The organism is Nocardioides albus, from assembly GCF_014648255.1.
Taxonomy (GTDB): Bacteria; Actinomycetota; Actinomycetes; order Propionibacteriales; family Nocardioidaceae; genus Nocardioides; species Nocardioides albus.
This window is the reverse complement of record NZ_BMQT01000010.1, coordinates 1-113,403: the sequence shown is the minus strand read 5'-3', so window position 1 is coordinate 113,403 and position 113,403 is coordinate 1. Positions and strand designations below refer to the sequence as shown.

112 protein-coding genes, 3 tRNA genes and 1 pseudogene (1 of these 116 only partly in view) are annotated in these 113,403 nt (G+C 67.9%); 65 read left to right on the top strand and 51 right to left on the bottom strand.

The window, feature by feature from the left end:
• From bioD to bioB, 4 genes are all read right to left on the bottom strand, one after another.
• Window positions 1-548 carry the 5' portion of a dethiobiotin synthase gene (gene bioD / locus IEY84_RS20715; protein WP_183548347.1) on the bottom strand. Its footprint begins 100 nt before the window's first position, so the window shows 548 of its 648 coding nt (coding positions 1-548); it begins with the start codon at window positions 546-548; the stop codon falls past the left edge of the window.
• A 139-nt stretch (window positions 549-687) separates the two neighbouring features.
• Complete coding sequence (locus IEY84_RS20710) at window positions 688-1,803, bottom strand: 8-amino-7-oxononanoate synthase (RefSeq protein ID WP_183548345.1); 1,116 nt, start codon at window positions 1,801-1,803, stop codon at window positions 688-690.
• A 237-nt stretch (window positions 1,804-2,040) separates the two neighbouring features.
• The gene (locus IEY84_RS20705; protein ID WP_183548343.1) at window positions 2,041-3,348 is read right to left on the bottom strand and encodes an adenosylmethionine--8-amino-7-oxononanoate transaminase; all 1,308 of its coding nucleotides are present in this window, start codon (window positions 3,346-3,348) and stop codon (window positions 2,041-2,043) included.
• Complete coding sequence (gene bioB, locus IEY84_RS20700) at window positions 3,329-4,489, bottom strand: biotin synthase BioB (RefSeq protein ID WP_183548341.1); 1,161 nt, start codon at window positions 4,487-4,489, stop codon at window positions 3,329-3,331. Before bioB ends, IEY84_RS20705 begins: the two co-directional genes overlap by 20 nt.
• Window positions 4,490-4,690: 201 nt before the next feature.
• Between bioB and IEY84_RS20695 the strand changes: the two genes are divergently transcribed.
• From IEY84_RS20695 to IEY84_RS20670, 6 genes are all read left to right on the top strand, one after another.
• Window positions 4,691-5,929 carry an alpha/beta fold hydrolase gene (locus tag IEY84_RS20695; RefSeq protein WP_183548339.1) on the top strand — a complete coding sequence of 413 codons (1,239 nt, stop codon included), beginning with the start codon at window positions 4,691-4,693 and terminating at the stop codon, window positions 5,927-5,929.
• A gap of 66 nt (window positions 5,930-5,995) precedes the next feature.
• Window positions 5,996-6,466: a hypothetical protein gene (locus tag IEY84_RS20690; protein WP_183548337.1), complete on the top strand. Its 471-nt coding sequence runs from the start codon at window positions 5,996-5,998 to the stop codon at window positions 6,464-6,466.
• Window positions 6,467-6,491: 25 nt separating this feature from the next.
• Window positions 6,492-7,037, top strand: coding sequence for a GrpB family protein (locus IEY84_RS20685; protein WP_183548335.1), 546 nt, complete (start codon window positions 6,492-6,494; stop codon window positions 7,035-7,037).
• Window positions 7,037-7,711, top strand: coding sequence for a polyprenyl diphosphate synthase (uppS, locus tag IEY84_RS20680; protein WP_183548333.1), 675 nt, complete (start codon window positions 7,037-7,039; stop codon window positions 7,709-7,711). Before IEY84_RS20685 ends, uppS begins: the two co-directional genes overlap by 1 nt.
• A gap of 159 nt (window positions 7,712-7,870) precedes the next feature.
• Window positions 7,871-8,110, top strand: a complete 240-nt coding sequence (locus IEY84_RS20675; RefSeq protein ID WP_183548331.1) for a GrpB family protein — start codon at window positions 7,871-7,873, stop codon at window positions 8,108-8,110.
• Between the two features lie 27 nt (window positions 8,111-8,137).
• Window positions 8,138-8,797: an HAD family hydrolase gene (locus IEY84_RS20670; protein WP_183548329.1), complete on the top strand. Its 660-nt coding sequence runs from the start codon at window positions 8,138-8,140 to the stop codon at window positions 8,795-8,797.
• Between the two features lie 8 nt (window positions 8,798-8,805).
• On the opposite strand, the gene IEY84_RS20665 is transcribed toward IEY84_RS20670, so the two are convergent.
• Window positions 8,806-9,138: a hypothetical protein gene (locus tag IEY84_RS20665; protein WP_183548327.1), complete on the bottom strand. Its 333-nt coding sequence runs from the start codon at window positions 9,136-9,138 to the stop codon at window positions 8,806-8,808.
• A 51-nt stretch (window positions 9,139-9,189) separates the two neighbouring features.
• Entirely contained in the window at window positions 9,190-10,059 is an 870-nt protein-coding gene (locus IEY84_RS20660) for an SCO6745 family protein (protein ID WP_183548325.1), read from the bottom strand.
• Between the two features lie 174 nt (window positions 10,060-10,233).
• On the opposite strand from IEY84_RS20660, the gene IEY84_RS20655 reads away from it, so the two are divergent.
• The 5 genes from IEY84_RS20655 to IEY84_RS20635 all read left to right on the top strand — a co-directional run bounded on the left by IEY84_RS20655 (window position 10,234) and on the right by IEY84_RS20635 (window position 15,960).
• Window positions 10,234-11,634 carry a glycine--tRNA ligase gene (locus IEY84_RS20655; RefSeq protein ID WP_183548323.1) on the top strand — a complete coding sequence of 467 codons (1,401 nt, stop codon included), beginning with the start codon at window positions 10,234-10,236 and terminating at the stop codon, window positions 11,632-11,634.
• Window positions 11,635-11,772: 138 nt separating this feature from the next.
• A complete protein-coding gene (locus IEY84_RS20650; RefSeq protein ID WP_183548321.1) occupies window positions 11,773-12,402 on the top strand; it encodes a hypothetical protein in 630 nt (209 codons plus the stop codon).
• Window positions 12,403-12,453: 51 nt separating this feature from the next.
• Window positions 12,454-13,590 (top strand): tRNA dihydrouridine synthase DusB, encoded by a 1,137-nt coding sequence (dusB, locus tag IEY84_RS20645; RefSeq protein WP_183548319.1) that lies wholly within the window; start codon window positions 12,454-12,456, stop codon window positions 13,588-13,590.
• Window positions 13,591-13,826: 236 nt separating this feature from the next.
• Window positions 13,827-14,729, top strand: coding sequence for a VldE C-terminal domain-containing protein (locus IEY84_RS20640; protein ID WP_183548317.1), 903 nt, complete (start codon window positions 13,827-13,829; stop codon window positions 14,727-14,729).
• 190 nt (window positions 14,730-14,919) lie between these two features.
• Entirely contained in the window at window positions 14,920-15,960 is a 1,041-nt protein-coding gene (locus IEY84_RS20635; protein WP_183548315.1) for a VldE C-terminal domain-containing protein, read from the top strand.
• 18 nt (window positions 15,961-15,978) lie between these two features.
• On the opposite strand, the gene IEY84_RS20630 is transcribed toward IEY84_RS20635, so the two are convergent.
• A complete protein-coding gene (locus IEY84_RS20630; RefSeq protein ID WP_183548313.1) occupies window positions 15,979-16,821 on the bottom strand; it encodes an SDR family oxidoreductase in 843 nt (280 codons plus the stop codon).
• A 94-nt stretch (window positions 16,822-16,915) separates the two neighbouring features.
• On the opposite strand from IEY84_RS20630, the gene IEY84_RS20625 reads away from it, so the two are divergent.
• Genes IEY84_RS20625 through IEY84_RS20615 form a run of 3 tightly spaced genes read left to right on the top strand, consistent with a single transcriptional unit; the run spans window position 16,916 to window position 19,307 of the window.
• On the top strand, window positions 16,916-17,377 hold the full coding sequence (locus IEY84_RS20625) for an Rrf2 family transcriptional regulator (RefSeq protein WP_183548311.1): 462 nt from the start codon (window positions 16,916-16,918) through the stop codon (window positions 17,375-17,377).
• A 22-nt stretch (window positions 17,378-17,399) separates the two neighbouring features.
• Window positions 17,400-18,644: a deoxyguanosinetriphosphate triphosphohydrolase gene (locus IEY84_RS20620; RefSeq protein ID WP_183548310.1), complete on the top strand. Its 1,245-nt coding sequence runs from the start codon at window positions 17,400-17,402 to the stop codon at window positions 18,642-18,644.
• A 36-nt stretch (window positions 18,645-18,680) separates the two neighbouring features.
• Entirely contained in the window at window positions 18,681-19,307 is a 627-nt protein-coding gene (locus tag IEY84_RS20615) for a maleylpyruvate isomerase family mycothiol-dependent enzyme (RefSeq protein WP_183548307.1), read from the top strand.
• On the opposite strand, the gene IEY84_RS20610 is transcribed toward IEY84_RS20615, so the two are convergent.
• Window positions 19,304-20,692: a GntP family permease gene (locus IEY84_RS20610; RefSeq protein ID WP_183548305.1), complete on the bottom strand. Its 1,389-nt coding sequence runs from the start codon at window positions 20,690-20,692 to the stop codon at window positions 19,304-19,306. The two genes, IEY84_RS20615 and IEY84_RS20610, sit on opposite strands and share 4 nt — an antisense overlap.
• A 144-nt stretch (window positions 20,693-20,836) precedes the next feature.
• Between IEY84_RS20610 and IEY84_RS20605 the strand changes: the two genes are divergently transcribed.
• Window positions 20,837-21,769 (top strand): 2-hydroxyacid dehydrogenase, encoded by a 933-nt coding sequence (locus IEY84_RS20605; protein WP_183548303.1) that lies wholly within the window; start codon window positions 20,837-20,839, stop codon window positions 21,767-21,769.
• Window positions 21,770-21,786: 17 nt separating this feature from the next.
• On the opposite strand, the gene IEY84_RS20600 is transcribed toward IEY84_RS20605, so the two are convergent.
• Window positions 21,787-25,152, bottom strand: coding sequence for a phosphodiester glycosidase family protein (locus tag IEY84_RS20600; protein WP_183548301.1), 3,366 nt, complete (start codon window positions 25,150-25,152; stop codon window positions 21,787-21,789).
• A 66-nt stretch (window positions 25,153-25,218) separates the two neighbouring features.
• Here IEY84_RS20600 and IEY84_RS20595 point away from each other — a divergent pair, with 66 nt between their 5' ends.
• Entirely contained in the window at window positions 25,219-26,034 is an 816-nt protein-coding gene (locus IEY84_RS20595) for a carbon-nitrogen hydrolase family protein (RefSeq protein WP_308424459.1), read from the top strand.
• A 6-nt stretch (window positions 26,035-26,040) separates the two neighbouring features.
• On the opposite strand, the gene IEY84_RS20590 is transcribed toward IEY84_RS20595, so the two are convergent.
• On the bottom strand, window positions 26,041-26,715 hold the full coding sequence (locus IEY84_RS20590) for a class E sortase (RefSeq protein WP_229788885.1): 675 nt from the start codon (window positions 26,713-26,715) through the stop codon (window positions 26,041-26,043).
• Between the two features lie 47 nt (window positions 26,716-26,762).
• Between IEY84_RS20590 and dnaG the strand changes: the two genes are divergently transcribed.
• Together dnaG and IEY84_RS20580 are read left to right on the top strand one after the other, a co-directional pair.
• Window positions 26,763-28,649, top strand: a complete 1,887-nt coding sequence (dnaG, locus tag IEY84_RS20585) for a DNA primase (protein ID WP_183548289.1) — start codon at window positions 26,763-26,765, stop codon at window positions 28,647-28,649.
• A 66-nt stretch (window positions 28,650-28,715) separates the two neighbouring features.
• Window positions 28,716-28,791: transfer RNA gene (locus IEY84_RS20580), tRNA-Asn, on the top strand.
• 81 nt (window positions 28,792-28,872) lie between these two features.
• Here the strand turns inward: IEY84_RS20580 and IEY84_RS20575 are convergent.
• Complete coding sequence (locus IEY84_RS20575) at window positions 28,873-30,021, bottom strand: serine hydrolase domain-containing protein (protein WP_229788883.1); 1,149 nt, start codon at window positions 30,019-30,021, stop codon at window positions 28,873-28,875.
• A gap of 377 nt (window positions 30,022-30,398) precedes the next feature.
• Here IEY84_RS20575 and IEY84_RS20570 point away from each other — a divergent pair, with 377 nt between their 5' ends.
• The 5 genes from IEY84_RS20570 to IEY84_RS20550 all read left to right on the top strand — a co-directional run bounded on the left by IEY84_RS20570 (window position 30,399) and on the right by IEY84_RS20550 (window position 34,190).
• Window positions 30,399-30,725, top strand: a complete 327-nt coding sequence (locus IEY84_RS20570; protein WP_183548285.1) for an antibiotic biosynthesis monooxygenase family protein — start codon at window positions 30,399-30,401, stop codon at window positions 30,723-30,725.
• On the top strand, window positions 30,718-31,047 hold the full coding sequence (locus IEY84_RS20565; protein ID WP_183548283.1) for a hypothetical protein: 330 nt from the start codon (window positions 30,718-30,720) through the stop codon (window positions 31,045-31,047). The genes IEY84_RS20570 and IEY84_RS20565 overlap by 8 nt, the downstream gene beginning before the upstream one ends.
• A 214-nt stretch (window positions 31,048-31,261) precedes the next feature.
• On the top strand, window positions 31,262-32,617 hold the full coding sequence (locus IEY84_RS20560) for an NAD-dependent succinate-semialdehyde dehydrogenase (RefSeq protein ID WP_183548281.1): 1,356 nt from the start codon (window positions 31,262-31,264) through the stop codon (window positions 32,615-32,617).
• Between the two features lie 110 nt (window positions 32,618-32,727).
• A complete protein-coding gene (locus IEY84_RS20555; protein ID WP_183548279.1) occupies window positions 32,728-33,270 on the top strand; it encodes a carboxymuconolactone decarboxylase family protein in 543 nt (180 codons plus the stop codon).
• Window positions 33,271-33,305: 35 nt separating this feature from the next.
• Entirely contained in the window at window positions 33,306-34,190 is an 885-nt protein-coding gene (locus tag IEY84_RS20550; protein ID WP_183548277.1) for a nuclear transport factor 2 family protein, read from the top strand.
• 36 nt (window positions 34,191-34,226) lie between these two features.
• Here IEY84_RS20550 and IEY84_RS20545 read toward each other — a convergent pair whose 3' ends face one another.
• Window positions 34,227-35,114 carry a LysR family transcriptional regulator gene (locus IEY84_RS20545; protein ID WP_183548275.1) on the bottom strand — a complete coding sequence of 296 codons (888 nt, stop codon included), beginning with the start codon at window positions 35,112-35,114 and terminating at the stop codon, window positions 34,227-34,229.
• A 158-nt stretch (window positions 35,115-35,272) separates the two neighbouring features.
• Here IEY84_RS20545 and IEY84_RS20540 point away from each other — a divergent pair, with 158 nt between their 5' ends.
• From IEY84_RS20540 to IEY84_RS20490, 11 genes are all read left to right on the top strand, one after another.
• Entirely contained in the window at window positions 35,273-36,001 is a 729-nt protein-coding gene (locus tag IEY84_RS20540) for a YrhK family protein (protein WP_183548273.1), read from the top strand.
• 46 nt (window positions 36,002-36,047) lie between these two features.
• Window positions 36,048-37,625 carry a biotin carboxylase gene (locus tag IEY84_RS20535; protein ID WP_183548271.1) on the top strand — a complete coding sequence of 526 codons (1,578 nt, stop codon included), beginning with the start codon at window positions 36,048-36,050 and terminating at the stop codon, window positions 37,623-37,625.
• Window positions 37,626-37,635: 10 nt separating this feature from the next.
• Complete coding sequence (locus IEY84_RS20530; protein ID WP_183548269.1) at window positions 37,636-38,118, top strand: DUF1003 domain-containing protein; 483 nt, start codon at window positions 37,636-37,638, stop codon at window positions 38,116-38,118.
• An 18-nt stretch (window positions 38,119-38,136) separates the two neighbouring features.
• Window positions 38,137-39,495 (top strand): mycothione reductase, encoded by a 1,359-nt coding sequence (locus IEY84_RS20525; RefSeq protein WP_229788882.1) that lies wholly within the window; start codon window positions 38,137-38,139, stop codon window positions 39,493-39,495.
• Between the two features lie 61 nt (window positions 39,496-39,556).
• Window positions 39,557-40,156 (top strand): molybdopterin-dependent oxidoreductase, encoded by a 600-nt coding sequence (locus IEY84_RS20520; protein WP_183548267.1) that lies wholly within the window; start codon window positions 39,557-39,559, stop codon window positions 40,154-40,156.
• 94 nt (window positions 40,157-40,250) lie between these two features.
• Window positions 40,251-40,934: a ferredoxin reductase gene (locus IEY84_RS20515; RefSeq protein WP_229788880.1), complete on the top strand. Its 684-nt coding sequence runs from the start codon at window positions 40,251-40,253 to the stop codon at window positions 40,932-40,934.
• Window positions 40,935-40,944: 10 nt separating this feature from the next.
• Window positions 40,945-41,217: a DUF6510 family protein gene (locus IEY84_RS20510; RefSeq protein ID WP_183548264.1), complete on the top strand. Its 273-nt coding sequence runs from the start codon at window positions 40,945-40,947 to the stop codon at window positions 41,215-41,217.
• Window positions 41,218-41,330: 113 nt separating this feature from the next.
• Window positions 41,331-42,083 (top strand): ZIP family metal transporter, encoded by a 753-nt coding sequence (locus tag IEY84_RS20505; protein ID WP_183548262.1) that lies wholly within the window; start codon window positions 41,331-41,333, stop codon window positions 42,081-42,083.
• Between the two features lie 87 nt (window positions 42,084-42,170).
• Window positions 42,171-42,416, top strand: a complete 246-nt coding sequence (locus tag IEY84_RS20500) for a hypothetical protein (RefSeq protein WP_183548260.1) — start codon at window positions 42,171-42,173, stop codon at window positions 42,414-42,416.
• Between the two features lie 54 nt (window positions 42,417-42,470).
• A complete protein-coding gene (locus IEY84_RS20495; RefSeq protein ID WP_183548258.1) occupies window positions 42,471-42,869 on the top strand; it encodes a DUF5709 domain-containing protein in 399 nt (132 codons plus the stop codon).
• A gap of 62 nt (window positions 42,870-42,931) precedes the next feature.
• Complete coding sequence (locus tag IEY84_RS20490) at window positions 42,932-43,486, top strand: hemerythrin domain-containing protein (protein WP_183548255.1); 555 nt, start codon at window positions 42,932-42,934, stop codon at window positions 43,484-43,486.
• 26 nt (window positions 43,487-43,512) lie between these two features.
• Here IEY84_RS20490 and IEY84_RS20485 read toward each other — a convergent pair whose 3' ends face one another.
• Window positions 43,513-43,974, bottom strand: coding sequence for a DUF3817 domain-containing protein (locus IEY84_RS20485; protein ID WP_183548248.1), 462 nt, complete (start codon window positions 43,972-43,974; stop codon window positions 43,513-43,515).
• Window positions 43,975-44,038: 64 nt separating this feature from the next.
• On the opposite strand from IEY84_RS20485, the gene IEY84_RS20480 reads away from it, so the two are divergent.
• From IEY84_RS20480 to IEY84_RS20470, 3 genes are all read left to right on the top strand, one after another.
• The gene (locus IEY84_RS20480) at window positions 44,039-44,593 is read left to right on the top strand and encodes a Dps family protein (RefSeq protein ID WP_183548246.1); all 555 of its coding nucleotides are present in this window, start codon (window positions 44,039-44,041) and stop codon (window positions 44,591-44,593) included.
• 10 nt (window positions 44,594-44,603) lie between these two features.
• Complete coding sequence (locus tag IEY84_RS20475; protein WP_183548244.1) at window positions 44,604-44,999, top strand: hypothetical protein; 396 nt, start codon at window positions 44,604-44,606, stop codon at window positions 44,997-44,999.
• A gap of 96 nt (window positions 45,000-45,095) precedes the next feature.
• Complete coding sequence (locus IEY84_RS20470; RefSeq protein ID WP_183548242.1) at window positions 45,096-45,770, top strand: DUF6766 family protein; 675 nt, start codon at window positions 45,096-45,098, stop codon at window positions 45,768-45,770.
• A gap of 6 nt (window positions 45,771-45,776) precedes the next feature.
• Here IEY84_RS20470 and IEY84_RS20465 read toward each other — a convergent pair whose 3' ends face one another.
• The 5 genes from IEY84_RS20465 to IEY84_RS20445 are packed head-to-tail and all read right to left on the bottom strand — an operon-like array spanning window position 45,777 to window position 49,816.
• The gene (locus IEY84_RS20465) at window positions 45,777-46,796 is read right to left on the bottom strand and encodes a DNA topoisomerase IB (protein WP_183548240.1); all 1,020 of its coding nucleotides are present in this window, start codon (window positions 46,794-46,796) and stop codon (window positions 45,777-45,779) included.
• Between the two features lie 12 nt (window positions 46,797-46,808).
• On the bottom strand, window positions 46,809-47,030 hold the full coding sequence (locus IEY84_RS20460; RefSeq protein WP_183548238.1) for a CDGSH iron-sulfur domain-containing protein: 222 nt from the start codon (window positions 47,028-47,030) through the stop codon (window positions 46,809-46,811).
• On the bottom strand, window positions 47,027-47,962 hold the full coding sequence (locus IEY84_RS20455) for an iron-containing redox enzyme family protein (protein WP_183548236.1): 936 nt from the start codon (window positions 47,960-47,962) through the stop codon (window positions 47,027-47,029). Before IEY84_RS20455 ends, IEY84_RS20460 begins: the two co-directional genes overlap by 4 nt.
• A gap of 17 nt (window positions 47,963-47,979) precedes the next feature.
• Entirely contained in the window at window positions 47,980-48,624 is a 645-nt protein-coding gene (locus IEY84_RS20450; RefSeq protein ID WP_183548234.1) for a methyltransferase, read from the bottom strand.
• A gap of 52 nt (window positions 48,625-48,676) precedes the next feature.
• Entirely contained in the window at window positions 48,677-49,816 is a 1,140-nt protein-coding gene (locus IEY84_RS20445; RefSeq protein WP_183548232.1) for a carboxylate-amine ligase, read from the bottom strand.
• A 35-nt stretch (window positions 49,817-49,851) separates the two neighbouring features.
• Here IEY84_RS20445 and IEY84_RS20440 point away from each other — a divergent pair, with 35 nt between their 5' ends.
• Entirely contained in the window at window positions 49,852-50,676 is an 825-nt protein-coding gene (locus IEY84_RS20440; RefSeq protein ID WP_260173849.1) for a class II glutamine amidotransferase, read from the top strand.
• A 186-nt stretch (window positions 50,677-50,862) separates the two neighbouring features.
• Window positions 50,863-51,765 (top strand): S1C family serine protease, encoded by a 903-nt coding sequence (locus IEY84_RS20435; RefSeq protein ID WP_183548228.1) that lies wholly within the window; start codon window positions 50,863-50,865, stop codon window positions 51,763-51,765.
• Between the two features lie 93 nt (window positions 51,766-51,858).
• Here IEY84_RS20435 and IEY84_RS20430 read toward each other — a convergent pair whose 3' ends face one another.
• From IEY84_RS20430 to IEY84_RS20420, 3 genes are all read right to left on the bottom strand, one after another.
• Window positions 51,859-53,370: an amino acid permease gene (locus IEY84_RS20430; RefSeq protein ID WP_221209073.1), complete on the bottom strand. Its 1,512-nt coding sequence runs from the start codon at window positions 53,368-53,370 to the stop codon at window positions 51,859-51,861.
• Window positions 53,367-53,591 (bottom strand): hypothetical protein, encoded by a 225-nt coding sequence (locus IEY84_RS20425; RefSeq protein WP_229788878.1) that lies wholly within the window; start codon window positions 53,589-53,591, stop codon window positions 53,367-53,369. Before IEY84_RS20425 ends, IEY84_RS20430 begins: the two co-directional genes overlap by 4 nt.
• An 81-nt stretch (window positions 53,592-53,672) precedes the next feature.
• Window positions 53,673-54,389 carry an NAD(P)H-dependent oxidoreductase gene (locus IEY84_RS20420; protein ID WP_183548226.1) on the bottom strand — a complete coding sequence of 239 codons (717 nt, stop codon included), beginning with the start codon at window positions 54,387-54,389 and terminating at the stop codon, window positions 53,673-53,675.
• A gap of 178 nt (window positions 54,390-54,567) precedes the next feature.
• Between IEY84_RS20420 and IEY84_RS20415 the strand changes: the two genes are divergently transcribed.
• From IEY84_RS20415 to rhaS, 4 genes are read left to right on the top strand one after another with little or no spacing between them, the layout of a single operon-like run.
• Window positions 54,568-56,094 (top strand): sugar ABC transporter ATP-binding protein, encoded by a 1,527-nt coding sequence (locus IEY84_RS20415; protein WP_183548224.1) that lies wholly within the window; start codon window positions 54,568-54,570, stop codon window positions 56,092-56,094.
• Window positions 56,091-57,134, top strand: a complete 1,044-nt coding sequence (locus IEY84_RS20410) for an ABC transporter permease (protein ID WP_183548222.1) — start codon at window positions 56,091-56,093, stop codon at window positions 57,132-57,134. The genes IEY84_RS20415 and IEY84_RS20410 overlap by 4 nt, the downstream gene beginning before the upstream one ends.
• Window positions 57,131-58,228, top strand: coding sequence for an ABC transporter permease (locus IEY84_RS20405; protein WP_183548220.1), 1,098 nt, complete (start codon window positions 57,131-57,133; stop codon window positions 58,226-58,228). Before IEY84_RS20410 ends, IEY84_RS20405 begins: the two co-directional genes overlap by 4 nt.
• 1 nt (window position 58,229) lies before the next feature.
• Window positions 58,230-59,261 carry a rhamnose ABC transporter substrate-binding protein gene (gene rhaS, locus IEY84_RS20400; RefSeq protein WP_183548218.1) on the top strand — a complete coding sequence of 344 codons (1,032 nt, stop codon included), beginning with the start codon at window positions 58,230-58,232 and terminating at the stop codon, window positions 59,259-59,261.
• A 128-nt stretch (window positions 59,262-59,389) separates the two neighbouring features.
• On the opposite strand, the gene IEY84_RS20395 is transcribed toward rhaS, so the two are convergent.
• From IEY84_RS20395 to IEY84_RS20375, 5 genes are all read right to left on the bottom strand, one after another.
• A complete protein-coding gene (locus IEY84_RS20395) occupies window positions 59,390-60,241 on the bottom strand; it encodes a sugar phosphate isomerase/epimerase family protein (RefSeq protein ID WP_229788876.1) in 852 nt (283 codons plus the stop codon).
• Window positions 60,238-61,422, bottom strand: a complete 1,185-nt coding sequence (locus IEY84_RS20390) for a dihydrodipicolinate synthase family protein (RefSeq protein ID WP_183548216.1) — start codon at window positions 61,420-61,422, stop codon at window positions 60,238-60,240. The genes IEY84_RS20395 and IEY84_RS20390 overlap by 4 nt, the downstream gene beginning before the upstream one ends.
• The gene (locus IEY84_RS20385; RefSeq protein ID WP_183548214.1) at window positions 61,419-62,570 is read right to left on the bottom strand and encodes a Gfo/Idh/MocA family protein; all 1,152 of its coding nucleotides are present in this window, start codon (window positions 62,568-62,570) and stop codon (window positions 61,419-61,421) included. Before IEY84_RS20385 ends, IEY84_RS20390 begins: the two co-directional genes overlap by 4 nt.
• Before the next feature lie 255 nt (window positions 62,571-62,825).
• Window positions 62,826-63,860, bottom strand: coding sequence for a LacI family DNA-binding transcriptional regulator (locus IEY84_RS20380; protein ID WP_183548212.1), 1,035 nt, complete (start codon window positions 63,858-63,860; stop codon window positions 62,826-62,828).
• Between the two features lie 75 nt (window positions 63,861-63,935).
• The gene (locus IEY84_RS20375; RefSeq protein WP_183548210.1) at window positions 63,936-64,979 is read right to left on the bottom strand and encodes a LacI family DNA-binding transcriptional regulator; all 1,044 of its coding nucleotides are present in this window, start codon (window positions 64,977-64,979) and stop codon (window positions 63,936-63,938) included.
• A 137-nt stretch (window positions 64,980-65,116) separates the two neighbouring features.
• Between IEY84_RS20375 and IEY84_RS20370 the strand changes: the two genes are divergently transcribed.
• The 13 genes from IEY84_RS20370 (at window position 65,117) to IEY84_RS20310 (ending at window position 79,451) form a co-directional block, all read left to right on the top strand.
• Window positions 65,117-65,452 carry an L-rhamnose mutarotase gene (locus IEY84_RS20370; protein ID WP_183548208.1) on the top strand — a complete coding sequence of 112 codons (336 nt, stop codon included), beginning with the start codon at window positions 65,117-65,119 and terminating at the stop codon, window positions 65,450-65,452.
• Window positions 65,453-65,731: 279 nt separating this feature from the next.
• Entirely contained in the window at window positions 65,732-66,901 is a 1,170-nt protein-coding gene (gene rhaI, locus IEY84_RS20365) for an L-rhamnose isomerase (protein WP_183548206.1), read from the top strand.
• Window positions 66,902-66,906: 5 nt separating this feature from the next.
• A complete protein-coding gene (locus tag IEY84_RS20360) occupies window positions 66,907-68,937 on the top strand; it encodes a bifunctional aldolase/short-chain dehydrogenase (protein WP_183548204.1) in 2,031 nt (676 codons plus the stop codon).
• 130 nt (window positions 68,938-69,067) lie between these two features.
• Complete coding sequence (locus IEY84_RS20355; protein WP_229788875.1) at window positions 69,068-70,537, top strand: rhamnulokinase; 1,470 nt, start codon at window positions 69,068-69,070, stop codon at window positions 70,535-70,537.
• Window positions 70,538-70,560: 23 nt separating this feature from the next.
• Window positions 70,561-70,788: a helix-turn-helix domain-containing protein gene (locus tag IEY84_RS20350; protein WP_183548201.1), complete on the top strand. Its 228-nt coding sequence runs from the start codon at window positions 70,561-70,563 to the stop codon at window positions 70,786-70,788.
• Between the two features lie 33 nt (window positions 70,789-70,821).
• Complete coding sequence (locus IEY84_RS20345) at window positions 70,822-71,580, top strand: (Fe-S)-binding protein (protein WP_183548199.1); 759 nt, start codon at window positions 70,822-70,824, stop codon at window positions 71,578-71,580.
• Window positions 71,577-73,037, top strand: coding sequence for a lactate utilization protein B (locus IEY84_RS20340; RefSeq protein WP_183548197.1), 1,461 nt, complete (start codon window positions 71,577-71,579; stop codon window positions 73,035-73,037). Before IEY84_RS20345 ends, IEY84_RS20340 begins: the two co-directional genes overlap by 4 nt.
• Window positions 73,030-73,647, top strand: coding sequence for a LutC/YkgG family protein (locus IEY84_RS20335; RefSeq protein WP_183548195.1), 618 nt, complete (start codon window positions 73,030-73,032; stop codon window positions 73,645-73,647). Before IEY84_RS20340 ends, IEY84_RS20335 begins: the two co-directional genes overlap by 8 nt.
• 154 nt (window positions 73,648-73,801) lie before the next feature.
• Complete coding sequence (locus IEY84_RS20330) at window positions 73,802-74,644, top strand: hypothetical protein (RefSeq protein WP_183548193.1); 843 nt, start codon at window positions 73,802-73,804, stop codon at window positions 74,642-74,644.
• A gap of 96 nt (window positions 74,645-74,740) precedes the next feature.
• Entirely contained in the window at window positions 74,741-75,166 is a 426-nt protein-coding gene (locus tag IEY84_RS20325; protein WP_183548191.1) for a ribonuclease domain-containing protein, read from the top strand.
• Window positions 75,167-75,364: 198 nt separating this feature from the next.
• Entirely contained in the window at window positions 75,365-77,653 is a 2,289-nt protein-coding gene (locus IEY84_RS20320; RefSeq protein WP_221209069.1) for a transglycosylase domain-containing protein, read from the top strand.
• Between the two features lie 52 nt (window positions 77,654-77,705).
• Window positions 77,706-78,668: a GNAT family N-acetyltransferase gene (locus IEY84_RS20315; RefSeq protein ID WP_183548189.1), complete on the top strand. Its 963-nt coding sequence runs from the start codon at window positions 77,706-77,708 to the stop codon at window positions 78,666-78,668.
• Between the two features lie 12 nt (window positions 78,669-78,680).
• Complete coding sequence (locus IEY84_RS20310; protein WP_183548187.1) at window positions 78,681-79,451, top strand: MBL fold metallo-hydrolase; 771 nt, start codon at window positions 78,681-78,683, stop codon at window positions 79,449-79,451.
• Window positions 79,452-79,470: 19 nt separating this feature from the next.
• On the opposite strand, the gene IEY84_RS20305 is transcribed toward IEY84_RS20310, so the two are convergent.
• A tRNA-Met gene (locus IEY84_RS20305) sits at window positions 79,471-79,534 on the bottom strand.
• Window positions 79,535-79,731: 197 nt separating this feature from the next.
• On the opposite strand from IEY84_RS20305, the gene IEY84_RS20300 reads away from it, so the two are divergent.
• The gene (locus IEY84_RS20300) at window positions 79,732-80,676 is read left to right on the top strand and encodes an HNH endonuclease signature motif containing protein (protein WP_183548185.1); all 945 of its coding nucleotides are present in this window, start codon (window positions 79,732-79,734) and stop codon (window positions 80,674-80,676) included.
• Window positions 80,677-80,729: 53 nt separating this feature from the next.
• On the opposite strand, the gene IEY84_RS20295 is transcribed toward IEY84_RS20300, so the two are convergent.
• From IEY84_RS20295 to IEY84_RS20225, 15 genes and pseudogenes are all read right to left on the bottom strand, one after another.
• A tRNA-Ile gene (locus IEY84_RS20295) sits at window positions 80,730-80,803 on the bottom strand.
• A gap of 19 nt (window positions 80,804-80,822) precedes the next feature.
• Window positions 80,823-82,229 (bottom strand): tyrosine-type recombinase/integrase, encoded by a 1,407-nt coding sequence (locus IEY84_RS20290; protein ID WP_183548183.1) that lies wholly within the window; start codon window positions 82,227-82,229, stop codon window positions 80,823-80,825.
• Window positions 82,226-82,432: a helix-turn-helix transcriptional regulator gene (locus tag IEY84_RS20285; RefSeq protein ID WP_183548181.1), complete on the bottom strand. Its 207-nt coding sequence runs from the start codon at window positions 82,430-82,432 to the stop codon at window positions 82,226-82,228. Before IEY84_RS20285 ends, IEY84_RS20290 begins: the two co-directional genes overlap by 4 nt.
• A gap of 193 nt (window positions 82,433-82,625) precedes the next feature.
• Complete coding sequence (locus IEY84_RS20280; RefSeq protein ID WP_221209067.1) at window positions 82,626-84,359, bottom strand: hypothetical protein; 1,734 nt, start codon at window positions 84,357-84,359, stop codon at window positions 82,626-82,628.
• On the bottom strand, window positions 84,356-85,345 hold the full coding sequence (locus IEY84_RS20275; RefSeq protein WP_183548180.1) for a bifunctional DNA primase/polymerase: 990 nt from the start codon (window positions 85,343-85,345) through the stop codon (window positions 84,356-84,358). Before IEY84_RS20275 ends, IEY84_RS20280 begins: the two co-directional genes overlap by 4 nt.
• Window positions 85,346-85,618: 273 nt before the next feature.
• Window positions 85,619-85,834, bottom strand: a pseudogene (locus tag IEY84_RS26810) (WhiB family transcriptional regulator); the annotation flags it as partial.
• On the bottom strand, window positions 85,831-86,931 hold the full coding sequence (locus IEY84_RS20265) for a helix-turn-helix domain-containing protein (protein ID WP_183548176.1): 1,101 nt from the start codon (window positions 86,929-86,931) through the stop codon (window positions 85,831-85,833). The pseudogene IEY84_RS26810 and the gene IEY84_RS20265, both read right to left, overlap by 4 nt.
• Before the next feature lie 266 nt (window positions 86,932-87,197).
• Window positions 87,198-89,375 carry an FtsK/SpoIIIE domain-containing protein gene (locus IEY84_RS20260; protein ID WP_183548174.1) on the bottom strand — a complete coding sequence of 726 codons (2,178 nt, stop codon included), beginning with the start codon at window positions 89,373-89,375 and terminating at the stop codon, window positions 87,198-87,200.
• Between the two features lies 1 nt (window position 89,376).
• Window positions 89,377-89,613 carry a hypothetical protein gene (locus IEY84_RS20255; RefSeq protein WP_183548173.1) on the bottom strand — a complete coding sequence of 79 codons (237 nt, stop codon included), beginning with the start codon at window positions 89,611-89,613 and terminating at the stop codon, window positions 89,377-89,379.
• Window positions 89,614-89,641: 28 nt separating this feature from the next.
• Window positions 89,642-89,905 (bottom strand): hypothetical protein, encoded by a 264-nt coding sequence (locus IEY84_RS20250; RefSeq protein ID WP_183548171.1) that lies wholly within the window; start codon window positions 89,903-89,905, stop codon window positions 89,642-89,644.
• Between the two features lie 2 nt (window positions 89,906-89,907).
• On the bottom strand, window positions 89,908-90,162 hold the full coding sequence (locus tag IEY84_RS20245; RefSeq protein ID WP_183548169.1) for a hypothetical protein: 255 nt from the start codon (window positions 90,160-90,162) through the stop codon (window positions 89,908-89,910).
• The gene (locus IEY84_RS20240; RefSeq protein WP_183548167.1) at window positions 90,159-90,596 is read right to left on the bottom strand and encodes a hypothetical protein; all 438 of its coding nucleotides are present in this window, start codon (window positions 90,594-90,596) and stop codon (window positions 90,159-90,161) included. The genes IEY84_RS20245 and IEY84_RS20240 overlap by 4 nt, the downstream gene beginning before the upstream one ends.
• 1 nt (window position 90,597) lies before the next feature.
• On the bottom strand, window positions 90,598-90,963 hold the full coding sequence (locus IEY84_RS20235; RefSeq protein ID WP_183548165.1) for a hypothetical protein: 366 nt from the start codon (window positions 90,961-90,963) through the stop codon (window positions 90,598-90,600).
• The gene (locus IEY84_RS20230; protein ID WP_183548163.1) at window positions 90,960-91,172 is read right to left on the bottom strand and encodes a hypothetical protein; all 213 of its coding nucleotides are present in this window, start codon (window positions 91,170-91,172) and stop codon (window positions 90,960-90,962) included. Before IEY84_RS20230 ends, IEY84_RS20235 begins: the two co-directional genes overlap by 4 nt.
• A 16-nt stretch (window positions 91,173-91,188) precedes the next feature.
• The gene (locus tag IEY84_RS20225; protein WP_183548161.1) at window positions 91,189-91,407 is read right to left on the bottom strand and encodes a DUF6284 family protein; all 219 of its coding nucleotides are present in this window, start codon (window positions 91,405-91,407) and stop codon (window positions 91,189-91,191) included.
• Window positions 91,408-91,526: 119 nt separating this feature from the next.
• Between IEY84_RS20225 and IEY84_RS20220 the strand changes: the two genes are divergently transcribed.
• From IEY84_RS20220 to IEY84_RS20210, 3 genes are all read left to right on the top strand, one after another.
• On the top strand, window positions 91,527-91,874 hold the full coding sequence (locus IEY84_RS20220; RefSeq protein ID WP_183548159.1) for a GntR family transcriptional regulator: 348 nt from the start codon (window positions 91,527-91,529) through the stop codon (window positions 91,872-91,874).
• 102 nt (window positions 91,875-91,976) lie between these two features.
• A complete protein-coding gene (locus tag IEY84_RS20215; RefSeq protein ID WP_183548157.1) occupies window positions 91,977-93,518 on the top strand; it encodes a helix-turn-helix domain-containing protein in 1,542 nt (513 codons plus the stop codon).
• Window positions 93,515-93,865 (top strand): cupin domain-containing protein, encoded by a 351-nt coding sequence (locus tag IEY84_RS20210; protein WP_183548155.1) that lies wholly within the window; start codon window positions 93,515-93,517, stop codon window positions 93,863-93,865. The genes IEY84_RS20215 and IEY84_RS20210 overlap by 4 nt, the downstream gene beginning before the upstream one ends.
• 108 nt (window positions 93,866-93,973) lie before the next feature.
• On the opposite strand, the gene IEY84_RS20205 is transcribed toward IEY84_RS20210, so the two are convergent.
• Genes IEY84_RS20205 through IEY84_RS20195 form a run of 3 tightly spaced genes read right to left on the bottom strand, consistent with a single transcriptional unit; the run spans window position 93,974 to window position 95,623 of the window.
• A complete protein-coding gene (locus IEY84_RS20205; protein WP_183548153.1) occupies window positions 93,974-94,261 on the bottom strand; it encodes a hypothetical protein in 288 nt (95 codons plus the stop codon).
• Window positions 94,261-95,241, bottom strand: coding sequence for a caspase family protein (locus tag IEY84_RS20200; RefSeq protein ID WP_183548151.1), 981 nt, complete (start codon window positions 95,239-95,241; stop codon window positions 94,261-94,263). The genes IEY84_RS20205 and IEY84_RS20200 overlap by 1 nt, the downstream gene beginning before the upstream one ends.
• A 10-nt stretch (window positions 95,242-95,251) precedes the next feature.
• Window positions 95,252-95,623 (bottom strand): TIR domain-containing protein, encoded by a 372-nt coding sequence (locus IEY84_RS20195; protein ID WP_183548149.1) that lies wholly within the window; start codon window positions 95,621-95,623, stop codon window positions 95,252-95,254.
• Window positions 95,624-95,981: 358 nt separating this feature from the next.
• Between IEY84_RS20195 and IEY84_RS20190 the strand changes: the two genes are divergently transcribed.
• The gene (locus tag IEY84_RS20190) at window positions 95,982-100,721 is read left to right on the top strand and encodes a DEAD/DEAH box helicase (protein ID WP_221209064.1); all 4,740 of its coding nucleotides are present in this window, start codon (window positions 95,982-95,984) and stop codon (window positions 100,719-100,721) included.
• On the top strand, window positions 100,722-102,512 hold the full coding sequence (locus IEY84_RS20185) for a GmrSD restriction endonuclease domain-containing protein (RefSeq protein WP_183548140.1): 1,791 nt from the start codon (window positions 100,722-100,724) through the stop codon (window positions 102,510-102,512).
• Window positions 102,513-102,581: 69 nt separating this feature from the next.
• Here IEY84_RS20185 and IEY84_RS20180 read toward each other — a convergent pair whose 3' ends face one another.
• Together IEY84_RS20180 and IEY84_RS20175 are read right to left on the bottom strand one after the other, a co-directional pair.
• Window positions 102,582-102,779: a hypothetical protein gene (locus IEY84_RS20180; RefSeq protein WP_183548138.1), complete on the bottom strand. Its 198-nt coding sequence runs from the start codon at window positions 102,777-102,779 to the stop codon at window positions 102,582-102,584.
• Between the two features lie 32 nt (window positions 102,780-102,811).
• Window positions 102,812-103,513, bottom strand: coding sequence for a hypothetical protein (locus tag IEY84_RS20175; RefSeq protein WP_183548136.1), 702 nt, complete (start codon window positions 103,511-103,513; stop codon window positions 102,812-102,814).
• 307 nt (window positions 103,514-103,820) lie between these two features.
• Between IEY84_RS20175 and IEY84_RS20170 the strand changes: the two genes are divergently transcribed.
• Together IEY84_RS20170 and IEY84_RS20165 are read left to right on the top strand one after the other, a co-directional pair.
• Entirely contained in the window at window positions 103,821-104,582 is a 762-nt protein-coding gene (locus IEY84_RS20170; protein WP_183548134.1) for a trypsin-like serine peptidase, read from the top strand.
• A gap of 61 nt (window positions 104,583-104,643) precedes the next feature.
• The gene (locus IEY84_RS20165) at window positions 104,644-105,402 is read left to right on the top strand and encodes a hypothetical protein (RefSeq protein WP_183548132.1); all 759 of its coding nucleotides are present in this window, start codon (window positions 104,644-104,646) and stop codon (window positions 105,400-105,402) included.
• Window positions 105,403-105,437: 35 nt separating this feature from the next.
• On the opposite strand, the gene IEY84_RS20160 is transcribed toward IEY84_RS20165, so the two are convergent.
• The 4 genes from IEY84_RS20160 to IEY84_RS20145 all read right to left on the bottom strand — a co-directional run bounded on the left by IEY84_RS20160 (window position 105,438) and on the right by IEY84_RS20145 (window position 111,201).
• A complete protein-coding gene (locus tag IEY84_RS20160; RefSeq protein WP_183548130.1) occupies window positions 105,438-106,022 on the bottom strand; it encodes a hypothetical protein in 585 nt (194 codons plus the stop codon).
• Between the two features lie 307 nt (window positions 106,023-106,329).
• Window positions 106,330-108,333, bottom strand: a complete 2,004-nt coding sequence (locus tag IEY84_RS20155) for a fatty acid desaturase (RefSeq protein ID WP_183548128.1) — start codon at window positions 108,331-108,333, stop codon at window positions 106,330-106,332.
• Between the two features lie 100 nt (window positions 108,334-108,433).
• Window positions 108,434-109,702, bottom strand: coding sequence for an RsbRD N-terminal domain-containing protein (locus tag IEY84_RS20150; RefSeq protein WP_183548126.1), 1,269 nt, complete (start codon window positions 109,700-109,702; stop codon window positions 108,434-108,436).
• A 29-nt stretch (window positions 109,703-109,731) separates the two neighbouring features.
• Window positions 109,732-111,201 carry a serine/threonine-protein kinase gene (locus IEY84_RS20145; protein WP_183548124.1) on the bottom strand — a complete coding sequence of 490 codons (1,470 nt, stop codon included), beginning with the start codon at window positions 111,199-111,201 and terminating at the stop codon, window positions 109,732-109,734.
• Between the two features lie 129 nt (window positions 111,202-111,330).
• Here IEY84_RS20145 and tyrS point away from each other — a divergent pair, with 129 nt between their 5' ends.
• Window positions 111,331-112,602 (top strand): tyrosine--tRNA ligase, encoded by a 1,272-nt coding sequence (gene tyrS, locus IEY84_RS20140; RefSeq protein WP_183548122.1) that lies wholly within the window; start codon window positions 111,331-111,333, stop codon window positions 112,600-112,602.
• Window positions 112,603-113,403 lie beyond the last annotated feature (801 nt).

Below are 113,403 nucleotides of genomic sequence, written 5' to 3'. Positions count from 1 at the left end.
AGCCCCGGATCATCCGGCCAGGAGCCGATGATCAGCCCGTCGGGCTCGTAGCCGCGGGCACGCAGCGCGGCCACGGTCAGCTCGGTGTGGTTGAGGGTGCCCAGACCGGCAGCGGTGACCACGACGAACGAGGTGGGTACGTCCTCGGCGAGGAGGGTGTCGGCCAGGTCCAGGAGTGTTCCGCCCTTGGTGTCCAGTCGCACCAGGAGGCCGCCTGCGCCCTCGACGAGGACGAGATCGTTGTCGCTGGTCAGAGCCGAGATCGTCGGAGCGTACGCAGCCACCGGCGGGATCTCGACGCCAGCCCGCCGGGCGGCGGTGTCCGGCGCGAGCGGCTCCTCGAGACTGGTCAGCTCGTGGACCTCGATCCCGGTCAGCCGGTGGATCTCGGCGGCGTCGCAGTCGCCGTCGGCGGTCCCGGTCTGCACCGGCTTCACGACCGCGACCCTCTCGCCGTTCGTACGCGCCCGGGAGGCCAGGGTCGCCGTCGCGACCGTCTTGCCGACGCCCGTGTTGGTGCCGGTGACGATCACCACCCGCCCGGTCACGCCGCGCCCCGGGATGCTGACCGAGTTACCTCGGTGTCGGTGCGCTTCTTTCGTGGAGTTCCGCGAAGGAAGTGCGCGCTGACCGAGTCACCCTTCGACAAGCTCAGGACATCGCCTCGGTGAACATTCAGCAGCCCGCTCATCGGACCTCACCCACAATCGTCTCGATGACCTTGGCGGCCCGGTCCCACTCCTCGTCGGTGACACTCGCTCCGGCGGTGACCCGCAGCCGGGAGACCCCGTCGGGGACAGACGGCGGCCGGAAGCAGCCGACGCGTACGCCCTCGGTGAGCAGGGCAGCCTGGGCCGCGACCGCGCCCTCTGGTGAGGGCATCGGGACCGACAGGACCGCGCCGGCGGGAGCCGGGACGCCCAGGGTCCGGGCCAGTCCGATGACGCGGAACCTGATGATGTCTGCAAGGTGCGGATGCGACCGTGCGATCTGGGCGGCAGCCAAGGCGGCGGCAGTCGCAGCGGGAGCAAGTCCGGTGTCGAAGATGAACGGGCGGGCGGTGTTGACCAGGTGATCCAGGACGGATCGCGGCCCCAGCACCGCGCCACCCTGGCTGCCCAGACTCTTGGAGAGGGTGGCGGTGACAAGCACGTCGGGCCGCCCGGCAAGGCCGCGTCGGTGGACGAGCCCCGGCCCGTGCACGCCCACGCCGTGGGCTTCATCGACGACGAGCAGCGCGCCGTGCTCTGCGCAGACCTCGGCCAGCTCCGTCAGCGGTGCCTCGTCGCCCAGGACGGAGTAGACCGACTCGGCCAGCACGAGCGTGCGTACGCCGGGCTGTGCCGCGAGCGCTGCCCGGACCGCAGCCACGTCGTTGTGAGGCACGACCGTCAACTGGGCCCGGGAGAGTCGTACGGCGTCGATCAGTGAGGCGTGGATGTGCGCGTCCGAGACGACGTGGGCGGTCCGGTCGGCCAGGGCGCTGACGATCGAGAGGTTGGCGTGGTAGCCGGTCGAGAACGTCAGTGCCCCCGGTTGGCCGAGCCAGTCGGCGAGCTCTTCTTCCAGGTCGCCGTGGAGCGTCAGAGTGCCCGTGACCAGCCGCGACGCCCCCGCGCCGCCGCCCCAGAGCATGGCCGCCTCGGCCGCGGCGCGGCGTACGTCCGGGTGTCCCGACAGGCCCAGATAGTCGTTCCCGGCCAGGTCGATGACGCCGTCATCGGGCCCGCGGGGCTTCAGGGTCCGGGTCAGTCCGGCCCCTTCCCTCGTTGCGGCTGCATCAGCGATCCAGTCATCCCACATCAGTGATCACTCCCGTCGGTCCGTCGACCGTGCCCAGCCCCGTCGGTCGAGCCTGCGCCCGTCGGTCGAGCCGGATTCGTGAGGAACGAACGAATCCGTGTCGAGACCAACACGGCCCCATCGAGCGCGACATGAAACGTGTTGGTCTCGACACGCCTCCGCCTAGCGGCTCCAGCGGCTCGACCAGCGGCTCGACCAGCGGCTCGACCAGCGGCTCGACCAGCGGGATCCTGCCCATCAGGCCACCTCCGCGGCCGCGGCGACGGCCCGGCAGATGCGGGCGAGGTCGTCCTTGCTGGTGACGTAGGGAGGCATCGTGTAGATCAGGTCGCGGAACGGCCGGATCCAGACGCCCTCGCGCAGTGCGGCATCGGTGGCCCGGGCGACGTCGACCGGGTGGTCGAGCTGGACCACGCCGATGGCGCCGAGGACACGGACCTCGATGATGCCCGGAGCCGCGGAGAGGGGGGAGAGGCCGGTCGAGAGCGCGGTGGAGACACGGCGTACGTCCTGCTCCCAGCCGCGAGCGGCCAGCAGGTCGAGCGAGGCCAGCGCCACCGCGCAGGCGAGCGGGTTGCCCATGAAGGTCGGCCCGTGCATCAGAACCCCTGACTCGCTCCGGGAGATCGCGTGCGCGACCTCGGTGGTGGTCAGTACGGCGGCGAGGGTCAGGTAGCCGCCGGTGAGCGCCTTGCTCAGGCAGAGGATGTCGGGGGTGACGACCGAGGATACGAAGAGGTCACCGGTGCGGCCGAAGCCGGTGGCGATCTCGTCGAAGATCAGCACCAGTCCGTGCTCGTCGGCGATCTCGCGGAGGACGACCAGGCAGCGGTCGTCGTAGACCCACATCCCGCCCGCGCCCTGGAGCCGCGGCTCGAGGATGATCCCGGCCAGCTCGTCGGCGTGCTCGGCCGCCTGGCGGCGTACGCCCTCGGCCCACGCCTCCACATCACCACCCGGCGCCGGCGGGCGCTCGGCGAAGACCTGCGGCGCCAGCATCTCGGTGAACATCGAGTGCATCCCGCCGACCGGGTCGCACGTGCTCATGCACCCGAAGGTGTCGCCGTGGTAGCCGCCGCGCACGGTCAGCAGCCGCGTACGCTCCGGCCGGCCCTGGCCGCGCTGCGCCTGCAGCGCCATCTTGATCGCGACCTCGACGCTCACCGACCCGGAGTCCGCCAGGAAGACGTGCTGCAGCGGGTCGGGGGTCATCGAGACGAGCCGCTCGGCCAGATTCACCGCGGGGGCGTGGGTCAGGCCGCCGAACATCACGTGCGCCATCCGGCCGGCCTGCTCGGCGAGCGCGGCGTCCAGCTCGGGCACCCGATAGCCGTGGATCGCCGACCACCAAGACGACATCGCGTCGACGACGTCGAGGCGCTCGCCATGGTTGTCGAGGTGGAGACGTACCCCCTCAGCACCGGTGACGACCCGCACCGGCGCCGGGTCGGTCATCGAGGTGTAGGGGTGCCAGAGGTGCTCACGGTCGAAGTCGAGCAGCCTGGAGTTCTGAGCGAGCGCAGGATCAAGCGTTGGCAGCGACATCGGTCCCCGCTCCGCGACGCCGGATCACCGGGCTGTCCGGCTCGTCGTGGCCACCGCAGGCGTCGCTGCAGCTGCTGCCACAGGCACTGCCGCAGCCGCCCACCGCTCGACCGGCGACCTTGGCGCGATGCTCCTCGATCAGCTCGTCGAACGCGCCCTGGTCCATGCCGAGGATGACGAACCCGTTGTCCCGCAGCATCTCCAGGTCGGCCAGCGCATCCTGCCCCTCGGAGGTCAGGTAGTCGCCGAGGAAGATCGAGTTGGCGACGTGGAGCGCAGTGGCCTGCAGCGTACGCAGGTGCATCTCGCGTCCGCCCGCGATCCGGATCTCCTTGTCCGGGCAGACGAACCGCGCCATCGCCAGGATCTTCACGCACCGGGTCGGGGAGAGCTCCCAGGTGTTCTCGTAGGGGGTGCCGTCGAACGGCATCAGGAAGTTCACCGGGATCGAGTCGGCGTCGAGCTCGCGCAGCGCGAAGAGCGCCTCGACGAGCTGCTCGTCGGTCTCACCCAGCCCCGCGATCAGCCCCGAGCACGGCGAGAGGCCGGCGTCCTTGGCCTTGCCGATCGTGTCGACGCGGTCCTCGTAGGTGTGGGTCTGGACGATGTTGTCGTGGTTGGACTCGGCGGTGTTGATGTTGTGGTTGTACGCATCCACTCCCGCAGCCTTCAATCGCTCGGCCTGCCCGCCCTTGAGCAGCCCGAGACAGGCACAGACCTCGACGCCTTCGTGCGCATCCTTGAGTGCGGAGGTCATCTCGACGACCTTGTCGATGTCGCGCTCGGACGGCCCGCGGCCAGAGGAGACCATGCAGACTCTTGTCGCTCCGCCGCGGAGTCCGGCGCCGGCCTGCGCGAGGGTCTCGTCCTTGGAGAGCCATGAGTATTTGAGGACCGGTGCCTGCGAACCGAGCGCCTGGCTGCAGTAGTTGCAGTTCTCCGGACACAGCCCGGACTTGAGGTTGACGAGGTAGTTCACCTTCACGGTGTTGCCGAAGTGCTCGCGCCGCAGCCGCCCCGCCGCGGCGACGACGCTCATCAGCTCCGCGTCGGCCGTACGCAGCACCGCCAAGGCGTCATCGGTCGTCGCGGCCCCGCCGGACAGGATCCGGTCGGCTAGCAGGTCGAAGGCTGTCGTCATGCGGGGCGTCTCCTCGGGATGGTTACCTGAACGTTGTTCAGTTGAACGGTGTTCAGGTTAGGTTCTGTCGGGCTGGACCGCAACGCCCGTCTGTTGGTCTAGGTATGCAGCCGGGCCGCCACATCCCTGTCGGAGCTCCGCACGGGAAGTGACGGTTGGTCTGCATACCTAGACCAACAGACGCCCGCCTAGGATCGGTGCGTGCACATCGAGACGATCCCTGGCCTGACCCTGATCGAGCACGAGATCGAGGTGCCCCTGGACCATCTCGGCGGCGGGTCCGAGACGCTGACCGTCTTCGCCCGCGAGGTGCGGCGTCCAGGCGACCGCGACGACCGCGACGCGCTGCTCTTCCTGCAGGGCGGCCCAGGCGGTGAGGGCCCGCGCCCGATCGACCTGCCGATGGCGCCGGGCTGGCTGGACCGAGCCCTCCAGGACTATCGGGTGATCCTCCTCGACCAGCGGGGGACCGGGCGGTCGACGCCGCTCACCGCTTTGTCCGACAAGACGCCGCAGGAGCAGGCCGACTACCTGGCCCACTTCCGCGCCGACTCGATCGTCGAGGACGCCGAGCTCCTCCGCGACCACCTCGGCATTGCCCGGTGGTCGCTCCTGGGGCAGTCGTTCGGCGGCTTCTGCTCGCTGCGCTACCTCTCGACCCACCCCGAGTCGCTGCGCGAGGTCATGTTCACCGGCGGCGTGCCGCCGGTCGGTCTTCCGGTCGACGAGATCTACGCCGCGACCTTCGCCCGCACGATCGAGCTCACCGAGCGCCACTACGCGCGCTTTCCCGGCGACCGAGACCGGATGCGGGCCCTGGTCGAGCGCTGCGACGCCGGCGAGATCCGGCTCCCTCATGGCGGCCTGCTCTCGTCCCGCCAGGCGCGCTCCATCGGCAACCGGCTCGGCATGACGGGCGGCTCCGAGCAGGTCCACTACCTCCTCGAGCGCGACCCGGCCGGGCTCGGCTTCGGTAACGAGGTCGCGTCCCTGCTGCCCTTCAGCGGCCACTCGCCCCTCTACGTACTCGTCCACGAGGCCTGCTACGCCGACGCCCAGACCACACGCTGGGCCTCCGCGCGCGTCCAGCCCGCGGCGTACGAGGAAGATCCGACTCTCTTCACCGCCGAGCACCTCTTCCCGTGGCATCTGAGCGAGGACCCGATCCTGGCTCCCTTCGCGGAGGCGGCCGACCTGCTCGCCGAGCGCGAGTGGCCGAGCCTGTACGACCCGTCGGTGCTGGCGTCGGTCGACGTCCCGTGCGCCGCGGCGGTCTACTACGACGACCCCTACGTCCTGCGCGAGCACTCCCTCGCCACCGCCGACCTGGTTCCCACCCTGCGCCCGTGGGTCACCAACGCCCATCTCCACAACGGCGTCCAGGTGGCCCCCGAGGAGGTCTTCGACCGCCTCGTCGGCATGGTCCGCGGGCGCGTCTGACGACGGTTCGTCAACGAAGGGCCAACACCTGCGGCGGCGCGAAGTGGCGTCGGGCATCATGAGCGCATGAGCCTGCCCGTGATTGCCGTTCGCGCCGCATCCTTCGTCTTCACCATGGTGCTCGTCGGTCTCGCCTACCCGGTGCTCGCCGGTTTGGTCTACGTCGGTCTCCTGGTCGCATCCGCGGCCGGCGGCCAGGGGATGGGCGGACCTCTCGCGGGGCCGATGCTTGTCCTTCTCGGCGTTGCCGTCGGGGCGCTCTGTGTGGCCATCGCCGCGCCCGCGGCGCTTGCTGCGCGTGTCCTGGGTGGCTTCAAGGGAGTCATCGCCGGCTCCGCCACCCTCATGTTCCTCACCGCCGGAGCCACCGGGCTGGCCTGGCTCCTCTTCGACCTGGCCGGGAGCCCGGCGGTCGCCGCCGTGGTCCTGGCCGCCGCCGCGACCCCCGCCGCGCTCGTTCTCGCGTTCTCCGACGTCCTCGCCGGGAAGGTCACCGGCCTACGCCTCCAGCCCCGGCCTGCTACCGCCGAAGCCTGAGCCGACCTGAGAGACCCTGGTTCCTGTGAGCATCGAGGTAGTGGCGTACGACCCGTCATGGCAGGACCGGTTCGCGAAGGTTGCGGCCGCGCTGAGCGGCGCACTGGCCGACGGCCCGCCGGCGAGCATCGAGCACGTCGGCTCGACCTCGGTCCCGGGCCTCGCCGCGAAGCCGATCCTCGACATCGACGTGATCGTCGCGCCGGAGGACGTCCCGTCTGCGGTCGCTGCGCTCGTACGCATCGGCTACGTCCACCGCGGCGACCTGGGCGTCGAAGGCCGCGAGGCGTTCTTCGCCCCTGACGAGGATCCGAGGCGCCACGTCTACGTCTGTGCCGCCGGGACGCTCAACGTACGCAACCATCTCGCCGTCCGCGACGTCCTGCGCCGCCGCGACGACCTTCGCGACGAGTACGCAGCCGTGAAGCTGGCCCTCGCAGCCGTCCCCGACATCGACATCGACACCTACATCGCCCGCAAGTCCGACGTCCTCCAGAAGGTCCTCGCCGCCGCCGACCTGACCGACGCCGAACGCCGCCAGATCCTCTCCCTCAACGATCCGAGCCGCTGATGCTGCCCACCCATGTCGGCGTGGTGATGGACGGCAACCGCCGCTGGGCGAAGCAGGCAGGCTTCGCGAACCCGGGTGCCGGTCACGACGTCGGCGCCGACCATGTCGCGGATCTTCTGGGATGGTGCACCCACTGGCGGATCGACCACCTCACCTCGTACGTCCTCTCCGCCGACAACATCCGGAAGCGTCCGAGGTCGCAGGTCGACCACTTGTTCGGCATCCTCGCCGACAAGCTCCCGCAGACAGTCGTACGCAGCGACCGCTGGGCGCTTCACGTCTCCGGCGATCTCTCCCTGCTGCCCGACGCCGCCGCAGAGGCGTTGCGCGCGGCCGAGAGGGAGACCGCCGACCGCCCTGCCCACCTGACGATGGCGATCGGCTACGACCCGCACGGCGACATCGTCGAAGGCATCCGCCGCGCCATCTCCGCGGGCGTCACCGAGATCGACGAACAGGCCATCACCGCAGCCCTGCCCGGCGGACCGATCAAGGAGATCGACCTCGTCATCCGCACCAGCGGCGAGCAGCGCCTCTCCGGCTTCTTCCCCTGGCAGACCTCGAACGCCGAGATCGTCGTCAGCGAGAAGCTCTGGCCCGACTTCACCGTGGACGACTTCGCCGAGGCCCTGGAGCTCTACGCTGCGAGACGAATGCGCAACCCCGCCTCCTGACCATCCGAGCCGAGCTCACCCCAACAATCGTGCATGTGGGTGGAACTGACGCGCCGGACCCGCTGCTGGAGCGTCAGAACCACACATAGGCGCGGTTCTGGCACAGTCGGCATGTGGTGACGTGGAGCGAGCGGTATCCGGTGCAGAGGCTGGTCGACCATGATCCGCGCCATCCTCCACCTCTTCACCACGGACCAGTGGCCGACCGCGCACCTGCGGCTCTTCGCGAATTGGCTGCGGTCCCACGACGCCGACCGCGATGCGTACGCGTCCTTGAAGTCGGGGCTCGTCGGGTCCGGAGTGTGGGGAAGCGAGTACACCGTGGCCAAGCGGGCGTTCGTGAACGATGTCGTCAACCGCGCTCGCGCGGCCAGGGGACTCGGTGCGGTGGCGTTGTGAGCGCTGGCCGGCAATAGGCTGTCGATCGTGCTCCGCGCGATCATCTTCGACCTGGACGACACACTCGTGGACCAGGAGGGGGCGGCGCGGAGCGCGGTGATCGGTTGGGCGGCTGAGCACGGGATCACCGGGGGAGACGTCGCGGACCGGTGGGATGCGGTCTCTGGGCCGCACTACCAGCGCTACCAGCGCCGCGAGATCGGTTTCCAGGAGCAGCGTCGGGCACGGACCCGCGAGTTTTTCGCGATTGAGGTCGACGACGCGGAGGCGGACGCGCTGTTCGCCGGATATCTGAGGCGGTACGAGACGCAGTGGGCCGCGTTCGACGACGCGATCCCGACGCTGCGCAGGGTCCGGGACGCCGGTCTCCGTACCGTCGTCCTCACCAATGGCGAGGACGCCCACCAGCGCCTCAAGCTGGACATGACCGGTCTCGCTGCGGAGGTCGATCTGCTTGTCTCGACGTCGACGCTGCCGGTGAGCAAGCCCGATCCGCGTGCCTACCTGCTCACCTGCGAGCGCGTCGATGTGGCGCCGAACGAGGCTCTGATGGTCGGCAACAGCCTCGCCCACGACGTACTCGGTCCGATCGAGGCAGGCATGGACGCAGTCCTCCTGGACCGCCACGACTCCCACCGCGACGGGGGAGTTCGCCGGATCGCCTCCCTCAACGATCTGAGCTGGTGACTGCGCGATCAGAGGCGTAGGGCGTGAGCAGCCATCCGGTAGGCGACTGCGGCGGCCTCGGGGTCGTGCAGGGATGCGTCGGACATGGCCACCTCAGCGTGGGCGCGGATGCTGTCGGCGGGATCGTCGGTGAGCAAGTCGGCGCAGAGGCCGGCGACCACGTTGCCGGAGTCGTGGTCATCGAGCTCGTCGAGGACGTTTCCGAGGTCGAGCAGCATCGCGGCCTCCTCGAAGATCTCGCGCAGGGTCGCCTCGTCGACCTCGATGCCCGGTCGTGCCGCCGCGGCTGCGGCCAACTCGAGGATCGGTGTCAGCCGGGGATCGAGATCTGGCATCGCCATGTCGCCAGCATGAGCCGCAACCCGGTGGCACACAAGGGGGTTTCGCCCGGGTCAGGCAGTGGTGTCGTCGAGGTTCAGGCCCATCGGTGACTGGCTCGGGATCTCGCCGGAGGCGAGGACGGACTTGGTGAGTGGCCGCAGCTGCTCGATGAGGTCGTCGACCTCGGCCGGATCCAGGGCGGCGTACGCAGCGGCAGCAAGCGCATCGGTCCGAGACTCGATCCCCACCTTGGTCTCCCGGCCGAGGTCCGTGAGGGAGTCGCCGGAGTCGGTGACGAGGCCACGGGCGCGCAGCCCGGAGACGAGGGAGTCCCACTCGCTCTCGTGGATGTTGCGGGAGGTGGCGTAGACCGACGGCGAGATGCCGGTGGCGAGCGCGTGGAAGACGTGGGACTCGCGGCCGCCGATGCCGGCGGTGAGCAACGAGGCGACATGACCGTCACCGCGGTGCTCCCGGAGCAGGGTCGCAGCGTCCCAGAGCAGGGTCAGCGGGTCGTCGGCGACGGGGAACGAGCGGAGCGCGGCGTACAGAGGCCGACCTTCGAGCGAAGCGGCCTGGGCGGCGCGCGAGGCGAGGTCGGCGGCCCGGGCGAGGTCGTCGGAGTCGGCGAGCGGCCCGAGCTGGCGGCGCAGCGCCGCGACGGCGCCGGACCGGCGGGCAGCGTGCGCGACCTCGGGCGGCGCGAACCCCCATGCGTCGGGAATCGCCCGGGAGACGTGCGAGAAGGCGAAGTTGTAGAAGACCGCGTGCACCACCTCGGCCGGAACGACTCCCAGTGGCGCCGATCGAGCGGCGAAGTAACCCATCCAGTAGCCGCGGTAGCCGGCCTCCTTGAGCAGGGCGATCGGCTCGGGGGAGAAGTAGCCCACCGCATGGATCGGTTCGAGCAGCTTCCACAGGCGACGCGCATTCGGCTCCATGTCGAGCGACGCTATCGGCACCCGCCCGATCTGTGGAGCGATTTCGGCCGAGCGAAATTGGCACCGCGGGCGGCGTACATAACAAGATGACACCGCGGATAGGATTTCCGCAGATCCCCTAGCACCCGAGGCCCGGCAGCCGGCCGGGCTCGCATCGAGCAGAGAGCATTCATCGTGGCAAAGCCGCCAGCATCGACCCTTGACCTCGTCGTCTCCCTCGCCAAGCGGCGCGGATTCGTCTTCCCCAGCGGCGAGATCTACGGCGGCACCCGGAGTGCCTGGGACTACGGCCCTCTCGGTGTCGAGCTCAAGGAGAACATCAAGCGCCAGTGGTGGAAGGCGATGGTCCAGCAGCGCGACGACGTCGTCGGCCTCGACTCGAGCATCATCCTGCCGCGTCAGACCTGGGTCGCCTCCGGCCACGTCGAGACCTTCAACGACCCGCTGGTCGAGTGCCAGTCGTGCCACAAGCGCTACCGCTTCGACCACCTCCAGGAGGAGTACGCGGAGAAGAAGGGCATCGACGACCCGGACACGGTCGACCTCAACGAGAGCGTCGCCTGCCCCAACTGCGGCACCCGCGCAGCCTGGACCGAGCCGCGCGAGTTCTCCGGCATGCTCAAGACCCACCTCGGTGTCCTCGAGGACGAGTCGGGCCTGCACTATCTGCGTCCGGAGACCGCGCAGGGCATCTTCGTGAACTTCGCCAACGTGGTCACCTCCACCCGCCAGAAGCCTCCGTTCGGCATCGCCCAGACCGGCAAGAGCTTCCGCAACGAGATCACCCCGGGCAACTTCATCTTCCGCACCCGTGAGTTCGAGCAGATGGAGATGGAGTTCTTCGTCAAGCCGGGCGAGGACGAGGAGTGGCACCAGTACTGGATCGACGAGCGCATGCGGTGGTACACCGACCTCGGCATCAACCCCGACAACCTGCGCCTCTACGAGCACGCCCAGGAGAAGCTGAGCCACTACTCCAAGCGCACCGTCGACATCGAGTACCGCTTCGGCTTCACCGGTAGCGAGTGGGGCGAGCTCGAGGGCGTCGCGAACCGCACCGACTTCGACCTCGGCACCCACATGAAGCACTCCGGCCAGGACCTGCAGTACTTCGACCAGGCCAACAACGAGCGCTACCTGCCCTACGTCATCGAGCCCGCGGCCGGTCTGACCCGTGCGCTGATGACCTTCCTGGTCGACGCGTACGCCGAGGAGGAGGCCCCCAACGCCAAGGGCGGCGTCGACAAGCGGGTCGTGCTCCGGCTCGACCACCGGATCGCGCCGGTCAAGATCGCCGTGCTCCCGCTCAGCCGCAACGAGGCGCTCTCCCCGAAGGCGAAGGCCCTGTCCGCCGAGCTGCGTGCCAACTGGGCCGTCGACTTCGACGACTCCCAGTCGATCGGCAAGCGCTACCGCCGCCAGGACGAGATCGGCACGCCGTACTGCGTCACCGTCGACTTCGACACCCTCGAGGACAACGCGGTCACCATCCGCGAGCGCGACACGATGAAGCAGGAGCGCATCCCGCTCGAGGGCGTGAGCCGCTACTTCGCCGAGCGCCTGATCGGCGCCTGAGCCGACCGGGCTGGCGTCGTTACCGCCTCGTCGCCTCGCAAAGGGCGTCCTGTCGCACGATCCGGAGACGGAGTGCGGCAGGATGTCCTCATGCAACGAGCGGGGTCCCTACGTGCCGCATCTGTCATGGGTGCGGTCATGGCCATGTCACTGATGGGGTGCAGCGGCACCGCGCCGAGGACGAACGCGCCCCGGGCGTCCGAGAGCGCGTCGGCTTCCGCCTCGACCTCGGCTTCGGCCCAGCCCTCCGCGGGTGCCCTCACCGAGCCCGGCGCCGACCGTCGGCTCGGCGAGACAGCGACGGTCGAGTGGACGCCCAAGGAGGGCGTCGACGGCAAGCTCGCGATCACGGTCGACAAGCTCGAGTCGACCTCCTACAAGCAGACCTTCTCGGGCTGGAAGCTCGACGAGGCGACGCTGGCGCGAGCGCCCTACTTCGTACGCGCGAGCATCAAGAACGATGGCAAGACCGACCTCGGTGGCTACGACGCGCCGCTGTGGGGTCTCGACGACGAGGGCAACCTGGTCGAGGCCGCCGCATTCAAGGAGTCGTTCAAGCCCTGCGCTCCCAAGGCGTTCCCCAAGCCGTTCGCGCCCGGTGCCAGCGTCGACGTCTGCCTGGTCATGCTGGTCCCGGACCAGGGCAAGCTCGTCGGTGTGAGCTTCCGGCCGTACGAGGAGTTCGACCCGATCACCTGGCAGGGCGACCTGACGCCGTACGCCGCGCCCAAGGCCTCTGGATCGCCGTCCGCCTCGCCGACTTCTTGACGCCGACTGCTTGATTTCGTACGACGCGCCGCGAGCCGGACAATGGAAGGCATGTCCCTCCCCGGCCCTCTGAAGCTCGGCAGCCTGACCGTCGACACCCCTGTGGTGCTCGCGCCGATGGCCGGCGTCACCAACGCCGCCTTCCGGCGCCTGTGCGCCGAGCAGGGTGCGGGTCTCTATGTCTGCGAGATGATCACCTCCCGCGGCCTGGTCGAGGGCGACCAGCACACCAAGGACATGCTCGTCTTCGACGAGGCCGAGACCGTACGCAGCGTGCAGCTCTACGGCACCGACCCGGTCTACGTCGGCAAGGCGACCGAGATCCTCTGCGCCGAATATGGGGTGGCGCACGTCGACCTCAACTTCGGCTGCCCGGTGCCGAAGGTGACCCGCAAGGGCGGCGGCGGAGCCCTGCCCTACAAGCGCGGTCTGCTCGGCGAGATCCTCGAGCATGCCGTGCGTGCGGCGGCGCCCTATGACGTACCGGTGACGATGAAGACCCGCAAGGGCATCGACGACACCCACCTGACCTACATGGACGCCGGCCGGATCGCCCAGGAGAGCGGCGCCGCCGCGATCGCGCTGCACGGACGTACGGTCGCCCAGGCCTACTCCGGCACCGCCGACTGGGACGCCATCGCGGAGCTCGCAGCCTCGGTCGACATCCCGGTGCTCGGCAACGGGGACATCTGGGAGGCTGCCGACGCGATCCGGATGGTCGAGGAGACGGGTATCGACGGTGTCGTCATCGGCCGTGGCTGCCTCGGACGCCCCTGGCTCTTCCGTGACCTGGCCTCCGCATTCGCCGGCGAGACGGTCAACGTCTTGCCTAATCTCGGCGAAGTGAGCGACATCATGCGGCGCCACGCCGAGCTGCTCTGCGAGCACATGGGCGAGGAGCGTGGCTGCAAGGAGATCCGCAAGCACATCGCGTGGTATCTCAAGGGCTTCGGCGCCGGGGGCGAGCTGCGCCGCACCCTCGGGCTGGTGAACAGCCTCGCCGACCTCGACGAGATGCTTGCCAAGCTCGACCGGAGCGAGCCTTTTCCCACGTCGCAGCTGGGTGCGCCGCGTGGGCGCCAGGGTGCGCCGCGCGACAAGGTGGTCCTCCCCGAGGGGTGGCTCGACGACGCCGACGGCCGTGGTTGCGGCTTCGCGGAGAACGTCTCGGAGACCTCCGGCGGCTGAGGGCTCGGGCCTGTCTGGATCGGCTGGGTAAGCCGTCTGGAGGCCTCGGAGTCAGTCGTTCGACAGGTACAAAAGAACGCAAAAACTCGGTAAGGGAATTGGAATACCCCTTGGCGTGTGTGCTGTACTCATTGCCGCGCCCGGGTCAGTAGGCAGCACAGTCCGATGAGTTTCACCCGCTGGAACCGTGGAAGGTGCTCGGGCGCAGACCATGTAGTCGAGCAAAGGATTTGCGTGTGGCCGGCAGCCATAGAGGCGACACTCGGGCCGTCCGTAAGACCAAGTCGATAGTTGTCAGCGCTGGGGTCGCCGTTCTCGCGACCGGTGCCGCAATCGGTGCCGGAGCCGCATTCGCGGAGCCGAGCTCCCTGGTCGCCAAGAGCGCAGGCGCATCCCTGACCTCGTCCAAGGCCAACGTGCCGAGCACCCGTGACGACGCGCGCGTCGCCGGAGACCGCCGGGAGACCGTCGTCAGCCGTGACGGAGGCAACCGCGAGTCGGTCTCCTCGGTCGAGACGCTGACCAAGGGCCCCGAGCAGGTCGAGACCGGCACGGCCAAGGCGCTCAAGCGCTGGACGGTCGAGACGCTCAACCTCTGGTCCGCCTACGGCAAGCACGCCGCTCAGAGCGGCGAGATCGAGGCCGGCAAGGTCGTCTACGCCACCGGTCGCTCCGAGGCCGGCCGCGACGAGATCATCTACGACGGCGAGGTCGCCTGGGTGACCACCGGTCACCTCAGCGACGAGAAGCCCGAGACCACCGGCGTCGCCGCCGGCGTCAGCGCCGCCGCGTGCGGGGACTCCTCGGTCGAGAGCGGCCTGGTCTCCGACGCCGTCACGGTCTACCGCGCGGTCTGCAACGCGTTCCCCGAGGTCGCCTCGATGACCGTCGGCGGCTGGGACGCCCACGGCGAGCACACCTCGGGCAAGGCGCTCGACTTCATGACCTCCGACAAGGCGCTCGGCGACGCGATCGCCGCCTACCTGCAGAAGCACGCCGCGGAGCTCAACCTCTACGACATCATCTGGTATCAGCAGATCTGGACGCCCGTACGTGCCTCGGAGGGCTGGCGCTCCATGGAGGACCGCGGGTCCACCACCGCCAACCACTACGACCACGTGCACGTCTCCACGAACTGACGCGACCGACTCTGACGCCGGTGGGCCCGGGCTCTCGAGAGCCCGGGCCCACCTGTGACTTCAGGCCATGACGCAGAGCAACAACTTCGCAAAAGTCCGCTGACGTTCGTGGGATACCCCTGCCGGTGTGTGCTTGACTCGGGCGCCGTAGTGACATCCCCCCCCACATTGTCGAACGAAGGATTGCACCGTGGCCAGCAGCCACAGAGGCGATTATCGAGCTGTCCGTAGAACCAAGAACGTCGTCGCGACCGCCGGGATCGTGACCTTCGCGACCAGCGGCGCGGTGGCTGCCGGGACGGCCGCCGCGAACCCCGGCGTCGTCGTCTCCGAGGTGGAGGAGAGATCCGGTCTCCGGCTGCCGCCGGTTTCGCAGCGGCGGATCGAGGTCGAGGCGAACGCGAAGGCCACGGTGCCGTCCCTTCCGACCACCCGCGAGGACATCCGGCGGTCGCGCGACCACCGTGAGGTGACCGGCCGCGACAAGCCGGTCAGCCGCAGCGGTGAGCGGGGGAGCGGGACGGCCGGAGGTGCGCTGAGCGATGTCACGATCGAGTCGTTGATCGAGCGGCCGACCTCGGTCAGCGGTGGCGCACAGAAGGCCGTGCTGCGCTACGTCCAGGAGGACGTGACCGTCTACGCGGCGTACGGAAGGCGGGCCAAGGAGCTCGGGCACCTCGAGCTCGGACGTGCGGTCTACTACACCGGGCGCGACGAAGGTGGCCGACAGGAGATCGTCCTCGAGGGGAACCCGGCGTGGATCCCCGAGGGTCATCTCGGTAGGACCAAGCCCGAGCCGCCGCCCGAGCCCGAGCCCGAGCCGGCGCCGACCCCGACGCCGGCGCCGACCCAGGACGCACCTCAGGGGCTCGACTTCTCGTCGTGCGGTGACGCCTCGGTCGAGGACGGTCTCGTCCAGGACGCCGTCGACCTCTACCGTGCTGTCTGCAACGCCTTCCCCGCCGTCGCCTCCGGCACCACCTACGGCTATGACCCGCACGGTGAGCACATCGACGGCAGGGCCCTCGACTTCATGACCGACGACAAGGAGCTCGGTGACGCGATCGCCGCGTTCCTCCAGGAGCACGCCTCGGCGCTGAACGTCTACGACGTCATCTGGTATCAGCGCATCTGGACCCCGGTCCGCGCCGACGAGGGCTGGCGCGCGATGGAGGACCGCGGCGACCCGACCGCCAACCACTACGACCACGTCCACGTAGCCGTCAACTAAGACTCGGCGGGGTTGGGGTCAGACCAGGGCGTTCAGGGGAGTGGGCTTGCGGCCGCCGACGCGCTCGACGACGTCGGTGACGGTGGCCAGCTTGCCGAGCCGGGTCGCGGCACCGAACGAGGTGAGCAGCGGAGCGATGAAGTCCGGGAGCCCAGCGGCGACGAGGCCGGCGGTGTAGGCGTCGTCGTCGACCTGGACCACCGCGACCGGCGTACCGGACTGCTCGCCGGCGAGCTCGGCCAGGTCGGCCGCGGTGTAGGCCTGCGGGCCGGTCACGTCGTACGCCTGGCCCTCGTGTCCTTCGCCGGTCAGCACCCCGACTGCGACCGCGGCGCAGTCGGCGCGGGTGACGTAGGCAGCGCCGCCGTCGCCGATGTTGGTGACCAGCTGTCCGCTCGTCGCGGCCTGGGCGATGGCGTCGACCTGCATGTCGGCGTAGAGGTTGTTGCGCAGCATGGTCCAGGCCAGCCCGCTCTCGCGCAGCGCCTCCTCGGTGGCCGCGTGGTCCGGGACGACGCCTGCCGGGTTGTCCGGGGTCGGTCCGGGGACCGAGGTGTAGGCGATGTGGCGTACGCCAGCCTTCGCAGCAGTGTCGATGGCAGCGCGGTGGCCCTCGACGCGGGCCCCGACGACGTCGGTCGAGATCAGCAGCACGCGCTCGACGCCGGCGAAGGCCTCGGTCAGCTCCTCGGGCTCACCGAAGTCGGCAGCGCGAATGTCAGCACCGCGCGCGGCGTAGTCGGCCAGCTTGGCGGGGTCGCGGGTGAGGAGCACGACCTCAGCGGGGTCGACGGTCTCGAGAAGCTGGTCGGCGACGAGGCGGCCGAGCTGGCCGGAGGCTCCGGTGATGGCGATGGTCATGAGAGTGGTCCGATCGATAGACGGGATTCGTAGTCATGGTGATGACGGTTCTGCAAATGTAGCCACAACGATGGCAATAAGGCAAGATGGGGGTGTGGCCACTCCGACGAACACCCGTTTCGCCGTGGCCGTCCATGTCCTGACCTATCTCGCCTCCTGCGCGGCCGTGGGACGCACGACACCGGTCAGCTCCGACGAGCTGGCCGGGAGCACTGCCGTCAACCCGGTCCATGTGCGCAAGGTGCTCGGGCCGCTGCGCGCGGCCGGCCTGGTGCGGTCCCGTCCCGGTGCTCACGGGGGTTGGGAGCTGGACGCTGATCCGAGTGTGGTCAACCTCGCCCAGGTGTGGCAGGTCCTGCAGGGAGACGATCCGGTTCTCGGCATCCATGGCCCGAACCCCGCCTGCCCGGTCGGCGCCAGCATTCAAGGAGTCCTGACCGACCTCGACCGCCGGGTCGCGAAGGCCGTCCTGGCCGAGCTCGAGGGTGTCTCGCTCAACGACGTACTCGACGACTCCGGGTTCGACCCGGCGGACTACGCCGAACTCCTGTCCTGAGTCAGCGATACTCTCTCCGACTGTGGAGCCATACGCAGCCGCCGACCGCGAGCGGATCGTCGCCGAGCCGCCCAAAAGAGTGGCGGCGCCGGAGCGTACGCAGTTCGAGCGCGACCGCGCGCGCGTGGTCCATGCCGCCTCGACCCGGCGGCTCGCCGCGAAGACGCAGGTCGTGGGTCCTCAGGCCGACGACTTCGTACGCAACCGGCTGACCCACTCGCTCGAGGTCGCCCAGGTCGCCCGGGACCTGTCGCGGGCCCTGAACGGGCCGGACTCGCCGCAGCCCGACATCGCCGAGACCGCGGCACTCGCGCACGATCTGGGACACCCGCCGTTCGGGCACAACGGCGAGAACGTGCTGGCCGAGAGCGCGAAGGGGATCGGTGGGTTCGAGGGCAACGCCCAGACGCTGCGGCTACTGACCCGGCTGGAGGCGAAGACCTTCGATGCCGACGGCCGATCGGTCGGGCTCAACCTGACTCGGGCGACGCTGGACGCCTGCACGAAGTATCCGTGGGGCTTCGGTGAGCGGACAGGATCGAAGTTCGGCGTCTACGAGGACGATCTGCCGGTCTTCACCTGGATGCGCGCTGCCGAGGCCGGGCAACGGAAGTGCGTCGAGGCCCAGATCATGGACCTCTCCGACGACGTCGCCTACTCCGTCCATGACGTCGAGGACGGCATCGTCGCCGGCAAGATCGACCTCGCCTGGCTCGACCTCGACGGTGTCGCCGAGACCGTGGCCGACTGGTACGTCCCCGGCTTCGACCGCGCACTCGCCGAGACGGCGATCGCCGATCTGGCCGCGGCCGGTTGCTGGATCACGGACGGCGCCGCCTATGACGCCTCCCGTCGTTCCCGGGCCATGCTCAAGAACCTGACCTCCGACGTCATCGGCCGGTTCTGTGGCGCGGTGAAGGAGGCGACGTACGCGGCCGGCGGCGGCCCCTACGCGCGCTACGGTGCCGACCTCGTGGTGCCCGAGCAGACCCGCCTGGAGATCGCGCTGCTGAAGGGCATCGCGGCGCACTATGTGATGCGCACCGACGAGCGGGCCGTGAGGATGGATCGTCAGCGCAACCTGCTCGGGGAGCTCCTCGAGCACCTCGTCGCCACGGGTCCGGACGACCTCGACCGCCAGTTCGCCGACGACTGGCGGGCCGCAGCCGACGACGCGGCCCGGCTCCGCGTCGTGATCGACCAGGTCGCCTCCCTCACCGACATCACCGCGCTGGCCTGGCACGAGCGGCTCTGCCGGCGCCCCTGACCGGACCGACAAGTTCCCGATGGACGGAGAAGCGTCATGAGACCGGACCGAACTGAGCTCGCCACGGCCGAGCGCCGCGACCTCGCCGACTTCCTCGAGACGCTGGCGCCGGACCAGTGGGAGCGGCCTTCGTTGTGTCGCGGGTGGACGGTGCGCGACGTGGTCGCGCACATGCTCAGCTACGAGGAGGTCGGGCTTCGGGAGTTCGCCGGCGCCTTCCTGCGAGCCGGGTTCCGGTTCGGTGAGCTGAACGCCCGCCGGCTCGAGCAGCTCGGTGCGCAGACCCCGGGCGACCTGCTCGACTACCTGCGCGCGCACGCCGAGCCGTCCGGGCCGACCGCGGTCGCGGGCGCTCGGATCGCCCTGACCGACGGGCTCATCCATCACCAAGACATCCGCCGGGCGCTCGGGCAGCCGCGGACGGTCCCGCCGGAGCGACTCGTGCCGGTGCTGGACTTCGCGCTGGTGGCTCCGCCGCTGCCGGCGAGGCGCAACGTACGCGGCCTGCGCCTGCTGGCCACCGACGTCGACTGGTCCCACGGGCGCGGTGCCGAGGTCACCGGCCCGGGAGAGGCGCTGCTGATGGCGATCGCGGGGCGCGCCGACGCCCTGCCCGAGCTCGCGGGGCCGGGGCTGAGGACCCTCGAGAGCCGGGTCGGCTAGGGGACGACCACCCACAGAGCCCCGGCGATCGCGAAGACCGAGAGCCCGAGGGTGGTCTCCAGGACCGTCCAGGTCTTGAGGGTGGTGATGACGTCCATCCCGAAGAAGCGGCTGACCAGCCAGAAGCCGGAGTCGTTGACGTGGGAGAGGACCGTCGCGCCCGCCGCGATGGCGAAGACGAGCAGGGAGATGTCGAAGCTGCTCAGGCCGGCCGCGGCGACCTGCGCGGAGATCAGGCCGGCGGTGGTGGTCAGCGCGACGGTCGCGGAACCCTGGGCCACCCGCAGCAGGGTCGCGATCAGGAAGGCCTGCACGATGAGCGACATCCCGAGGCCGGAGAGCGAGGTCGAGAGCGCCTCCCCGATGCCGCTGGTGCGGAGCACGCCGCCGAACATCCCGCCGGCACCGGTGATCAGGATGATCGCGCAGATCGGCCCCAGGGCCTGGTCGAGGATGTCGCTCGCCCGGCCGATGGGGAACCGCCCGGGGGAGAGCACGAGGAGGGCGATGAGCACCGTGATCAGAAGCGCGATCGGCGTCTGACCGACGAGCACCAGCGCGCTGGCCCAGGTGGCGTTCTCGCTGACCGTCTCGGCGGCGATCAGCGTCGTGATGACCGTGTTGAGACCGATTAGGACCAGCGGCAGGGCGAGGAGAAGGACGACGGTCGAGAACGGCGGCGGAGCGATCTCGTCGGCCGGGTTCTCCTCGGAGTCCTTGATCGCGAAGACGTTGGTGGGCGCCGGGTTGAACCGTGCACCGAGCCGGGTGCCGACGAGGTAGCCACCTGGGATCCAGGCCAGGACGGCGACCGGTACGCCGATCAGCAGGGTCAGGCCGATGTCGCCGCCGAGCTCGGTGGCCGCAGCGACCGGACCCGGGTGGGGCGGCACGACCGCATGCATCACCGCGAAGCTGGCGGCCGTGGGCAGCGCGTAGAGGAGGATCGAGCCTCCGAAGCGCCGCGCCACCGCGAAGATGATCGGCAGGAAGACGACCAGACCGGCGTCGAAGAAGATCGGAAACCCGAAGATCAGCGCGGCCACGCCGAGGGCCAGCGGCGCACGCTTCTCGCCGAACGCGCCGATGAGCGTGTCGGCGAGCACCTGCGCCCCGCCGGTCACCTCCAGCAGCCGTCCCAGCATCACGCCGAACGCCACCAGCAACGCCACCGAGCCGAGTGTCGCGCTGAAGCCGGTCAGCATCGCTGTCGGCACGTCGGCGACCGGGATGCCGGCCGCGACCGCGGTCACGGCACTGACCAGCACCAAGGAGATGAAGGCGTGCAGCTTGACCTTGGCGATCAGGACGAGTAGTACGACGACCGCGACTGCGGCGATCAGGAGCATCACCCACGTGGGGTATGCGGGTGTCAGCGGTTCCATAACGGATACCTTATCGGCGGATGTGACCGAGGGCACCCCTGGGCCGGTATGTTCTCCGCGTGTGAACGAGCTTCAGCGAGTGAGCCATCGGGACAGCATGCGGCCTCGTCCGTATCCTGGCGCTTGCGCCACGGACGTGGTCGCATGAGTGATCCCCTCGTCTGGCTGCCCTTCGACCCGTCCGAGCTGGGCGAGGTGCCCGCAGGCCTCCGCTTCGAGCTCTTCGACCACACCCGCTTCGCGCATGCCGAGGTGGAGGTGCCGGACTCGGTCGGTGAGGTGGCCTTCTATCTGCCGCCCTACATGCTCGGCTCGCGCATCTTCGACGTCGTGAGCCAGATGACCTCGCTCCAGGTCGTGCAGCTGCTCACCGCGGGCGTCGACGCCGCCCGCGGACACATCCCCGACGGGGTGACGCTGTGCAACGGCCGCGGCATCCACGACACCTCGACCGCCGAGCTCGCCCTCACGCTGACCCTGTCCTCGCTGCGGGGCATCCCCGGCCACGTACGTCATCAGGACCAGCATGCGTGGCGGCCGGGCTGGTTCCCGTCGCTGGCCGACAAGCGGGTCCTGATCGTGGGCTACGGCGCGATCGGCCGTGCCATCGAGGCGCGACTGCTGCCGTTCGAGACCGAGGTGGTCAAGGTCGCCCGGACCGCACGGGAGGATGTGCACGGTTTCGACGAGCTGGCCATGCTCGTCCCCGAGGCCGACGTGATCGTGCTGGTCACGCCGTTGACCGAGGAGACCCGCGGCCTGGTGGACCGGGATTTCCTGAAGCGGATGAAGGACGGCGCGCTGCTGGTCAACGTCGCCCGCGGCGGCGTGGTCGTGACCGAGGATCTGGTCGCCGAGCTGGCCACCGAGCGGATCCATGCGGCCATCGACGTCGCCGAGACCGAGCCGCTCCCGGAGCAGAGCCCGCTGTGGACCTCACCGAACCTGCTCATCACCCCGCACGTGGGCGGCGCGTCGAGCGCGATGTGGCCGCGCGCCTACCGGGTCGTACGCGAGCAGCTCGAGCGGTTCGCCGCCGGCGAGCCGCTCGCGAACGTGATGTCGGGGAGTTATTGAGGGGACGACTTCGACGGCTACCGGCGGACCGTCACCGTCTGCTCCGACTTCACGCCGTTGACGACAAGCGTCACGGTGGCCGTTCCCGGGCGGAGAGCGGTGAGCTTTCGAGTGACCGGGTCGAGGCGTACGACGCCATGGCCACGCTCGCCCACCACGACCCCGTCGCCACCCCAGTCCGCCGTGACCGGCCAGGCGACCGGGACCGTGGCGGTGCCTTGGGCGAAGGTGGCCTCGAGTGTCACTGCTGATCCGGCGGCGAGACTCTCCGGAGCGCCGATCGAGACGGTGTCGACGGCAGGACGGGTCTCGGCGCGCAGCCAGCGCAGCCTCGCGCCGGGACCCGGGTCGCTGCCGACGACGCCGGCGGACGGGTCGATGCCGACCATCGTCCAGCCCCGGAACCCACCGCCGGTCACGGTGCCGGCCGGGTTCTTGCCGGAGTTGCCGTTGACGAGCATCGAGACGCCTTGGGCCGAGGAGCCGTGGAAGACACCGACGTGACCGTTGATGACGGCGACCGACTTGCCCGAGGACGTACGGAACCGGCCCAGCCGGTCCTCGAGCTGCCTGGCCTCGATCCGGTCGCTCAGCTGGCTGGCCTTGTCGGGCAGCGGGTCGTCGATGGGGTGGTGCATGGCGATCACGACACCGGTCACGGCCGGGTCGGCGGCCGCCGCCGTGAGCTGTGACTCCAGCTCGGTCAGCTGGGCCTTGCCGTCGTCGTTGCCGTGCAGCGTGCCCGAGGAGCTGTTGAGCGTGATCACCTGCGTCGCTCCGAGACGGAACGCGGTGTGCGTGGGCCCGAAGACGGCCTTGAAGTTCGAGATCGGGCCGCCCATGACCTCGTGGTTGCCGGGGACGTAGGTGTAGGGGACCTGGTCGCCGACCTCCTCATCGAGGATCCGCTTGGCCAGCGCGATGTCGGCAGGGGAGGCCTCGTCGACCAGGTCGCCGTCGATGATCAGATGGTCGGGGCGGGCGGCGACGATCTCGCGGAGCGTCTCGCGGACGTGCCGGACGAGGTCGCTGTCGGGGTTGCGGGCCACGAACTGCCCGTCCGACATCACCGCGATCCGCTGGGGCCGCTCGTCGACGGTCCCCTCGGTGAGGATCACCGGGTCGTGGACCGGCTCGGTCTGCGTCGGCGGAGCGTCCGGCGCGACGTTGGCGACCAGGTCGCTGATCGTCAGATCGCCGCGGTAGGAGACGTCCGGTCGGGTCTCGAGGAACCGGATCTTGTCCACCCGGATCGGCATCGCGGTGCCCGGCGGGATCGGGTATGTCACCTGCTGCCACCCCTCCCAGGTGACCAGGTCGCCGTCGAGGTTGCTGACGGTGCCGTCACCCGAACGGATCTGGATCCGCGGCCAGATCCCGCTGGCATCGCCCTTGACCCAGAGCGACAGGCTCAAGGGGCTGCCCGGCACGGTGAGGCCAGCGGGCGGGACGGCGTAGACGCCGCGCGTCCCGGTGCTCGTGGTGAAGTCGTGGCGCAGCCGCAGCGCGTCGCCGCCGTCGTGCCCGCCACCGCTGACGGGCACGACGGTCGCCGTCGCCCGCGCCGTCTCTACCTTCCAGGAGGCGCCGTCGGTGAAGTCGGCGAGGGTGTGCTGCTCGCTGCCGACCAGCACCGTCGAGGTCACGTGGTGGTCGCCGACGGTGAAGTCGATCACCGCTGCGCCGCTCTCCATCGTGGGGCGCACGACGAAGCCGTTGGCGCCGTCGCGGGTCACCTCGACGCCAGCGTCTGCGTCCACGGTGACCTCGGTGGGTTCGATCGGAGCGGGACGACCGTCTGCGTCGTAGCCGGTGATCTGGATCGTCGCGGCCTCGCCGGGCTGCTCGATGGCCAGCTGCGACCTGTCCACCGCGAGCCGGTCGAGCGGGCCGAGGACGGTCAGCGGCATCGTGGCCCGGTGACGGTCGGCGGTGTAGACCACATCGGCCGATCCGGTACGCCGCCCGACGGCCGTCGCGCGGTCATGGTCGGTGTCGACGATCCGCACGTCGGGGTCCTGGGTGCGGAACCGGCCCGGCTGCTCGACGGCCGCATAGGCCGCGTCGAGACCCGAGCCGAACAACGTACGCCGCTGCCCCTGCAGCACGCGATAGGCGCCGGCCCGGTTGGTGGCCGGGCGGACCTGCGCCCCGGTCGCCACGCCGGTCGGCTCGGCGGAGGAGAAGAACAGCAGCGAGTTGGACACCTCGCGCTCGCTGCCGTCGGACGGCGTGTCGACGATCCTCGGGCTCACGTCGCCCGCGACCCGGGCGGCCATCGTGGTCGAGCCGCCGCCGTCCAGGTTCAGCGCCTGATAGGCACCCAGGCTGAGCATGAACCTGGCCAGCTCCCCGCGGGTCATCCCGCGGCTCGCCGCGGTCTGGCCGTCGAGGGCGAGCGCGATCAGCTTCGTCCCGTCGCGGTTGAGCCCGACCGCCGTACGCGAGTGGACGCCGTCGTCGCCGATGCCAGGGCCGACCTGGCCGTCCACCACGAGCTGGACGTTGCCGCTCACCGCCCAGTCGGCGTCCTCGTCGAGTCCGACGGCGACATCGACGCGGTCGCCGACCTCCAGGCTGCCGACGATCTCCGCACCCGCCTCGCGGGCGAGCAGGACTTGTCCGCCGTCAGGCACGGCGGGTGCGCCGGCCTCGTCGTCGACCGCGGTGACGACGCCGTCGACGACGCTCGCGCGGGCGACCTCGGGGGAGACGTTTCCGGGGCCGCCGACCGGCCGGTCGAGGGTGTAGTCGCCCCACGCCTGGGTGTAGACGCCGATGCCACCTGCGGGCAGCGACGGGGTGTTGAACCCGGCCAGGTCGTGCTCGGTGCCGTCGACAGTGACGGTCCCGCCCGAGGTCAGCTCGCCGATCGCCGCCCTCGCGCCGGCCATCGACAGGGTCGGGTCGGACCCGAACCGTGCGTTCTGCAGGCCGTCGCGGCTCTTGGCCAGGCCGACCGGTGCGCCGGAGGCGTTGATGTCATAGAAGCCGGCGTTGATGCCGGCCACCGCTCCGGTCCCGGCCATCTGGCTGGACAGCGTGCCGATCCCGGCGACCTTGCCCGTGTTGCGTACGTCCATCGACAGCGTCGGCTCGGACAGATCAGCGGTGAGCACATTGCCGCGGTTCCAGCCAGTGTCCTCGAGCCGCTGGAAGTTGGTCAGCTCCAGACCCGGGGCGACGTCCTGTGTCGCGACCGTCGAGAGCGCCTCGCCACCCGCGGTGAAGTCGTAGCCGTTCGCCTCCTGCTGGCTCGGCGGGATCCCGCCTGGGGCGAGCGTCACCGCGGTCGGCGGCGGTGGCGGTACGTCGGCAGCCGACGGTCCGGCTGTGACGAGGAGAGCAACGGTGAGGGCGAGCGTGGGGGCGAGGGGGCGCACACTCCCACTGTGGCGAGCCTGACGGCTCGGCGGAGGCGAAATGGCGAAACCATACGTGGCGGATCTGTGAACGGACGATACGGTCACGGCGTGCTTCAGGTAGCGGTGGTTCAGGAGACCTCAGTGCCAGGCGATGTGAGCGCCAACGTGGCCACGGCCGCGGAGCGCGTCCGCGAGGCGGCGGCGAGAGGCGCTCGGCTGGTCGCGATGCCGGAGACGTTCACGACCTCCTGGGACCTCGACGCCTTCGCCGGTCCGCTGCCGACGCTGGACGACACCGTCTGGCTCGCCCCGGTCCAGGCCGCCGTGGACGAGACCGGCACCGTGCTGGTGCTCAACTCGCCCTTGGCCGATGGCGCTCGACGGGCCATCACCAGTCTGATCATCGCTCCGGAGGCGGAGCCGGTCGCGGCGTACGACAAACAGCACCTCTATCCGCCCGAGCGGGAGCTCTTCGCGCCCGGTGAGCACGGCACGACGCTCGAGATCGACGGCGTCCGGGTGGCCCTGTCGGTCTGTTACGACGCCAACTTCCCCGAGCACGCCGCCGCGGCGGCCGCCGACGGGGCGATCCTCTACCTCAACAGCGGCGCCTACTTCCCCGGCGGCGGGCATCGCCGCGACCTGCACTATGCGGCTCGGGCCCTGGACAACTCGATGTACGTCGCCTTCGCCGGCCTCGTCGGCGGGCCGCTCGGTCTGATCGGTGGCTCCGCCGTCTACGACCCGCTCGGCCGGCCGGTGGAACGGCTCGACGACGCCGCTCCGGGCATGGTCCTCGCCACGATCGACCCGGACGAGGTCGCCAGGGTCCGCGCCGAGCAGCGGATGTGGGCCGACCACCGAGCCGACCTCGGCCCTCGGCGTACGCTCCGACTCTGACTCTCGTCAGGGAGTCGGCTCCTCGCTGACCAGCTTGCCGAAGGCGATCATCCGGTCGTCGGTGTGGAAGAGCTCCGAGCAGGTGGTGAGGGTGATCAGGCGCTGGCCGTCGACCTGCTTCGGCTCGACGCCGCCCTCCTCGGGGTTGTCGGGGAGGGGATCGGTGACCCAGATCGAGGTGAACGGCACGACCAGGCCGTCGCCGTTGCTGGTGAGCTCGTAGACGTAGGTCTTCTCCTTGGTCAGGACCCGGACCTTGTCGCCCACGCGCAGCTCGGGCATGTCCCGCAGTGGTTCGCCGTGGGTGATCCGGTGGCCGGCGAGCGCGTAGTTGCCGACCTCGCCCGGCTCGGCGGAGGCCGAGAAGTGGCCGAATCCGGCGCCCAGGGCCCGGTCCGAGATCCCCTCCATGACCGGGACCCGGTAGTCCTTGCCGAAGCGCGGGATCTCGATGACAGCAGTGGCGGACCCGAAGTCGGTGGTCACCTCGGTCTGCCCCGAGTCCCAGGCCTTCTCGATCTTCGAGGTCGCGTCCTGCTGACGCTGCTTGCTCAGGATCGTGGTGCCGTAGAGCTCCCAGGCGACGTACCCGAGGATGCCCGCGCCCGCCAGGACCATCACCAGGCCGAGCCAGAAGATCAGTCGGCGGCCCCGGGAACGGGTCTGTGCGTTGGTGGACATCAGGTCAAGCATCTCAGCCAGATGCTCCGCCACGTAGGATCACCGTTGTGGCGGGTCGGATCAAGGAGTCGAGCATCCAAGAGGTGCGCGAGAAGGCACGCCTGGACGACATCATCTCCCAGCAGGTCACCCTGCGCCGGGCGGGACCGGGGACCTACAAGGGCTTGTGCCCGTTCCACGACGAGAAGACGCCGTCGTTCAACGTGAACCCCTCGCGCGGGTTCTACAAGTGCTTCGGCTGCGGCGAGGGCGGCGACGTCATCGACTTCGTGATGAAGCTCGAGGGTCTGAGCTTCTTCGAGGCCGTCGAGCGGCTCGGGGACAAGGTCGGGGTCCAGGTCCAGCGCGAGGAGGGCGACGAGGCGCCGGTTCGGCGGGGCCCGGGTCGCGGCAAGCTGGTCGAGGCCCACAAGGTCGCCGCCGAGTTCTACGCCGAGCAGCTGCTGACCCCCGACGCGGTGGTCGCGCGGCAGTTCCTGGCCGAGAAGGGCTTCGACCGCGACGCGGCGCTGCACTTCGGGGTCGGCTTCTCGCCGCGTGGGGGAGAGGACCTCTACCGCCACCTGCGGGCGCGCGGGTTCTCGGACGAGGAGGTCGTCACCGCGGGCCTGGTGGCCCAGGGGCGGTCTCACTACGACCGGTTCCGCGGGCGGCTGATGTGGCCGATCCGGGAGTCGGGCGGCGACGTGATCGGCTTCGGCGCGCGCCGGCTCTTCGACGACGACCGCATCGAGGCGAAATATCTCAACACCTCCGAGACGCCTCTCTACAAGAAGTCCCACGTCCTCTACGGCATCGACCTGGCCCGCAAGGAGATGGCGCGCACCCGCGAGGCCGTGATCGTGGAGGGCTACACCGACGTGATGGCCTGCCATCTCGCCGGGATCACCACCGCCGTGGCGACCTGCGGCACCGCGTTCGGCGACGACCACGCCAAGGTCCTGCGCCGGTTCATCTCCGACGACCAGCAGCTGCGCGGCGCGGTCGTGTTCACCTTCGACGGCGACGCCGCCGGTCAGGCCGCGGCGCTGAAGGCGTTCAAGGGCGACGGCAACTTCACCTCGCAGACCTACGTCGCCGTCGAGCCCGACGGCCTCGATCCCAACGACCTTCGGATCAAGAAGGGCGACGAGGCGGTCCGCGAGCTCCTTGCCAACCGGGTCCCGCTCTACGAGTTCGTGCTGCGCAACATCGCCTCGAAATACGATCTGGACCGGGCAGACGGCCGCGTCGACGCGCTTCGTGAGGCTGCGCCCTTGGTGGCTTCCGTGCGTGACGAGTCCAAGAAGATGGGTTTCACCCGAGACCTCGCTCGCTTCCTCGGTGTGGACCCCGACGAGGCGGCCAGAGAGGTACGCCGCGCCGCCGGCCGTCCCGCACCGTCGGCTGCTCCGCCTCGACGCGAGGCGGTCGTCGCCTCTGCCGAGGCGCCCGCCGCGCCGCGCCGTCCGCCCATGCCGCACCCGCGCGAACCGCGGTTCACGGTCGAGCGCGAGACCCTGAAGCTCTTCGTCCAGCACCCGGTCGCGCTGGGGCGCACCACCGGCGAGATCACCCCCGAGGCCTTCACCCACCCCCTCTACCGCGCTCTGTGGGAGATCATCGCCGGCCTGGGCGGCCCCGGCGCGGGCACCGGCGACGCGAACTGGGCCCAGAAGCTCGGCGCCGCCGCCTCGGACCCGCTCGTCAGCCGCATCCTCGCCGAGCTCGCCGTGGAGCCGATCCCGTCCGCGAAGGAGCCCGACTCTGCGTACGTCCTGCAATACGTCGTACGCCTCCTCGAGCTGCTCGACCAGCGCCGCATCGCCGACGTGAAGAGCCGTCTGCAGCGCTCCGACGCCGCCGCCGACCCCGAGGCCTACCACCGTCTTTTCGCCCAGCTCGCTGCTCTCGAGCAGCACCGCCGCGGCCTCCGCAACCTCGTCGCCGAATGAGCGCATGCCGATTTCCGATCGCTGCCGCGGGGTTGCTAAGGTTTCACCCGCACCGCAAGGAGCAATTCCCCGATAGCTCAATTGGCAGAGCATTCGGCTGTTAACCGGAGGGTTGTTGGTTCGAGTCCAACTCGGGGAGCCAGTGAAAGAGCCGCTGACCAGGCAAAACGCCAAGGTCAGCGGCTCTCGGCATTTCTTCTCCGGACTGATCCGCTGAGTCTCCTCAGGCGACTGCTGAAGCGATGGCGTCGAAGGCGGCGAGGGTGCTGAACAGCTTCCAGGCGTGTTGCGGCTCGGGCCAGCTGGATACCTTTGCCGCGACCACACCCGCGGTTCGGTTGACGTAGATCATCTGTCCGTGGATCCCCAGGCAGAGGATGACGTCTGATCCCGGGTAAGGGAACCAGAACTGGTTGCGGTACATGCCGCCAGGCATCAGGGTCTCGGTCGGACTCACCGCGAAGGCCGCGCGCGAGTCGCTGTCGCCGGTCAAGGTGTCGCTGACCCACCACTCGGGCAGCACCTGGGTCCCCGTGAGAGCGGCGCCTCCGTTTCCGAGCAGGTGTCCGAAGCGGACCAGGTCGCGCAGCACGGCACAGATGCCGCCGTCGAACATCCCCGAGCCGACCGAGTCCACGCCGATCACGGCGTGGTCCTCGGCCCCGATGCGTGACCACAGCACCTCCGACATGAGCTCGGGCATCGACTGCCCGGCCGCTGCCTCGCACACCCAGCCGAGCACGTCTGTCTCGCAGCTCCGGTACTCGAACGGCCAGCCGTGTGGGGCTTTCTGGCGTAGCGTCGTGAGATATCCGCGCATGGTTGTGGGGGTATCGGGAAGCGTTCGGGGTGCCCAGCCGATGGCCTGCTCGAGGACTCGCACCTCGGCCGCGGGGTCGAGGTAGTCCTCGGAGAAGTGGATGCCGGAGCGCATGTCCAAGAGGTGCCGCACGGTGGCGTCGCGGTATCCGCTCGCGTCGAGCGCGGGGACGTAGTGGGTGATCGGCTTCGCTGGGTCGAGCACGTCCTGCCCGGCCAAGATGCCGGCGACCGAGCCGACCAGTGACTTGCTCACCGACATCAGCAGATGTCTGGTGCTGGTCGTCATGCCGCGCGGGTAGTGCTCGGTGAGCAGGCGGCCGTGCCGGGCGACCGCCCAGCCGTCGGTGTCGGTCGCTTCCATGATCTGCCCGACCGTGAGCGTGCGGCCGTCGGCGAGTGGAACCTCGACCATGGACATGTCGGCCGCCGGCGGGCCCAGGTCTCCGACGGGACCGTCGCCGCGCCCGATCAAGGCGGTCGGGAACAGTTCTTCGACGTGTTGGAACGACCATTCCAGCATGGGGGTGGTCTGCCAGTTTTCGAGGCTCACACCGACTGGCAGATCCTGAGGCGCGGCGTACGCGCCTGAACCCATCGCTGGATCTCCGTGGCCAGTGGCCCGCGCGACTCCGACATCGATTTCAGGGTCATTCATCATGCTTTCACTCTCTGTCGCGTCGGCTCTGTCGTGGTTTTCGGAATCTCCCTGGTCCGCGTCCGCCGGCGGTGTGTAGATGCCGCTCACGGATGGCTCGAGTGTGCAGGACAGCTGGCGAGGACGCTCGCGAAGTGGTGGGGCTATTGACGTCGCTGCGAGGATCACAACGATAGGGCACTCTGATCCTTATCGGGTTCGCGATCTCGATCCGAGGAGCGATGAAGTATCGCCGCGACCCTTTTCCGATGTGATAACCGTGGGGGCAGACCATGATCGTGACCGTGTTTCGCCAAAGGACGCGTGACGGCGTCGAGGAAGAGTATCGAGACATCGGCGCGGGCGTCATTGCGGCCGCGCAAAGCGTGCCGGGGTTGATCTCTTTCAAGAGGTTCCGCGCGGATGACGGCGAGAATTGCACCATCGTCGAGTTCGAGGACGAGGCCTCCCACAATCGGTGGCTGGCACATCCGGTCCACCGTGATGCGATGCGACGTGGCCGGCACGATTACTTCGTGGATTACACGATCACCGTCTGTCAGGCCCTACGAGTCCTCCGACAGGCGCCGCAGCAGCACGTGGAGCTCCTCGATGACTGATCCGAGGGAGCAGAACGACTGGACCATCGACGTGCCCTGGCATGACTTCCGGGTCGAGGTGCAGGGCGATGGCGTCGGTTCGGCAGCGAAGTCACCCGCGACCGGTCATCGCTTGATCGTCGAGCCCGATGGGGTCGTCGCGGTCCGGGATCTCGGCGGCGTCCTGGTGCGGATGGAGTCAGGAGAGCTCACCTGCTTCATGGAAGGAGCACCTGGGGTTCTCCGATGGAGGCAAGGGGACGAGCACCTCGTCGACGGGCGGTGCTGGTGGCGCAACGACTCCACCTTGCCGGCCGTGATTCGGGTCGAACGGGACCGCTAGGCGGCCGGCGACCTGTCCCTGGCCGGAACTCGTATGTCATTGAGGCATGGCAAACATGCAAAACTATCATTGGACAACATAAGCGATCGTGCGAATGATGGTGACTGGCCGCGGCTTTCTGCGGCATGACTCGGGGTCGGATGCGAGTGCAGGACGGCCGGCGACATGGCCGGCTCAGAATCCGACCACGACTTTCGATCCTAGGAGCGAGCTCATGAGCAGCCTCACCTACGCAGTCACCGATCCGCGCACCGGTGAGGTGGTCAAGACCTATCCCAGCGCCACCGCCGAGGACGTGGAGCGGGCTCTGGTGGCGTCCGCCGATGCTTACCACGGCTGGTCCAAGGACACGAGTGTCGCCGAACGTGCCGCGCTGATGAAGGAGGCGGCGAATCTCCTCGTCGCTCGTAAGGACGAGTTGACCTCGATCCTCGTACGCGAGATGGGCAAGCCGCTCGCCGAGGCGATCGAGGAGATCGACCTCTCTGCGGCGATCTGCGACTACTTCGCTACGAACGCAGAACAGTTCTTGGCCGACGAGCCGATCGAGCTCCTCGGCGGCGAGGGATCGGCATACATCCGCAAGGCCGCCGTAGGACCTTTGCTGGGCATCATGCCGTGGAACCTTCCGTACTACCAGGTGGTCCGCTTCGCCGGCCCGAACCTTGTGGTCGGCAATCCGATCATTCTCAAGCACGCACCTCAGTGCCCGGAGACGGCGGCTGCGCTGGAAGCGCTCTTCGTCGACGCCGGATTCCCGCCTGGCGCCTACGTGAACGTCTACGCCACCAACGAGCAGGTCGCCCAGATGATCGCCGACCCACGGACCCAGGGGGTCTCGCTGACCGGTTCCGAGCGAGCCGGCGCAGCGGTCGCGGAGATCGCGGGCAGGAACCTGAAGAAGGTCGTCCTCGAGCTCGGCGGGTCGGACCCGTTCATCCTGCTCAGCACCGACGACATGGACGCAGCCGCGCAGGCTGCTGCCGAGGCCAGGAGCTACAACACCGGCCAGGTGTGCAACGCGGGCAAGCGATTCATCGTGACCGAGGAGCTGTACGACGACTTCGTCACCGCGTTCTCCGAGAAGCTCTTCGCCGCCTCCGGCGAGACGCCGCTGGCATCGCCCCAGGCGGCGGCGACGCTGGCGACTCAGGTCCAGGAGGCAGTCGAGGCCGGTGCGACGCTCGACTCAGCGGACCGTCCGGAGCCGCAAGGCGCCTACTACCCGTCAGGCATCCTCACCGGGGTCACCCCCGACAACCCCGTCTACCATCAGGAGCTCTTCGGTCCCGTCGCGATGGTGTTCCAGGTAGCCACGGAGGAAGAGGCGGTGCGACTCGCCAACGACACTCCGCTCGGCCTCGGTTCCTACCTCTTCACGACCGATCCCGACCAGGCACAGCGAGTCGCAGACCAGCTGGACGTCGGGATGGTCTACGTCAACGGGGTCGGAGTCGACTCGCCTGAACTGCCCTTCGGAGGAGTCAAGCGCTCCGGTTTCGGCCGCGAGCTCAGCCGCTACGGCATCGAGGAGTTCGTCAACAAGAAGCTCGTCCGGGTGGTCACCTGATCGCCTGAGAGCAGGTCCGCGGCGACTGTCCCGACCCGGGATGCAAGCCAGGACAGGTGTCGGACCGAAGGATCGGTCGGCACGCATACCTCTACCGACAGGAGAGTCACATGCCTCGCATTCCCGTGCACACACTCGACAGCGCCCCTGAGGAGAGCCAGGTCGAGCTGAAGGCGCTGCGTGCCCAGTTCGGCAAGGTGCTGAACATCTTCGGCGAGATGGCGCACGCGCCGATCGTCCTGCAGTCCTATGTCGCGCTCCAGCAGGTCTTCGACGACTACGGCACCTTCGACGCGCGCACCCGGGAGGCCATCGCCCTGGCAGTCGGTAACGCCGACGAATGCGCCTACTGCCAGGCTGCCCACACCGCGGGAGGAAAGGCCGCCGGACTCACCGGCGACCAGACGATCGCCATCCGTCGCGGCACGGTGGACTTCGACGCGAAGCTCGCCGCGCTGCTGGCGCTGGCTCGCGAGTACACCCTGAACGTGGGACATGTCCAAGACGCGACCTGGCAGGCGGCGCTCGATGCCGGATGGGCCGACGAGCAGCTCACCGAGCTCTCCGCGCACGTCACGGTCAATCTGTTCACGAACTACTTCAATCACTTCGTCGATACCGAGGTCGATCTCCCGGCCGCTCCTGTTCTCTGACCGGATCCAGATATTCCGACCACCCAAGGAAACGCATGCCAGACCATGAAACTCTGCATCGGGTCGCCTCGACGTTTCACAAGAACTTCAACGCGGGCCGCTTCGACGACAACGGCCCACTTGTTGCCGAAGAGATCTCCGTGGACAGCAACACCGTCCGGTTTACCGGCCGATCGAGATTCCTGGAAAGAATCAGGCGCTTTGACGGCCCATTCCCGGGAATGCAGCTGCGCGATCGGATGATCCTGATCGACGGGATGAAGGCCGGCGTTCATTACATCATGCAGGGTGAACATGGCGGGCAGTTCGGCGACCTGTCTCCTACCGGGCGAAAGGTCGAGATCCGGGGTGCCGAGATCTTCACCTTCAACGATGAGGCTCAGATGGCCGACCTGGTCACGGTGAATGAGCTCGACCGGCTGAAGGCCCAGGTCTCCGGGCGAGAGTCAATCGCCGAGCACGCTGATATCACGCCCGTAGATCCCGGGTCGCCACATGTTGGGCACGGTATCGCGCAGCGAGAAAGAGTTCACCAGCTCTACGACAGCCTCTCCCAAGGCGATCACGATGCGGCAATGGTCTTGGTTGCCGAGGACATCGTGGTGCAGCCGGACGGTGAACGAGTCGAGGGCCGCGATGGGTTCGTCGGATACATGCATCGCCACCGGTCGGCCTTTCCCGATATGACTTCCGAGATCGAGGACGTCCTCGTCGACGGCAACCGTGCCTGCGTCTCTTATCACCGTCGAGGCACCCATCGCGGCGATCTCACCACGCTCGATGGCTCGGTCGTCGCGGCGTCAGGACGCACATTCTCGTTCCGCACCGTCGACTTCATGCGCTTCAACAGGCAGGGTCTTGTCGACGAGCTGATCTCCGTGAGCAACGGCGATGAGGTGGTCGCGCAGCTGACCGACTGATGTCTGGCCGTGGGCGGGCCTGCTGCTTGGCACGGATCAGGTCGGCTCGGCGATCCCGTAGCGTTCACGACTGAAAGCGCGCAGCCGAAGAGCCAGACCGGCCAACACCTCACTGGCATAGTGCTGGTCCGACCATGCGGCATACAACCGGATGCACAACGGGCCCGCGGCCGCGATGATTCGGAGCGGGACCAGACCGTAGCGAGGGTCGTCGGAGACCACGGCGACGCCGCGTCCCGCGGACGCGACTGCTTGGGCGACCTCGGCGTTCTCGAACTCCACGATCTTGCCGAGTGGTAGCTCTTGGCCGGCGAGGGCGCGCTCCAGGGCCGTGCGGGAGTGTTGGCCGCTCTCGAGGACGAGCAGCTGTTCGTCCTCGAGCTCACCGAGGTCGACCGAACCACGACTCGCCCAGCGATGGTCGGGTCTCACATACGCCCACACGGGCAGATCAGCAAGAACCAGACGCCGTAGACGGCGTGGCGGAACCCCGGCTCCGATGGCCAGGTCGGCTCCTCGATCCAATGCTTCGTACGTGTCCAGAGAGGGGGTCTCCCACACCATCGGCAGTGGATCCTCAGGGCCCCAGCTGGCGAGGAACGGCGCCACGATGTCGGTCGCGGTGGTGTGCGGCGCGCTCACCATCACAGCGCCGGGGGCGCCGGCACGTAACGCCACGACCGTCTCCTGGGCGAGATCGGCGCGGGTGGCCAGGTCGCGTGCGACCGGCAACAGTCTTCGGCCCGCTGCTGTCAGCGCCAGACCTCGGCCCATCCGGTCGAAGAGGGACGAGCCCACTTCCGCTTCGAATCGCTGCAGCTGTCTCGACAACGCGGGCTGGGTGGTGTGGAGCAGCTCGGCCGCCCGGCTCACGGACCCGCAGTCGGCGATCGTGACAAAGCTCTTGAGTGCCCGTAGTTCCATTCCGGCCCCTCGTTTGACATGCATGAATGGCATACATAGTACTGCAAATTGGCATTGGACAACATATATGAGCGCGCGGATCATGGCTTGCACGAAGCAGCATCGTCCAAGGCCCCCGAGGCCAGGCCTCGGGGAAGCGGCTCCATCAGGAGAGACACATGGTCACGTATGCAGAGACGCCACATGGTTACGGCGACGAGACGTTCGCCCTCTTCGAGCACGTGAACCGGGCGACGACCTATGCCTGGCGGGTCGTGCACGGCCTGTCGTTCCTGGTCGGTGGTACCACCTTCATCGTGGGCACAGTCCTGTACTTCTACCCGCAGATGGAGAACGTGTACCTCTACTCCGGGATCCTCTACATCATCGGATCTCTCGGGTTTCTCCTTGTCGACCTGCTCGAGTTCTTCACCTACACCGACGACCGCGGGCTCCGTATCAACATCGCGCTCTCCATGTCCGGAAGCGCTGCCTACGTCATCGGCTCCTACGGCTTCCTGCCGTCGGTATACGAGTCCAACAAGAACCTCGGACCGTGGGGTTTCATCATCGGCAGCGCTCTGATCTTCGCCTCGCAGTCGTGGAAGGTGGCGCGCATCGTGCGTGGCGAGGCTGACCAAGGACGAGGAGAAGCTGTTGCCCCGCTGGTTGGCAGGCGCTTCGGCTTTCGGCTGCGGTCGTGCGCCAAGACGGGGCTCGGTGTCGAGGCCAACGCCGCGGTGGGCGGGTTGATGTTCTTCATCGGCACCGTGATGTACGTCGCGCGAGTCCCCGAGGGCGCCTACTTCACCTCCATCATTCTCCTCTGGCTGCTCGGGTCCCTCTTCTTCACCACGGGCTCGCTGTTCCTGAACTATCGCCACTTCGCCATGAAGCTCTGCAGATAGCACCGCACCGTCACAAGCTCACCCTTCAACCGAAAGGCGCCGGCAGATGCCTGCACACAAGTCTGCAGAACCGGTGGCGAATGCGCCCACCACGACCATGGCGACCGACGCTGCGTTCGCGCCTGCGGCACCTCGGGCCGGCGGCCGGCGCCCGCTGCGGAACATGTCGGAGGTGCGGCACTTCTTCCGAACCAACGACGTGCCGATCTACTTCATCGGCGCGACACCGTTCAACCTGCTCGGCCTGGACCGTTGGGTCCGCAACTTCACCTACATCACCTACTACGACGCGTGGGATGGCGCGCACCCGCGCGTGTTCACCCCGGCACACAAGCCATACGTCAGGTTCGAGAGCGGCGAGCACATCAACAACTGGCTGTTGGAGAACGCCGAGGTGCGTGCGCTCATCTCCGGCCGCGTCACGCCTGGCGTACGGCCGAAGGTCGCCATGGTGTTCTTCGATGCCGAGACCGAGCGCATCTGCGAGGAGCTCGGCTACGACCTCATCCTGCCGTCCGCCGATCTGCGTGAACGCCTGGACTCCAAGATCGTCACGACCCAGCTGGGTGAGGAGGTCGGCGTGCCCAGCGTTCCCAACACGGTGGTCGCCGTCGATGACTTCGCCGGGCTCGTCGAAGCGGCTGAGGATGCGGGTCTGGGTGGCGATCTGGTCGTCCAGCTGGCCTACGGCGACTCGGGCAAGACGACGTTCTTCATCGCGTCAGCAGACGACTGGGACAAGCACGGCTCCGAGATCGCGGGGAAGACCGTCAAGGTGATGAAGCGGATCAACAACCGGCCAGTCGCTGTCGAGGCCGTCTTGACCTCCTGTGGGACGGTGGTCGGCCCGTTCATGTCCGAGCTGACCGGCCACCCCGAGCTCACGCCGTACCGGGGTGGCTGGTGCGGCAACGAGATGTATCCCGAGGTGCTCACCGGTGACCTGCGCGCACGCGCCGCCGACCTGGTGCGCCGGCTGGGGAACCGGCTCGACGAAGAGGGCTACCGCGGATTCTTCGAGGTCGACGTGCTCGTCGACGTCGATACCGACGAGGTGTACCTCGGTGAGCTGAATCCGCGCATCAGCGGGGCTTCCTCGATCACCAACGTGACCGCAGGTGCGTACGCCGATGTGCCGTTGTTCCTCTTCCATCTGCTGGAATACCTCGACATCGATCTCGAGCTCGACATCGATGACATCAACCGACGCTGGCAGGAGCTGGCGGCGGTGGACCTGTGGTCGCAGATGATCATCAAGGAGACAGCGCCCGCGGTGGAGCGGATCGAAACCGCAGCGCCGACCGGCGCCTACGGTCTTGACGCGAGCGGCGCGCTGACCCATCGAAGATCGGCCCTCGACTGGCACCAGCTGCAGTCCGAGTCCGAGGCGTTCTTCCTGCGGATCTACGGCCCCGGGGACTATCGATGGAAGGGCGCTGACCTCGGCGTGCTTGTGACCAAAGGGCGGCTGCAGACCGGAAGACCAGGCAGTGCTGCGACCCTGACCATCCGTGCCCGGCACCTGATCGAGTCGATCCGCGGGCACTACACCGGCACGCCCGTGGCATCACCAGTGAAGGGCGACACGGTCGACGTCGATACCCGGCCCGGCATCGTCACCTAGGTTGGACCGGGTGACGTCGTCCATGCCGAAGACCTCTGGGTCGACCTCGCCCGGTGAGACAGCGGGCAGCGGCCCCAGGGACGAGACCGCTGCAGTGCAAATCTGCCCGCACTGCGGCCACGGGCTCAGCACCTTTGACGAACCGGCTCCGAATCGTGCGGAGCGCCTGGCCGTCTCGATCGCCGCTGGAATCGCGACGTGGTGGTTCCTGGCGGGGGTCCTGGCCCTCATCGCCGGGTGGCTTGCGGTGAACCTGCTCGCCGAACCGTTCCAACCTCATCCGGCGACCATGCTTTCGGGGCTCGGCGCGATCTTGGCCACCGTCGCCGCGTTGGAAGGGCCGCTGATCCTGCTCACCCAGCGTCGCGCCGCCGCCCGCGACCGGGCCCGCGCCCGAGAGGCGTTGCGAGTGGCGGCCAGCACCGAGGCCGATCTGCACGCGATCCGGCATGCCCTGCGAAACCTGGAAGCACCCACGGGATCCGAACCCTGAACCCAAGAAGGGAAGACCATGTCGATGACACACGACCTGATCGTGGTGGGCGCCGGAACCGGCAACTACCTCTTCACCCCAGCATTCGACGGCCTGCGACGAGCGATCGTGGAGCCGTCTCGCTTCGGTGGCACCTGCCTCAATCGGGGTTGCATCCCCACGAAGATGTTCGTGGTCGCCGCGGACGCCGTACGGACCGCTCAACGCGCCGATCGGCTGGGCGTGCGGGCGCGGGTCGAGTCGGTCGACTGGCCGGCTGTACGCGATCGCATCTTCGACCGGATCGACCCGTTGCACGAGCGCGCGATGGCCTACCGGAGGGCGAACGGCGTCGATGTCTACACCGATGCAGCCGAGTTCGTCGGGCCCGGGCGGTTGCGAGCCGGTGATGTCGAGCTGTCCGCCGACCGGATCGCGCTGGCAGCCGGCTCTCGGCCGATCGTGCCGGACATCCCCGGACTGAAGGACGTCGAGCATCACACCTCGGACACCATCATGCGCCTCGATCGGCTTCCGGCCTCGATGTTGATCGTCGGAGGTGGATTCGTCGCCGCCGAGATGGCGCACGTCTTCTCGTCCTTCGGCGTAGCGGTGACCATTGTGCACCGTGGTCCGCGGCTGCTCGGTTCCGAGGACCGGCAGATCGCCGACAGGTTCACCGAGCTTGCCTCACGAGACGTCGATGTGCGCCTCGACAGCGAGGTTCTGCGGGTGGATCGGAGCCCCCAGGGCGTGGTCGGCACCATCGAGAACTCGCTGGGTCGTGGCCAGGTGGCTGCCGAGGTCGTACTCGTCGCAGCGGGCCGCCGACCGAACTCCGATCTGCTCGGTCTGGAGAAGGCCGGGATCGAGGTCGACGAGCACGGTCACGTCGTCACCGACGCCAACGGGTCCACGACAGCGCCGGGCGTATGGTCGCTGGGTGACCTGTCGAACCACTTCCAGCTCAAGCACCTGGCCAACGCCGAGGCACGCACGATCGTGCACAACCTCACCCATCTTTACGACCAACGACCGCTGCCGGCCTCGTTCGTGCCGCACGCCGTGTTCGCCGACCCCCAGGTTGCGAGCGTCGGCGCAACCCAGCAACAGCTTCAGGACGCCGGAGTCGACCACGTCATCGCCGTTCGGGAGTATGCCGACGCTGCCTACGGGTGGGCGCTGGAGGACAGCACAAGCTTCGTCAAGCTGCTCGCTGATCCCCGTCAGCGGACGCTGCTGGGCGCGCACATCATCGGCCCTGACGCGGCGATCCTGATCCAGCCTCTGATCCAAGCGATCATGACCGGCCAGACGGTTGACCAGATCGCCCGCGAGGTGATGTACATCCACCCGGCTCTCACCGAGGTCGTCGAGCAGGCGCTGCTCGAACTGTGAGGGGTGCTCGCCACAACCCAACACTCCAAAGCGCCACTCGAAGCACAACGTGAGGAGCAGAATGAGCGTGATCAGCAGAGGTTTCGGCGGGCGCGGCGACAACGACGATGCGCGCATCCCGCCGGGTCAGCACGAGACGTACGACTTTCCCGTCCTGTCGGCGGGACCGACACCCGCGGTCTCCCGGGAAGAGTGGGGGCTGGATGTCACCGATCTCGACGGCGCCGTGACCCGCTGGGGCTGGCCGGACCTCATGCGGGCGCCCAGCGAAGAGTTCACGGTCGACATCCATTGCGTGACCACATGGAGCAAGCTCGACACGAGCTGGCGCGGCGTCAGGGTGCGTGACGTGCTCGGTGACCTCGCGACCGAAGCGGAGTACGCGCTCGTCCGATGCTACGGCGGCTACACGACCAACCTGCCCATCGGAGATCTCGTCGACCGGGACGCCTGGATCGCCTACGAGTACGAAGGTGACGACCTCGAGTCCGCTCACGGCGGCCCTGCCCGTCTGCTGGTGCCGCACCTGTATCTGTGGAAGTCGGCCAAGTGGATCAACGGCATCGAGCTTCACCTCGACGATGAGCCAGGATTTTGGGAGACCCTCGGCTACCACGAGTACGGCGACCCGTGGCTGGAGCAGCGCTATGTCGGCGACTGAGCGTGCGGAAGGTGCGGCGAAGACCGAGAGCTCCGGACCGGCGAGCCGCCGTGGGCCGATCCGGTGGCTTCCTGCGCGACTGCGGGCCGCCCGAATGGAGACGCGTCTTGCGCGGACGCTGGTTCTCGACGTACCCGGATGGTCGGGACACGCTCCGGGCCAGCACGTCGATGTCAGGCTCACCGCTGAGGATGGGTACACGGCGCAACGGAGCTACTCGGTCGCCTCTCCCTCCGCGCAGGACCAGGTCGAGCTCACCGTCCAGCGTGTCCAGGGCGGCGAGGTGTCGACGTACCTCACCGAGATCATGCTGCCCGGCGATCAGCTCGAGATCCGAGGCCCGCTCGGTGGGTGGTTCCAGTGGACGGCCCGGATTCGGGGGCCGGTGCTGCTGGTTGGCGGCGGCTCGGGCGTGGTTCCGCTCATGGCCATGTTGCGCGAGCGCGTACGGTCTGACTCGAGCTCGCCGTTCCGGCTGATCTACTCCGCGCGTACGCCCGACCACATCATCTACACGAGCGAGCTGCACCAGATGGGCCAGACGCATCCGGACATCCAGATCTCTCGCCTCTACACCCGGTCCGGACTTCCCGACGACACCCGAGAACCCGGTCGGCTGCGCATCGAGGACCTTCCACCTCCTGGGAACGAGATCACCGAAGGACCATCCCGCGTCTACGTGTGCGGTCCCACGGGGTTCGTCGAACACGCCGCGCGGTTGCTCGTCGACCGCGGCTACCGATCATCCGACATTCGTACCGAACGCTTCGGAAGCTGAGGAGACGCCCATGCATGAGGACAACGACCATCGAGTCGACGGCAACGCGGCAGCAGGGATTCTTCGCGAAGTCTTCGCCAGCGACGTCACGACAGCCCGCGTGGTCTGTGGGCACTGCACAGCCGGGACTTCTGTCGCGGAGACCAAGACCTACCTCGCCGGCCCCGGCTCGATCCTGCGCTGCCCCGGTTGCGACGCGATCCTCGCACGCATCACCAAGATCCGAGACACCGTATGGCTCGACCTGTCCGGATCCGCCTCCTGGCAGATCCACACCGGTTGACACCTCGTAACAGAACACCCTCGCGAGACGGGAAGCGCGAATGAAGAACTGTTGCCCGGCCAGGCCCCTCCGGTCTGGTCCCCCAAGCTCTGCGCACCACGGCGGTGACAGTGTTGGCTGACTATGGCTCGGTCATCGGATGGGCGACTCTCAGCGTCAGCGGGCTGCTGCTCGGCGCGTTGCTCGGACTGTCCGGTTGGTTCGGGCACGGCACGATAGCCAGGGTCACTGCCCTGGGGGCCGGGTTGGTGCTGGCGGCGGCGTCCGTCGAGCTCGCCGCAGAGGCCGTCGCGACCCATCCTTGGAGTGGGATAGCGGCCCTGATGGGCGGTGCGGCAACCTTCAGCGCGGTCAATGCCTGGTTGGCCGCACGCGGAGCCCGCGACCGCAAGCGCTGCGCACAATGCTTGGCGGGACCCACAGCGACGGTAGCCCCCACCAGTGGCGCAGCGATCACCATCGGGACCGCTATCGACGCGGTGCCCGAAGCGTTGGTGCTCGGCGTGACCCTGCACTCTGTGGGTGTCCAACCCGCGCTGATCGCAGCCATTGCGGTCGGCAACCTCCCTGAGGCGATGTCAGCCTCGAGCGGCATGTTGAGCACCGGTAGATCTCGACAGTGGATCCTCGCGCTCTGGGGAAGCGTCGCCGCAGCCACTGTCGGACTAACCGCCGCTGGGTATGCGACGTCGTCGCTGCTCAGCGAAGAAGCAGTGCTGCTGCTCCAAGCGTTCGGAGCCGGAACACTCCTGTCCTTGGTCGCGGAGACCATGTTGCCCGAGGCCGCGGAGGAGAGCCCAAAGTTCGGCGGACTGATCGCTGCCGCTGGCTTCGGCCTGCTGCTGCTGATCGCGGAATTGGCATGAGTGCAGAGACGGGACATCTCGACGCGGTCACATGCCTGTTCTCCTGATCGTCCGCATGGCCTCCACAAGGTCTGGTACCGCGAGCAGATGACTGAGATGAACCAGGACGATGCCCGCGTACAGGCACTTCGAGGTGTGGTCGAGCGGGTCACCGCATGGCAGGAGACCGCGCCCGAGGGGACGACCCGGGAAGAGCTCGACAAGGCGCTGCACGAGGCCGGGGTGACGTTGACCGAGGAGCAGCAGGAGCTCGTGACGGACCAGATCTCACGTCAGGAGGAGGTCGACGTCGACCAGCTCGCCGACCACAGCGGCGAAGGTGGGCCTGCCTGAGATCGGCGACCGCCGCGGAGCATCGTCCGCCCGGTCAGGGGTACCGGTCGGATCATGAGTGAAGATCAGCTTCAGCCAGAGGACACCCTCGACGACCGCGGTGTGGACGACGTCCTGGACGAGGGTTACTCCCCGCCCGAGCGGCCCCGGGGCGTGAACGCCAAGGGGGTCACGCCGCGCGAGGAGATCGAGGGCGAGACCATCGACGAACGGCGCGCGCAGGAAGAGCCTGAGGTCTGGGAGGGCGCCGACGGCGAGGCTGATGCCGACATCCTGGACGGCCCGGTCACCGGGGAAGTGGGTGAGGCGCGCGCCGGTCGACTCACCAGCCCCGACCAGGGTCTGCGCGAGGACGACGAGGGCGGCCTCGTCGGGCAGGACGAAGGCATCGACGGCGCCGGCGCGTCGGCTGAGGAAGCGGCCGTGCACATCGTCGAGGAGCCCCCGGACTGAGTGAGCGGGTTCATGGGTACCGGTGAGCGGCCGAACCCCTACCAGCGCAGAGGAGAGACGTCGTGTCCGAAGACGTGACCGACCTGATCATGCAGGACCATCGCGAGGTGGAGAGCCTCTTCGAGAAGCTTCAGCGAGAACCGGAGGTACGCGCCGGGCTGACCCCGGTCCTGGTGACCCTCCTGGCCGCGCACAGCCGTGCCGAGGAGGCCGAGGTCTACCCGGCTGCCCGCGACGAGGCGGGGGAGAAGGACGATGTCGCGCACAGTCAGGAGGAGCACCTGCTGGCTGACCGCCTCCTCGCCGAGCTCTCCGAGTGCGATCCCTTCTCAGCCGCCTACGAGAGCAAGCTGAAGGAGGTTGTCGACGCGGTCACCCACCATGTCGAGGAGGAGGAGACCACCGTGCTGCCGGGGCTCCGCGACCGTCTCGACGACACCCGCCGCGCCGAGCTGGGCAAGGCGTTCCTGAAGAGCCGGCAGGAACACCTCGGCGACATGCCGCAGGACATCACCCGTGAGGAGATGCGTCGCCAGGCCGCCAACGCGGACATCCCCGTCGGGAACAAGGACAAGCAGGCTCTACGGGACGAGCTGGATCAGCACGCAGACAGCTGAGGCGCCTCTGCGCACCGCCGGTCGGCTCAGCCGACCGGCGGTCCCGCGACCAGCGCGACCACCGTCAGCGCGGCGACGCTCGCCAGGCCGGCGGCCAGGCCGCGCGCCGGGTTGCGGAGCAGCCAGGACAGCGGCCGCTCGAGAGGGCGGTTCGGGGACTCGTCGATCAGTCGCCACGTCGGGGCGAGCAGACCGCGGCCTGCGGCGTACCGCTCGAACCAGAGCGTGAAGAACGGCGGGATCGAGGACGCGAGGCCGGCGACGAGTCGACTGATCGACCAGCGCTGGTCGATCGCGACCACGGTCGTGGTCACGCAGTAGGCGATGAACACGATGCCGTGCAGCATCCCGAAGATGCTGACTCCCAGCTCCGTGGTCTCGGTGACGTACTTCAGGAACATGCCGCTGAGCAGCCCGGCCCAGGTCACCGCCTCGGCGGTGGCGACGATCCGGTAGACACGAGACGGCGAGCTGAGGAGAGCGGACACGCGCCAAGTTTATTCGCACCCGTGCTCAGGCATTAATCGAGCAGCCCGGGGTACCGGCCTCGACATGACGAACGACAAGCTGCACTACACGATCCCTGGCCTGGACGAGGATGCCGCCCGGACGACCATCGACCTGCTGCAGTCTCGCCTTCACGCAACCAACGATCTCCAGCTCACCCTCAAGCACGTGCACTGGAACGTCGTGGGTCCGCACTTCATCGCCGTGCACCAGATGATCGACCCCCAGGTCGAGGCCGTACGCGCGATGGCCGACGCTCTCGCCGAGCGGATCGCCACCCTCGGCGGCGCACCGCGAGGCACCCCGGGGGCGCTGGTGCAGGAACGTACGTGGAACGACTACAGCATCGGCAGGGCCACCACCCAGGAGCACCTGGCCGCGCTCGACGTCACCTATCAGGGCGTGATCGGCTCCTACCGCGAGGCGATCAAGGCCGTCGAGGAGCTCGACCTGGTGACCCAGGACGTCCTGATCGGTCAGGTGGAGCAGCTCGAGCTCTTCCACTGGTTCGTCCGTGCCCACCTGGAGGACCAGGGCGGCCAGCTGCAGACCGGCGGCGAGTCCACGGAGGCAGGCGCGGCACGGGCCGCCCACGGCTGAGGAGTCCCCGATGAGGTGGTGGGTCACCGCGATGGCGCTGCTTCTACCGATGGTCCTCAGCGGATGCGCGACAGGACATGAAGACGCGGTACGCGACAGAGCCGCCGACTTCCAGGAGGCGGTCGCCGCGCGGGACTGGGCACGTGCCTGCGCGGTGCTGGCGCCGGAGACGCGCACCGAGTTGGAAGCCGCTGCCAAGGCGCCCTGCGCCGAGGCGATGGCCGAGGAGACGCTTCCGACCCCGGGCGCACTCGAGCGCGTTGATGTCTTCGGAACCATGGCAGAGGTCCGCTTCCAGAGCGAGACCATGTTCCTGGCCCGGTTCGACGACGGCTGGCGGTTGTTCGCGGCAGGCTGCACGCCGCAGCAGCCGAAGCCCTATGACTGCGCTGTGCACGGAGGTTGAGATGCGGATCATGTACGTCGCCTATCTGGCGGTCATCGGCGTCGGCCTGCTCTACACGTTGGTCATCGCCCTCAGGCACGCGTGAAGGAGCCCCTGATGCGTCGGTTCCTCAAGGAGAACTCGCTCAGCCTCATCTTCGGGCTGCTCTTCCTGGCCGCTCTGGTCGGGCAGGCGTTCGCCGGCTGGCACCAGCTGAACGACCAGCAGTTCGCGGAAGGCCTCGACCAGATCTCGCTGGGTCGGTATCTCACCTCGGCGAGCTTCGCCGTGGACGTGACCGAGAACTGGCAGAGCGAGTATCTGCAGTTCCTGCTCTTCATCGTGCTCACTGTCTGGCTGGTGCAACGAGGATCCCCGGAGTCGAAGCCGGTGGAGCATGCCGGGAAGGAGTCCGACGAGCGGCAGAAGGTCGGAGCCTACGTCCGTCCCGACTCGCCCGCGATGGCCCGGGCCGGTGGTCTGCGGGCTGCGCTCTACTCCCGCTCCCTCGGCATCGTCATGGGCGCCATCTTCGTGCTGTCTTGGTTCGTCCAGTCGGTGTCCGGGTGGGCCGCCTACAACGAGACCCGGCTGGAGCAGCTCCGCGACCCGATCACGTGGGGCGCCTACCTCATCCACTCGGACTTCTGGTCGCGCACCCTGCAGAACTGGCAGTCGGAGTTCCTCGCGGTCGGCTCGATGGCCGTCTTCGCGATCTACCTCCGACAGCGAGGGTCGCCCGAGAGCAAGCCGGTGGGCTCGTCCCACGAGGCGACCGGGGTCGAGGGCTGAGAGGGGTCAGCCCTCCTCCGTTGCCAGCAACCGCAGGACCGCGCGCTCCGCCGCGGCCTGACGGGCCTGCGGGTCGTCGTTCGCGGCCTTGCGTACCCGGATCGTGCGTCCCTGCTCGTGCAGCTCGAGGACCCGCGGGTCGATGTAGGAGCTCCGGGCCACCGCGGGGGTGTTCCCGAGGTACTCCGCGACCTCCTTGATCGCGGCGACCTGCTGCTTACGGCGGGACCTGGCTGTCGGCGTCGCCCGCTTCGCGGCTTGCGGGTCCTCGGACAGCGCTAGCGCCGCGAGCACGGTGGCGTGCCAGGTCCGGAAGTCCTTCGCCGAGACCTCCAGGCCGCTCACCTCCCGCATGTAGTCGTTGACCAGCGCCGGGGTCAGCCGTAGCCATCGCCGCCCTTCCTTGTAGGCGAGGATCTCCTCGAAGCCGGCGCGACGGCGACGAAGCTGGGCGATCGCCTCCACCGAGAGCGGGTCATCGATGCTGATGGTGTGGTCGATTCCGGACTTCCCGGTGAAGGCGAAGACGTACGAGTCGCCCCGCCGACGGACGTGGCGACGCTCCAGCGTTGTCAGGCCGAAGCTGCCGTTGTCGTCGGCGTAGGCGTCGCTGCCGATCCGGAAGCATCCCAGGTCCAGAAGGCGCAGCGCGAGCGCTGCTGACCGGTCGAGGCTCATCCCGGAGGTGGCGAGATCGCGTTCCGTCCGGCGGCGTACGCGGGGAAGGACCGCCCCGAGCTCCATCACCCCATCGAACTTCTCCTGGTCGCGCTTCGCCCGCCAGTCGGGGTGGTAGAGGTACTGGCGGCGGCCGGCCGCGTCGGTCCCGACGGCTTGGAGGTGCCCGTTCTCGCGCGGACAGATCCACACGTCCTCCCAGGCCGGTGGGATGGCGAGAGCGCGTACGCGCGCCGTCGCCTCCTCAGGCAGCCGGGACCCGGACTCGTCGAGGTACACGAAACCCCGACCCGCGCGCCGGCGGGTCCATCCCGGCTCCTCCGCCGAGACCCGACGAAGCCGAACCACGTGGGGAGCCTCTCACCCGGGGGTCTCGTCGTTGTCGCGCGCTCTCGCGGCCAGCAGCCGGTGCGTACCGTCGCACCACGGCTTGATCGCCGACCCACCGCACATGCACACCGCGCTGACCGGCCTGACCGTGCGGTGGATCTTTCCGTCGGCATCCTGGATCTCGTGCTTGCCGCGCAGCAGCATCGGCCCCGCCGGGCACAGCACGACCGAGGCGTGCTCGAAGTCCGTCATGACGCACCCCACCGGGTGAGCATCGCCCGCGCGTACCGAGCCTCTAGGTCGAGACAGGTGAAAGCGCCGAAGAGCAGGTGGTCGCGCTCGCTCGGCTCCTCGTCCAGGAACGCGCCGCACACGTCGCGCACGGCGACCTGCTCATGGACGGCGTCGGCCTCCACGTGCTCGTCGTAGTACGCCGCCAGCTCCTCGGGGAACTCCAGGCGACGCAGCCCTTGGGCGAGCTGCCGGGAGGGCACAGAGCTCGTGGACTCGAACACAGCGAAGTGGCCGAGGGCCGCTGCTCTGAGCTGGCGGTGCAGTCCGAAGAGCGACTGCGCGTTGTTCATCGCGAGGATCTCGACAGGTGCCTCGTCGACGTAGCAGGCGTGGTCAGAACGTAGACCGGCCGCTTCCAGACCGCGACGGAACAGATGGTGATGCAGCCGGTTCGGGTCACCACCGCCGTACTCGTCGAACAGGATCTCCATCAGCGCAGCCTTGGGCCGGGCCTCGAGCCGCGGGACGACCCAGCTGGTCGGATCGGTCTCCTTGAGGTGGTAGAGGGAGCGGTGCTGCAGGAGCTCCAGCACCTGCTCCCGATCGGCCCGTCGCTGCACGAACCGTGCCAACGAGGGACCATCGTGGCTGTCGACAAGCCCGGTCAGGCCCAGCTCGCTGTCTTCGTGCAACGGGCTCTGCTCCCAGCGCGCACGCAGCTCGGCCTCGAACGACCTCTCCAGTGTTCGGCGCACCCGCAGCAGATCCGGGTCCCACTCCAGGTCGGGATCCACTTCGTCGAAGCCGCGGTAGTGGAGCTCGTAGAGAGCCCACAGCGCGATCTGAGCATCCTCCTCGGACTCGGGAGCCGACTCCAGCCTCCCGGTCGCGCCGCTCTGCAGCGCGGTGAACACAGCGGCACTCAAGGTGCCACGCGACTTCGGCAGCATCTCCGCCCACCTTCCCCTCAGGCCGTTCGGTACCCGGTGTCCGGGCCGGCCATGCTCGCCGCCCGGGCGAGGTGCACGAGGACCCCTTCGCCCGGCGAGTCACGGACCTCCCGGATCGTCAGACCACTGCCGTCGACCATATCCGGCAGCCGATCGGCCTGCTCGGCCGTGCCGAGCTGGAGGACGGCCGAGCCGCCGGGGGAGAGGTGCCGGGCGGTCGCCGCCAGACACGTCTCGGCGACGAGCATCCCGTCGGCCCCGCCGTCGATGGCCATCCGTGGGTCCTCGGGGTACCGGCCGACCTGCGCCGTCGGCACCCACGGAGGGTCGGCGATCACCAGGCTGTAACGCTCGTCCGGGTCGAGAGCCTGCTCGATGCTGCCCTCGCGTACCTGGACCAAGCGGCTCAACCCGGCACGGTCTGCGTTGGCGCGGGCGAACGCGCATGCGACCGGGTTCGCGTCGACGCACACCAGCCGGCGGCCGGTCATCGCGGCCGCGAGCAGGCCGATCTGGCCTGCGCCCGAGCACAGCTCGAGCATCGGCCCGTCCGGCAGCCCCGCTGCCAGCTCCGCTGCCCATTCGGACTGACGTACGGTCCAGGTACGTGGGGTGAGCACGCGATCGTCGAAGTCGATGTCGAGATGGCCGAATCGGATCATGACGGTGGGTTCCTCCTGATCGGTTCGAGGTGGGGTCGAGGCGGGTCGAGCTTCAGGTGAGCTCGGCCAACCGGACCACGGCACTGGCGAGCTGACCCTCCTCGGCGTGGATCCGCCGCTGGGTCGTGGAGCCGGTGCCACGGGTGAAGATCCGGTCGATGCCAGTCTCGACGCGGACGAGGTCGCCGGTCTCACGCAACGCCGGGGCGACGTGCTCGACCAGGCTCTCGACCACCTCGCGAGCCGGTCGCGGCCGATGGGTCCGCGGGTCGAGCAGATCTCCGGTGATCCCGTGCTTGCCCGCCTGCCACATGGCGAGCCGGAGCACCGCGACCGAAGCCGGGTCGGCCGGTCGGCCATGCGCCCACTCCTCGGCCGCGGTATCGACCAGCGCCCGCGCCAGCGCCGCGACGAAGATCGTGTCGCGAGGGTCCAGGCAGACGTCGGCGACCCGGATCTCGAGGGTCGGGTAGTGGCGGGACGGGCGGGCGTCGAAGTACGCCATGCCCTCGTCCAGAGGAACCCCGGTGTCGACGAGCAGGCGTAGATGGTCGAGGTAGGCCTGAGCGCTGCCGAAGATCTCGGTCGGTCCATTGGTCGGCCAGCGTGTCATCGCCTGGGACCGATAGCTCTGGTAGCCGGAGTCCGCGCCGTGCCAGAACGGCGAGTTGGCGCTCACCGCGAGCAGCACCGGAAGCCAGGTGCGGATCCGGTCGAGAGCCCCGACGGCCTCCTCGTCGGAGTCGACCGAGACGTGTACGTGGCAGCCGCAGGTGAGCTGCTCGCTGGCAGTCAGCCCGAACTGCTCGGTGATCGCCGCGTAGCGCTCGTCGTCGAAGGTCTGGGGACGTACCGGCAACGGGGTCGTGCCGCTGGCCAGGATCAACGCGCCCGCCTCGGCCGCGGCCGCGCGCGCCTTGTCGCGCCACTTCCGCAGCTCCAGCTCGAGCAACCCGAGATGCTCCTCCGGCGGTGTGTCGGTCTCGACCTGCTGCTGCTGCATCTCCGGTCCCACCGAACCCCCGGCCTCATCTGCATCTGCCTCGGTCTCACCCCGCCGGCGCGCCACCCGCAGCACCTCGCTGGCCACCGACCGCGGGACACCGGTCTTGGCGTCGACGAGGAGGAGCTCCTCCTCGACACCGACTGTCCGGACCTGGTCATGGGTACTGCTTGAAGAGCGTCTGTTCACCGTTCGCACCTTTCTCTGGAAGGAGTCACCAGACGATGTGCCGTCTGTTCGGATACGTGTCCGATTCCCCTTGCGCTGTCGCCGACCTGCTGGGAGAGGAGGGGCTGGACGCGTTCACCTCGCTCACCGCCGTGCACGCCGACGGCTGGGGGATGGCCTGGCATACGCCCGAGGGCACCTGCACGACGAGCTCGCCGCGTTCCGCGGACGTCGACCCGACCTATCGCAGGCTCGTCGAGGCCCCGCTGTCCCATGCCGGGTTCGTGCATCTGCGCTGGGCGACCGGTGGTCTCGACGTACGTCCGGAGAACACCCATCCCTTCCTGACCGACGGGGCGGCGTTCGCCCACAACGGCCACGTCTCTCCGATCTCCGACCTGGAGGCGCTGCTCACGCCGGAGTCCCGGGCGCGGCTGCGGGGTGACACCGACAGCGAGCGCTACTTCCACTTCGTGCACCAGAGCGTGGAGAAGTACGGCGACGAGGCCGAGGGAGTCACCCGAGCACTGGCGACGCTGGTCCAGAAGTTCCCGCGATGCAGCTTGAACGCGCTGATGCTCACCCGGACACACATGTTCGCGATCCACATCAATTCGCGTGCTGACTCGCCCCTGCGCGCGCTCCGGGAGATCTTCGACGACGAGGACGAGATCCCGCCCCGCCACACCACGGAGTACTTCGCGATGGACTATCGCAGGACCGACCACGGTCTCGAGATCGTCTCCAGCGGTCTCGGACAACCCGGATGGACGCCGGTGCCCGCTGACACCGCGGTGATGGTCGATCTGGCCACTCAAGAGGTCACTCCGCTGGATCCGATCGCGCAGCTCGGTGCGGACGCGACCCGAGCCCACGGCTGACGACGAGGCACCGACCGGCAGCTGCTGGACGAGTGCGGGGGCTTCGGCCATGCCCCGCAGTACCCCATCGGGCACCGTTTCATTCCGAGGGGCGGGAACATTCCCAGCCAGCACGTGACTGGCTCACAGGAACCCCACAGGGAGCGAGCGGAATCTTGAGGCATCAACCGCCTCAAGGAGGACCCGATGTCCCGCTCACGCCGTGTTCACCCCGCAGCTCTCGCCGTCCTGGCGATCCCGCTCGTAGCGATCCCGTTCGTCGCGCCGGCGTTGGCGGTGTCCGCGGTCAGCGGCGCCATGACGTATGGAGCCGAGCCCGGGCACGGTGCCGGTGACTCGGTCGAGAGCTACGGAGGCGGCTCCGGGAGCGGCTACCCGGGCGGCTACGGAGACAGCTACGAGGGCGAGCCCGGGGCCCCGTACCAGCAGGGCCTCGGCACCTCGACCCAGCCGGTCGACTCCGAGCCCGCGACCGGCTCCGAGTCGACGGGCGTCGTCCTGATCGACACCACCGTCGACTACGGCTCGGCCCGGGGCGCCGGGACGGGGCTCACGATCACGAACGACGGCATCGTGGTGACCAACCACCACGTCGTCGAGGGCGCCACCTCGATCTCGGTGACCGACCCCGCCACGGGCTGGACGTACGACGCGGCCGTCCTCGGCTACGACGACGTCCACGACGTCGCGGTACTCCAGCTCGCGGACGCCTCGGGTCTCTCGACAGTCGCGATCGACCGCGATGACGCCAACCGCGGTGACGAGGTCACCGCCGTCGGCAACGCCAAGGGTCAGGGCTCGCTCGCGGCCGCGGACGGCACGGTGACCGACCCGAGCACCTCGATCACTGTCGACAACGAGGACGGCACCGCCTCGAGTCTGAGGAACCTGATCGAGACCGACGCCGACGTCGTCTCCGGCGACTCCGGCGGAGCGCTGTTGGACGAGGACGGTGAGGTCATCGGGATGAACGTCGCCGCGACGTCCGGCTCGGCCGAGATCTCCGGCTACGCGATCCCGATCGACACCGTGCTCGACATCGCCTCCCAGATCCTCGCCGGCACGGTCGGCGAAGGCCAGGCCGCCTGACCCCCACCTGCTCGACCCGTCCCAGCCCATCGAGGACGGGTCGAGCAGGGCAACGGCCGCGCGGGTACATCCCCTGATCCGCGCGGCCTCTTGTCAGTCCTTCGGCCTGTCGCCCTCGTCGGTGGTCGGGCGCTCGGCCCGGATCGGGATCGCGCCGGTGTAGCCCTCACGTTCGTGCGCGATCTGCTGGACACGGTCGCGCACGAGGCGCCAACCGATCATCAGCGCCGGGACGATGATGACCAGGGTTGCGACGGTCCAGGTCCCGATCGGGTAGTCGAAGGCCATCAGGACGAGCACGGTCGCGAGGAAGACCAGCGTCGCGTAGCCCGTCCACGGCGACCCCCACAACCGGAATTCGGGCCGGTACATCAGGCCCTTCTTCCACTGTCGGTAGAGCAGGATCTGGCAGAGCACGATGGTGGTCCAGGACGCGATGATGCCGAGTGCCGACATGTTCAGCACGATCTCGAACGCCTGGCCCGGGACGATCGCGTTGAGAGCGACACCGAAGAGCGTGATGACACCGGTGAGCAGGATCCCGCCGTACGGCACACCGTTCCGCGACATCCGCCCGGTGAAGGTCGGCGCGCTCCCGCTCATGGCCATCGACCGCAGGATGCGGCCGGTCGAGTAGAGACCGGCGTTGAGCGAGGAGAGCGCGGCGGTCAGCACCACGAGGTTCATGATGGTGCCGGAGTTCGCGATCCCGAGCTCGTCGAAGAACGTCACGAACGGGCTCTCGTCGGCCTGATAGGTCGTGTAGGGCAGCAGCAGCGCGAGCAGCACCAGCGAGCCGACGTAGAAGACCGCGATCCGCGCGATCACGGAGTTGATCGCGCGGGGCATGATCTTCGCCGGCTCCGCGGTCTCGCCGGCCGCCGTGCCGACGAGCTCGACCGCCGCGTACGCGAAGACCACACCGGAGACCACGATGACGAGCGGGAGGACACCGACGGGGAACAGCCCGCCGTTGTCGATGACCATGCCGATCCCGGTCTCCTGGCCGTTGAGGCCCTCGCCACGGGCGAGCACGATCGTCCCGAGCACGAGGAACCCGACCAGCGCGACGACCTTGACGAGCGCCGCCCAGAACTCGAGCTCGCCGAAGAGCTTGACCGAGATCAGGTTCATCGACAGCACCACGGCGAGCGCGACGAGCGCGATCACCCATTGCGGGATCACTTCGAACGCGCCCCAGAAGTGCATGTACGTCGCGATCGCCGTGACGTCGACGATCGATGTCATCGCCCAGTTCAGGAAGTACATCCAGCCGGCGGCGAACGCGGCCGGCTCACCCATGAACTCACGAGCGTAGGAGACGAAGGAGCCTGATGACGGTCGATGGAGCACGAGCTCGCCGAGCGCTCGGAGGATGAGGAAGACGAACACGCCGCAGAAGGCGTAGACGAGGAACAGCCCCGGGCCGGCCTCGTGCAGACGGCCACCCGCACCCAGGAACAGCCCGGTGCCGATGGCACCGCCGATCGCGATCATCTGCAGCTGCCGTGGGCTCAGGCTCTTGTGGTAGCCCTCGTCCTCGTCGGTCAGGCCGCTGACCGGGCCGCTGACCGGGCCGCCCGTCTGGTCGTCGGTGTCGGTCATCGGCTCGCTCCCGGTCCGGAGTGCGGTGGCTCGGGGACGTCCTTGAAGAGGAGCCATCCGCCGACCACGGCGACGACCGCGGCGACCGCGTAGCCGATCAACGACCACCAGCCCAGATGCAGATACGCCGTCACCCCGACGATCGCCAGGGCCGAGAACACCATCACCATCCCGATGATCGGTGTCCGTGGCTTGTACGGATCCTGTGCCAACGTAACCACCTCTACCGCCTGCAGGATCCCCGATCGACCCCGCTCAGGGGCCATTAGAGCGCATCGAGCGGCTTCCGGTGGCAACCGTTGCTATCCGGGCGTTTCCGATCCGCTCTGGCGGTGGGCGCTCAGCGCCTCGTCCCCGGGTGCCACCGAGTCGTGGAGCCTGATCGTGTGGTCGTAGTGCTCCTCGGTCATGGGGCGGTAGTCGATCTGCCGCTCCGTCATCACCCCTTCGAGACGCACGCGCAGGTCGGCCTCGATCTGCGCCATGGTCGAAGCGTCCACCTCGTCGGCAGTGGTGATCAGGTGGGGACGCAGCGGGTCCATCCCGGTGTACCAGAAGGTGCCGTGCAGCAGGGGCCACAAGACGTCCTCGATGTCACCGCTGATCCCGCGTGGCCCGAGGGTCGCGGCCCGGTCGCCGGCGGTGACGACGGTCAGGGCACGCTTGCCGGCCAGCCCGCCCTTGCCGTACTTGAGCGGCTTGCCGGTCTCCGGGTCAGGTACGTCGAAGGCGAACCCCGACTCGAAGACCCGGTCGATCCAGCCCTTGAGGACGGCCGGCACCGAATACCACCACAGCGGGAACTGGACGACCAGCAGATCAGCTCGGCTGAGGCGGTCCTGGTGGTGACGTACGTCGGCCTCGCCTCGCTCCACGAGAAGCGGATTGAAACCTTCACGATAGAGATCGATCTCGTCGACGCTCCAGCCGGTCGCGTCGAGGGCGCTGATGCCCACCTCCCGCAGCCGTCCGTTGAGCGATGCCGCGTGCGGATGAGCCCATACCCAGAGTGCGTGCATGGGGCTCTCAACGCTCTGTGACGCGGCGAGATTCCCCTCCGGCCGTGTGTGGTCGTCGGTCCGGCCCGAGGACAAAGTCCGAACCTTGCTCAAATTAGCAGCCGAAGAGTGTTGACGTATGTGATTGCCATCACTAGCGTAAACCAGGCTTGAAACCTTTCAATTCGAGGAGCTGCCCATGCCGGACACACCCGCCGCACTGGAGCTGCGGGACGTGGCCAAGTCCTTCGGCCCCGTACGCGCCCTCCGGTCCGGCTGCCTCCGGGTCGAGGCCGGATCCATCCACGCGCTCGTGGGGGAGAACGGTGCCGGGAAGTCGACCCTGGTCAAGATCGTCGCCGGGCTCTATCGCCGCGACGCCGGCGACTACCTGCTCTCCGGGGAACAGGTCGACTTCCGCAACACCGCCGACGCCAAGCAGGCCGGCGTCGCGGTCATCTACCAGGAGCCGACCCTCTTCCCCGACCTCTCGGTCACCGAGAACATCTTCATGGGGCGCCAGCCGACCAACCGCTGGGGCCGGATCGACCGCGCCGCGATGCGCACCGAGGTCGTCGAGCTCTTCGCCAGGCTCGGTGTCCCGATCGAGCCCGACCGCCCGACCGAGGGCCTCTCGATCGCCGACCAGCAGCTGATCGAGATCGCCAAGGCGCTCTCGCTCGACGCCAAGGTCCTGATCATGGACGAGCCGACCGCGGCCCTCTCGGGCAACGAGGTCGAGCGGCTGATGAGCGTGGCGCGCACGCTGCGCGACCAGGGCTGCGCGGTCGTCTTCATCTCGCACCGCTTCGACGAGGTGTTCGCGCTCTGCGACACGATCACGGTGATGCGCGACGGCGCCTACATCTCCACCGACCCCATCTCGGCGGTCACCGAGGACGAGATCGTCCAGCGGCTCGTCGGGCGCGAGGTCTCCGACCTCTACCCGAAGCTCGAGGCGACCGTCGGCAAGCCGCTGCTCGAGGTCAAAGGCCTCACCCGCACCGGGCTGTTCCACGACATCAGCCTCACCGTCCGCGAAGGCGAGATCGTCGGCCTGGCGGGACTCGTCGGCGCTGGACGCAGCGAGGTCGCACAGGCGATCTTCGGTGTCGACCCCTACGAGTCCGGCGAGGTCACTCTCGACGGGCAGCCGGTCCCGCCGGGTGACCCGCGACGAGCGATCGAGATGGGGCTGGCGTTCGTCCCCGAGGATCGCCGCCAGCACGGTCTCGTCCTCGACGCGCCGATCTCGCGCAACATCACCCTGCCGACCCGCGGCCGGCTCGCACGCACCGGGCTGATCAGCACCGGCATCGAGAACCGCTCGGCCGCAGACTGGGCCGCCCGGCTCGAGGTCAAGGCGGCGACGCTCGACACCCTGGCCGGCACGCTCTCGGGCGGCAACCAGCAGAAGGTCGTCCTGGCCAAGTGGCTCTCGACCCAGCCGAAGGTGCTGATCATCGACGAGCCCACCCGAGGCATCGACGTCGGCACCAAGTCCGAGGTCCACCGCCTGCTCTCGACCCTCGCGCAGGAGGGTCTCGGGATCCTGATGATCTCCTCCGAGCTCCCCGAGGTGCTCGGTATGGCCGACCGGGTGATCGTCCTCAGCGAGGGTCACCAGACGGCCGAGCTGAGCCGCGCGGAGGCGACCCCCGAGGCCGTCATGCGCGCGGCGACGGCCCACCACTCCACCACCCTGAACGTCAGCGAGGCATCATGACCACCACGCTCGACGCGCCCGCACCGGCCGCGCCGCAGCCGCGACACCGAGCAGCCGGCAGGCTGACCTGGCTCCTCAAGCAGCGCGAGACCGGCATCGCCGTCGCCTTCGTCGCCCTGCTCGTGGTCACCACGGCGGTGAACCCGAACTTCCTGTTCAGCACGGACGGCTGGCGCGACCTCACGCTGACCCCCGCGATCCTCGTCTGCCTGGCCATCGGCCAGGCGATGGTGATCGTCACCCGCAACGTCGACCTCAGCGTCGGCTCGACGCTCGGGCTCACGGCCTACCTGGCCGGGCGGCTCTTCCTCGACACCGGGCTCCCGGTGATCCTGGTCGTCCTGATCGCCGTCGCCGCGGGTGCCGTGCTCGGCCTGATCAACGGGGCGCTGGTCGCCTTCGCCAAGGTGCCGGCGCTGGTCATCACCCTCGGCACGCTCTACATCTACCGCGGCATCATGCTCGAGTGGGCCGGCAGCGACCGGATCAATGCCTCCGACATCCCGCCCGGGCTGCTCGACTTCGGCACGGGATCGTTCCTGTTCATCCCCAATCTCGCCTGGATCTCGTTCGTGCTGCTGGCCGCCGCGATCTACCTGATGCGCTCCACCCGGGTCGGGCGCGAGTTCTACGCGATCGGCTCCGACCCCGACGCCGCCACCCTCTACGGGCTGCGCGACAAGCGCCGGGTCCTGCAGGCGTTCGCCACCTCGGGTGCGCTCGCCGGCCTCGCCGGGATCCTGTACGTCTCCCGCTACGGCACCATCAGCTCCGGTGTCGGCCAAGGCATCGAGCTCGAGGCCGTCGGCGCCGCGGTCGTGGGTGGCGTGGCCATCTTCGGCGGCAGCGGCACTGTCCTCGGGGCGGCTCTCGGGGCGTACCTCCTCACCACCATCAACCGGGCGCTCCCGGTCCTGGGCATCCCCGACTTCTGGCAGCAGGCCGTCGTCGGCGCGCTGATCATCGGTGCGATCGTCCTGGACCGCTACTTCGCCCGCCGTCAGCACGACAAGCTCCTCGCAGAGAGGGAAGAAGCATGACGAGCCTGCTCTCCGAGAAGGCGCCGGCCCGGACGTACGCCGCTCACGCCAAGCCGTGGTGGCAGCGCACCCTGATGACCAGGGACGCCGCGATCATCGCCCTGCTCGTGGTCGTGTGGACGTACGCCTCGATCGCGATCCTCAACTTCTCCGACCCGATCACGGTCTACTTCCTGGTCCTGGACATCACCCCGATCCTGTTGATCGCGCTGCCGATGACGCTGATCATCATCACCGGCGAGATCGACCTCTCGGTGGCGAGCGTCGTCGGGCTCTCCAGCGTCCTGTTCGGGGTGCTGCACCGCGAGGGCGTGCCGATGGTCGCCGCGATGGTGCTCGCCCTGCTCGCCTGCGCGGTCGCGGGAGCGTTCAACGGGGTGCTCGTCACCCGCTTCGGACTGCCGTCGCTGGCCGTCACGATCGGCACCATGGCGCTCTTCCGCGGCATCGCGGTCGGCGCGCTCGGCACGACCGCGATCACCGACTGGCCCGACTCCTGGGGCGACGCCGTCCAGGCCCGGATCGGCGACACCCAGATCCCGCTGATGACGATCCCGCTGGTCGTACTGATCCTGATCTTCGCCGTGATCCTGCACTTCACGCCCTTCGGTCGAGGGATCTTCGCCGCTGGTCTCAGCAAGGACGCGGCGCGTTTCTCCGGCGTCAACGTCGACCGTACGAAGCTGATCCTGTTCACGCTCAGCGGGCTCGTCTCGGGGCTCGCAGGGATCTACTTCACGCTGCGCTACGGCAGCGCGCGGGGCGACAACGCGACCGGCCTGGAGCTCCAGGTCGTGGCGGCGGTGCTGCTCGGCGGGGTCTCCATCTTCGGTGGCCGCGGCGCCATCCCCGGCGTCATCGCCGGCGTCGTCCTGATCGGAACCATCGGCAGCGCGCTGCGCCTGGACGGACTCAGCGCCAACATCATCCAGATCATCACCGGCGTACTTCTCATCGCAGCGGTCATCGCGGCCAGCGTTCTCGGTTGGACCGGTCGCATCGTCGGCACCTATCGGGCGCCCAACGAACGTGGCGAACACAGCTCGGACGAACCATCCTCAAAGCAGTCTCCTCAAAGAAACCGGAGTGAGTGACATGACCAGCAAGTTCCGACGCGCAGGCAGTGCCGTCGCCATCGTTGCGGCCCTCGGCCTCGCCCTATCCGCCTGCGGCGGCGGGAGCGACAGCGGTGACGATGGAGAGGGTGGCGGCGACACCAGCAGCATCACCTTCATCCCGAAGAACCTCGGCAACCCCTACTTCGACGCTTCCGACACCGGCGGCAAGAAGGCCGCCGACGAGATCGGGACCACGTGGAAGCAGGTGGGCCCCACCGAGTCGACCCCCGACTCCCAGGTCAGCTTCATCAACACCGCGACCCAGCAGCGTGCCGGCGCGCTCGTCGTCTCGGCCAACGACCCGACCGCCATCGGTGACGCCCTCGAGGAGGCCCGCAACGCCGGCACCAAGGTCGTCACGATGGACTCCGACACGGAGCCGCAGTTCCGTGACGTCTTCGTCAGCCAGGCCGACGCCGCCGGCATCGCCAAGAGCCAGGTGGACCTGATCGCCGAGCAGATCGGCGGCAAGGGCGAGATCGCGATCCTCTCCGCGGCGGCCAACGCCACCAACCAGAACGAGTGGATCAAGCTGATGGAGGAGGAGCTGGCCGCCAGCCACCCCGACATCAAGCTCGTCCAGACCGTCTACGGCGACGACGACGACCAGAAGTCGTTCGACAAGACCGCCGGTCTGCTGCAGTCCCACCCGAACCTCAAGGGCATCATCAGCCCGACCACGGTCGGCATCGCCGCGGCCGCGCGCTACCTCTCCGACTCGGAGTACAAGGGCAAGGTCGCGCTGACCGGCCTCGGCACCCCGAACCAGATGCGGGAGTACGTCAAGGACGGCACCGTCAAGGGCTTCGCGCTGTGGGACCCGGAGCAGCTCGGCTACCTGTCGGCCTACGCGGCCGACGCGCTCGCCTCGGGTGACATCGAGGGCAAGGAGGGCGACAAGTTCGAGGCCGGTGACCTGGGTGAATACACCGTAGGCGCCGACGGCGTAGTGGTCCTGGGCGAGCCGACGGTCTTCGACGAGTCGAACATCGACGACTTCGACTTCTGAGCGCTCCGCTCGCTGTAACACGCTGTTCGTAGGTCTACTCGCCTTTTATAACGACCGGATAGTCCTACGAACGACGTGTTACACGAGTTCGCCGCCGAGCTGTGAGAGCAGCTCGGCGGCGTTTTCTCTCACAGATGAGGCAGCACGAGGTCGCGGTAGCGCTGCGACATCGTGGCGAGCACCTCGTCGGGGTCGGCGGCCCAGACCGCCTCGTTGAAGATCTCGACCTCGACATCACCTGCGTACCCGGTCTCGGCGACCATCCGCGTGATCGAGGCGAAGTCGATGACACCGTCGCCCATCATCCCGCGTGCCAGCAGCGCGTCGGCGGGGATCGGCAGGTTGAAGTCGCAGACCTGATACGCCGCGACCCGGCCCTCTGTGCCGGCCCGCTCGATCTGGGCGGCGAGGTCGGGGTCCCAGAAGACGTGGAAGGTGTCCACGACGACCGCGACCGCGTCGACGGGGTGCGGTGCGGCGATGTCGAGCGCCTGGCCGAGGGTCGAGATGACCGCCCGGTCGGCGACGTACATCGGGTGCAGCGCCTCCAGGACCAGCTTCACACCGTGGTCACCGGCGTACGGGGCCAGCTCGGCGAGCCGCTCGGCGACCCGCTCCCGGGCACCGGCCAGGTCGACGTCGCCCTCGGGGAGGCCGCCGACGACCATCACCAGTGCGTCGGTGCCCAGCGTCGCGGCCTCGTCGATCGCCCGCTTGTTGTCCTCGAGCGCTCCGGCGATCCCGGCCTCATCAGATGCGGTCAGGAAGCCGCCACGGCAGAGCGAGGAGACGCGCAGCCCGGCGTCGCGTACGAGCTTGGCGGCCTTCTCCAGCCCGGCCTCGTGCACGCGGTCGCGCCACAGCCCAAGGGCGGGGATGCCGGCTCGGGCTGCTCCGTCGACGGCCTCGGCGAGGGTCCAGGTGCTGGTGGTCTTGGTGTTGAGCGAGAGGCGTTCCAGCCCGGTGATGCCGTCGGTCACTGGTCGACTCCTTGCACGGTGAGGAAGGCGCGCATACGTGCGGCCGCGAGGTCGGGGCTGGTCAGCAGGCCCGCCGCGTCGGCCAGCCGGAACACCTCGGCCAGGTGGGGCACTGAGCGACCGGCGTGCAGGCCGCCGGCCATGGAGAAGCCGGGCTGGTGGCCGCCCAGCCAGGAGAGGAACGCGATCCCGGTCTTGTAGTAGTAGGTCGGCGCCTCGAAGATCTTGCGGCCGAGCGCCTGGGTGCTCTCCAGCAGCTGCTTGGCCGTCTCGGGATCACCGTCGTCGAGCGCCTGCAGTGCGGCCGAGGCCGCCGGGTAGATCGCGGCGAAGATGCCGAGCAGCGCGTGCGAGAACTCGCCCTCCTCGGTCCCCTCGCCGACGATCAGCTCGGGGTAGTTGAAGTCGTCCCCCGTGTAGAGCCGTACGCCGCCGGGCAGCGCCCGGCGCAGCCCGACCTCGTGCTCGGCGTCGAGGAGCGAGACCTTGACCCCGTCGACCCTGCCGGGTCGGGCCCGGATCACGTCGAGGAACGTCTCGGTCGCCTCCTCGACCGAGGAGGAGCCCCAGTAGCCCGCCAGCGCGGGGTCGAACATGTCGCCCAGCCAGTGCAGGATGACCGGGCTCTCGGCCTCGTCGAGGAGGGTCGCGTAGACCTCGGCATAGTCGTCGGCATGCCGGGCGACGCGGGCGAGTGCCCGCGAGGCCATCACGATCGTGGTCGCGCCGGTGTCGGCGACCACCTTCATCTGCTCGCGGTAGGCGTCGATGACGGCGGCCAGGCCGGCCCTACCCTCGGGGACGGCCTCGAGCGTGAGTTGGTCGGTGCCGGCGCCGCAGGCGATCGACCCGCCGACGGTGGCCGCCTCGGCGGCGGAGCGGCGGATCAGCTCGGCCGCGGCGGTCCAGTCGACACCCATGCCGCGCTGCGCGGTGTCCATCGCCTCGGCGACGCCGAGACCGTAGGACCACAGCTCGTGTCGGTAGGCCAGGGTACGGTCCCAGTCGATGTCCGCGGGGGCGCCGGGCACGTTCTCGGCGAGCGTGCGTGGGACGACATGGGCGGCGGCGTAGGCGGTGCGGGAGGTGAAAGGCGCGCTCGGCTTCGTCCACTCCCTGGGGTCCGCGAGCGTGTGGAGCTCGGTGCCGCCGTCGGGGCGGGGGAGGCGTACGGAGGTCACAGCTCGATCTCTCCGAGCTCGATCCGGCGGCCCTCGGTCGAGGAGGTGAGCCCGGCCTCGGCGAGCCTGACGCCACGGGCCCCCGCCATGAAGTCGTAGGGGTGGTCGCCGTCGCCCTCGACGTAGCGGATGAACTGCTCCCACTGGGCCTTGAAGCCGTTGTCGAAGGGCTGGTTGTCGGGCACCTCGTTCCACAGCTCGCGGAACCGGATCGACTCGACCAGGTCGGGGTTCCAGACCGGCTTCGGGGTCAGGTTGCGGTCCTGGGTGACGCAGTGGTGCAGGCCGGCGACGGCGGAGCCGTGGGTGCCGTCGACGTGGAACTCCACGAGCTCGCCACGGTTGACCCGGGTGGCCCACGAGGAGTTGATCTGGGCGACGATCCCGCCCTCGAGCTCGAAGATGCCGTAGGCCGAGTCGTCGGCGGTGGCGGCGTACTTCTGACCGTTCTCGTCCCAGCGCTCGGGGATGTGGGTGACGACCTTGGCGGTGACGGCCTCGACCCTGCCGAAGAGGTTCTCCAGGACGTAGTTCCAGTGGGGGAACATGTCGGTGGCGATGCCGCCGCCGTCCTCCTTGCGGTAGTTCCAGCTCGGCCGCTGGGCGGGCTGCAGGTCGCCCTCGAAGACCCAGTAGCCGAACTCGCCGCGCACGCTGAGGATGCGGCCGAAGAACCCGGACTCGACCAGGCGGCGCAGTTTGAGCAGGCCTGGGAGGTAGAGCTTGTCATGAACGACGCCGCTCTTCACGCCCGCCTCGGCCGCCAGACGCGCTAGGCGCAACGAGCCTTCGACGTCGTCGGCGATCGGCTTCTCGGTGTAGACGTGCTTGCCGGCCGCGACCGCCTTGGTGATGGCGGTCTCGCGGACGCTGGTCAGCTGGGAGTCGAAGTAGACGGTGTCCTCGGCGTTGGCCAATGCCTCGTCGAGGTCGGTGGTCCAACGGTCCAGGCCATGCTCCTTGGCGATGTCCTGGAGCTTCTCGGCATTGCGTCCGACCAGGATCGGGTCGGGCAGGATCCGGGTGCCGTCGGAGAGCTCGACGCCGCCCTGCTCCTGGATCGCCAGGATGCTGCGTACCAGGTGCTGGCGGTAGCCCATGCGTCCGGTGACGCCGTTCATGATGATGCCGAGCCGTCGTGTGGCCATGTGAGGGTTCCTCGTCTGCTGGAATCGCGGGAAAGCGATGGGGGAAAGCGCTTTCCGATACGGTAGGACAGATGTGACGTCGGTCGCAAGAGGGCGTTCCGCCTGGCCGGCCTTCGACCCGGCCGAGTCGGCGCGTTCTGACCACGAATCTGGCCGAGTCGGCACATCCTGACCGAAATATCCGCCGAGCCGGCTCGTTATGACGCGCCGACTCGGCGCGATTTCTCGTCAGTTTGCGCCGACTCGGCGCTGGGGTCAGGAACGCGGGGGAGTGCTCTCCCGCAGCACGACCTCGCCGTGGACGGACCGCTTGCGCAGCTCCGCCGACGGCTTGCCGAGGACGAGCTCGAGGGCGAGCCGGCCGATGTCGGCCAGGGGGAGACGTACGGTGGTCAGCCCCGGGGTCACGTCGCGCAGCGTGGCGATGTCGTCGAAGCCGGCGACGGCCAGCTCGGGCCCCACCTCGATACCTGCCTGCCGGCACGCGGCCAGGGCGCCGAGCGCCATGAGGTCGTTGACCGCGAAGACGCAGTCGACCTCCGCGCCGTTGTTTCGGCCGTTCTCGAGCAGCCGGGTCATCGCCCGGCGTCCGCCGTCCCAGCTGAACTCGTCGGAGACGCACGCCGGCTCCGAGCCGGTCGTCTCCAGCCATCCCTCCGCGAAGCCCGCGTGACGCTCCGCCGAGACCAGCAGATCCTCAGGGCCGGTGAGCACCGCCGCGCGGCGGTAGCCGAGGCCGACCAGCTGCTCGGCCAGCGCCTTGGCGCCGCCGTGGTTGTCGATCACGACGGTGTCGACCGGCAGGCGCGGCTGGCTGATTGCGGCCACCCGGCCGCCGCCGTCCAGGTAGGACGTCAGCAGGTCGGCGACCTCGCTGGTGTGGCGTACGTCGGCCGTGTCGCTTCCCGCCAGCACGATCGCCCGGCTGCGCTGGCGACGCAGCGCGGCCAGGAACTTCTGCTCGCGCTCGGGCTGACCGCCGGTGTTGCACAGCATCACCAGCAGGCCGTGCTTCTCGGCCTCGTCTGCCAGGCCCCCGGCGATGGTCGAGAAGTAGGGGTCGGAGATGTCCTTCACCAAGAGCCCGACCGTCTCGGTCGAGCCGCGCGCCATCGCCTGGGCGTTGGCGTTCGGCGTGTAGCCGAGCTTGCTTGCCGCTGCCAGCACCCGCTCCTGCAGCTCGGGACGCACCACCCGGTCGCTCCCGTTCAGCGCGCGTGACGCGGTCGCCAGCGAGACCCCTGCCTCGCGGGCGACATCGCTCAGCGTCGCTGCACGCTCCCCGGCCAACTGATCCTCCTTCGGCTTCCGCTTCTGGAGCCTAAGGCATCCACTGAAGGCGTACGCCCGCTCCTGCTCCGGCGGTCAGGAGCGGCCCAGTGTGGAGGCGCGGGCGACGAGCTCGGGGGTGAACACGACCTGCTCGTGCTCGTGGGCGGGGTCGCCGACCTCGTCGAGGAGCAGCTCGGCTGCGCGGCGGCCGAGGTCATGGCGGGGCTGGCGTACGGAGGTGAGCGGCACGGCTGCCGCCGCGGCGAACTCGATGTCGTCATAACCGACGATCGCGAGGTCACCGGGCACGGTCCTGCCGCTGGAGATCGTCTGCTGGAGCAGCCCGAGCGCGAGCAGGTCGTTGGCGCAGAACGCGGCCGTGGGGCGACGCCGGGCGGGCAGTCCGACGAGCCGTTCGCCGGCCGCGCGGCCGGCGGCGACGGTCGGGGCATCGCAGGAGAGCGTGATCAGGTCCTCGGGCGGGAGCCCGGCCTCGGCCCAGGCCTGCCGGGCGCCCTCGCCACGGTCGCGGACCTGCCCGATCGACTCCGGCCCGCCGACGTACGCCACCCGACGGTGTCCGACGTCGATGAGATGTTCGACGGCGAGTCGTCCGCCGAGGACGTCGTCGACGGCGACGGAGCAGAAGGATGAGCCCGCACGGGTGCGGTCGACGATGACGACCGGGGTGCCGCGCGCACTCAGCTGGTCGATCTGCGGGTCGTCCGGGTCGACCGGGGTGATCAGGATGCCCTGGACCCGCTGCTGCTGCAGGTGGGCCAGATGCGCGCCCTCGCGTGCCGAGCGGCCGTCGCTGTTGCACAGGAACAGCGAGAGCCCGGCCGCCTCGGCAGCCAGCTCGATGCCACGGGCGACATCGGTGAAGAACGGGTTGCCGGCGTCGAGCATGACGTAGGCCAGCGACTGGGTGCTGCCGGTGCGCAGCGACCGGGCGGACTCGTTGCGTACGAATCCGAGGTCGGCCATCGCCCGCTCCACCCGCTCGCGTGTCGTCCGGCTGACCCGCTCGGGACGGTTGAGGACGTTGGACACGGTGCCGAGGGAGACGCCGGCGGTGGCCGCGACATCCTTGACCGAGGCGCTGCGAGACGAACCCGCAGCCGGGGTGATCGCCACCTTGGCTCCTTCCTGAAACGTTCAATCGCAGCATAGGCCCTTGCCCGCGCTCTGACGAGGAGCCACGGGCACACCGATTGACCGATTTGGGCAGGCTTACTAGCGTCCGTGTCTAAATCGTTTCATCGGAGGTCGTCATGGAGCGCGTCTGCTTCCAGCTGCAGGTCAAGCCCGAGCGCATCGAGGAGTACAAGCAGCGCCATGCCGCCGTCTGGCCCGACATGCTGCGCGCGCTCGCGGAGACCGGGTGGCACAACTATTCGCTCTTCCTGCGGCCCGACGGGCTGCTCATCGGGTACGTCGAGACCCCCTCCATCGAGGCAGCTCAGGCAGCGATGGCAGCGACCGAGGTCAACGCCCGCTGGCAGGCCGAGATGGCGGAGTTCTTCGAGGACCTCGACGGTGTCGCGCCCGACGAGGGCTTCCTTCGCCTAGAGGAGGTCTTCCACCTCGAGGACCAGCTCAACCCCTGACCCCGAGAAGTCAGTTCCTGACGCCGAGAAGTCGGTTTCTGACGTCGAGGGGTCAGTTTCCCGATCTCGAGGCGTCAATTCCCGTACGCAGAACGGGCCTGCGGCCACGAACTGACTCCTCGCCGTCAGAAACCGACTTCTCGCGGCCAAGAACTGACGCTTCGCGGAGAGGGCTGAAACGCACCGAAACCTCGCCATCCTCTTGACGCACGTGATGTGCGCCACTAACGTCGGATCCGCGCTTTGAAACCTTTCAACCGCAGATAGAGAGGCTCACCGATGACGACGTTCGACCAGATCTCGGGCGACCTGGCCGCCCTCGAGATCGAGGTCCCCTCCTGGGCCTACGGAAACTCGGGGACGCGGTTCAAGGTCTTCGGCACCCCCGGCACCCCGCGGACCCCTGAGGAGAAGGTCGCCGACGCGGCCACCGTGCACCGTTTCACCGGCCTGGCGCCGAGCGTGGCGCTGCACATCCCGTGGGACAAGGTCGATGACTACGCGGCTCTGCGAAGTTTCGCCGAGGACCAGGGGATCGCGCTCGGCACGATCAACTCCAACACCTTCCAGGACGACGACTACAAGCTCGGCGCGCTCACCCACACCGACGTGAAGATCCGGCAGAAGGCGATCGACCACCACTTCGAGTGCATCGAGGTGATGAACGCGACCGGCTCGCGCGACCTGAAGATCTGGCTCGCCGAGGGGTCCAACTACCCCGGCCAGGCCGACATGCGCGGCCGCCAGGACCGGCTCGCCGAGTCGCTCGCGACCATCTACGAGCGCCTCGGTGAGGAGCAGCGTCTCGTGCTCGAGTACAAGTTCTTCGAGCCGGCGTTCTACCACACCGACGTCCCCGACTGGGGTACGTCCTTCGCCCAGGTCAGCGCGCTCGGCGAGCGTGCCGTCGTGTGCCTCGACACCGGCCACCACGCGCCCGGCACCAACATCGAGTTCATCGTGATGCAGCTGCTGCGGTTGGGGCGGCTCGGCTCGTTCGACTTCAACAGCCGCTTCTACGCCGACGACGACCTGATCGTCGGTGCGGCCGACCCGTTCCAGCTCTTCCGGATCCTGGTCGAGGTGGTCCGCGGCGGCGGCTTCAAACCGGTGAAGGATGCTGGTGTCGCCTTCATGCTCGACCAGTGCCACAACATCGAGAAGAAGATCCCGGGCCAGATCCGGTCGGTGCTGAACGTCCAGGAGATGTCCGCACGGGCGCTCCTCCTCGACACCGATGCTCTCGCCGTGGCGCAGGAGGACGGCGACGTACTCCTGGCCAACGAGATCTTCATGGACGCCTTCTACACCGACGTACGCGCCGACCTCGGCGGGTGGCGTGAGGACCGTGGCCTGCCCGCGGACCCGATGCGCGCCTACCTCGCCAGCGGCTACCAGGAACAGATCGAAGCCGCCCGTGTAGGCGGCACCCAGGCCGGATGGAACTGACGACGATGACCACTGCAGAAGACCTGATCGCGCGCTCGAACCGACTCGGCGCGGATCCGAAGAACACCAACTACGCCGGCGGCAACACCTCCGCCAAGGGCACCGCGACAGACCCGGTGACGGGCCAGGACGTCGAGCTGCTCTGGGTGAAGGGCTCCGGCGGTGACCTCGGCACCCTCAAGGAGAGCGGCCTCGCCGTGCTCCGGCTCGACCGGATGCGCGCGCTCGTCGACGTCTACCCGGGCGTCGAGCGCGAGGACGAGATGGTCGCCGCGTTCGACTACTGCCTGCACGGCAAGGTCGGCGCGGCGCCGTCGATCGACACCGCGATGCACGGCCTGGTGGACGCCAAGCACGTCGACCACCTCCACCCCGACTCCGGCATCGCGATCGCGACCGCCGCCGACGGCGAGAACCTCACCAAGGAGATCTTCGGCGACCAGGTCGTGTGGGTGCCGTGGCGCCGCCCCGGCTTCCAGCTCGGTCTCGACATCGCCGAGATCAAGGCGAAGACCCCACAGGCGGTCGGCTGCGTCCTGGGCGGTCACGGCATCACCGCGTGGGGCGACACCTCCGAGGAGGCCGAGAAGAACTCGCTCTGGATCATCGACACCGCCGCCGCCTACATCGAGGAGCACAGCAAGGCCGAGCCGTTCGGTCCCGCGCTCGAAGGTTACGCGGCGCTGCCGGAGGAAGATCGGCGTACGAAGGCGGCTGCTCTGGCCCCCACGATCCGCGGCATCGCCTCGGCGGACCAGCCGATGGTCGGCCACTTCAACGACTCCGAGGTGGTCCTCGACTTCCTCGCCCACGAGGCCCACCCGCGCCTGGCCGAGCTCGGCACCTCGTGCCCCGACCACTTCCTGCGCACCAAGGTCAAGCCGCTGGTCCTCGACCTCCCGGCGGATGCCTCCGTTGAGGACAGCATCACCCGCCTCAAGGAGCTCGCGGTCAGCTACCGCGAGGACTACCAGAACTACTACGACCGGCACGCCGACCAGAACAGCCCCGCGATCCGCGGCAAGGACCCGCTCATCGTCCTGGTCCCCGGCGTCGGCATGTTCTCCTTCGGCCGCAACAAGCAGACGGCAAGAGTCGCGGGGGAGTTCTATGTCAACGCGATCAACGTGATGCGCGGTGCCGAGGGGCTCTCGACGTACGCCCCGATCGACGAGTCGGAGAAGTTCCGGATCGAGTACTGGGCGCTGGAGGAGGCCAAGCTCCAGCGGATGCCGGCGCCCAAGCCGCTCGCGACCAGGGTCGCCCTGGTCACCGGCGCGGCCTCCGGCATCGGCAAGGCCACCGCGAAGCGGCTCGCCGCCGAGGGTGCCTGCGTCGTCATCGCTGACCTCGACCTCGCCAAGGCGCAGGCCGCGGCGGCAGAGATCGGCAACAGCGACGTCGCCGTCGGCCTCGCCGCCGACGTCTCCGACGAAGCCGCCGTACAGGCGATGTTCGACGCCGCGGTGCTCGCCTTCGGCGGTGTCGACCTCGTCGTCAACAACGCCGGCCTGTCGCTGTCGAAGTCGCTGCTGGAGACCACCGAGCGCGACTGGGACCTCCAGCACGACGTGATGGCCAAGGGCTCGTTCCTGGTCTCCAAGGCTGCAGCGTCGGTGCTGATCGAGCAGGAGATGGGCGGCGACATCGTCTACATCTCCTCGAAGAACTCGCTTTTCGCCGGACCGAACAACGTCGCGTACGGCGCGGCCAAGGCCGATCAGGCCCACCAGGTCCGGCTGCTGGCGGCCGAGCTCGGCGAGCACGGCATCAAGGTCAACGGCATCAACCCCGACGGCGTGGTCCAGGGCTCCGGCATCTTCGCCGGCGGCTGGGGCGCCAAGCGCGCCGAGGTCTACGGGGTCAAGGAGGAGGAGCTCGGCAAGTTCTACGCCCAGCGCACCCTGCTCAAGCGCGAGGTGCTCCCGGAGAACATCGCCAACGCCGTCTTCGTGCTCTGCGGCCCGGACCTGTCCCACACCACCGGTCTGCACGTGCCCGTCGACGCCGGCGTCGCGGCCGCGTTCTTGCGATGAGTCGGTCGCGCATGCTCATCAAGGTATGCAACCGACCTGACGCTCCCCTGGCGGACTTCCGCGTGGGGAGCGCCGGTTGGTCTGCATACCTTGACGTACCGACCCTCCCCCCGACCCACAGGAGCCACCCGTGACCGTACGCGTCGCAGCGGTCGACCTGGGCGCCACCTCCGGCCGGGTCATGTCCGGCCGGATCGGTGGCGACCGGGTCGAGATCGATGAGCTGCATCGCTTCCCCAACGGGGCGGTCCGTGTCCGCGGATCGCTCTTCTGGGACGTGCTCGGCATCCATCGCGAGGTGCTCACCGGCATCCGCGAGGTGGCCCGGACCGGACCGCTGCACGGCATCGGCATCGACTCCTGGGCCATCGACCACGGGCTGCTGGACCACGACGGCCAGCTCCTCGGCCAGGTCTTCAGCCACCGCGACGCCCGCGTCGAGGGGATCGCCGAGAAGGTCGTCGCCCAGATCGGCGCGGCCACGCTCTACGGCACCACCGGCATCCAGCAGCTCCCTTTCAACACGATCTACCAGCTGGTGGCGGCTCGCGGCACCACCGCCTTCGACTCCGCCGAGACGATGCTGCTACTGCCCGACCTGCTCGGCTACTGGCTCACCGGTGCGATCGGCGCGGAGCGCACCAACGCCTCGACCACCCAGCTCTACGACGTACGTCAGGGTGCCTGGGCGGTCGACCTGTGCCGGGAGCTCGGGATTCCCGAAGGGGTCCTCCCGCCCCTTCGGGACCCGGGCTCTCTCCTCGGCACCCTGCTGCCCGATGTCGCCGAGGAGCTGGGTGTCACCACGGACGTACCCGTGGTCGCAGTGGGCTCGCACGACACCGCCTCGGCGGTCGTCGGCGTCCCCGCGGCCACGAACGAGTTCGCCTACATCTCCTCGGGCACCTGGTCGCTGGTCGGCCTCGAGCTCGACCAGCCGGTGCTGACCGAGGAGGCTCGGCTCGCCGACTTCACCAACGAGGTCGGCGTCGACGGGACCATCCGCTTCCTCAAGAACGTGATGGGCCTGTGGGTCCTGTCGGAGTCGCTGCGCTCGTGGAGCGAGCGGCGCTACCAGGGCGCCGAGCTTCGCTCGCTGCTCGCGGCCGCGGCGGAGCTCGAGCCGCTGCGTACGGTGGTCGACATCAACGACCCGCGGCTGCTCTTCCCGAGCACGTCGGCCGATCCGATGCCGGAGCGGATCGCCGCGCTGGCATCGGAGTCCGGCGAGGCGATCCCGCACTCGCCGGCCGCGATCAGCCGCTGCATCCTCGACAGCCTCGCTGTCGCCTACCGACGCCACGTACGCACCGCCGCCGACCTCGCGGGCACCTCGCCCGAGGTCGTCCACGTCGTCGGCGGTGGCTCTCAGAACGAGCTGCTCTGCCAGCTCACCGCGGACGCCTGCGGCCTGCCGGTTCTCGCCGGTCCGGTCGAGGCGGCCGCACTCGGAAACGTCCTGGTCCAAGGCAGGGCTCTCGGGGCCGACCTGCCCGACCTCCCCGCGATGCGGGACCTGGTCCGCCGCTCCTACGACGTACGCCGCTTCGAGCCGCGCGACGGCCTCGACTGGGCCGCCGCAGAGGTCCGGATTCCATGACCATGCTGAGACAGGAGTGAACCGTGGCGGCCTCGGGCGGCGTACGACCTTCCTCTTCGACCGACCTTCCCGCGGACGAGGTGGAGGTGCTGGCGTTGTTCGCCCAGGGCTACACGATCGAGCGGATCGCGCGGGCGCTGGGCATCTCCCAGCGCACCGTGCGGCGCCGCCTCCGGGCGGCCGCGGATGCGCTGGGAGCGGGGACGAGCGTGGAAGCGGTCGTTCGGGCCGTACGTACCGGACTGATCTGATTTGATGGCGATACAGAAGAAGGAGGCTGCCGGATGCGAGTCGCACTGATGATCACCTGCATCAACGACGCGCTCTACCCGAGCACCGGGAAGGCCGTCGTACGCCTCCTGCGCCGGCTCGGCGTCGAGGTGGACTTCCCGCAGGCGCAGACGTGCTGCGGGCAGCCGATGGTCAACACCGGCTATCTCGACGAGGCGGTCCCGGTGGTGCGTACGTTCGTGGACGCCTTCGCCGGCTACGACGCCGTCGTCACCCCGTCGGGCTCGTGCGCGGGCTCGGCCCGGCACCAGCACTCGATCGTGGCCCGCCGCTCCGGCGACGAGGCCCTGGAGAGGGCGGTCGCGGAGGTCGCACCGACGGTCTACGAGCTCTCCGAGTTCCTCGTCGACGTGCTCGGTGTGACGGACGTCGGCGCCTACTACCCGCACCGGGTGACCTACCACCCGACGTGCCACTCGCTGCGGATGCTGGGCGTGGGGGACCGGCCGCGACGGCTGCTGGAAGCGGTGCGGGGGATCCGGCTGGTCGACCTGCCCGGCGCCGACCAGTGCTGCGGCTTCGGCGGCACCTTCGCGGTCAAGAACGCCGACACCTCGATCGCGATGGGCGCCGACAAGGCCCGCCACATCCGCGAGACCGGCGCCGAGATCGTGGTCGCCGGCGACAACTCCTGCCTGACCCACATCGGCGGCCTGCTCTCCCGGCAGCGCTCGGGCATACGCACCGTTCATCTCGCCGAGATCCTCGCCTCGACCGAGCAGAGCGCCGTCGAGGAGGTGTTGACCCGATGAGCGGGACCTTCGTCGGGATGCCGGCCTTCCCGGAGGCCGCGCGCGAGGCCCTCGCCGACTCCCAGCTGCGTCACAACCTCGCCCACGCGACCGGCACCATCCGCGCCAAGCGGGCCAAGGTCGTCGCCGAGGTGGAGGACTGGGAGGAGCTGCGCCTGGTCGGTGCCGCGGTCAAGGAGCGCGCGCTGCTCGACCTCGAGACCCAGCTCGTACGCCTCGAGGAGACCCTCACCGCCAACGGCGCGACCGTCCACTGGGCCCGTGACGCTACCGAGGCCAACGCGATCGTCGCCTCGATCGCCAAGGCCCACGAGGCGCAGGAGGTCGTGAAGGTCAAGTCGATGGTGACCCAGGAGATCGGCCTCAACGAGGCGCTGGCCGAGGAGGGCATCGCGGCCTGGGAGACCGACCTGGCCGAGCTGATCGTGCAGCTCGGCGACGACCTGCCGTCGCACATTCTCGTGCCCGCGATCCACCGCAACCGGGCCGAGATCCGCGAGATCTTCCGGTCGAAGATGGGAGCGGCGGGCCGTCCGGCGCCCGCGGACCTGACCGACGAGCCGGCCGTCCTCGCCGCCGCTGCGCGGGAGCACCTGCGCGAGAAGTTCCTGCGCGCCAAGGTCGGGGTCTCGGGTGCCAACTTCGCGATCGCCGAGACCGGCACCTTGGTCGTGGTCGAGTCCGAGGGCAACGGCCGGATGTGTCTGACCCTGCCCGAGGTGCTGGTCTCGGTGGTCGGCATCGAGAAGGTCGTCTCGCGCTGGGAGGACCTCGGCCCGATGCTCAGGCTCCTGCCGAGATCCTCGACCGGCGAGCGGATGAACCCCTACACGTCGACCTGGAGCGGGGTGACCCCCGGTGACGGCCCGCAGGAGGTGCACGTGGTGCTGCTCGACAACGGCCGCACCCGCGCCCTGGCCGACGAGGTCGGCCGGCAGGCGCTGCGCTGCATCCGCTGCTCGGCCTGCCTCAACGTCTGCCCGGTCTACGAGCGCACCGGCGGCCATGCGTACGGCTCGGTCTACCCGGGCCCCATCGGCGCCATCCTCAACCCGCTCCTGAAGGGCGTCGGACACGACGATCAGATCGACTCGCTGCCCTACGCCTCCTCGTTGTGCGGCGCCTGCTTCGAGGTCTGCCCGGTACGCATCGACATCCCCTCCGTCCTGGTTGACCAGCGCGCCCAAGTCGTCGACGCCCACCGAGGTGGGGTGCCGAAGCCGGAGGCGGCGGCGATGAAGGGTGCGGCGTACGTCCTGGGGCGATCGCGCCGCCTCTCGGCCCTCGAGCGCTTCACCGGTCTCGGCATGCGCTTCGCGCGCCGCTTCGGGCCCGCCGCCTGGATCGGCGCGCGCGACCTGCCCGACGCGCCGGCGGAGAGCTTCCGCGCCTGGTGGCTGCGCACGAACGGCGGCCGCAACGACGGCGGCCGAAAGGGAGATGGCACCGATGACTGACGCACGCACCGAGATCCTCGCCCGAGTTCGTGAGGCACTGGCCGGCTCGACGGTCGAGCTCCCCGAGACGTCCGCTCCGCGGGACCTCGCGCCCGTCGCCACCCCCGAGGTCGTCGAACTCTTCGCCGAGCGCGTGGCCGACTACCGCGCCGTGGTCGAGCGCTGCGGAACCGAGGAACTCGAGGAGCGCATCGCTGCCGCGCTGCCCGCCGGCGAGGTGGTCGTACCGCCGGGCCTGTCGATCGGGGTTGCCGGTGCGATCGTCGACAATGGCGCCCTCACCGCCGCGGAGCTGGACCAGATCGCCGCGGTCGTCACCGAGGCCCGGGTCGGCATCGCCGAGACGGGCACGATCGTCCTCGACCACACCCCCGACCAGGGCCGCCGCGCGATCTCGCTGGTCCCGGACACCCACATCTGCATCATTCGCGAGGACCAACTGGTCGCCGACGTACCTGACGCCATCGCCCTCCTCGACCCCGCCCGCCCCCAGACCTGGATCAGCGGCCCATCAGCGACCAGCGATATCGAGCTGGACCGCGTAGAAGGCGTCCACGGCCCCCGCACCCTCCACGTCCTGATCACCCCACCCCGAAAAGTCACTTCCTGACCCCGAGAAGTCAGTTCTCGACGTCGAGAGGTCGGTTCCTGTGCGCAATCACGACCCGCGCCAGAAATCGACGCCTCGCGCTCGAGAATCGACTCTTCGGCGCCAGAAACTGACTTCTCGGCGGGGCCCGGGCTTCATCCGCTAGCCTGCCGCAGTGCGCCGAATCGTCGTGCTCGCCGCGGGTCTCCTGATCGGGTCGACCCTGGCTGCCTGCGGCGCGGGCGAGCCACAGCAGACCGCCTGGCCTGACGGGCTGACCGCGTACGTCGACCAGACCCGGCTGCAGCGCAACACCGGTGAGGCGTTCGTACGCCTCGTCAACGCCAGCAGCCCGATCGAGGTCTCCCAGCTCGAGGTGAGCAGCGACCGGTTCCGAGCCCGCTGGTCGGGCTCGGAACCGGTCGACGCGGAGATGGACTTCGACTTCGCCATGCCCCGCGGAAAGTGCGGCGAGGGCGGCGACGCCGAGCTGACCATCACCTGGCGCTCGACCGGCGAGCAGGCGGGGGAGTGGCGCACCAGCACAGGGACGGCCGAGGACAGGTACGCCAACATCGACCGCCTCCTCGACCGCGGCTGCGCCGAGCGCACCCTCACCGAGGCCGCCGAGATCACCGCCGGCGAGCCGCGGGTCGAGGGCGAGGGCAAGCAGAGCGTCTTCGTCCTCCCGGTCACCTTCGCCCCCACCGGTGCCCTCCCGGACGTCACCTTCGACGGCTGGGAGGGCACGGTGCTCTTCCAGCTCGCTCCCGGGACGCCCACCTGGCCCGGTGCGATCCCGCACCCGATGACCGGCGAGCCGACCACGCTGGAGCTGCGGGTCCTGCCCGCCCGGTGCGACCCGCACGCCCTGGCCGACGACAAGGTCGGCAGCCTCTTCCGGGTCCATGTCGGTGGTCCCGGTCTGCCCGACGATGCCGCGTACTTCCTGCCCCTCAGCAAGGCGCAGAAGGCCGCCCTCTACGACTTCCTGCCCCGCCACTGCGGCTGGGGGTGAGTCAAGAGTTCACCGGTTCGTGACCTCCGGAGCCCCCATCCGGCCGGCCTAGGTAGCAGAATTACGGCCGTCCGTAACGCACACTCAGGAGGATTCATGTCCGGGAAGAACCGCTCCGTGCTCACGATGATCAAGCTGCTCCTCGCAGGTCTCGTCGCCACCACCAGCCTGCTCGGGGGAAGCGTCGCGCTCGCCCCCGCCGCCCAGGCCGACTGGATCGAGAGCTGCACCCACAAGGGCTGCGCCGAGGCCCTCGAGTCCAACGAGGTCTGGGCCTCGATGGGCTACCCGTCCAACCGCGGCTGGCACGACTGGGCGCCGACCGGGACGTGCAACTTCTCCGGCGGCACCTACAACAACTACGAGGGCGAGCTGCCCTCGGGCCACTCCTACCTCGAGTTCGACGTGACCCCGCGTGAATGCGGCGCGCAGCGCCAGTCCTACCGGCTCGTGGTAGACACCACAACGGGTGATGTCTACTTCACGCCCGACCACTACAGCACCTTCTACGCCCTGGTCTGAGCGCGCCGGCAAACGGGCCTCTGACCTGGGATGACGCGGAATCGCCGACCCAGGTCAGAGGCCCGTTCGTATGCTTGCTGTCGCCTGCGACTCCGCTGAGACCCCGCTGAGACGTCACCAACACGGGTCCGAGGATCGCGAAGAGCCTGGGTGCCCGCCGTACTCTAGGGACGTTTGTGACCGCGGGGAGGGAACATCTTGAGCTGGCAGAGCAATCCGCCTTATACACCCAGTCCGACGCCGAAGAAGAAGCGGGGGCGGAAGGTCTTGAAGACCTTCTTCGTCGTGATCCTGGTCGGTGCGTTGATCGGCACCCTGGGTGTGATCGTGGCCTACAACGCCATCCAGATCCCCGACGCCAACGCGGCCTACGAGAAGGAGACCTCCTTCGTCTACTACCGCGGCGGCAAGGACGAGCTCGGCCGCTACGTCGCCGACTCGCAGGATCGCGACTCGCTGCCCTATGAGGAGATCCCGCAGCTGATGCGGGACGCCGCCGTCGCCGCCGAGGACCGCACGTTCTGGGAGAACAGCGGCATCGACGTCAAGGGCATCATGCGCGCGGTGGTCAACAACAACACCGGCGGTGCCCAGTCGGGCGCCTCGACGATCACCCAGCAGTACGTCAAGAACCTCTACCTCACCCAGGAGCGCACCTACACCCGCAAGGTGAAGGAGGCGATCATCTCGTTGAAGATCAACCGGCAGAGGTCCAAGGAGGACATCCTCGCCGGCTATCTCAACACCATCTACTTCGGCCGCGGCGCCTACGGCGTCGAGGCCGCCTCGAACGCCTACTTCGGCAAGCCGGCCGCGGAGATCGACCTCCGCGAGGCCGCCGCGCTGGCCGCGATCCTCAACGACCCCAACGACCTGGACCCGACCAACGGCGAGGAGGCGGTCGAGGAGCTGGAGGGCCGCTACCGCTACGTGATCAACTCGATGGTCAAGATGGACATGATCGACCCCGCTGAGGGCGAGAAGGCCAAGGAGTCGCTGCCGAAGTTCAAGAAGCCGCGCTCCGACAGCCGCTACGGCGGCCAGAAGGGCCACGCCCTCAAGATGGTCCGCGACGAGCTCCTCCGGCTCAAGGACGAGCAAGGCAACCCGCTGGTGACCGAGGACGAGATCAACGGCGGCGGGCTGCGGATCACCACCACGCTGACCAAGAAGACGATGAAGACCGCCCAGGAGGCGGTCGAGGACGTACGCCCCGAGGACAAGAAGGCCTACGACCCCGGCAACGAGAAGGACGAGCTCCACGTCGGCGCGGCCACGGTCGATGTGAAGACCGGCGCGCTGCGTGGCTTCTACGGCGGCCAGGACTACCTCGACTCGCAGATCAACTGGGCCTCGACCGGTGCGATGGCCGGCTCGACGATGAAGGCCTTCACGATGGCCGCGGCGCTGAAGTCGGGCTACGCGCTCAAGGACTCCTGGAACGGCAACTCGCCGATGGAGTTTCCGGGCGTGAGCGTGCGCAACTCCGGCCAGAGCGCCGCCGACCCCTACGGCCACAGCTACGGCTCCAGCGTCAGCGGCCTCCAGGCGATGGAGGACTCGATCAACACCGCCTTCGTCGACATGTCCGACTCGCTGCCGAACGGGAGCAAGGACGTCTACGACATGGCGCTCGCCGCGGGCCTCCCGCCGAAGGAAGCCGACGCGAAGCACCCCGGGATCGGGATGACGACCCGCGACTTCGATTCCGACGATTTCCTGCTGACTCTCGGCAGGAACCGGACCAGTCCGATCAACATGGCCAACGCCTATGCCACCATCGCCAACGGCGGTATGCACAACGACGTCCACGTCGTCTCTAAGGTGGTCGACGCCGACGGCACTGTCGTCTACGAGCGGGACGACAAGGGCAGCGGCCGCCGCGCGATGGACGAGGACGTCGCCGCCGACACGTCCTACTCTCTGCAGCAGGTCGTCTCCAGCGGCACCGGCCAGGCCGCCAGCTCCGTAGTCCAGCCGGCCGCCGGCAAGACCGGCACCGCGACCAACGACAAGGACAAGGTCTCCTCGGCCTGGTTCGTCGGCTACACGCCCCAGCTGGCGACCGCGGTCGCCTACACCCGAGGCGACGGCGACGACGCCCTCGACGGCTGGCTCGACACGTTCTTCGGCGCCGACTACCCGGCCGACACCTGGGTGGCGATCATGGGCCCGCTGACCGACGAGCTCGACCTCGAGGAGTTCCCGCAGCCGGCCTGGATGGACGGCGATGCGCCTGAGTCGGGCCATGCGCCCTACGTACCCCCGGCCGAGCCGGACCCGGTCGAGGAGCCCAAGCCGACGAAGAAGCCGTCCCCGTCCCGGGAGCCGGTGCCGACTCCGACGCCGACGCCCACGCCCACCCCGACCCCGACTCCGACGCAGCCCGATCCGCCCGACCCGGACCTGCCGACGACCGGTCCGTCCGAGCCGGAGGAGACCGACGACGGGCCTCCGAACCCGCCAGGTCCGCGCGGGAACGGCTGACGGTAGGGGACCTCATTTCCCGCCGTGTTGCCCGACACGGTTAGATAGTGCCGTGTCTGTGATCGCCCCCGTTGACGTCCACGATGACACCGCTCTGAAGGCTTGGTACGCCGTGGAGGCGGCATCGATGGCCTTCGATCGACCCTACGCGTCGCACCGCACCTTCGAGGCGCTGGCCAATTCGGTGCGCGTGCCGCACGACCACGGCCGCCGCGTACTCCTCGCTGCGAAGGAGCAGGGCGAGACGATCGGCATCGCCGAGCTCGATCTCCCCGAGGAGGAGCGCAGCCACGTCGTCGAGCTGGGCATCCACGTCCTCCCCGTGCATCGATGGCGCGGGGTCGGCACCGAGCTGTGGCGAGCCGCCGACGACGTACGCCGCACCAGCGGCCGCACCCTGACGACCGCCGAGGTCACCATCCCCCCGAAGTCGTCCCTGGCCTTCGCCCGAGCGCTGGGCTTCAAGTCCGTACGCCGCGAGGATCACCTAGCCGCCGATCTCCCGCTGCCCCACAAGCCCTTCAACGTGCTCGGCTACGAGATCCTGATGTGGGAGGACCGCACCCCCGAGGACCTGCTCGCCCAGTTCGTCGGCCTGCGCAACCAGATGGGCAAGGAGATGCCCGGCAAGTCGGAGGACGACGTGGTCGCCCACACCGCCGACCGCATCCGCTCGGCGGAGAAGAGCACCGCCCGCTCCTACGACCGCATCACCGCCGCCGCCCGCGAGATCCTCACCGGCGAGCTGGTCGGCTACTCGGTCATCTTCCTGGCCCACGGCAGCGTCGAGGCCATCCAGGACGACACCTTCGTCAAGACCGCCCACCGCGGCCACAAGCTGGGCCTGGCCCTCAAGGTCGCCACTCTCGCCGCCGTCCAGCGCGACCACCCCGAGCGCACCAGCATCCACACCTGGACCGACCCGTCCAACGACGTGATGCAGCGCATCAACAAGCAGTTCGGGTTCCGCAAGATCGAGCTCATGCACGAGGTCCAGCGCACCGATCGCTGGTAGTAGCCTCGCGCCGTGCGTGACGAGCAGCTTCGCCTGACGGTCCTCGGATCCGCGACGCCCTACCCGAGCGTGGACAACCCGTGCTCGGGCTATCTGGTCTCGAGCGGAAGCTCGCGGATCTGGATGGATGCCGGCAGCGGTACGCTCGGCCCGCTCCAGCAGCACACCAGACTCGACACGCTCGACGCGATCTGGATCTCCCACCTGCACGCCGACCACAGCGCCGACCTGCTCACCGCCTACTACGGCGCCCTGTACGCAGACATCAGCCTGGCCGCTCCCATCCCTCTCTTCGGGCCACCCGGGATCGCCGACCGCTTGGCCGCGTTCCTCACCAACTCATCGGCCCGAAGCCCGATCGAGTCCGCCTTCGCGGTGACCGAGCTGAGTGACGGGCACCAGGTCGACGTCGGCTCCCTCCGTCTGACCACCAGGGCAGTGGTCCACGACATCCCGGCCTTCGCCGTACGCATCGAGGCAACCGGCCGCTCGTTGGTCTACTCAGGCGACACGGCGCCCTGCCCGACCCTCACCGAGCTGGCCGAGGGCTGCGACGTACTGCTCTGCGAGGCCGAGAGCACGCAGGTGTCTGACCAAGGCGACCAGGTGCACCACACCCCCGAAGACGCAGGCGACACGGCAACCGCGGCCCGGGCCGGCCGCCTGATCCTCACCCACGTCGGCCGATCCCTGACTCCGCCGGAGGCGGTGACCCGCGCTGCGACCAGGTTCGACGGCCCCATCGCCCACGCCGACCCCGGCACCACCTTCACTATCGGATGACGCCGGGCCGTTCTCGTAGGCCGTGCGGGGCTCGAACCCGCGACCCAAGGATTATGAGTCCTCCGGTTGCATCGCCCTGACCTGCGGGTATGGCGCTCCGCCTGCGAAGCCAAACGCAATTCGTACGTGACGGTGCTGCCGTGAAGCTTTCGACAGCCCCGGTCCGTGCGTGCTGGACCTCCGATGCGGGGACTGATTTCGTCTCCAGTGTCGGTGGGGCCCGCTAAGTTCGCCGTTGTGAGCACACCGAGTTGGGCTGATGAGGGTGGGTGTCCCTGCAATGGGTGAGCGTCGTCCGAATGCTACGGCCGAGGCGTTTCTGTTCGCGGTGTCCACGCGATGCGCGTACCCGAGCTGCCGGGTTCCCACGGTCAGTTTGACCGTCGATAAAAAGGCGAACAAGAACGTACAGGCTGCGCACATCGTGCCTGTGTCCCCGTCGATGCCACGATGGCGAGAAATGGACGCAGCAGCTCGCGACAACTACCCGAATCTTGTCCTGCTGTGTACGGCGCACCATCAGATGGTGGACAAGGGCCCCCGCGCTCGCGAGTTCACTGAAGCCATGCTGCTGGCCTGGAAGAAGGAGGCCGAGCACGAGCTGCGGGAAAAGTTCGACGGGATCGACCGCTACACCTACGAGGACGTTCAGGGAATGATCGCCCTGGCCACTGCCGAGGGCACGGAAGCGATCATGTCGGGTATTGGCGAGTTGGGATCCAAGGTCGATTCGGCGACAGCGGAGGTCCTGACGGTGCTGTACGCGCAGTTCACCGACAAGCGCCGTGATTACGAGGTCGCCGCGATGCTGAACGTTGCCAGCGAGCGGCTCGCCTCGGGAGGTTTCGCTGACACCGTGGAGGTCCTCGACCAGGCCTCGTATCGCCTAGCGAATCTAGAAGATCACGTCACGGTCTTCGATGTCGCAGTCAGTGGGCTCGAACGGTTCAGACTCGACGACTTCGCGACCGCCGTAGATCGGGCGGGCTCCGCTGCTCGCGCGATCGAGGCAGGTAGTGGCAACGCCAGCTCTATGTCGCACGTGAACGCACCGCAGGTTCAAGCTACTCCCCATCCATACAGCGACCGCTGGCAGTACGCCGTGGCGAGCACCACGAAGCCGCGTATCGACAGGATGCACCTCTTCTTACTGGGCGTACTGCTCGGCGTTGTCCTGTCGGTGGCCGTGGCCTGGGCCGTCGTCCGGATCACCCAAGCGCCGTAGCGCCGAGCGCGGTGCCCGACTAACAGTGCGGGAACCGCGCTCGCTCGGCGCGGTAGGCCGTGCGGGACTTGAACCCGCGACTGGAGAATTATGAGTTCCCTGCTCTAACCAACTGAGCTAACGGCCCGGGCAGATCCTAGCGGGCGCTACGCGGCCTCGTCGTCATCGGCCAAGGCCTGCTCGATCCGCTTGCGCGCGGCCTCCTCCTGACCGTCGACGGCGTGGGCATAGACCGTTAGGAGAACCGACACACTGTGGCCCGCCCACTTGGCCACGAGTGGCGGTGGGGTGCCCGCCGCGAGCCAGGTCGACACAGCTGCGTGCCGGAGGTCATACGCCCGGCGAGCCAGCGGGGACTGCTGCTCGTCCTCGGTGAACGCTTCCACGCGTGCGTTCTTCATCACGCGGCCGACAGCAGAGAGCGGGACGGGTCGCGAGAGCGACTTGGGAAGTGTGTGACCCCACTTGCCCACACGCGTAACGAACAGTCGGCCGTCCGGGCCGGTCTCGTAGGTATCCAAATGCCGGCGCAGCAGCTCCACCAGCGGAGGAGGAAGCGGAACCGGCCGGGTGGATTTGCGGGCGCGGTGCTTCAGGCCGCGCTCCTCGCCGAGCTCGCCGTCGTCGGTCCAATCCTTCCCGGGGTCTTGGTACGAGCCCGCGAGCAGTGCTTCGCCCCAGCCGGTCTCCGGGAGCGTGAGGTCTTGGCGACGTAGGTCGCGCACCTCAGCCGGTCGCATCGCGCCGTAGTAGATGCATGCGATGAACGCCTCGAGCTCGGGCTCGGACGCTCGGACTGCCGCGAGGAGCCGCTTCGCCTGGCGGTGGTTGACGACCACACGCGTGTCGAGCTCCTCGACGTCGCGGGCGCGCTTGACCTTGACTCGCTGGAGCGGGTTGGAGTCGAGATGTCCGAGCTCCACCGCGTATCCGATGGCACTGGACAGCGCGGCGCGCTTGCGGTTGGTGGTCTTGGCGGCCGCCGGTCGACCGTCGAGCTTGAGCGAGATCGCCAGCAGCACTTGGCGAGTCGTCGCTGTGTCGGCGAGGTCCTCGACGAGCCGGACACGCTTGGAGATCCAGGCGATCGCGTCCTGAAACTCCTCGGGCGGCTCGGGGTTCGTGGCGCGGGCTCGCGTGTTGAACGCCCACGTCCTCAGCGCCTTCCGTAGGACGGCCTCGTTCGGTGGTGTTTCGTCGTCCTTCACCATCGCCAAAGTGATGGTGACCAGGCCATCAGCCGTGCTCTTGCGGTGGTTCGGCGAGAAGTCCGGCCACTTGATGTCGATGTAGCCCATCGCGAAGGTCAGCCAGTCTGGGCTCGCTGCTCGCGGCATCATCGACTGGGGCAGCCCAGACGCGATGTCGAACGCCTCGCCCTTCCGGGCGGCCGAGATCAGGTCGGACCGGAACGACTCCGCGAGCCGCTTGGTGGTGAAGGTCCGAGGGAATGGCGTGTTCCTCCCGACAACCCAGCGGACGCGGTAGGTCGTGCCCCGCTTGCCGGTGAGGGTCTCGATGTTCCAGATCCGTACGTCGTAGCTCGTGCTCATGATGCTTCGTCCTCGAGCTTGGCCAACCAGTTGTCGAGCTCGACGCGGCGAACGCGGATCTCGCCGCCGGGGAGCTTGATGCAGCGGGGGCCGACGCCCTTCGCGCGCCAGTTGTAGAAGGTCGCTCGAGTGATCCCGAGCTCGTTGCAGAAGTCGCGCACCGTCAGGTGCGCTGCGGTGCTCTGAGAGCGGTGCCGAGACATGTGCTTGGTGCTCCTTAATGGTGGTGATGCGGATCGGCTGGACCAGTGGTGTGTAGGCGGAGGGCGTGAGGGAACCCGGTAAGCCGGAAACCCGGTGAATCGTGCTCTGACCTGGGGCGAGAGGCTCCGGGTTTGTGGCGGCCGAGCGGAGAGCAATACCCGGTGAACCCGGTGATCTCCGGGTTTCCGGGTTTCACGACGTTCTCCCGTTCTCGAAACCCGGTGACAGAAGTCCCAGGTCAAGCGGCACTTCGTCGGGTTTCCGGGTTTCCGGGTTTGTTTCCGAAGTCGCGGCGAGGCGAGGCGATCCCTCGGGCTTGGGTGCACGCTCGATCCAGTACGCCTTGCAGTTGGTGACGGGGTCGATCTCGCAGCGGAGGACGATGTCGCCGCGCCATCGGCCGGCCTGTCCGGTGAGGCGCCGGCCGAGGCTCTTGACCGAGAGCGACTTCCCGCTGTTGGTGGTCGGGAACGTGCCGTCCCAGCGATCGGGCATACCCGGCTCTGGTTCAGCGCTTCTTCGCAGTTCAGCCCCGCCGACGTGCCGGTCGCCGTACACGCGGTTCCACTGAAGGAGGAAGGCGCGCCATTCGGCGTGGTCGTCGTCGAGCTCGCGGGCGTCGTTGAGGTTGTCGAGGAAGCCGGTGACCTCGTGGTGGCGGAGGAATCCGCCGAGGGTCTGCGCCCAGGTGGTGAACTGCCGCATCGCGGGGACGTCGTAGGCACGTGGAGCTCCGGCGCGGGTCCAGTCGAGGATCAGGATGAGCAGATGCCGCAGGACGACCGCCTGGTTGGCGGGGTCGAGGATCCAGGTGTCGAGGTTGGGGATGGAGAACCCGGTGCGCTCCTCGGGGTGGGGGCAGTCGGGGTCGAGACGCACCCAGACTGAGCGCGAGGCCATGTCGCCGCCGGTGCGGAGGTTGTTGCCGGTGGCGAGCCAGAGCCGGTCGTTCTCGGCGGAGAAGGCGGAGTTGGTGCCGAGCCGGCGGTCGGCCCACATGTGTTCGGTCACCAGGCGCGCGAGGACGGCGGAGTCGATGACGGTGCCCTCGACGAGGTTGTCCCAGACGACGACCCCGCCCGGGTCACCGAGCACGGTGGTGATCGACTTGCGCAGCTCTTCTTCGGAGTCGGTCCAGTTGAGCACTCGTTGACCCACCATCAGGCCGACGCAGGAGGTGAGGATGGTCTTGCCGGACCCCGGCATGGTCGCGTCGACGACCCCGAACGGTGAGAGCGCGCGGGTCATCGGCCGCAGGATCGGCGTCGCGAGCAGGGCGAGGTAGTTCGCCCGGTCGGCCAGGCTGACCCAGGGAAAGTCACGCAGGAAGCGCTTGAGCATGAACTCGCGAGCTTCGGCGACCTCGGCCGCGGTGGGCTCCTCGGGGATCTCGCCGTACTCGATCCGTCCGGCGAGGTAGTAGCCCGTGGCGGCGTCGTAGCCCGGGGTCTGCAACAGGGTGCCGTCGGGCCGCAGAACTGGCGTGGAGATGACCTTGTGCAGTGGTGCGAGACCGGGCCAGTCCTTCCGCGCGAGCACGGCCTCGAGGACAGACTTGGAGGGCATGACTTCCTCCTCGTACGTCTCCTCGCGGTCCTTGATCTTGCGTACGCGGTAGGCGTCGACCTGCTCGGCGATCAGGCCGGCCAGGCGCGCGGGGCGCAGCTCAAACGGGCGGACCGGGATCGGGGCATCCTCGTCGCCGGCTGCGACGAGGATCGTGCCGGAGATCCGCTCCAGGACGACCGGCGTACCGTCGTGGACGTAGGTGTCGTCGAGGATGCCCTGGTCCAGCGCTCGGGTGAGCACGCGGATCGTCTCGGGGTTGAGGCCGAGCTTGAGGCGTCGCCGGCCATCGTCGGACAGGCGCCAGATGCGGCCGCGGTGGTGCTCCTCGTCGGCCTCGGTTGCTGGGTCGGTCGTCATGCAACGCTCCTCGTTCGGCTGGCCGCGCGGTGGAAGCCGGAGCGGATGGTGGCTTCCGCCTGGTAGCTGGAGTAGGCGTCGGCGGTGATGTGCCCGGATGCGGCCTCGAGGAGCCGGTCCATCGCGTCGTGCTCAGTCATCAGCCCGCGGACGACGAGCTTCCCGATGGCCGCAGCGCAGCACCACAGGGCGAGGTTGCGTCCGCCTTCGGGTGCGGCATGGAGAGTCGCGAACTCCTTCTTGAGCACGGCCTCGACGTACGCGTTGGTGCTCTGCACGGGCTCGCCGGATCCGGCAGTACCAGTGCGCATCGACCTGGCGAGGCCGACGGCGGTGGTCGACGATGGTCGGCGGTCGCGGCCGAGGAGATCGACCAGGAACATCGGGAGTGCAGCCGGCGCCCGGTCGTCGATGACCTCGTACGGCTGGTGGTTGATCTGCGTGCCCGCAGCGACCACATAGCCGCCATAGGCACGGGTGTCGATGAGCCAGCCGATGCTTCCCGCGGTGTTGCCGTACCGGACGCCTTCAGGAGCCCGGTAGTAGAGGTGGTGGCCGCCCGACGTCGTGCGTACGGCGAACGTCGGCGTGACGGTGCCGCCGTTGGCTCCGGCGAGGTGGTCGAGCACCTCGCCGCCGTTGGCGATCCCGAACCGGTTCCAGGGCTCGGGGATCTCACTGCCGGCCTTGTGGACATCGAGGTCGACGACGACCAGGCCGGACGGACCGGTGGCGATCCCGATGCCGTAAGGCGTGCGCATCCATGCGCGGCGGATCCGATCGGAGTCGATCGTTGCGCGCTGCTCCCAGCCGGCGTGGCCATCGCGGCAGTGCGGGTCGGTTCCGCCCTGACCTCCGAACCCGCCCGAGGCGCAGTCGGCAGCGCGATGGGACGGTCGAGCTGGGCGCTTGCTGTCGGGATGGAGCGGGAAGACGTGCCAGCCACGGGCGGCGTAATCGAGGGCGGCAGTGAGCAGATCAGACATGAGCTCGGGCTCCCTTCGGACGGACGTTTCGCATGACTCCAGTCAGCCGCGGATCGTGGCGTCGGACCATGAACCGGGTGTGCAGTTGGCGTGCACTTGGTCTGCAGTTCGAGGTGCGCGGTGCGCTCATGCGGCCCGGCCCCCTCGTCGAGCGTCGTAGGCGGCTTTCGTCTGGCGGTGGCCTGCCTGGCGGCAGATGTCGCTGCAGTAGACGGCGTTGTTCCCCGACCGGGTGAACGAGCCACCGCAGCTGCGGCAGATGGGTCCGCGGGCGCGTTTGATGCGTCGGCGGTCTGCTTCGGTGTGGCCGCCCCACACGCCCATCACGTCGCCCCAGGCGAGGGCGTCCTCGTGGCAGGCGGCCTGGACGGGGCAGACGGCGCAGATGCGCTTGGCAAGGTCGGGACTGCCGCCGGGCTCGGGGAAGAAGACTTCGGGGTCGGTCTGGGCGCAGAGCGCGTAGGAGCGCCAATGGATGTCGGTGGTCATCGGGCACCTCCGGCAAGCTCGGTCGCCGCTGCGTTGGTCCAGCGATAAACGGTCCGGTCGGAGACGTCGAGCAGGCGGGCGACCTCGGGCACGGAGAGCCCGTGTGCGCGCAGCTTGGTGGCGGCGCAGGCGTCGTGGACTTGGTCGCCGTCCTCGGTTCTCAGCGGCTCGCAGCAGACAGCACACAGGCCAGTGCTCTCGTCCTGCTCGTGGCTCTCGTCGAGCGTGTCAGGGATGACAGTCAGGGTCGGTGCCGCACTGACATCGAGGGTGACATCAGCGGTTCGTGAGGCGATCGCCCAGGGGTCATGGTTGGGCCGGTTGTCAGGGGTCGTGTCAGCCTCGATGTCAGGGGCCGTGTCAGGGGTGACAGCGACCTGGCCGGCGATGAGCTCGCGGTAGGTCTCGGCCCCGGCGGAATGCTTCTCAGCCGAGGTGGTGAGCCGCTTTGCTGCGCGGTTCTCGGCGCGCTCGACGGTCACCTTGATCTCGGCCAGGGCATGCGTACGCGCGGCCAGGCGGGCGGCTTCGCCGTAGCCGGTGATGGTCTCCATGTGGGCTTCGTGGCGGGCCTCGATCTCGGCGAGAGCTCGCTGGTCGCGGATCTGCGCTGAGCGTGTCCGGATGATGTCCGCGGTCTCGGGGGAGACGGTGACCTGGTCGCGGATCGCGTCGGCGACTAGCAGGAGCGCGGCGAGCGCCGGGATGGCGGACCACGGGCCCATGTGGCCGATTGCAGCGAGTAGGACCGTCGAGGCGGCCACAGCAAGCGCAGTGGCGGTACCGAAGCCGTACGCGGCGGCTCGCTGACCGGTCTTGTAGGCGTTGATCGTGGTGTGGCCCAGGGCGGCCCACACGACATCGGCGGCGAGGGCGACGGCGACCCCAATAGCGGGTGCAGCCACGCCCGCGGCGGGGATCAAGGCGGCGATCTGGGGTGCGATCGTGACAGCAACCTGGAGGAAACCAACGGCAGTCATGCCGTACCCGACGACGGCAAGGCCCGAGGGGCGGCCGGTCGGTCGGGCAGTCGTGGTTGGTGTGGAGGGTGCGTGACCGTGGGGACGGTCCTCGGTGTAGGTGGTGTGCGCGTTCATGACGGTGGTTGCTCCTGTTTCAGGCATGGGTGAGGTAGGGACTTGGGCCAGCGAGGCGGTTTCGGAGGGTTTCTCCGCTACGTAGAGAGCGGGTAGCGGTAGCGAGTGCGAGAGGGGTCGGATCGGCCCGGATCCAGTGTTCGAACGGGCATGCGAAACGGAGGTCTACTCCGCTACGTCGCAGGTCAGGTAGCAGTTTCGGTAGTAGCAGGGCCGCTACGGGTAGCAGGTGCTACGGCTACCGATCCGGGCCATATCGGACCGGTTCAGGGCTCATCCGGGCCCCCGATCTCGGTGTGTCCGAGGGTGTCAGTGAGGTCGCGCCGGGACAGGCCGCGCTTGTTGACCTGACCGCCGTCGATCATCTTCTTGACCTGAACGGTGCGCAGGCCGTGCGGCTTGACTGCTGCGGTCACCTGCTCGCCGGTCCAGCCCTCGTAGAGCGACGGCTGCGAGGTGGCCAGACGCTGGGCGAGCTCGTCGCACCAGACCTTGCCGTTGGACCACTCGGGGTCGTGCTCGGGCCAGACCGCGAGAAGGTGGTCGAGGATCGAGCCGGTGTCGTCGTCGGGCAGTTCCTCGCCGGCCGCCATCCCCGACAGCCAGCCGCCCGCGAGACGCGCGGCTCGGGCGCGAGCGGCGATCGCCTCGGCTGCAGGTGCGTCGACGAACGAGGAACGGACGATAACCGGGTCGTCACCCTCGCCGACGAGGTAGGCGATGCCGAGGTCCTTGCGCCCGAACCGGGTGGCGCGGATGCCAGCCTTGTACATCGAGGTGCCCAGGACCATGTCGTTCTCCATCTGCCCGGTGACCTTGAGGCAGATCCGGAGGACGGCGTTGGCGGAGACACCGGTGGGGATCGACTTGGCGTCGGGGCGCTGGGTGGCGACCCACACCATCAGGCCGACGGCCGGGCCGCGCTTGACCAGGTCGGTGACGAGCTCGATGATCTCGGCACCGTAGATGTCGTGCTCGAACATGAACTGGCACTCGTCGAAGACGTAGAGCAGAGGGTGCAGTCCGTAGCGCTTGTCCGAGGCGAGCGCGTCGGTCACCTTCGACTCCGGGCAGACCTCGCGGGGGAGGGTCTTGAGGAGCTTGTAGCGGCGACGCATCTCGATCTGAGCGGCGCGCAGGTCGCGTACGAGGTATTCGACGTCCTCGGGGTCATCCCCCGACCGGATCGCGTGAGCGACCGGCTCGAGCGGGATGAAGTCGGACCCGCCCTTGAGGTTGTAGACGTGCAGCTCGACGCGCGGGTCCAGGGCGGCCGCGAGGGTGAGCAGGCGCAGTGTGAAGGTCTTGCCCATCCGAGGGATCGCACCGATCAGGCCGGAGGCGAACATCAGGGTGAGGGTGACGGGGCGGCCGCGTTGGTCGACGCCGATCGGGACCGGCTCGAACACGTTCGCCTTGCCGGTCTTGGCCAGCGGCCACGGCGCGGGCTTGGACTGCGCCAGCGACTTGTCGGCCACGTAAAGGACCAGGCGGCCGGAGTGGACCTCAGGGTCGGTCTCGGGCCAGACCTTGCCCAGCCCGCGGCGCAGGCCGGAGGCGAGGCGTTCGCGCTGCTCGATGACCTCGGTCGCGGTGACACCGGCAGGGAGATCGATCTCGGCGCGGAATCCGGCGCCGTCACGCATGATCGGCGAGACGAACGCGATCGCCTTCGACCCGTCCTTGCTGATCGCCTGATTCAGCCGTGCGAGCCCGAGCGAACCGAGCGCGTTGACGATCAGCTCGGAGGTCAGCCGCGGCTCCTTGCTCGCGTCCACGGCACGGCCGGTGATCGGCTTGTCCGGGTTCCGGCCGAGCAGGCCGAGGCCGGCGAGTGCGGTCAGGCCTAGGCCGAGCTGGACCATCAGCGAGTCGACGCCATAGACGACGTACGCGCTGAGGCCGGCCAGAACCAGGAGCACCAGGAGCGTGAGGAACAGGCGGGCGCGGACCTGCGTGCGGCGGTCCTGCCGCAGTCGCAGGTAGGCGCTGGCGTCGTTGACAGTGCCGAAGACCTGCGCGCGGGTCTCTCGGTCGGAGGTGTCGAAGATCCAGCCGTACGTCGCCGCAATCACCCGGCCGAGGCCGAGCGGGGCGCGGCCGGCCAGCTTGGCGTAGTAGGTGGGGAGTCGGACGCCGTGGTAGGTCGTCGCGTGGCCGTAGTAGTCGACGGCCCACTTCGCTGCGGCCTTGGCCGACTCGCGATCCTTCGCCCAGCCGGGCAGGATCTCGCGCCGCGGCGCAGCTGCACGCTGCGCCGACTTCGGGCGCTCGTCGACCACGGCCAGCACCTGGCCGTCGACGGTCATCGGAGCGTCCTGGTCGACGTCGTCCGTGTCGGTCGCGTGCTCGGGGTCCTCAGGAACCTCCGTGGCGGCTTCCCGAGCGCGGCGTACGGCCTCAAGGTCGTATACCTCGGACGGCCCGTGCTGGTCGGTAGTCATGTCAGAGCCAGCCCTTCTTGAGTCGCTTGTTGAGTCGGCGGATGTTTCGCTGCGCCGTGCGCAGACGCTTGCGAACGGTCGGGTCCTTCGCATCGATCCCCTGTTCGGTCAAGATCTGGACGACCTCGTCCCCGTCGGTCAGGGCCTGGTTGGTCGCCACGATCTTGTTGAGGTCGTTGATCGACGGCGGACGTCGCCGCTTGGTGGGAGTGGCCTTGCCGCGCGAGGGCTTGCTCATCTCAGATTCCTTCCCTCGAACCGCCCGGTCACCAGGACCAGTGGTTCTTCTTCACCCGGCGCGCCGCGCCCTTGTACTCGGTCGGGGCCGCGGAGGTGTTCTGGTGCGAGGCCTTGGTGACCTTCTGGGTGTGCTTCTTCATCAGGGCGGGCTTGGCCTTCTTGAGTTCGGACTTGACCTGCTTGGTCAGGTCGCCGCGGCCGCCCTTGCGAGTGAGATCGGCCAAGATGTCGGCCTCCTTGCGGGCGACGGCCTTGTTGAATCCCTTGGTGTTGAGCTTCTTGTAAGCCATGACTACTTCGTTCCTTTCGTGGTGGTGTGAGGAGTGCGGTTCTTGAGAGCGCGCAGGCAGCGGGGACAGGCCGGAACATGACGCTGGTTCAGCCGCTCGACCACGTCGAACGTGGTGACCAGGCCAGCCGACCAGGGCATGAAGACCCGGCAGAGCGTCTGGATGCCGTCGGCGCCCTCGTAGCCGTTGATGTGAATCCGGCGCCGGGTCGGCCGGTTGAGCCGAACGATCCGTACGAATCCGGTCGCGGTAGTCATGCCGCCACCTCCGGCCACGGAAACAGCGACGAGAGCCGCTGGTGACCGAGAGGCTTGCCGTCGTCGTCGAAGGTCCACTCGGAGTGATCGTGGGAACCTCCTGCGTACGCGATCGCAGCCAGCACCAGGGCCAGTGCGTCCCGGTCCAGGCCGGGCACGGCATCGCTGAGCGAGACCGTCGAAGTGTCCGAGGAGATCGCGGCGGCGATCATCAGCACCCGACACTCGCCGCTGGAGAGGTACGCGCTGTGCCGCACGAGGTCGGTGTTGAACCAGTAGCGGCGACAGCCGTCGTCCCACTCGACCCACGGGCCAGCCAGGAGCCGGCCATGATTGAAGCGGATCAGCAGCTCAGCCGCGGCCTCGTAGGTGTACATGCCCGATGCCCAACTGCGCAGCAGGTCGGCGATCTCGGCCGTCGTATGGCGCGTCATCTCAGGCCACCTCCTCGGCGAGCCAGAGGCGCTCGGTGGTGGTGATCTCGACGCGCACGGCGACCTCGGTCGAAGCCTCCGGCACCCAGCCCTGCCAGGTGTGCCACGCGAACAGGCCGAGGCCGTCCTCCTTGACCGACGGGTCGGACTCGTGCAGCGAGAGCGACTCAGCAAGGACCTTCGCGGCGTCGTAGCCGGCCGGGCGGACGGAGAGCGTGACGGCCGGAACCATCTGCAGCTTCTTCGTCTTCGCGTTGAGGGCGGGGACGTAGTCGGCTTCGATGTCGAAGCCGTGGAGCTCGACGTTGGGCAGGCATTCCAGGAGGTTGGCTGCCCACGTCATCACGTGGGACTTGATGGCGCTCATCGGGCACCTCCGGCGATGTTGGAGACGGCCGAGAGGGCCGACGTCATCGCGGTCTCCATCCCGTCGAGGATCGGGGCCCCGAAGGTGGTCGAGGCGAGCGAGAGACCGAACAGCGCGCCCATGGCGAGCACGCCGGGGTGCGTTCCGCCCCACTTGACCATGCAGAACAGGACCATCGCGAAGATGATGAACAGAGGTGCGGTAACCATCGAATTTCCTTCCGAGTCAGGCGGCCTCGGGCTGATGCCCGGCCGTGGTTGAGGTCTGCTGAGCGATCAGCGCCAGGAGGGCGCGTACGGCTCGTCGGTGGGCGCGCTCAGCGAGCACGTCATCGGGAAAGTTGGCGAGGCGGCTCTCGGCCTCGACGAGGGCGATCTCAGCGGCGATCAGAGGCCACTCGGTCTCGATCTCCGCGAGATCGTCGTGCGTAGGTGCGGTGATCATCGGTTGATGCCTTCCGTAGGGCGAACATCATTACCCCGATGTGCACTAGGGTGCACTAGGGCAATATGGGATGTCAATGCCTCCACGCACACCAGGGCATTTGTCGGTACCTTGGACGCATGATCAGCAGAGACAACGCGACCCCGCTCCAGGAGCAGGTCGCCGAGGACATCCGGCAGCGAGTGCGGGACGGCGAATACGAGGTCGGCGCGAAGCTGCCTCCGCTCCGTGAGCTTCGGGAGACGTACGGTGTCGCCGAGGTCACGGTCCACAACGCCATCCGCGAGCTGCAGCGTGAAGGCGTCCTCGTGTCGAGCGCCGGCCGTGGCACGTACGTCAACGCGCTCCCGGCGAGCCAGGGGAGCGGCGATGATGTCGACAAACTTCGCCGTGACCTCGCGAGCCTGTCGAGCCGCGTCGAGCGACTCGAGAAGCTCGTAGGTGGCGCCGATTCGGCGGGTGCTTGACATGCCTCTAGTCAGCCGTGACCAGGCGTTTCTCACCATGAACCGGTTGTGCACTCACAGTGCAGTCCGCTGGCTGGTCTTCGGGGAAGGACGCGATCGCCTATGACGAGCGTCGTCGAGTGGAGCCCGCGAGAGGCAGAGGCGCTACGCGCAGCTCTGCGGCTCACCAACGAGGAGTTCGCCGAGCAGCTCGGTGTCTCCGTGCGTGCCGTCGCCAACTGGCGCAAGGGCGGCGAGAGCGCGATCTCACTGCAGATCCAGCGCATCTTCGACACGGTCCTTGAGCGAGCCACCGACGATGAGCGCGAACGCTTCGAACGGCTGGCAGGTCTTGGAGCCGCGGCGGCCGACGGTGACGAGCTGCGCAGGCGCCTTGAGGCAGCGACGAACCTGCACAGCGCGGTTGGCTGGCTCCAGGGCGGGCGCGACGATGACGCTGGGGCGGGTGTGCTCGCCGCCGCGGCGCAGTTGGACACGGCCACCGGCCCTCGCTGGCGCACGGCTGAGACCAACCGTTCGGCCGTGGCTGAGCGGCTGCACCAGTACTACGCCGACGGCTTCGATGATCGTCGACCGGTCCAGATCGACCTGGACAACGCATCGATCGCTATGACGATCCTCAGCGGAGCTGACTGGCTCAGCCGTCCGCTCGACCTCCGTGCGGACGAGGCCGTCGGACGATTCACCTATGACCACGACGCGGCCGTAGTACCGCAGCCGGAGTCCAATACGTGGCGCCTGGCCGCAGCGACGAGGCTCGCCGAGTGCCTGGTCCAGGAAACCCGCTTCGTCGACGGCCAGCTCTACCGAATGACTGGCTGGGAATCGCGGCCGGACGGAGTGCGTACGTCCTTCACGACCGGGTCATTCGCCCAGTACGCGCTCACGGTCGATCTCCTCGAGGCCGAGACACTCGCGGCCGTCCAGACCGGGGGAGAGGCGCTCCCGCTGCGCGACCTGATGTTGCCGACCGTCGACTCGGTGCTCGACCCGGGTTCACGTAACTGCATGGGTGGTGCGCTCGCGCTGACCGCCTTCGCGCGGCCGGCGCAGGGCGCACGCCCGGCCGACTTCGCCCTCCTGATCCAGGAGCGCGGTGCCAAGGTGCTCAACGCGTCGCGGCGCCTCGCCGTCATCCCGAAGTGCTTCCATGAGCCGACATCGGAGCCCACCTGGGACGTCAGCGTCGGAACTTCGCTCGCGAGGGAGCTCGAGGAGGAACTCTTCGGCAAGCCCGAGGTCGACACCACCCTCGACACCCGCAGGACCGTTGACCCGATGCACCCGGATCTCCTTACCCGCCCGATGCGCTACCTGACAGAGACCAGCCCTGCCGGCTGGTCGATGGAGTGCACCGGCTTTGGCTTCAACCTCCTCACCGGAAACTATGAATTTCCGTGTCTTGTCGCGGTGCACGACGAGGGTTTCTGGCACCGTTGCGGAGGTGACGTCGAGAGCAACTGGGAGTCCGAGCGGATCACCCTGGTCTCGTCTCAGGATGAAGCCGGCCTGCGGGCTCTCACGCACAACGCAGCGTGGTCGGACGAGGGTTTGTTCGCCTTCGTTCTCGGCCTGCGACGTCTCCATGAGCTTCACCCCGAGCGCGTAGCGCTGCCCCACTTCGAGATTGGATTCACCCAGTGACGACCGCGACTGGCAACGCGTACGACGACGGCGCAGAGCGCCGCGGCTGGCTCATCGGCCACTTCATCGACCCCGACACCAGTCCGCTCCACTCGACCGACGTCGAGATCAAGTGGGGGACGCACACGGCCGGCGAGGAGCGTCACGAGTGGACCGTCGCCGAGGAGGAGGTCCGCACAACCATGGTCATGCTCCTCCGCGGCCACTTCGCCGTACGACTCCCCGACGGCGACCAGGAGATGAAGCGCGAGGGCGACTTCGTCGTCTTCGGCCCCGGCACCTCCCACTCGTGGCAAGCCTTCGACGACTCGATCGTCTTGACTGTCAGGTGGCCGTCGGTCGTGTGAGGTAAGGCCTGCGGACGACGCCCGCACCTAACGTTGAAGCGCCCGGACGGACAGAGCGAGCGTCTGCCGTTCCGGGTCGCGTTCATGTTCTGGCCAGCGCCCGGAAGGTCAACGTTCGTGAATTAGCACGTCGATGATGGTGGGCAGATACCGTCGAACCTGCTCCCGATCGCTGTCTCGCTCACGCTCCGACAGTTGTGCGTAGGGCGTCATGATTTGGGCTTCCCAGCGAGACGCTAGTTCCGCAGGGATCAGCAGAGAGCCGTCGTCGCGGCGCTCGCACTGCTCGTGCACGTAGCGCTGCCAATGTGCCCAGCGCTGATGCTCGATCGCGGCGAGCCGGTCGACAGTTTGGGCGTCTTCGAGTGCTTTTCGGATCTGGTCGGGTGAGGGCATCAGATCAGATCCTGCTCGACGAGCTTCCAGTAGTGTTGGCCGAGCACAGTTAGCTCACACGCCTTGCCCTCCATCGCTGCGTGCCACATGTGGGGAGCGCCGACCGGGCGAACCAGGTTCACCTTCACCAGTTCCTGGAGGACCGCGAAGTCGGCGTTCTTGGCTGGATCAGGTGGTGGAACCGAGGCGACTTCACTGCCTGTGCGCTCGGGCTCGTAACTCGGGTCGAGTTGGAGTTGCGTGGTGGGTTCGTTGAACAAGACCGTGAGCTTCTGGAGGCTGGCGAGGTCGATCGGAGCCTTTGTCTCTCGGAGTGACACGAACTTTTTGATGTTCGTTTTGAATACGGGCCGCTGCGCCCAGTTCCCGAGCGACTGATCGATGTGCGCGTAGACGCTGCCGGGCGTGACCTCGCCGACGAGATTAGCGGCAGCGCCGTTGAGGGCGTCGACTAGAAGACTCGTGAACACTCCGGAGCCGCCGGTCTCCATGGCGTACTGGTCTGCCGTGGAGGCCGTCAAGATGGTCACGCCCTCCTTGATCTCGGCGACCTGGGCCGCGACCGGGCTCCCACCAGCGACTCCGCTGTGACAGCTATCGAGGATGATCACCTTGTTCTTCGCCGGTGAGCTGTTGGCGAACGCCATCACATCCGATAATGAGAGCCCATCGTGTCCGTTGGCGCAGTCACTTGCGCAGAGGAAACCCCCTGCACCGTCGATGTACCCGTGGCCCGAGAAGTAGAACAATGAGATCTCGGCGTCGTCGCGGAACAGTTCTTCGACGGCTTCCCTCAGGTCGCCGCGGGTGACCGTTGAGTCTGGACCGGTGGACGTCAAGAGTCTCGGCTGCGCGAAGTTGAGAGTGCCGTCTGCATGGCGCTCGAGCGCAACCTTCACGCTGTACGCGTCGTTCACTGCGCCGCTGAGCGAGGGGATCTGGTCGTAGTGATCGATCCCGACAATGAGAGCTTTGCGCACGACCGTTGCCCTAGAGCGAGCCGATGAAGGCTGCGATGTTCGCGTCGGTCCACGGAACCGTGTGGACCCCGGCAAGGTTCGTGCGATCCAACGAGTATGCCCAGACTCCGAGCAGCGGCTTGCCCTCCTCCTTGGCGCACTGGATCTCCCACTTCTGCCCCGAAGAGGTGAGCGAGTTCTTGCTGACGAGGGCGATCACGCCGTGGGAGCGGCGGATGCGGGTGCGGACCTTCTCCTTCCAGCCGGAGTCGTACGGATTCTTTACCGACATGTCGATGAACTCGTACGGCATGCGCGGGTGGTTCGACTGCCCCTTGAGCAGGTTCCGCTGACCTTGGTCCTCGATCGCGAACGCGACGAAGACGATTCTCGTGTCTGCCACTCTTGGCCCCTGACGTGCTTGAGCCGCGACCGTCGTCGATCGCTGACAACTCGCTATGAGGCTAGCGAGGACCACCGACAAACGGTGCTGCTTTGACGAAGGCCGTGACGTCGGAACGCCGGGAACGCCGACTGATCCGTACGAGCGATTTGCACGTGACTCACACAGAGTGCGGCGGGTCGAACCAAACTCCGCTGCATCGTTCGCGGGCGACGACCATCCCGCACGGCCGGATCGTTCGTCCACCAGATACGTGAGCGCTCACGTGATGTCTCGCCTCGGGAGTGGGTTCACGCACGGAGCAGCCATGTATCCGCTGCGGCTCACTTTGCAATGCGGCATGATCGGGGCTGTGTCAGTGTCGATTCATGAAGTCTTGGGCAACCTACGGGCTACGGCTCTAGACAAGCGGGACCAGGGGGACAAGTTCGAACGCCTGGTCCAGGCGTACCTGCGCAACGACCCGGAGTGGGCGGCGAAGTTCGAGGACGTGTGGCTGTGGAGCGAGTGGCCCAACCGAGGCAAGACCACTGACATCGGCATCGATCTGGTCGCCAAGATCCGCGACACCGAGAGCTTCGCTGCGATCCAGTGCAAGTTCTACGACGCTGGACACACGGTGTCGAAGAAGGACATCGACTCGTTTCTCGCGGCATCGATGCGGCCAGAGTTCGGGTTCGCTCAGCGCTACTTGTTCGACACCGCCGCCAGCTGGTCCGGCAACGCCGAGGAGGAACTCAAGGGCGTTGCTCAGCGAGTCGACATCGGCTACCTCCAGGAGGCGGCGTTCGACTGGTCGGCGTATGACTGGAAGACGCCGGAGGTTCTGGTCCCGACAGGCAAGAAGGAACCCCGGCCGCATCAGAAGAACGCGATGGACGACGTCTTCAAGGGGCTGCAGACCCACGACCGCGGCAAGCTCATCATGGCCTGCGGCACGGGCAAGACGTTCACCAGCCTGAAGATCGCCGAGCACATGGCCGGCGCGGGCAAGACGGTGCTCTTCCTCGTCCCGAGCATCCAGTTGCTGTCACAGACTCTCCGTGAGTGGATGGCCAACTCAGAGGTGGAGATCCGCCCGTTCGCGGTCTGCAGCGATGTGCGCGTTGGTCGCAAGGCGAACACCGAAGACGCTGACATGTCGACCGTCGATCTGACTGAGCCGGCGACCACGGATGCGAAGACGCTGATCGAGCGCTTCCAGGTCGGCAGGCACGCTAAAGAGCGGATGACGGTCGTCTTCTCGACCTACCAGTCGATCGACGTGATCGCCGAGGCGCAGAAGCAGGGGCTCGAGGAGTTCGACCTGGTCATCTGCGACGAGGCGCACCGCACAACTGGTGTGACCCTCGCTGGCGGGGACGATTCCTCGTTCGTGAAGATCCACGACAACCAGGTCGTACGCGCGAAGAAGCGGCTCTACATGACCGCGACTCCGCGGGTCTTCGGTGAGGACGTACGCCGCAAGGCCAAGGAGTCCGAGGCCATCCTCGCCGACATGAACGACGAGAACCTCTACGGCCCGGAGTTACACAGGCTCGGGTTCGGGGACGCGGTCGAGGCAAACCTGCTGACCGACTACAAGGTCCTTGTCCTAGCCGTCGACGAGCAGTACGTCGCGGAGAACTTTCAACAGGCGATGGCTGAGTCCGGTGAGATCAAGCTCGACGACGCGGCGAAGCTGATCGGCTGCTGGAACGGGCTGTCCAAGCACTTTCGCCAGGACGAGACCGGCGACCTGGATCTGGCGCCGATGAAGACGGCGGTCGCGTTTGCGAAGGACATCAAGACGTCGCAGCTCGCGGCCACCAGCTTCCCGATCCTGGTCGACCGCGCGCTCCGGGATGAGAACGGGGACGACGGCCGCAACGCGCTTCGTGTCGAGGCTCGCCACGTCGACGGCACGATGGGCATCCACGAGCGCAACGGCCACCTGACCTGGCTGAAGGACGAAGCACCGAAGGACACCTGCCGCATCCTCACCAACGCGCGATGCCTCTCCGAAGGCGTCGACGTACCCGCCCTCGATGCGGTCCTCTTCCTCACACCACGCGGTTCCCAGGTCGACGTCGTCCAGTCCGTTGGGCGAGTCATGCGCAAGGCCCCGGGCAAGGAGCTCGGTTACATCGTCCTCCCGGTCGTTGTTCCCTCCGGGGTAGCCCCGGAGGAGGCGCTAAGAGACAACGAGCGGTACAAGGTCGTGTGGCAGGTACTCCAGGCGCTGCGATCCCACGACGACCGATTCCACGCGATGATCAACAAGATCGAGCTCAACAAGAAGCGCTCGGACCGGATGATCATCGACAATGTCACGCCCACCGTGGGCGGCGAACCCACCGATCAGCCCCTTGGTGATGGCTCGGAGCAGATGGCTCTCGACTTCGGCTTCGAAGGCTTCCGTGACGCCATGTACGCCCGGATCGTTCAGAAGGTCGGCGAGCGGAAGTACTGGGACACCTGGGCCAAGGACGTCGCCGACATCGCCCAGAAGCACGTCACCCGCATCAAGGGCCTTCTCGCCGACAAAGAGTCGAACCAGGCCAAGGAGTTCGAGGCCTTCCTGGCAGGTCTGCGCGGTTCGCTCAACGAGTCAATCACCGAAGCCGACGCGATCGACATGCTCTCCCAACACCTGATCACCCGGCCGATCTTCGAAGCCCTCTTCGAGGGCTACCAGTTCGCCCAGACCAACCCGGTGGCCCGGATCATGGAGCTCATGCTCGCCTCGCTCGACGAGCACCCGCTCGCAGCCGAGAACGCCCCGCTCGAGGCGTTCTACGATTCCGTACGCCGCCGCGTCGCCGGGGTCGACAACGCCGAAGGCAAGCAGCGGATCCTGATCGAGCTCTATGACAAGTTCTTCGCTACCGCGTTCAAACGGACCGTCGATAAGCTCGGCATCGTCTACACCCCCGTCGAGATCGTCGACTTCATCCTTCGCAGCGCCGACGACGTGCTCCGCCAAGAGTTCGGCCAAGGCCTCACCGACGAAGGCGTCCACATCCTCGACCCCTTCACCGGCACCGGCACCTTCATGGTCCGCCTCCTCCAGTCCGGCCTGATCGAGAAGCACGACCTCGCCCGCAAGTACGCCAACGAGCTGCACGCCTCCGAGATCCTCCTGCTGGCCTACTACATCGCCACAGTCAACATCGAGACGACGTACACCGACCTCACCGGCGAGGCCAAGGAGTACCCCGGCCTCGTCCTGACCGACACCTTCCAGTCCTGGGAGCCCGACGACACCCCCGACCTGGAGATCTTCGCCGAGAACAACGAACGCCTCCAGCACCTCAAGGACCTCCCGATCACCGTCATCGTCGGCAACCCGCCTTACTCGTCGGGGCAGGACAGTGCCAACGACAACAACGCCAACGAGAAGTACCCGTCCCTGGATGAGGAGATCCGGAAGACGTACGCCGAGCGCTCGACGGCCACGAACAAGAACTCCCTCTACGACTCCTACATCCGCGCCATCAAATGGGCCACCCTGCGGATCCAGGACCGCGGCGTAATCGCGTACGTCACCAACGGCGGCTTCCTCGACTCCAACACCGCCGACGGCATGCGCAAGACCCTTGCGGAGGAGTTCTCCTCGATCTACGTCTACAACCTTCGCGGCAACCGTCGGACTGGCGGCGCAGAGGGCCGCCCGATCTTCGAAGCGTTCAACAAGAACACCGGTGGATCGATCACAACGATCGCCGTAGTCGTGCTGGTCCGCCACCCAGAGAAACTCGGGTCAGCAACGGTGCACTACGCCCAGGTCGGCGACTTCACGACCGCGGACGAGAAGGTGGCCGAGGTGGTCGCCGCTCGTTCAGCCTTGGGTCTTCAGACGAACCCAATCGCACCGAACGAACATGGCGACTGGCTCAACCAGCGCAGCGACGACTTCGCGGATTTCTTGCCTCTTGGCGACGTCTTCGGCGACTTCGGCCCAGGAATTGAGACAGCTCGGGATGCCTGGAACTACAATTTCTCGCGCTCACGACTTCAGGACTCCATCAGCACGTCCCTCGAAGCATTCAACCGCTCCAGCACAACGGGCGAGATTGAGCGGGATCCTCGGAGCATCTCCTGGTCGCGCGGCCTGCTCAGGCTTGCAGAAAAGGGTGTACGCCTCCAATTCGATGAAGCTGAGATGCACTCAGGGTGTTACCGGCCGTTCACCCGAATGCGGACGTACATCGATCCCGCACTCACAAACGTCCGAGGAGTTTCGGGCCGAGCCTGGCCGACGTCCGGGCACCATAATCGAGCGGTGAGTGTCCCAGGACTTGCTTCACATTCACCCTTTTGTGCGGTGCTCGTCGACTCACCACCAGATCGCCACGCGATCGACACAGGTCAGTTCTTCCCTCGCTGGTGCTACGAGCAAGCCGAGGATTCGGGGATGCTCGATCTCGGCGGCGAGGGCGAGGTGGTCGACGGGTACCGCAAGATCGACAACATCACCGATGAGGCGCTGAAGCGGTTCCAGGCGGCGTACCCCTCCGAGACGATCACGAAGGACGACATCTTCTTCTACGTCTACGGGTTGCTGCACAGCCCGGAATACCGCGAGACGTACGCGGCGGATCTGAAGAAGTTGCTGCCGCGGATCCCGTTCGTGCGGGAATTCGCCGGCTACGCGGAGGCCGGCCGGAGGCTGAGCGAACTGCACTTGGGCTACGAGTCGGTGGAGCCGTACCCGCTCGTCGGGCTCGACGTGGAGGCAGTTGGGGATCCGTACGACTTCTTCGCGGTCAAGGACAAGAAGATGGCCTTCGCGAAGGTGCGGGTGGACGGGAAGCTGGTCGCGGACCGGTCGACGATCAAGTACAACGACCGGATCACGGTGTCGGGGATCCCGGAGGAGGCATATCGGTACATGCTCGGCAGCCGGTCGGCGATCGAGTGGATCATCGATCGCTACTGGATCAAGACGGACAAGGCCTCCGGCATCGTCAACAGCCCCAACGACTGGTCCCGTGAGGTCGGGGACCCGCGCTACATCCTCGACCTGCTCGCACGGATCGTTACCGTCAGCCTGGAGACGATGAAGATCGTCGACGGGCTGCCGCCGCTCGACATCATCACGGGAGATGAGAAGTAGATGGCCAAGTACGAAGTCCGGCAGACCGCCGTGGAGCAGCTACTCGCTGACGTCAAGGCGGACCGAATCGCGATCCCCGAGCTGCAACGTCCCTTCGTGTGGGACAGCGTGAAGGTCCGCGACCTGATGGACTCGCTCTACAAGGGCTACCCAGTCGGCTACCTCATCACGTGGCAGTCGGTCGGAGCGAAGCTCAGGGGTGGCCAGGTGGCTGCGTACCAGCAGATCTTGATCGACGGGCAGCAGCGCGTCACTGCGTTGCGGGCAGCCATTGCCGGTCTCCCAGTGATCGACAAGCACTACAAGAAGGTCCGGATCAGGATCGCCTTCAACCCGGTCACTGAGGAGTTCGCGACCCGCACACCTGTCATCGAGAAGAATCCACAGTGGATCTCCGACATCAGCGAGTTCTTCAACAGCGCCGGAACCTTCACGTTCGCGAAGAAGTACCTGGAGCGGAACCCAGAGGTAGACCCGGAACGTTTCGAAGCGACCATCGGGCGACTGGCGGCGCTTCGAACTGCCCAGGTAGGGATCATCTCGCTGGCCGACGACCTCGACGTTGAGACGGTCTCTGAGATCTTCGTTCGAATCAACTCCAAGGGCGTCCCACTGAGCAGCGCTGACTTCGCGATGAGCAAGATCGCGACGTACGGAGACCGTGGACGCAACCTGCGCAAGCAGATCGACTACTTCTGCCACCTTGCCGTCGCACCGCACGCCTATGACGACATCAAGGAGAACGACACCGAGTTCTCCGCGACGGACTACCTGAAGTCGATCGCGTGGCTCAAGGACGAGACCGACGAGCTCTACGACCCGGAGTACGGTGACATGATCCGTGTCGCCGGCCTCGTGGGGTTCAATCGAGGCAAGGCCTCGTCGATCGTCAGCGAGCTTTCAGGCCTGGACCCGGAGACGCGCAAGATCGACGAGAGCCGGATCCCCGCGGCGTACGACAAGCTCGAGGCAGCGCTGAAGCAGATCGTCAGCAAGTATCACTTCGAGAACTTCCTGATGACGATCAAGTCGGCCGGGTTCATCGCCCCAAACATGGTGCGATCGAAGAACGCGCTCAACTTCGCGTACGCCCTCTATCTCCGACTCCGCCAGGACCCTGGAATGGTGGAGGGTGAGCGCAAGCGCATCGTGAAGCGCTGGTTCGTCCTGTCGACGTTGACCGGCCGTCACTCGGGAAGCTTCGAGTCGACCTGGGAGCAGGACATCCGGCGCATCACCGAGCAGGGCGCTGCGAACTATCTCAAGCAGATCGAGGAGGGCGAGCTCACCGACGGATTCTGGTCGGTCACCCTGCCGAACGCCCTTGAGACTCCTCGGACAACGAGTCCCTACTTCCAGACCTATCTGGCTGCGCAGGTGTCGAAGGGAGCCCGTGGGTTCCTCTCGAAGGGGATCACCGTAGCTGCGATGTTGGAGAACTCCGGCGACATCCATCACATCGTGCCCAAGGACTACCTACAGAAGAACGGGTTCCCGAAGCAGGGTGACTACAACCAGGTCGCGAACTTCGCGCTCACCGAGACCTCGATCAATGTCAGCATCAGCAACAAGCCTCCGATGACGTACATGGGGATCGTGGCTGCCCAGATCGCGAGCGGGAAGCTTGCTCTTGGTGAGATCACCGATGCCGATGACCTCGCCAAGAACCTCATCGAGAACGCTGTGCCTGCTGACTTCGCCGAGGTGACAGCTGGTTCGTATCCGGAGTTCCTCATTGCCCGACGCAAGATGATGGCGGCGGCCATCCGGGACTACTACCGAGCTCTTTGACCACGCGCCGCCCTCCGCGAGCGGCCAGCGGACGTGGACTCGCGTCTCGGGTGGTGGGGCCCCGAGTTTCTAGTAGTGGAATCGGATTGCGAGGATCTCGTTGACGATCCGGCGAACCTCGTCCTTGTCGTTGAGCGCTTGGGCGCTGACGTCGGCGTGCGGCTCCGCCCAGCGGCCGAGGTACTTGCCGTCCTGGGTTGAGACCCTCACGGCATAGACCTTGTTCGTCTCGCGATCGATAGATGCGTCGATGATGTAGTCGCTCATGAGATCCATCATGGCGCTGGGCACCGACAGTCTTACGCGGCTGAAGCCTCGACAAAGTCCGCGCTGCAGACACCACAGACAATCGACCCACGCTCGACGACCGCAGCAGACGCCCGGATCCGGCGGCCGGGGGAGCACTCGCAGACCAGCACGAGCCCGTTCTTGGGGCGCTTCGCCCCGATGCCTCGACCTCCGCCCGTCGGGCCGTCCTTACCGCCACCAGTAGGGCCTACGGGCACAGCGCCCTCAGTGTTCCGGAACGCGACGATGGCAGAGCTCAGCGCTGCGATCTCCTCGGCGTACTCGTCGGCCGTCCCCGGCGCGAGCTCCGTGCTGGACCATCCGATTGTCGGCGCCTGCGTGATAGTGAGTCCGAGTTCCTCGCCCAGGAGCTTGAAGCGGGTGTTGTGGTAGCGACCCTGTCGGCTGGTGTCCTTGATGCCGCGTGCGTGGGCGACTCCGTGGGCGGCCTCGTGGAGGAGAGTGGCGAGGACTGGTTCAGCTCCGCGGCGAAGACCTTCGCCCCCGACGAAGAGTTCGGCCTGGCCGACAGGGTCCTTGTTCTCGTTGGAGACCCAACGCTCGGCGGCGAAGTGCCCAAGCTTGAGTGCGCCGGCGGGCACGCCGATGCTGCCGGCGCCGAGGGTCACCACGACATCCGGCACGTCAGGGTGTCGGAGTTGGATGGCGGACCATGTGGCCTCGAGCGCTGCGACCAGCGCGCTGGCGTCCAAACGGCGTTGACTCCTAGGTGTCAATCAATCAACGCCGGTGAGCGTACGACCGTCAGCGGCACAATGGCCGGAGGCAGGCGAGATCCTTGAACAGTATGTAGCCCGGTAGAGGTACTTGGTTGGGAGCATTGGCCGTGGGTGTGGAACGTGGAGAGTCGGCTAGCGGGCGTGTACTACTGCTGCTCAGCGGGGATCCCCAGATTTGGGCAACCCCTTCGAATCACTCATGACGAACTAGGTCTAGGGCCAACCTTGCGGTGTGCGACTTCAGGGCACTATCAAAGCAATCCGAAGGTCAGTAGCCCAGATGGTGCTGGTCAATCCCGGTGACGGTTCGACGCGCGTCATTGGTTCAGCACTTCTGACGGGGCAAGGGCGACATGCCGTCACCGCGAAGCATGTGACCGACGCCGTACCGCCTGGTTGGGAACTGCATGCTGGCCTTGCCGGGTCGGACATCGACCGTCCCGACATTCAGGTCCATGCCGCGTTCATTTACGTTCCTTGCGTCCTGGTGGACCAAGATGCCAGCTCCGATCTCGCCCTCTTGGAACTCCAGATGCCTCCAGATGCAACATCGGTCTCCCTGGTCGTTCGGATAACGCCCGATGGAGGCGGCCCGACGGAGGAGTTAGATGACGGTCGCACAGGACCCTTCAAGATCACGACAGACCGGCTGGCGGAGGGTACTGAGGTGGCGACGAGTGGGTTCCCGCTTTCGGCCCCGGCACTTGTGACCACCGCTGGCATCTTAGCCAGCAAGTTTGCCCCGCTCGACCAGGCCAACCCAGGCGGCGGCATGCGCCACCTATGCGATCTCACCGCAACGGGAGGAAACAGCGGTGGTCCGGTCTACCGAGTTTCCGACGGTGCTCTTGTTGGAGTACTCGTGGCCGGCCAACTTAGTCCTCTAGCGTCCGGCGACGGCGCTCAGTCGGTAGGCCTGACTCTTGTGACGCCAAGTCAGAACGTCGTCGAACTCCTCGTTCGCAACGGCATTGAGCCCGACCGAGATAAGGCCTTGCCGCGGCCGCCGAAGAAGACCGCCCACCCTCACAAGAAGCGATGAGATCGTCGTGGATGGTTGAGAAACGCCGCGGGGGCGCAGTCTGTGGTTTACGTTCCCGACTGTGACGACGAATAACGGCCAGCAGCCCCAGCCCAAGAGTCAGATTTTCTTAGCATTGACGGCCGGGAACGACGCTCCCTCGTTGGGGAACGTCTGGCGGATCACATCCAAGAAGTCAGACTTCTACCTCGATACCTTCGGGGCTACCCAGGACGCCATGCACCTGTCGCTCCACGGTCCCAAGGCCAATCACCCCGGCCATCGGTTTCACATCAAGATCAAGGAACAGGCTGTCGAAGCGGCCCGCAACGCTGGACATTTCGTTGAGCACGGGATTCCGGCAAGAGGCCAGCGCTTCCAGGGGAAAGAGGTCGCCGAGGGCGCCTACCACGTTGTGCGATTGAGATGGCGTTGGCATCTACAGCGGCCCAGGTATCGAACAGCGGCAGCCACCGCAGGGCCGCCGCGGTTCGCTGAGGGGCAGTCAGGCCGAGTCATGCGAGGCGTCCTCAAGCCAAACAGTGCATGGGACGTCGACTTCTACCTCACTTACGGCCGCCCGTACTGGCCTTTGGAGTTCGGGCCCCGCACAGGCGACCCACGGATCGGGCCAGTAGTCAACGACTCAGGTCTTTACCTAACGCTCACCTCCACCCACCGGTCGGAGAAACAGTACCCGGCTCCGGAGGGCCTCCTGCCCCGCCTTCCAGAGAAGGACGAGACGCCGAATCGCTTCATGGCGGGTGGACTCGGGCCGGACAGCGAGGCTGGATGTTATTGGTTCATCGAGACAATCACGGCGCGCGAACTCTTGGTGTGAGCCTAGGGGCAGGATGCCTCATGACCGAGCCTCCGCTAGCCGTGCGCGTTGAGACTTCGCGCCATCTCGGCCAGCACGGCCGCTGCTTCGTCGCGAGCCCGAATCTCATCGGCATGTGACGGTCCAGCCTCACCGGCGATGCCAAGCAGGCCGGAATCGTTGATCTCGGACTCCGACATGCTCCGCGCGCTCTCCATGAACGCTTCCGTCTGCATCATCGCCGTGTGCTGCTCGACGGGAACGTACGCCAGCCTCTTCCCCATCCGAGCACGAACCGGCCCGACCAATCGCTCAAGGTATCCGCGCATGATGTGGCTGTTCCGTGCGTCAAGGTGGACGAGCTCGGACTCGACCTCGCGCGCGAACCCGAGTCGCGATTCGAACGAGAAGGGGTTGGGCTCCATCGAGGTGCGAGGCGTTGACGGCGTCCGGGCTGTCGCTACCTGTGCGTGGTACAGCCGGATTGCCGCAGCGAGCCGCTGGCGGGCCTCCTCGCGAACGCGTCCCTGTTCACTGCGCTGTGCGTTGCGGCGCATCGTGAAGCGGGTGATTCCGGCGCCCAACCCGGCGCCCAACACGGCGCCGAGGATGGCGCTGACAATCGGTTCGACCCATTCCACGTCGCCAAGTATGGATGGGGAGGGAGAACGTCCCTACTTGATACGCAAATCGTACGTAGCCGTGTCGCGACGTGTTTCGCACATTCGTTCGATCTGGACAGAATCGATCGGCCTATGACCTGCCGAAACACCACTCGCGGGGGACATTCCGCATGAGGTCGCCACCTGCGCCAGAAGGCGCTTTCGGCATTATGAGTCCTCTGCTCTAACCGACTGAGCTAACGGCCCGGGCAGATCCTAGCGGGAGCGCAGGGCTGGTCGGGCACTCGGCGGCGATCGCGTCCTTCCTCCGATGCCACGTCGCGTCTCAGCCGTCGTAGTCGACGGCGGCAGCCGGGGTGGTCGGACGAGACTGGCAGGTGAGGACGTGGCCCGATTCCAGCTCGGCCGAGGAAAGTGCGAAGTTCTGCTCCATCGCGACCGACCCCAGCAGCACCTTCGCGCGGCAGGTTCCGCACGCTCCGCCGAGACAGGCGTACGGCGCCTCGAGCCCGGCCTTCAACGCGGCCTCGAGAACGGTGTCGCCGGCGGCCAGAGGGACCTCGTGCTGTCGTCCGCGTAGACCGACGGTGACCGCGGCCGGGGCGAAGCCGTCGGCGACCCGGGGCTTCTGATAGCCGTGGAATAGCTCGACGTGGACCCGGTCCGCCTCGGCTCCGCGTTCGAGGAGCAGGTCGCGTAGGTCGGCCACCATCTCGACCGGACCGCACAGGAACCATTCGTCCACCGAGGGCGCGGTCAGCTCGGACTCGAGCCACTGGTCGAGCCTCGCGCGGTCGATCCGACCACGCAGATGGGCCGGGTGCCGAGGGTCCCGGGAGCGTACGTGGATGATCCGGAGACGGTCTGCGTAGCGCGCCTCGAGGTCATCGAGCTCGTCGCGGAACATCGTGCTGTCCGCGTCCTGGTTGCCGTAGATCAGGGTGAAGCGGCTCTCGGTCTCGACGGCGAGCGTCGTCTGCAGGATCGAGAGGATCGGGGTGATGCCGCTGCCGGCAGCGATCGCCACGTAGCTCTTCGCGGCCATCGGGTCCAGCCTCGGGCCGAAGGACCCAGACGGCGTCATCAGCTCGAGCGTGTCGCCGGCGTGGAGCTCCTCCAGCGCGAACGTGGAGAACGCTCCGCCCGGGATGTGCTTGACCGCGATCGCCAGCGAGTCGGAGGTGGCCGAGGAGCAGATGGAGTAGTTGCGACGTACCCCCTGACCGCCGAGGTCCGTGCGGACGGCGATGTGCTGCCCGGGTTCGAAGGAGAACTTCTCGCGCAGCTCGTCGGGCACAGCGAAGCGGATCAGCACGCTGTCGTCGGTCAGCCGCTCGACGCCGGCAACCGGAACCGGGTGGAACTCGGCGGCACGAGCAGAGGATCGCCGAGGCATCCGCACCGGGAGGAGCCGGGCCATCTTGCCGTTGAGCGCCTTCCATTCACGGTACGCAACCGGGTCGAGCTGCTGGCCGAAAACGGTGCCGATCGCGGCATCCCGCTCGAGGTAGGCCTCCTCGTTGCGCCGCCACGCCGCGACGTACCGGTAGAAGGGGATCGAGGGGTGCAGGTGATGGACGAGGTGGTAGTTCTGCGAGAGGAGCAGGGGAGTGAGGACCCACTCTGATCCGACCCGGTTGCGGGTGGCGCGGTAGCGGTTCTCCTGCTGGGTGTCCTCGAGGTCGTGGTGCGGCAGCCAGTCGAACCACCAGGCCAGGACGAACATCGCGACCCGCTCGGGGATCAGATACAGCACCGCCAGCGTCCACAGATGTCCGGTGAACCCGGCGGCGACGATCACGGCGATCGTCGTGCTCATCAGGAAGACCGTCTCGAGCACCTCCGCCCGCGGCCGCCGTCGAACATTGCGCACCAGGAAGGACAGGTACGGCACGTCCATCAACGGGAACCGGAACGGGACCTGCCACCACGGAGCGCCGCTGACGAAGTGATCGGGGTCGTTGTCGTCGTCGTTGGTGTTGCGGTGGTGCTCGATGTGGATGAACGCGAACGACCTGAACGAGATCAGCGGCGAGACGAAGAGCATCGCGACCCGGCCGAAGGCCACGTTGACCCAGCGACGGGTGCTGATCGAGTAGTGCGCGGCATCGTGCAGCACGGTGAACAGCACGAAGATCGCTGCCGCACTGAGCAGGACCGTCACCGGGACCGGAAGGCGCTCGGCCAACGCCGCCCAGGTCGAGACCGCGAAGACCGCGAGCGCGCCGGCGAAGATCCCGACGATGGGCCAGGAGATGGTCGGGACCTTCTCGCCCGGGTCGGGGAGCGCGTGGCGGGTGGCTGCGGGTTGCTCCGTCGTGGTTGCCATGCTCGAAACGTACGAACCGCGAACCGCGCCCCGCGAGAGGTGCCGCGCCCACGCCGATGTGCGCGCAGCACATTCCAGCCAGATCCCAGCCGGACCCCGGTCAGGCCTGATCGTGCTCCGGTGCGAGTACGAGCGCGCCCAGCACACTCACCAGACGCAACGCCGCATGCAGCTCGGCAACCCGCTCGGTCGCCGGCAGCCCACGTCGCTCCTCGGCCCGGCGGAGGCGCTGCAGCACGGTGTTGCGGTGCACCCCGAGCTCGTCGGCCGCAGCCGCCAGCCCGCCCTGCGCGTCGAGCACGGCGAGCAGCGCCCGCCGCTCTTCCTCCTCCCTGCGCCCGGCCACCGCCAGCCCAGCGAGCTCGGCGGCGACGAAGGCGCGGGTCAGGTCGAGATCGCCGCTCATCGTGTCCACGAGCGCCAGGTCGGCGTACGGAGTGACCGCGGCCCCGCGACCGGCGAGCTCGACGATCCGACGGCCGCGCTGCGCCTGGACATGGGAGTCCCGGAAACCGGGCGCACCCTGCGCCGGTGTACCGAGCGTGACCCGGACCGTATCCGGGATCTCCCCGGCCAGAGGCCCGAGGTCGGTCAATGCGATGGCAGGAGCACCGGTGGTGGAGACCCAGCCCCACAGCGCCCGAGCACCGTCCGGGACGAGCAGGGGATGAGACGAACCGAGGTGTGCCCCGACTGCCTCACCCACTCGTGCCAGATCGATGTCGTCGCCTTCGGTCCAGCAGACGAAGGCCGTCTGCCAGCCGGTGAGCCGGTGGGACAAGGTGCGCTCTGCGCGGCGGAGGTCGACCCGTCCGCCGGCGATCAAGGTGCGGACCGCATCGGTCCGGGCCGCACGGGCCTGGCTCTGGATCCGGTCGAGCTCGGCGACGTACTCGGCGGCGACCTCGCTGGAGATGCGGTCGACGTAGGCGAAGGAGTAGTGCTGCAGGTGGGCACCGACCGCCAGGGCGAGCTTCGGGTCCTCGAGCGAGTCGACGAGCCCGCTCAGGATTCTTTCGCTGAAGTAGGCATGGCCGATCCGGTAGAAGCGCAGCATCACATCGACGCTGTAGCCCCGGCCGGCCATGGCACGCGCGTGCTCGAGCGCGGTGACCGGCGCCGACGCGGCGCTCACGTCGATACCGTGCCGCACCATCGACAGCGCGGCTTCGAGGTTTGACGAGCACGAACCCAGCGTCAGGCCACGGAGCTCGTCGTCGGCGCTCGCCTCCGGGATCCGCTCGACGATGTAGGCGAGCATGTCATCCGCGTACGACGCCACGTGTCCCAACAGTTCGGCAGCGATACGGCGCAGCTCGATCACCACCGACTCGGGCAGGTCTTCCTGGTGCTCCGCGCTCGCGCCCATGTCCGGAGACTATCGAGAGTTCCGGTTTCTCAGCCCTCGCTGTTGATGAGGTAGCGGCCGTCGGAGTAGACCAGTCCCAATGTCACGGTGCTGCCTTCTTGGCGACCGTCCTTCATCGTGTACCTGTAGGTGTAGGTCACCTTGAGCGGATCGACGCTGGGGGAGACCGAGACGACGCTCGTGCTTGCGACGGAGCCCCACCAGTCGCGATAACCCTCGAGCCCCCCGCTGCTGGCCTGGAACGCCGGGGTCAGCATCGAGCTGTACGCACTGTCGGGGTTCTTCGGCGCGGTGGCCAGGTAGCTGCGGATGAAGGTGTCGATACCTTCGGCGCTCGCGCCGGCGGTCTCGCTCGCTGAGGGGCTCTCGCTCGGCGACGCGCTTGCCGTCTCGCTGGGTGAGGCCTCCTCCGAGGCCTCTTCGTCGTCCTCCGGCTCCTCGTCGACAGCGGCGTCCTCGGTGGGCTCGTCCTTCGCGTCCGACAACGGCGATCCAGACGCGGTCGGTGCCGGGTCCGCCTTCGGGTCGTCGCCACGGTTGGCCCACAGCGCTCCACCGACCAGCAGCACCAACGCCGCCGCGACAGCGGCGACCGCGACCGGCCACCAGCGACGCTTCGTCGGAGCGCTGGTCGACCGTGCCTGTCCCGACGGCGCGGCGGTCGTCGGCTTCGCAACGGCGGTGAGCGTCTGCGTACGCAGCGCCACCGGCTCCAGCTTCTCGGCCGGAAGCCGTCCCGCGAGAAAGTCGACGACATCCTCGGCCGACCACCGCTCGGCGGGGTCGTACGCCATCGTGTGTTCCAGCAGCGGCGCGAGCCGGCCGGCCAGCGGCGTACGCGGCGGGTCCTCGTGCACCACTCGGTAGAGCGTCGCAAGCGCGTTGTCGCCGATCCCGTAAGGCGGCTCGCCGGTCAAGGCCTGGAAGAGCGTGGCCCCCAGCGACCACATGTCGCTGGCGGGAGTGGCACGCCCGCCGGTGGCGATCTCCGGAGCCAGGTACGCAGGCGAGCCGGTGACCTGCCCGGTCTGAGTGGTCTGGGAGTCGACGCCACGCGCGATCCCGAAGTCGGTCAGCTTGGCGCGGTCGGCGCGGCCGACCACGATGTTGGCGGGCTTGACGTCGCGGTGGACGATGCCGGCGGCGTGCGCGGAGCGCAGCGCGGAGGCGATCTGCCCGATCAGCCTCGCCGCGTCCTCGACGGACATGGGGCCGTCGTCGCGCACCATGTGAGCGAGGGTCTTCCCCTCGACGTACTCCATGACCAGCCACGGCTTGTCGTCGTCGCGAACCAGGTCGAAGACGGCGACCACGTTCGGGTGGACCAGTCGTGCGGCGAGCTGTGCTTCCCGTTCGACGGCGGCATCGGAGACGCCGTCGAGCGCGATCAGCTGCTTGAGAGCCACCGAGCGCCCCAAAACCTCGTCGGTGGCGAGCCAGACGGCTCCCATCGCTCCCCGGCCGAGCTCCCTCTCGAGCCGGTACCTCCCTGCGATCACCCAGTCCCCTCAAATCTCGTCCACGTTCGCCAGGTCAACTCTAGGGGGTATCGCCTACTACCCTTGCTTCCGGGACAACCCGCTCCGGGCCCCGAAAACCTCACCTGAGAACGATCTGAAAGGCACCACGTGTCCATCGATCCCACACTCCTCGACGACCTCGAGTGGCGAGGTCTCGTCGCCGACTCGACGGACCGCGACGCGCTCCGAGAAGCGCTGGCCGGCGGGAGTGTGAAGTTCTATATCGGGTTCGATCCCACCGCTCCGAGCCTGCACATGGGCAACCTCCTCCAGATCACGATGGCGATGCGCCTCCAGCAGGCGGGCCACACGCCCTATGTACTGGTCGGTGGCGCCACCGGCATGATCGGTGACCCGCGCGACTCGGGCGAGCGCACGCTGAACTCGCCCGAGACGGTCCAGGAATGGGTCGGGAAGGTGCGCGGCCAGATCGAGCGCTTCGTCTCCTTCGAGGGCGAGACGGCTGCGACGATGGTCAACAACGCCGACTGGACGGCTTCGCTGTCGGTCATCGACTTCCTCCGTGACATCGGCAAGCACTTCCCGGTCAACCGGATGCTCGCCCGTGACACGGTCAAGAAGCGCCTCGAGGACGGCATCTCCTACACCGAGTTCTCCTACATCCTGCTGCAGTCCATGGACTACCTGAACCTGTTCCGTACGCACGGGGTGAGCCTTCAGTTCGGAGGCTCGGACCAGTGGGGGAACATCACCGGCGGTGTCGAGCTGGTCCGCCGGGTGACCGGTGAGACCGTGCACGCGTTCACGACCCCGTTGATCACGAAGGCCGACGGCACCAAGTACGGCAAGACCGAGGGCGGCGCCCTCTGGCTCGATCCGGCGATGATGTCGCCCTACGCCTTCCACCAGTTCTGGCTCAACGTCGAGGACGCCAAGGTGGGGGAGATGCTGCGCGTCTTCACCTTCCTGTCCCACGAGGAGATCGAGAGCCTGGAGGCACAGCACGCGGAGAAGCCGTTCCTTCGCGCGGCGCAGAAGGCGCTCGCCGATCACATGACGACTCTCGTCCACGGGGCCGGGGAGACCGAGCAGGCCAAGCAGGCCGCGGCTGCGCTCTTCGGCGGCGGCGACCTGGCAACCCTGAGCGGTACGACGCTGGCCGCCGCGATCACCGAGGCCGGCGCCGTCGAGCTGGAGCGCGGTCAGGAGCTGCCGACCTACGTCGACCTCTTCATCGCCGCCGGCCTCGTCTCCTCCAAGGGGGAGGCCCGACGGACGATCTCCGAGGGTGGGGCGTACGTCAACAACGTCCGCGTCGAGGACGCCGAGGGGTCGCTGGGCGAAAAAGAGTTGCTCGGTGACGGCTGGGTCGTCCTGCGCAGGGGCAAGAAGAAGTTCGCCGGCGTGCGCTTCAAGTAGGCTCTGACCTGCGAGAACGCCCCAGGGAAGGTGACGGCCTTCCGTGGGGCGTTCTTCGATTTGGCATGTGCGCCGCTGAGGCGTAATGTTCATCTGGTCGCCGGGGTGCGGCGGGAAGCAAGCGCGAGTCTTCGGGCGGGCTTCCGGCCCCTGAGTCGGCCGCCAACATTCTCGAGCATCAGCTCGGTTCTGGGTCTCGGTCAGGTCTTCGGACCAGACAAAGGATCCATCACGAACCGAAGTTTGAATGCCTTGTGCTGTGTTGGTGTGGATATAGCTTTTATCCGATAAGAGCGCGAATGCGCCGAGTTGGACTTGAAAGCAGGATCCGATAAAGTCCTCCAGGACAAAGCAGAAACACCGAGCTAAACACCGAGAAAGCGTGAAAGCGCCGAGTTGGTAAAGCGAAAGTGAGTCTGATAAAGTCTGCGGGGCAGGGCCGAGGAAAGCTTCTGGAGCTGGCAAGGAAAGCGCGAAAGGCGCCGAGTTGCTAAAGCGAAAGAAAGCCTGATAAGGTTCAGCACGAAGAACAAAGCGAATATAGCAGTCACCGGACTGGCTGGGACGAGAGTCTGAAATCTACCGGTGTGCGTGTGATTCTTGAGAACTCAACAGTGTGTCATAGTCGACGAATTAGTTTGTTATGCCCCGTCGACCGCATCCCAAGGGGATGTTGGTTGATGGTTTCTTTGACAATTGATTCTGGCAATAAACTGATCCTTTCGGGGGTTGGTATATGTCAGTGTCTCCTGTCAGGGCATCTCTTTTTCCAGGTTATCGTAAGATGGTCTGGTGTTGTTT

Excerpts from the sequence above, each read along its gene's own strand:
- IEY84_RS20215 (WP_183548157.1), top strand. The coding sequence starts at position 91,977 with ATGACGAGCGTCGTCGAGTGGAGCCCGCGAGAGGCAGAGGCGCTACGC.
- IEY84_RS20510 (WP_183548264.1), top strand. The coding sequence starts at position 40,945 with ATGCATGAGGACAACGACCATCGAGTCGACGGCAACGCGGCAGCAGGG.
- bioB (WP_183548341.1), bottom strand. The coding sequence starts at position 4,489 with ATGACGACAGCCTTCGACCTGCTAGCCGACCGGATCCTGTCCGGCGGG.
- IEY84_RS20705 (WP_183548343.1), bottom strand. The coding sequence starts at position 3,348 with ATGTCGCTGCCAACGCTTGATCCTGCGCTCGCTCAGAACTCCAGGCTG.
- IEY84_RS20480 (WP_183548246.1), top strand. The coding sequence starts at position 44,039 with ATGACGAACGACAAGCTGCACTACACGATCCCTGGCCTGGACGAGGAT.
- IEY84_RS20230 (WP_183548163.1), bottom strand. The coding sequence starts at position 91,172 with ATGGTTACCGCACCTCTGTTCATCATCTTCGCGATGGTCCTGTTCTGC.
- dusB (WP_183548319.1), top strand. The coding sequence starts at position 12,454 with ATGTCCCTCCCCGGCCCTCTGAAGCTCGGCAGCCTGACCGTCGACACC.
- IEY84_RS20225 (WP_183548161.1), bottom strand. The coding sequence starts at position 91,407 with ATGATCACCGCACCTACGCACGACGATCTCGCGGAGATCGAGACCGAG.
- IEY84_RS20570 (WP_183548285.1), top strand. The coding sequence starts at position 30,399 with ATGATCGTGACCGTGTTTCGCCAAAGGACGCGTGACGGCGTCGAGGAA.
- IEY84_RS20285 (WP_183548181.1), bottom strand. The coding sequence starts at position 82,432 with ATGTCTCGGCACCGCTCTCAGAGCACCGCAGCGCACCTGACGGTGCGC.
- IEY84_RS20520 (WP_183548267.1), top strand. The coding sequence starts at position 39,557 with ATGAGCGTGATCAGCAGAGGTTTCGGCGGGCGCGGCGACAACGACGAT.
- IEY84_RS20665 (WP_183548327.1), bottom strand. The coding sequence starts at position 9,138 with ATGGCGATGCCAGATCTCGATCCCCGGCTGACACCGATCCTCGAGTTG.
- IEY84_RS20610 (WP_183548305.1), bottom strand. The coding sequence starts at position 20,692 with ATGGAACCGCTGACACCCGCATACCCCACGTGGGTGATGCTCCTGATC.
- IEY84_RS20325 (WP_183548191.1), top strand. The coding sequence starts at position 74,741 with ATGTCCGGGAAGAACCGCTCCGTGCTCACGATGATCAAGCTGCTCCTC.
- IEY84_RS20650 (WP_183548321.1), top strand. The coding sequence starts at position 11,773 with ATGGCCATGTCACTGATGGGGTGCAGCGGCACCGCGCCGAGGACGAAC.
- IEY84_RS20545 (WP_183548275.1), bottom strand. The coding sequence starts at position 35,114 with ATGGAACTACGGGCACTCAAGAGCTTTGTCACGATCGCCGACTGCGGG.
- IEY84_RS20420 (WP_183548226.1), bottom strand. The coding sequence starts at position 54,389 with ATGCACGCACTCTGGGTATGGGCTCATCCGCACGCGGCATCGCTCAAC.
- IEY84_RS20370 (WP_183548208.1), top strand. The coding sequence starts at position 65,117 with ATGGAGCGCGTCTGCTTCCAGCTGCAGGTCAAGCCCGAGCGCATCGAG.
- IEY84_RS20150 (WP_183548126.1), bottom strand. The coding sequence starts at position 109,702 with ATGGGCGCGAGCGCGGAGCACCAGGAAGACCTGCCCGAGTCGGTGGTG.
- IEY84_RS20690 (WP_183548337.1), top strand. The coding sequence starts at position 5,996 with ATGAGCCTGCCCGTGATTGCCGTTCGCGCCGCATCCTTCGTCTTCACC.
- IEY84_RS20385 (WP_183548214.1), bottom strand. The coding sequence starts at position 62,570 with ATGGCCACACGACGGCTCGGCATCATCATGAACGGCGTCACCGGACGC.
- IEY84_RS20710 (WP_183548345.1), bottom strand. The coding sequence starts at position 1,803 with ATGTGGGATGACTGGATCGCTGATGCAGCCGCAACGAGGGAAGGGGCC.
- IEY84_RS20415 (WP_183548224.1), top strand. The coding sequence starts at position 54,568 with ATGCCGGACACACCCGCCGCACTGGAGCTGCGGGACGTGGCCAAGTCC.
- IEY84_RS20345 (WP_183548199.1), top strand. The coding sequence starts at position 70,822 with ATGCGAGTCGCACTGATGATCACCTGCATCAACGACGCGCTCTACCCG.
- IEY84_RS20475 (WP_183548244.1), top strand. The coding sequence starts at position 44,604 with ATGAGGTGGTGGGTCACCGCGATGGCGCTGCTTCTACCGATGGTCCTC.
- IEY84_RS20290 (WP_183548183.1), bottom strand. The coding sequence starts at position 82,229 with ATGAGCACGAGCTACGACGTACGGATCTGGAACATCGAGACCCTCACC.
- IEY84_RS20470 (WP_183548242.1), top strand. The coding sequence starts at position 45,096 with ATGCGTCGGTTCCTCAAGGAGAACTCGCTCAGCCTCATCTTCGGGCTG.
- uppS (WP_183548333.1), top strand. The coding sequence starts at position 7,037 with ATGCTGCCCACCCATGTCGGCGTGGTGATGGACGGCAACCGCCGCTGG.
- IEY84_RS20280 (WP_221209067.1), bottom strand. The coding sequence starts at position 84,359 with ATGACGACCGACCCAGCAACCGAGGCCGACGAGGAGCACCACCGCGGC.
- IEY84_RS20660 (WP_183548325.1), bottom strand. The coding sequence starts at position 10,059 with ATGGAGCCGAATGCGCGTCGCCTGTGGAAGCTGCTCGAACCGATCCAT.
- IEY84_RS20455 (WP_183548236.1), bottom strand. The coding sequence starts at position 47,962 with ATGCTGCCGAAGTCGCGTGGCACCTTGAGTGCCGCTGTGTTCACCGCG.
- IEY84_RS20275 (WP_183548180.1), bottom strand. The coding sequence starts at position 85,345 with ATGTCTGATCTGCTCACTGCCGCCCTCGATTACGCCGCCCGTGGCTGG.
- IEY84_RS20235 (WP_183548165.1), bottom strand. The coding sequence starts at position 90,963 with ATGAGCGCCATCAAGTCCCACGTGATGACGTGGGCAGCCAACCTCCTG.
- IEY84_RS20155 (WP_183548128.1), bottom strand. The coding sequence starts at position 108,333 with ATGGCAACCACGACGGAGCAACCCGCAGCCACCCGCCACGCGCTCCCC.
- IEY84_RS20250 (WP_183548171.1), bottom strand. The coding sequence starts at position 89,905 with ATGGCTTACAAGAAGCTCAACACCAAGGGATTCAACAAGGCCGTCGCC.
- IEY84_RS20555 (WP_183548279.1), top strand. The coding sequence starts at position 32,728 with ATGCCTCGCATTCCCGTGCACACACTCGACAGCGCCCCTGAGGAGAGC.
- IEY84_RS20460 (WP_183548238.1), bottom strand. The coding sequence starts at position 47,030 with ATGACGGACTTCGAGCACGCCTCGGTCGTGCTGTGCCCGGCGGGGCCG.
- IEY84_RS20360 (WP_183548204.1), top strand. The coding sequence starts at position 66,907 with ATGACCACTGCAGAAGACCTGATCGCGCGCTCGAACCGACTCGGCGCG.
- IEY84_RS20540 (WP_183548273.1), top strand. The coding sequence starts at position 35,273 with ATGGTCACGTATGCAGAGACGCCACATGGTTACGGCGACGAGACGTTC.
- IEY84_RS20255 (WP_183548173.1), bottom strand. The coding sequence starts at position 89,613 with ATGAGCAAGCCCTCGCGCGGCAAGGCCACTCCCACCAAGCGGCGACGT.
- IEY84_RS20170 (WP_183548134.1), top strand. The coding sequence starts at position 103,821 with ATGGTGCTGGTCAATCCCGGTGACGGTTCGACGCGCGTCATTGGTTCA.
- IEY84_RS20335 (WP_183548195.1), top strand. The coding sequence starts at position 73,030 with ATGACTGACGCACGCACCGAGATCCTCGCCCGAGTTCGTGAGGCACTG.
- IEY84_RS20630 (WP_183548313.1), bottom strand. The coding sequence starts at position 16,821 with ATGACCATCGCCATCACCGGAGCCTCCGGCCAGCTCGGCCGCCTCGTC.
- IEY84_RS20435 (WP_183548228.1), top strand. The coding sequence starts at position 50,863 with ATGTCCCGCTCACGCCGTGTTCACCCCGCAGCTCTCGCCGTCCTGGCG.
- IEY84_RS20525 (WP_229788882.1), top strand. The coding sequence starts at position 38,137 with ATGTCGATGACACACGACCTGATCGTGGTGGGCGCCGGAACCGGCAAC.
- IEY84_RS20440 (WP_260173849.1), top strand. The coding sequence starts at position 49,852 with ATGTGCCGTCTGTTCGGATACGTGTCCGATTCCCCTTGCGCTGTCGCC.
- rhaI (WP_183548206.1), top strand. The coding sequence starts at position 65,732 with ATGACGACGTTCGACCAGATCTCGGGCGACCTGGCCGCCCTCGAGATC.
- IEY84_RS20615 (WP_183548307.1), top strand. The coding sequence starts at position 18,681 with ATGAGACCGGACCGAACTGAGCTCGCCACGGCCGAGCGCCGCGACCTC.
- IEY84_RS20300 (WP_183548185.1), top strand. The coding sequence starts at position 79,732 with ATGGGTGAGCGTCGTCCGAATGCTACGGCCGAGGCGTTTCTGTTCGCG.
- rhaS (WP_183548218.1), top strand. The coding sequence starts at position 58,230 with ATGACCAGCAAGTTCCGACGCGCAGGCAGTGCCGTCGCCATCGTTGCG.
- IEY84_RS20430 (WP_221209073.1), bottom strand. The coding sequence starts at position 53,370 with ATGACCGACACCGACGACCAGACGGGCGGCCCGGTCAGCGGCCCGGTC.
- IEY84_RS20245 (WP_183548169.1), bottom strand. The coding sequence starts at position 90,162 with ATGACTACCGCGACCGGATTCGTACGGATCGTTCGGCTCAACCGGCCG.
- IEY84_RS20560 (WP_183548281.1), top strand. The coding sequence starts at position 31,262 with ATGAGCAGCCTCACCTACGCAGTCACCGATCCGCGCACCGGTGAGGTG.
- IEY84_RS20500 (WP_183548260.1), top strand. The coding sequence starts at position 42,171 with ATGACTGAGATGAACCAGGACGATGCCCGCGTACAGGCACTTCGAGGT.
- IEY84_RS20515 (WP_229788880.1), top strand. The coding sequence starts at position 40,251 with ATGGAGACGCGTCTTGCGCGGACGCTGGTTCTCGACGTACCCGGATGG.
- IEY84_RS20495 (WP_183548258.1), top strand. The coding sequence starts at position 42,471 with ATGAGTGAAGATCAGCTTCAGCCAGAGGACACCCTCGACGACCGCGGT.
- IEY84_RS20220 (WP_183548159.1), top strand. The coding sequence starts at position 91,527 with ATGATCAGCAGAGACAACGCGACCCCGCTCCAGGAGCAGGTCGCCGAG.
- IEY84_RS20240 (WP_183548167.1), bottom strand. The coding sequence starts at position 90,596 with ATGACGCGCCATACGACGGCCGAGATCGCCGACCTGCTGCGCAGTTGG.
- IEY84_RS20405 (WP_183548220.1), top strand. The coding sequence starts at position 57,131 with ATGACGAGCCTGCTCTCCGAGAAGGCGCCGGCCCGGACGTACGCCGCT.
- IEY84_RS20185 (WP_183548140.1), top strand. The coding sequence starts at position 100,722 with ATGGCCAAGTACGAAGTCCGGCAGACCGCCGTGGAGCAGCTACTCGCT.
- IEY84_RS20675 (WP_183548331.1), top strand. The coding sequence starts at position 7,871 with ATGATCCGCGCCATCCTCCACCTCTTCACCACGGACCAGTGGCCGACC.
- IEY84_RS20590 (WP_229788885.1), bottom strand. The coding sequence starts at position 26,715 with ATGTCCACCAACGCACAGACCCGTTCCCGGGGCCGCCGACTGATCTTC.
- IEY84_RS20410 (WP_183548222.1), top strand. The coding sequence starts at position 56,091 with ATGACCACCACGCTCGACGCGCCCGCACCGGCCGCGCCGCAGCCGCGA.
- IEY84_RS20605 (WP_183548303.1), top strand. The coding sequence starts at position 20,837 with ATGAGTGATCCCCTCGTCTGGCTGCCCTTCGACCCGTCCGAGCTGGGC.
- IEY84_RS20260 (WP_183548174.1), bottom strand. The coding sequence starts at position 89,375 with ATGACTACCGACCAGCACGGGCCGTCCGAGGTATACGACCTTGAGGCC.
- IEY84_RS20565 (WP_183548283.1), top strand. The coding sequence starts at position 30,718 with ATGACTGATCCGAGGGAGCAGAACGACTGGACCATCGACGTGCCCTGG.
- IEY84_RS20265 (WP_183548176.1), bottom strand. The coding sequence starts at position 86,931 with ATGAACGCGCACACCACCTACACCGAGGACCGTCCCCACGGTCACGCA.
- IEY84_RS20550 (WP_183548277.1), top strand. The coding sequence starts at position 33,306 with ATGCCAGACCATGAAACTCTGCATCGGGTCGCCTCGACGTTTCACAAG.
- IEY84_RS20180 (WP_183548138.1), bottom strand. The coding sequence starts at position 102,779 with ATGAGCGACTACATCATCGACGCATCTATCGATCGCGAGACGAACAAG.
- IEY84_RS20535 (WP_183548271.1), top strand. The coding sequence starts at position 36,048 with ATGCCTGCACACAAGTCTGCAGAACCGGTGGCGAATGCGCCCACCACG.
- IEY84_RS20205 (WP_183548153.1), bottom strand. The coding sequence starts at position 94,261 with ATGCCCTCACCCGACCAGATCCGAAAAGCACTCGAAGACGCCCAAACT.
- IEY84_RS20450 (WP_183548234.1), bottom strand. The coding sequence starts at position 48,624 with ATGATCCGATTCGGCCATCTCGACATCGACTTCGACGATCGCGTGCTC.
- IEY84_RS20340 (WP_183548197.1), top strand. The coding sequence starts at position 71,577 with ATGAGCGGGACCTTCGTCGGGATGCCGGCCTTCCCGGAGGCCGCGCGC.